The following is a 115,343-nucleotide window of genomic DNA, read 5'->3' as shown; positions in this document are numbered from 1 at the left end:
TATATAGAATCGAGCAAATCGTAAATATGTCATTCTCGCTTATCAAGAATTTCGTGTTGTACTGCGGGATGATATACGTTTCACCGCTATGTTGATGTTCTAGAAGTGTGTCATTCTTGCGCTTTTCGCCCATAATTCCGTTGCATTACAATGCCAAAGCTGCTCAAAGAGGCAATGTGTATAAATCTCCATAGCACATGTTTTTTTTGCGTTTTTAAAGGAAATTCATCCTGAATCTAACGTTTGTTGACTGAAGTATCATGTTTCTTAACTGGAAGCCTCTCATCGTACTTCTATAAAATTAATTTAGGGAAAGCGGTTACAAAGGCAGCATGTATGAAACACATGAAGGAGCGGATGATATGAGCACTAAACTTGAGCGGAGCAAATCTAGAAAGCGCATACACTGGCGAAAGCAAGATTCCGAGTTAACCCTGCTCGCCTTGCCGACATTGATCTGGTATATCTTATTTTCTTTCTTACCGATGTTCGGTATGGTTATCGCTTTTAAAAATTTCAAAATAAGCGGCAACTTTATTAGCAACGTACTAAATAGTTCTTGGGTCGGCTTCAAAAACTTTGAATTCTTATTCAAATCCAATGATGCCTGGATCATTCTTCGCAACACGATAGGGTATAACATCATCTTCATTATTCTTGGCATCGTGTTACCAGTAATGTTCGCCATTATGATCAGCCTGCTGCATAGCCGCAAAGCAAGCAAGGTTTATCAGACCATGATGTTTCTGCCCTACTTTCTGTCATGGGTAGTCGTCTCTGCTGTAGGTTGGGCCTTCTTCAGCTTTGATAAAGGCATCCTCAATCAATTTCTTGCCAGCCTTGGGCATGATGCTGTGAATTGGTATATGGAACCGCAATATTGGCCCTACATTCTTATCTTTTTAAACATCTGGAAGAGCATAGGTTATGGCATGATTATTTATCTGGCAACCATTACAGGAATCGACAGCACCTATTATGAGGCGGCAGTTATTGATGGAGCTTCCATCTGGCAGCAGACACGCTTCATTACCTTACCCATGCTAAAGCTGGTCATTGTCATGATGTTCATCCTGTCAGTAGGTCGTATTTTCTACACGGATTTCGGACTGTTCTATCAGGTCACACGCGACTCCAACTCCCTCTACAATGTGGCCACAACAGTTGATGTCCTAGTTTATAAACAGCTAAAAACCGCCACTGTAGGAATGGCATCCGCTGCCGCTTTCGTCCAATCGATGCTGGGCTGTATTACAATCCTGAGTGCTAACTGGATCGTTAAAAAAATCGATTCTGACAGTGCAATGATCTAGGAGGAGAGACAATGGCAAAGACACCCACCTATCAATCTGGCTTGGAGAAATTCAACCGCACAAGTAACGGCATCAATGCTTTGTTCACCCTAATTTTTATTCTGATGGCAATTGCCTGCGTTGTGCCTGTGATCGTCGTGTTATCCATCTCGCTTACCGATGAGTCCTATATTCGTGAAACGGGATACAGCATTCTTCCAACCGCACTTTCCGCAGACGCATACGCTTATATCGCCAAACAGGGAACGATGATTCTGCGTGCGCTAGGTGTATCCCTGCTTGTAACAGTCGTAGGTACTGTACTTGGCGTGCTGCTCACCACAACGATGGGATACGTCATTTCACGTCCTGGTTACAAGCTAAAGAACTTCCTCACCTGGGTTGTATTTATCCCGATGGTATTTAACGGTGGTCTTGTATCCAGTTACTTTATCAACACAAATTTCTTGGGACTCAAAAACAGTGTTTGGGCACTCATTCTGCCGCTCGCAGTATCATCGTTTAACGTTATTATTTGTAAAACCTTTTTTAGGAGCACAATCCCTGATGGCTTAACCGAATCTGCTGAAATTGACGGGGCTAGTCAGTTTCGCACCTTCTTCTCAATCATCCTCCCCATCTCATTGCCTGTACTAGCTACGATTGGACTGTTCCTTTGCTTCGGTTACTGGAACGACTGGTTTCAATCGATGCTGTATATCGATAATCAGAATCTGTATTCGCTCCAAGCGCTGCTTAACAGCTTGATGTCCAATGCTGATGCGCTCGCCAGAAACTCCATAAGTATGGGGATCAGCTTCGCTGAGCTTGTCGCAACAATGCCCAAGGAATCTGCCCGCATGGCAGTTGCTATTCTCATCGTGTTGCCTGTTGCCTGCGCATATCCCTTCTTCCAGAGATACTTTATTACCGGCCTTACCATTGGCGCAGTGAAAGGCTAGTTCCGAAATAAGCCAAGCCCAGCTTGGTTTATGATAGATAACCGTAATTTACTACGGTACATTTCATCATTCAACACTAGGAGGAGTTAAAGTGAAGAACACCCTCAAGTTCGCCTCAACATTATGTATTCTCGCATTAATGCTGTCCCTGCTTGCTGCATGTGGCAACTCGAACTCGAATTCGAAGCCAGCATCCACAGCAACCAATGAAAGCGAGAGTGGTACGACGGCTACTGATGCACCAACCACCAAAGAAATTCCTACATTGGTATGGTGGCTGATCGGCGGACAGGTTCCTGAGAACTTTAGTAAAGCAGTTGAGCAGATGAACGAATACACCGCTGAGAAAATCGGTGTCAAAGTGGATATTAAGGTGGCTAGCTGGGGCGAATGGGATACAAAAATCAACACCATTGTGAATACGGGTGAACCCTTTGATATGATGTTTACCAACAATACAAAGTACAGTAAACAGGTCGCTATGGGAGCGTTCGCTGACATTACAGATCTGGTACAAAGTGAAGCTCCTGAACTTTACAAGTCTATCCCTACCAAAGTATGGGATGGTGTGAAAATTGGTGGAAAATATTTCGCTGTACCGACGTATAAGGATTCTTCATTAACTCAATATTGGGTGTTCGATGACAAGCTTGTACAAAAATATAATATCGATTACCAAAACATTAAAACGATGCAAGATTTAGACAAACCGTTCCATGATATGAAAGCTGGTGAAGGCAAGAGCTTCTACCCGTTGCAGTTGATCCAAGGCGAAGGCTTTCCAGGCATTTTAAATAATTATGATGATATGACTTTAGGTTTCAATCCTATTGGAGTTAACGTGGAGGATGCTTCCCGGAAAGTAGTGTCCGTGTTTGAACAACCGGAAGTGATGACTAACTTAAAGCTGCTGCATCAGTGGTATAAAGATGGTATTGTTAACCCGGATGCACCAACTAAAACTGAAGGCGACAAATACAGAGCGTTCTTCTCCGCACAAGCCTTCCCTGGTGCAGAAGCTGGCTGGCAAATCACCGCAGGGATTGACAAATACGTCATGACGCAAATTTTTGGTCCTTTGTATACAACTAGTACAATTCAAGGCTCGATGAATGTAATCTCGGCAAATTCCAAATACAAAGTGGAAGCTATGAAATATTTGCAATTAGTGAATACAGATCCAAAATTACGAAATATGCTTGCGTTTGGTGAATTAGGCGTCGATTATAAGAGCATTGACGGAGAGAAATCAATCGAGCGTATCAGCGATACCTGGCCTTTAGCAGCATACTCCCAAGGCACCTTCTTCAATCTTGCGGTTACGAAAGGAGCTCCTCTAGACCAGTGGGAGCAAGTAAAAAAATTGAACGAGCAAGCAGCATCTTCCAGCATATTGGGATTCGCACTGGATATTGGAGAGCTGCAGACTGAGGTTGCGAACTGCCAAGCTGTATATGATAAATATAGATATGAATTGCTCACAGGAGCTTCTGATCCTGAGAAGGTAATCCCTAAATTGCTGTCTGAGCTGAAAAATGCCGGAATGGACAAAATTATGCAAGTGGCTCAAGAACAAATCAACAATTACTTTAAGTAACCCTTATCGAACGCACATGGTATATCAGCGCTGATATACCATGTGTTTTCCTTTACTCCTCTAAAAAATTTATTTGAACTAAAGGTACGCTTCATATATATTTACAGTGAATTATATGCTCTCTCAACCACAGCAACGAGAGACTTATTCCTCTATATTATGTGTCTGACCTTAGGGGGCATTACAAATGAGGTTTTGGAGGAGTTCTTTTTTTCATATTAAGATATATCGCAATAAATTCTGGGCTTACCTGATTTTTATTGTAACCATCGGGGTAACACTGGGTACTATGACCAGCGCTATACTTGTTAATCAATGGATCGGTAACGCGCGGATTGAAGCTGCGAATGCCTTTTCCCGTATTGAGAACAACTTTCAGAATGATGCCGATCGGATTGAAGCTTACATGCAAAGATTGTATTCCAATCATGATCTGATGAATGACGTCCGTTATTTTATGAGCCCTTCCGTTGAAGGGTATCTGACTAAAAGATTGGAGAATAGCCCTTATTCATCACAAGCACTACTCTCTTTTCCTGAGGATACTAAAACTTATCTTTACAGCTGGGCACAGGGAGATATAACTCAAATCAGCGTTCATACTAAGGATTACGGAAATGTTATTTATTTTAATAGTTTTGGAATTCCTAGCTTCCAGTTTGGCGTTCCAAATACAAACGAAATTTTCGATGAAAGTATACAGAAGGGCTTCGTCTCTCACAAAAAACTAAATCAAAGTGCTACGGAAGCAGGGGAAATCCGCTTTCAGATCAGCAGCAAGCGAATATTCAGTATCGTAAATAATTATCAACTCGGTAATGCGGCTGTAATTAACTCTACCGGGGAGATATTCATTATTGGTAACAATGAATCCATGACTGATGAAATCACCCAACAAGCGGTTGCGAATAATAAAAATCACGGCTTTATCGTAAATAAAGGATATATTCCCATTTTCTTTGTTACCTTTTCATCCACCAAATATAATTATCAATTGGTTAGTACAGTAGACTTGGCTGCACTTATACGTCAGCATAGCACGGTTTTGCTCAATATTTTTATGATCGTCTTTACCGCTATGATCTGTGTACTGCTGCTCGTAGTCTACAATCTTCGTGATGACTCACGATTTCTTCACCGTATTATACAATCAATCAAACGTGCGAAAACTGCCGACTTCACCCCAAATAAGCCTGCACGTTATCGTATGAATGAATATGGTATGATTGCTCGCGAAGTCGACGATATGATACACCAATTAGACAAATATATTCGGAACGAATACTTGCTTAAGCTAAAACAGCAGGAAGCAGAAATGAAAGCGCTTCAACATCAAATCAATCCTCATTTTCTTTATAACACCTTAGAAGTCATTCGATCTACTGCATTGGTTCATCAGAATGAGCCTACCGCAGACGCGATTGCAACGCTGGGAGCGTTATATAGAGAAATTGTTAAGAAAGAAAATATCATTTCAATTGGTAGCGAACTGGAACTGTTGCGGAAGTACCTGCAAATAATGGAGTTTAAATATCCTGAGCACTTTTTTTATCAAATGGATGTTGAAGATTCTATTCTAGCTCTCCCTACTGTGAAGTTCTGGATGCAGCCCTTGGCAGAAAATTTCTTTGTCCATGGGTTTAATATCAATAAAGAATTTAATTTATTCATCGTGTCAGGCTGGGAAGATGAGAACTACTATAGGCTGGATTTCATTGACAACGGAGTACGAATTGATGAAGAACGGCTAACTGCTATCAGGCGAACCCTTTCGAGTAATAATGACCAAACCACCAAAAGCATTGGATTATATAATGTCTATGCCCGACTACAATTTTTCTATCAAGAGGATTTCTCGATTAGCATTGAAAACAATGATGAAGCTGGTGTCAAAATCTCTGTACAGATTTCTAAAAGAGGTGATTAGATATGTACAAACTTTTGATTGTGGATGATGAACCTCAGATTTTGGAAGGTATGAAACGTATTCTGGATTGGGAGCACTACGGATTCAAACAAATCGAAACAAGTGACTCCACTGAAGATGCTGTATTTAAAGCCGTAGATCTAATTCCTGACATTGCTATTATTGATGTGTGTATCGGCAAAAATCTAGGGTATGATGCGATCCAAAAGCTAAATGAAGTGAACCTTCCAACCAAATATATTATTATAAGCGGCTATAGTGACTTTCAATATGCCCAGCAAGCCATTCGTTGCGGAGTGAAGGATTACCTGTTAAAGCCTGTGGACCGAATCAAGCTGCAGGAGGTCATTGAAAAAATAATTATCGAAGATTTACATGGCACGATTAGAGATGTGAATGCGGACTCTATGAGTATTGATCCAGTATTGGGGATTCATTACGATGCCTTATCCAAGCTGGTCAATCGTATATTAATTATGATTAAAACAGAATTCGCTCATAATATTTCGTTAAAATCCGTCGCAGACCGCTTTCAAATGAACAGTACCTATCTTGGACAAATCTTCATTAAAGAAACAAGTATGAAGTTCTCAGAGTATCTAATGAGCTATCGCATGCATCGTGCACAAGAGCTCATCCAAACGACTAATGAGAAAATACACTGGATTGCCCTTTCAGTTGGTTATAACAACCTGAATTATTTTTATACACAATTTCAAAATCATTTTGGTACATCTCCCTCAAGTTTACGGATGAAAAGTTAAGCTGGATATACATTGCATAGCGATTTAGGGGGCCGGGGTCATGAATAGATATAGCTGCTTCATCTGTGGCATTATAGTGCTGTTCATTTCACTGTTAACTGGCTGCAATAAGCAGAATATGAACGCTGCGAGCTTTAATGCAGAACCCGTTGTGAATCTGATCTATTATACCATCGGTGATCCTGATAAGGATCTTGCTCTAGTTAATGACAAAATTAACGAGATATTGATGAAAAAAATTGGAATTACGATAACCTATAATAAAATTGGTTGGCAGGAATATGCTGATCGCATGAATACAATGATCTCCTCTGACAGCCCTTTTGATATTGCGTTTGCTCCGGATTATGCTAAATATGCCAAACGTGGGGTATGGCTGAAGTTAGATGACTATTTCATGAATCTAGCCAAAGAAATGTACCTTGCTATTGATCCCATATTTTGGAAAGGCGCTAAGATGGATGACGGGTTCATCTACGGCGTCCCCACCAACAAAGAATTGGCTGTACGCGAGAATTGGATGTATCCTGATTCTCTGGTAGAAAAATATAATATTAAAGTTAACCAATATAACACACTGGAATCGCTCGAACCGCTGCTTCGCATGATACAAAAAAATGAACCCGATTATTTGCCCATGGAGCTTGATCGAGACTCACACAATTTTTTTGCGATGTACGGCTACGAATATATAGGGGACAACAGACTCCCATTAATGATCCAATCTCTGGATCCTGCTGCTCCTGTAGTCAATATCTTCGAAACCCGTGAAGCCAAACATATATTGGATACGTTAAGACGTTACTATCAATTAGGGTTCATTAATCAAGACGCCGCTTTGCGAGAACCAGGAAGCTTGAAACATGGTGTAAAGGTATTTTGGGAATCTGGTAGTGGCGGTCCACTCTCTGAGAGCGTCTGGAGTAACGATCTGGGGTATAAAATTGTAACCAATCCAGTAACACCCGAGGTGGCAACTACAGAAGCTGTACGCGGAGGGATGATGGTTGTGAAGGCAAATACGAAGCATCCTGTGGAGAGCATCAAATTTCTAAACCTATTGAATACCGATCCTGACCTGCGTAACTTATTTCAATATGGCATTGAAGGCGTTCATTATACACTGGATCAGAATGGCCAGGTTGTCCTAAGTTCGATAAAAGACAGTCAAGGAAATCCGCTTCCCAAGGCGAACGGTGGCTACACTGGCATACAGTACACTCAGGGAAACTGGTTTATCTTAAGTACATTAGGTGGAAGCTACCCTGACCCACTAAACAAGTGGGAACAATTCCGCATCTACAACTCCAAGGTTGTGGAGTCCAAAGTACTGGGCTTTACGCCCGATCTGTCAGAGATAAGCGAGCAAATTGATAACATTGAGATTGTCTGGCGCAAGTATTATCCAAGCCTCATGACAGGCAGTGTCGATGTCGATACCATTCTCCCGAAATTCAACCATGAGCTGTATGAAGCAGGGATTAATAAAGTACGCATGGTGATCCAGAAACAGCTCGATCGTTGGCGGGAATAGGAAGACACCGTAAAGAAATGCCCCTCAAGTGAGACACTTTAGATAAAGTGACCTTCTTGGGGGGCATTTATTAACTAGTGACCCATCATCATAGCTGGATCTACCTCTTCGCCACTCTTTGTGACTTGTTGTATCTTCGGCTTGCGAAGGATAAGGGACATAGCAATACCAACACATACGATACAAGCGGTCAGGAAAAATGTATCTCCAAAGCCAGCTACTAAGGCAGTTTGTGGATTACCTGTCTTTCCGATTGTCGCCATGTGAGTATTGATATGAGATGTCAGGTAAGCTGTAAGACCTGTTACTGCGAACGATACGACAACCTGTTGCGCTGCTGAAGTCAATGGTGTCACACGGCTAACCAAATGACGTGGAGCTGAGTTTAATACATGTGTATTAAGTGGCATCATCGTTGATCCCATCCCTAACCCCATCACACACACCGACACGATAACCATCCAAATCGGTGTATCCACGTTTACCGTCGATAGTATAAACATCGCGATGGCGATAACACTCAACCCACAGAACGCTAGTGGACGAGCTCCAATTTTATCAAACAACCTGCCACTAATCGGCATCATAAGACCGGCGCACAACGCTTGCGGCATCACGATCCAACCGGTATGAAGTGCGGTATATCCTTTAATATTCTGTAAATACAACGGAATCATCAGCGTAGCGCCAAACAATGCCATCTGTACGATCCAAGTAAGAATAATACCACGTGTGAAATCAGATGATTTAAACACCTTCAGTTCAAGCAAAGGATACTTCTGTCTAAGCTCTACCACTATGAACAATATTAATGCGATACCACCGATTGTTAAGCCTGTAATAGCACCTGTTGAAGACCAATCTGCTCCCCCTTCACTCACACCATAAGCAAGCATAGCGAATGCGATCGGAGCAAGACACATCCCGAGAATATCAAGATGTGTTGACTTCTGAGGTTCTGTCTTCGGTAAGTATTTTTTACCCAAAATGAAGGCCACAATACCAATTGGCAAATTGATAATGAAGATCCAGTGCCAACTCACGTAATCGACAAGATAACCGGATATTACAGGACCAAAAGCTGGCGCCATCAGCATTGGAATTCCAAGAACACCCATAATAGAGCCGCGACGTTCAGGCGGGGCTAATTTGAATACCATTGCCATCCCGATCGGTGCAACCATACCTCCGCCTAGACCTTGAATAATACGGAAAATAATCAGTTGTTCAGGTGATTGGGCTAAGCCGCACAGAACAGACCCTAATGTAAACAGCACAATCGTTACAAGGAAAATACGCTTTGATCCAAATTTATCGGTCATCCAACCGGCAAGTGGGATTACTGCGGATAGTGCCAATGTGTAACCCGTTATCGCCCATTGAATTGTCTTTAGATCAGTATTGAAATATTCCACTAATTTAGGAACTGCATTGTTAACAACTGTACTGTCCAGAATAACCATAATCATACCGACGATTATCGCAAGCAGTGGAGGCAGAATAGCTTTCAGAGAGAACGTGTCGCCTTCCTGCGTAAGGGGTTTTGTTGAAGCATTTGATGTCATTGTGATACCTCTTCTTTCTAAGTTTTGACTGAATATTTGTGAAAATAATGCTCGAAAAACAAGTCAATACTTTCCTCAATCGATAAAGGGATATCGAGTAACGACGATTGAATGTGATTGTTCGGCTGACATTTAGAAGCAGACACTTTGGTGAACGGTGACATAATGGCAGCAAACATATGCTGTGTCATCAACAATACGGTCTTTGGATCTGTAACACCTGTCACTTCTGTCATGACTGCGCTTAATTTTTCGAACCCTTGTTGTTTCATAAAATGTACATATTCGGCTACCGATTCAAACAGTGGATCATGGCCAAGAATTCGCTTGAGCAAATCAGGATAATCATTAAGAAATGAGGCGTACTTCAAAATAAATTGTTTCAGCCGTTCGATAGGCGGATATTCCACAACATCAAATATGTCAAACGCCGAGCGGAATGTTTCCAGGACTGTCTTCATCGCTTCATGCATAAGCTTGTCTTTCGACCCGAAATAATAATTAATTAGCGCCACATTGGTGCCAGCTTCACTAGCAATCATCCGAATAGTGACACTATCAATCCCTTCGGACTTAATCAAATGCAGCGTTGCGTCTAAAATCTTCTCCTTCGTCATAGAACTCTCCTCATCTCGACATACAATTAAACAGCGTTTAAAACAATGATTAATATACCTTGAAAACTAAATCTGCGTCAATGGAAATTTCAGAAAGTAATATACACAGTTTTCAACAAAGACTGACTCATGCGATGAAGTGCTTAAGTTTGGAGAACAAAAATAACCGGTCGAGAATGTATCTCGCCGGTTTATTGTGTGTATATCTTTAAAGATGTTGGATTGAATCCATTCCTAGTAGAAGTGTCCTCCTAGCCCTTTACCGAACCGATCATTACACCTTTTTCAAAATATTTCTGAATAAACGGATACACGATAAGGATCGGTAAAGTAGATACAATAATAACTCCATACTTAACCTGGTCAGCAAATTGCTGCGCATATCCGCCTGCACTGCCGCCCGAGCCTCCGCCTTGGGAGAAAACCTGGTTGGATAATAGAATATCACGCAGAATGATTTGTAACGGCTGCAGGTCATTCGAATGAATATAGATAAGCCCAGTAAAAAAATCATTCCAATGTGCTACCAGATAATACAGTGCAATGACCGATATGACGGACTTAGATAAAGGGATCGCAATATAGAAGAAAAATTTAAAATGAGTACATCCATCCAATGCAGCGGATTCATATATTTCTTTGGGCAGTGAAGCCTCAAAGAACGTGCGTGCAATAATGAGATTAAACACATTCACTGCAAAGGGAAGAATAAAGACCCACATCGAATTGGTCAGGGATAGATCCTTCATCAGGATATACGTTGGAATTAGTCCACCATTAAAAAATAATGTAAAAACGAAGAAAAACATCAGGAACCGGCGTGCACGGAACTCTTGTCTGGATAGTGTATACGCTGCTGGGATCGTAAGAAGCAGATTAAACATTGTTCCCAAGACTGTATAAATAACGGTATTCTTGTAACCTATCCAAATACGCATATCCTGAAAAATTTGCTCATAGCCAAAGAAACTGACTCCTCTGGGAAATAGAGTAACCTTTCCTGTGGAGACCAATGTCTGATCACTGACAGAAGCAATAATAACAAAGTACAAGGGATACGCAACGATTAGGAAAATTAGAACACATAAGATAATGATCGAAATATCAAATAGAATCTCACCCGTGCTGCGCTTGTGAATAGTTGTCGCCTGCATAAGCATCACCTTTCGATGTTCTCTCCATTTACCAGAGGCTAATATCTGAGTTGCGTTTGGAAATCCAGTTCATGGTAACCAGAAAGAAAAAATTGATGACGGTATTAAATAATCCGATGGCTGACGAATAACTGAATTGATTGGAAAGAATACCGATTTTATAAACATAGGTGGAAATGACCTCTGATACGGGAAGGTTCAATGAATTCTGCATCAAGAATACCTTCTCGAATCCGGTTCCCAGTACATTCCCCATACTCAGAATAAATAATATGATGATTGTCGGAACCAAAGCAGGGATATCGATATGCAGAATCATCTTCCATTTGTTCGCTCCGTCAATCTTGGCAGCATCATACAGACTTGGACTCACTGTTGATAATGCGGCCAGATAAATAATACTGTTCCATCCAGCATGCTGCCATATATCCGAAATCACAAACACCGGGACGAAAGAATTCGTGGAGGCGAGCAAATTAATGTCCGTATCGCCAAGCTTGGAGATCAGTTGACCAAGGATTCCTGTATTCGGTGACAGGAGAACATTCAACAATCCAACCATAACTACAATTGAAATAAAATGAGGCATATATACGATAGTCTGCAGCAGCTTCTTAGTGCGGAACCATTTCACCTGATTCAGTATGAGTGCTAGTATGATCGGTGCCGGAAATCCCAGAACGATTGTTGTGATGCTGATAATCACAGTATTTCTCATCAAATCCCAAAACTGATAGTTATTTATGAATTGCGAGAAATAATGCAGACCACGCCAAGCCCCGCCTGCCAATCCACGCGAGAAATCATAATCCCTGAAGGCAAGCTGAATTCCATACATTGGAATATAGTTGAAGATGATAACCACAACGATCGCCGGAATAATCATAATCCATAATTGATAATCGCGTTTAAGCTCCATTAGATTTCTTCGATGTTTGTTGGGAGTTATTGAGGACATCATAAGCCTCCTTAATAAGGAGACAGCTTCTCTTCATCCTGTAAAGAAAAGCTGTCTCCGGATGTTCTATAAATATTTACATGTCATGTTATTTCTTACTTTTGTAATCATCATAGTATTTCTGCATGGTGGACAAGTTGTTATCCAGCCCCATCTGCTTAATGTTGCTCACATAGGAGTCCCATTCCTTGGTAACTCCCCCTTTGGTAACCCACTGTGAGAACTTAGACATCGCCAAATTAATCATATTCGTATTCACTAACACCATGGCATTGTTGTCTTCCGGGTTATATTTAATGAACATGCTTGGTAAAATATCGTTATCCTTGTCAATCGCACTGAGGACCGCCTGCAGCGGCTCTGTCTGTTTGCCAACAGATTGCATATCAGTTCCAAGTGTCAATTTCAATGAATCGGAGATAAAGGTAGGTCCATTATCCGCCCAGGTTGATGTCCACTTCCATGTGCCTGGGTCCATTTGGCTGTCAGCAGGCGGCAGGACTGCGTAGCTTCCATCTCCATTATCTTTAATGTTCGTACCAAGTGATCCGAATAGTACCTGCATACTAACTGTAGGATTATACAGCTCATTAATAAATTTCATTGCCGCTTCTTTATTCTTGGACTTAGCAGACATGACGACCATATTTCCACCGAAATTCAGTGAGTTGCCGTCATAGTCATAGGACAGCTTGATATTCGAATCAGCCGACACTTTTAGCGGAGCGATCGACTCGTATTGCGGAGCTAAGGTGTTGCCGAAGCGATCCGTTACTTCCCAACCCCATGAGAAGCCGACCTTCGCTTTGTCCCCGCTGCCGCGCGCAACCGATTGGAATTTGGAATAATCCTGCGTGAAGGCTTCCGGGTTAATTAAGCCAGCCTGCCAGCACTTATTCATGAATTCCACGAACTGTTTGTATCGATCATCCACAAAGTAATTTTTAATCTGGCCACCCTCGGTGAAATACCCTTGACCACTACTATCCGTTAATGTAATACCTAAGCTGCCAAGCAATATTTGTGGCTGAAAATAACCAAATCCCGTTGTCCCTACCGGAGCGAAATCCATAGGAATTTCATCATTTACATCACCGTCTCCATTGGCATCCTTCTCTTTGAACGCCAGGAGCACATTATATAATTCATCCCAATTGGTCGGCTCCTTAAGACCCAGATTGTCTAGCCATTGTTTATTGATATATTGCCGACTTACCGTATCTGGCCAGAATCGTTGATATTTCGGTAAACCGTATATTTTTCCATCTAGCTGTGTAGCGATTAATTGGGTCTCCGGCTTCTCTGTAAACATCTGTTGAATGTTAGGGCCACCTGTTGAAATGAGTTCGGTTAAATCCTGAAAGAGACCGGTGAACTGGGCAAAATCAGCATCCGTGATCACATTCGGTCCTATAAGGATATCCGGAATATCTCCTCCGGCTAACAAAGCGCCTTTTTTCTGATCCCAGTCTGCTGAAATTTCTTGCCACTCAATATCAACACCCACTTGCTCCTCAACCTTGGTCAACCATTCCATTTTGGAGAACTCTTGCGTAAGTGGATGTTTTAGCATGATCCCTTTTAGTTTTACTGTACCGGTTGTAGAATTCGTTGACGAACCTGAATTAGAAGAAGAGGCACCATCATTATTACCCCCGCCACCACACCCCGCAAGAATTGTTCCAAATAGGCTAAGTGCTAATACGGGCGTTATTACCTTAGACAAAGATTTCCTCATACAACGAACCTCCCTTTTTTTTGGTTTAAAGCGTAGGGTCATGGTGCGAGGCAAGCAACGGAACTACACCTTATTGCTTCTTGCTGCCCACATTTCACATGACTGCTACAACGCAACTTTAAACCGGGATCGAGGCGGCTGTATACGAACAAGAATTTAAGCATTCGCAATTTTTGAAAGCGTTAACAAAACGGCGGTTTCGGGTGTTTATTTGAATGCGTTTTCAATTATTGTTGACGTTCAAATTTGGTTGAGCATAATAATCCTCATACCCGTGTTGGTATATTCTGTACAGTACTGGCAGTCCCATTTGTTTCAGCTGATTAATATACTGATCCCATTCTTTATCTACAGTTGAATTCATAATCCATTCCGCAAATTTCTCATCGACCAGTTTAAAAATATCTGATTTCGCCAAGGCCATTTCATTAAGCTCCTCTGACGAAAATTTAATCATCGGATAAATGTCCTCTGGTTTAGGCTCATAAGCTTTATAGATGCTGTCCAATTCTCTTCGTATCGTTACCGCGGGAGGAACAATCGTTTTGTTCTCCAATGATTGCGAAAAGTATAGCGGACCATTATCCACGAGCGCATTCGTCCATTGCTGTGTATCTTGATCACCTTCTGGAGCGGGAACTATGGTATACATGCCGTCAGGCTCCTTAGTCACATAATCAGGCATGGAGCCGTAATAGCCTTGGATCGAATTTTCCTCAGTGTAGAATTGATCAATCCATTGAATGGTCTCGACAGGATGCCGATTAGCTGTTGTCATGCTAAACAGATTGGTTGTTATTCTAACGCGAGAAGGACTCGTTGGCCATAATGGCTCCACCTTACTACTGCTACGCAGCGGTGGCAAAGCCACATATTCATCGGCCCATTTACCAACGCGATCTGTTAATGACCAGCCGAAGGTCACACCAACCGTTGCCACATCGTCTTGTTGTGCACTCGCTTTCATCCCGGAATAATCTTGCGTGAACACGTCAGGGTTGATCAGCTTTTCCTTCCAGAGCTCTGCCAGGTAAGAGACTAAGCTCTTATACTCCTCACTCTCGAATAAAAAGCGAATCTGCCCTTTCGTCACTCCGATCATTTCTTCGGTGAAATTATCTGTCACTCCATAAGCCCCAAGTAAACTAGTCACACTAAATAAACCTCTGCTCCCCAGACTTCCTCCAGCACCTGCCCACCAGTCCATTCCAATCTCATCCTGCTTCCCGTTGCCATTGGGATCTCCATTGCGAAAGGCAGTTAATACCTCGCGCAGTTCATCCAACGTAGTCGGTTCTTTCAGCCCAAGCTTATCCAGCCATTTCTTATTAATCATTAAGACATTATAACTATCTGTATTAATCGGTCTTACACCGGGAAGAGAATACATCTTCCCATTTGGAAATGTACTCACCCGCTTGGTTTCGGGAACTTCCTCAAACATTCTCTTAATATTCGGGGCATATTTATCGATATATTCGCTAAGGTCTACGAATTTATCCTTATTCGTGATGATATCCTGATCGTTCAATCCAGCCAAAAAAGCATCAGGCAATTCTCCGCTTGTCAGAGCAGCGCTTTTCGCTTCTTCCCATCCGTTACGTTTCTGCAGCCAGTTGACATGAATTTTTGCATCAGAAGCAATGTGATTCAAATAAGGAATATCCCGAAGATTCTTGGATAGCTGATGTGTAGGTGTCATCACGCTAATCTGTACCCTGTCTTGCGGCTCTACATTGCTCTCTGAAGCACGGTCAGACTCATTATTCGCACTGCATCCATGAAGCAGTGTAATCACCGGTAGCATACATACAACTACAACCCATGGTCTCAATCCTCGCATATTGAATCCCCCCATAGCTTAATCAGCAATAGACAAGAAAATATTCACTTGTTAAACAATCTGAATTGCCCAGGTGTGACTCCTACATGTTTTTTGAAGGCGCGAATAAAGCTGGAAGGGTTAGTGTAGCCTACCTTGCCTGCAATCCAATCAATGGTTTCATCGGAATGGATAAGCAGCTGCTTCGAATGATTGATTCGGCGCCCATCCATAAAGTCTTTAAAGTTCTGCCCGGCGTTCTTCTTGAAATAGTGGCTAAAATTCGACACCGACATTCCAAAGTGATCGGCAACAGCTTGTAGTGAGAAGTTGATATCAAACTGATTCTCTTGAATATATTGAAGTACTTCATCCAATGCAGCAGCTTTAGAGGAAGTATGCGTACTAGCCATCAATTCACATAATATGTCCGCGCTTTTCTCTAAAATCTCAGTGATCTGGGCTACCGTAATGCGATTATGAAACGATGTGATCCCAAGCTGCTCCATATTCCCCTGATGCTTCAAACGGATCAGATTGTTTAATATAATGGTCGAGATATTTACAAATACAGCCCGAATCATATAAGGAGGCGTTCGATCATGTTGAAGAAATTCAATGAGTCGATGAACGGTGTTCTGCACTTCAGTAGCATCACCCGTCATGATGAACAATTCCAACGATTGAATCGTTTCTGCCGGATAAGGTACAGGCTCATTCCGCTGCTGCATCAGATCGTGAAAGGACAGGATGGAATCTTCATTCTTAATGCGCAAATGTTCGACTGTTCTAAGTGCATTAATATAGGAAGCATGAAATTCCCCTGGATTGTCAACGGTATTTCCTATTCCGATCACAAGCTTAACGCCGGTAGCCAATTCAATCTCAGCCTGCAGCTTCATGAACATCTCCCGTAATGCTTGCTCTGCTGTATGTGTGGAAATAAATAAAATATCATCATTATGAATGCTCCGAATAAAATATCCTTCCAGTGCATCTTCGGGCTGTAATTTAATGCTCTTCACGATTTCAAATACTTGATCGATATCCCCAATCACATTGATGACCACAGTCGTACATTTTGCATTCGTAAAAGTGATGCCATAAGACTTTGCCTCTAGCAGTATGTCTTGAAGTGATGAGTACTGGCCACTTATGATTTCATATAGAATGTTATCACGTAACTTCGGAACGATGCTTTGGACATTCAGATCTAATTGTTCTTTTGACTGGAATAGATTCTGGATTGTGGAGCGTATAATATCAAACTCATTGCCGCCACTCTCCGCGTTGCCTTTAAATGCATGCCTGGAGAATTGAACAAGAGACTTAATCGGGGCATAATTATTACGGATGGATAAATAGATGATAATGATCTCTGTGAGCAGGATTGATATAACCAGAATAATTGTGTTGCGCTGCGTTTCCTTCGTCTCCAAAAGTACCGATTCCAGCGGATTCATGCTTATGTATTTCCAGCCATTCTGCTTGGAAACGGTCTGGGAGGCCATATAAGCTTCTCCGTCATAATCAATTTCACCGCCTGATGGCGATGTTTGCAGCTGTTGAATAAACTGCTTGAAATTCGCATCACGCAAATCATCACGTTGGTTGAGTGAGAAGATAGGGTTGTTATGTTGATCAAGAATGATGAAATCTCCAGAATAGCTATTAGACACTGATTTCATCATTCGCTCGATCGTATCATGCCTGATCATATAAATGACGCAGCCTTCAGATTGATCGACGCCTAGAGGAAGAGGAATCATCAAAGTAATCATCTTAACGCGGCCTTCCCCAAGTATGGTAACATCCTCTGACGGACGAACTTGAATCGAGTTGATTACATTGATCGCTTGGCTGAACTGCTCTTGACTCCAAGAACTATATACATATCCATTCTTGGAATTCATAAAGCGCTCCAGTTCATAGATATACCCTGTACTTGAGAACAGATACCCACTTTGTTTGATATATAAGAAAGTATCATTCAAAAGGGTATCCGTTGTTTTATATTTCTTCATCTCATTAGCCACGACGTATCGCTGGTATGCATCATTTTTTAATAAAGATAATTTGATCTCAGCATTAGCTACAATCGATGTAGGGAGAGAATAGATCGGACGCATAAACAGATCCATACTGCTGGCTACTTGCTCGGTAATATGTGTATTCCAGTCCAATATTTTATTCTTCACAATCGAATTGGAATATGGATAGTAATAAAAAATAATAACAGAAAGAGGCAGCAACAAGACAATGATATATGAAAGTAGAAATTTCCATAAAATATTTATTCTAAATTTACGCATTCTTACCTCCATAATCATAATCACTGAGTAGAAGATACTACAATGTACAGCTATACTCAGTGCATCTGCTCATTCCTGTAGCTCAACAACTTCAACCGAGTAGGTCAAATCCAATGTGTCTCTTGCAGGCCACGCTGTATAAGCTCAATAGTAAGCGTGTTCAATCTATTATCGAGTTCGAGTTCTAACACTCTTTAGCTTTACTATATGGAACGAAGCAACTCCCCTGCCAAATGAGTTCACTTCCAGCTCTCTTAAAGATTTCCTCCCCCCCTTATCCCTCCCACTTGTTAAATTTAGGATAAATAATGATTGGTCCAAACAAGATTTACATTTCTATTAATCATTTAACAAATCTATATATGAATACGGTTACATGGCTAAAGTAGCACATGCATTGGCGATTGTAAATACCGAGACGTAGTTCATTTAAACTTATTCATATTTAATTAAACTAAATTTGCAATACAGTAGCTTCCAACTTAAAGATGGAATTTCCACGTACAGTGACAGCGAGGAAGAGTTCGTCATAATGCCCTTCTCCTATCCATATACATAATATGAACTACATTGATCGACCCATCTATTTGAAGCCAAACCCCATTTCGTGAGGGTTTATTCAGGTTGGATCTACAGAATTATAGGAGGGAGCACAGAATCATGCCAAGCGAAGAAATTAATGCGCTGGAGCGGGCGATTGCTGAAATTACGGAAATAGCTACTGGCTTTGGCTTGGATTTTTATCCTATGCGCTATGAGATATGCCCTGCCGATATTATTTATACATTCGGTGCTTATGGAATGCCGACTCGATTTGGTCACTGGAGCTTCGGAAAGACGTTTCACAAAATGAAATCCCAATACGATTTCGGGCTGAGTAAAATATATGAGCTCGTCATTAACTCCAACCCTTGTTATGCCTTCCTGCTTGACGGGAACTCGCTGATTCAGAATAAGTTGATCGTCGCACACGTGCTGGCACACTGTGATTTTTTCAAAAATAATATGCGTTTCTCCATGTCCAACCGGGATATGGTCGAGAGCATGTCAGCTACAGCAGATCGGATCGCCGGTTATTCAGTAACGTATGGTACCGATGCTGTGGAGAGTTTCATTGATTCAGTGCTAGCCATCCAAGAGCATATAGACCCCAGCCTCATCCAGCCGCGCAAGCTAGGTAAGACCCATCTGCTGGAAGCCAAAATGAGAGAACTCAAAGACGCCCCTCCTGGTGGCTCTAAATCATCTAATCCGTACGACGAGTTATGGAATCTAGACAAGAGTAATTCTGGACCACAAGAAGCAACCTCTGGAAATCGTGCGTTCCCACCAGAGCCGGAAAAAGATATCGTCTGGTTCATCCAGCAATATTCCACGGTCTTGGAGGATTGGCAAAGAGACATTATGACAATGCTCCATGATGAAATGCTCTACTTCTGGCCGCAAATGGAGACGAAGATCATGAACGAAGGCTGGGCTTCGGTCAGCTAAGGTGCTTACGTAAAAAGGCTCTCCATGAACGAAAGAGCATCGTTCTAGAGAGCTTTTTTATAGCCAATAATCTGATACTATAAAAGGACAAACCCTATTGGAGGTGCCAGCCGTGCAATGGGAAGAAGTTCGTAAGATTTATCCTGACCAATACGTCAAGCTGCAAATCCTTGCATCACATACTGAAGGCAACACCAGTCTATGATATGGTACTAATACGTAACTTCTAATTGTGGATTTTTTCGATTGAATGAAGACTGCTTTCTTCAATATAATCATTTGTTCCTAGTTCACCTCTAAAAGCTTTAGACAATATGGATTGCTTTAAAATCTCCATATCCTCAGAAGTTTGAAGTTTTTTATTCACTTCATCCTGTTTACCCAAAAGTATCTCTATAATTTCTAATATTTCTTTAATTTCACTTAGTGGTGGCAAAGGGATAAGATGTTTTTTGAATTTATCATTTTCAATACTGTTAACCGTTGTACCTGACTTAGTGTATTCTTTTAGCAGCAACTTTTCATAAGCAACAATGTACCACATAAAATAACGATTTACATCCTCTATGCCAGAATCAAACACCTTCATATCCTGGTTTACAGTCGACCCTTGCATTAACAATGCTACAGGCAACGTTCGCTGGAGAATCCCACTTCTAACAACGAGTGCTACAGATCCTTTTTTAACTAAATTCACACTTGATTTATTTATTGCTTCTCTAGAAATTTTGTCTAAAGAACTGTTAACCAATAAGGTTTTCATATCCTTAGGAGTTACCCAAGGTATATCCCCCGTCCAATATTCAATTACAGATTTACTCGGAGTTCCCCCACCAACAATATTAAATAAATCTTCTATTTTAACCATTCTCCAAGTGTCAGGAAAATCCGCGTTAAGTACATTGTTTTTGAGATGCTCACTTGTTTTTTTATTTTTCCTCAATCTCATATTTGTTATTAAGGATAAAAGATTTTCGACAGTATCTCCTTGCTCTAACTTCGCTCTTCTCCATTTTAAGGTCAATTCACCACGAAAAGCCTTATCCAAAATTGCCGCTCGACGAAGTTCAAATGTTTCTTCGGCTTCTTCTATTAATTGTTTGGCTTGATTGATTTTATTCAACAATATCTCGACTTTGTCAGCAATTCGTCTTTGTTCATCAATAGGAGCAAGAGGAATTTGAATTTCTTTACATTTAGAGCCAGATATCTCTCGAAAAGTAGTTCCACTTGCTAATGAATCGATATAACTTGTTGATAATTTCAGATACCAATAGAGGTATTTTGAATCAACATATTTACTGGGTAAAAAGCTTTTAAATCCTTGGTTCGTACTAATTTCATTACTTGCGATAGCTACATAACCTATAGGTGCTCGGGAAGATAATAAAACTGTACCTTCAGGCATTAGCCTAGCTGAACTGTTCTTTAAGCCTAATTCAGTTATATTTCTTTTCCCTCTTCCAATAAACATCTCTGTATAGCCAGACAAGTCTGCTGGTGTGACCCAAGGTATGTCGCCATCTTCGAAATACTCTGAAAGACTTGACTTCGGTGTACCACCACCAACTACTTCACAGACACTACCTAATCTCACCCATCTCCAATTGGAGGGTACCTTGTACCGTTGCTCCTCTTCAGGCACCAATGCCTCTTGAAGCAACTCCTCTGCTGTCTTCCCTTTGTTCTTACTCATACGTTATACTCTCCACGCGCCTCAGCAACCTGAAGTAACTCTTGACTATCTTCAGCAGTATACTCTGATTTACTTTCTACTGCTTTAAGCTCTGCCACAACTTCCAGCAGCAATGTCATTGCTTCATCAAGCTTAGCAATCGCCAGTTCCGCCGAATCAATCGGATCAGGCAAATTATCATAAGCAGACAATGACTCATCCGCGATCAACCCAATATCCAAACTGTCATCCTTCTTACGGATATCCTCGCGAGTGAACACGTTAAATCTAACATCCTGAACACTACTGCGATCCTCAGCCTTATAAGCCTCAACAAATGCGTCAAAATGCGCAGTAGTCAGCGGAGTCCGCTTCCCGAAGCTCGGCATATTTGTTCGCAGGTCGTATACCCAAACGTTCTTTGTGCTGTCCTTATCCGTCTTCTCACGGGTGAAAAACAGAACATTCGTCTTAACCCCTTGAGCATAAAAAATACCTGTAGGAAGCCGCAGGATAGTGTGAAGATTGCACTTGTCCATTAAGTCCTCGCGGATTTTAGCTCCCACTCCACCTTCAAACAAAACGTTATCGGGAATAACTACCGCTGCACGAGCTTTCCCATTCGCTTTTAACGCCCGATAAATATGCTGCATGAAGTTCAACTGCTTATTGGAAGTCGTAAACGTTAAGTCGTCACGGGTAAGTCCTTCTCCGCCTTGTTTCGTTCCAAACGGTGGATTAGTCATGATCACATCGTAATTTTTCAAGCCTTTTCCGAGATCAGAAAGGGTATCTCCCAGCATAATATCTCCATGGAGATCATGCAGCATTGCATTCATCATAGCCAAACGATGCGTATCCTTAACTAACTCTACGCCTGTGAAGGCTTCATTTTTCTGAAACTCTGCTTCTTTTTCACTCAGGTCGAAGTACTCATCCGTCTTGCTCCGAATATGACTATCCGCTGCAATCATAAAACCAAACGTCCCTGCGGCTGGGTCATTACAACGCTCGCCTGGCTGTGGGTCAACCAACTTCACAATTACATCGATCAATGGACGCGGCGTAAAATATTGGCCTGCCCCTGATTTGGTTTCACTCGCATTTTTCTCAAGCAATCCTTCATAAAGATCCCCTAGACCTTCTTCCTTGGCGGAATACCAATCGAGCTGATTAATGGAACGCACGATTTTTTCCAGATTCTTGGGTTCATCAATGTTAGAGCTTGCGTTCATATAAATCTGCTTAATGATCTCGTGACCGTCTTTCCCAAGATCGAGCAGCAGTTGGCGGTAATGCTGGGTTAATTCCAAACCATGCCGCTCCTGTAATGAATCCCAGCGATATTGTTCAGGCAGAATACCCTCGTTATTCGTTTCCTTCATCATTTTAAGAAACAGCAGATAAGTAAGTTCCGTTACATATTGGTGATAAGTGATGCCATCATCACGCAGTACATTACACAGGTTCCATAGCTTTTGTACAATTTCCTGATTCCTCATGATTTAAGCTTGCTCCTTCTGTCTTGTTGGATATAGCGCAACGTTTATTGTAGCAACAATCTCGTCCAATTGACCATCAAAAATTTTATTCAACTGCTTATAGCCGCCCTTGCTGCGGAAAGGTTCCACATCAAACGCTTTTTCAGGGTTAGGGTCTAAAACCGATTCTTGAAGCAGTTGCTTCTCAATCCGTTTCAGCCAGTCTTTTTGCACTTTTGGCCAAACTCTCATCTTATAAATTTTCTTCATCGCTTTCTCGATCCGTTCTTCATGACTGATAAGAGGATCACCAAGCGCCTGCTGGCGGATAAAACTGATGATGTCTGCGGCAATGTCCTGCTGCTTCACATCGCGCCAAGCGGTTTGTAGATTTTTTTCAGTAAATCCCTTCTGATCCAGAGCCACACGAAGCTTCCGCAGTTCTTCACGAGTCAGATCATTCGGGCGTGTGCAGATGATATTTAGTGCTGGAATTAGGTTTATGTTCTCACGGATGAAACCGTTGAATCCTTCCAAATAGTCCTCTGGCTTGTTTGCATCCCCATAACCGCGTGTAACTCCAATCAATTTATCGTGGTGATCCGAGATGAACTGACGATTATGCCGCCCACGATTTTCTTCAATAAAATGTAGTAATTGCGGCTTGCGCAGTAGCGTTTCACTTACCTGCTCAGCGCTTGCCTTTTTCACCTCATCAATATACTCGTCAATATTCTTCCCATCAGAAAGAGCTTTGAAATCTTCATGATCCTGCGGTGTCCAGCCCTGCTTCTTTCGCTGCATCTTAGCAACAATCTCTTCCTGATGCGACTTTATATGGTGCTCACTCTTCATCTGATTCAGTTCATCTACTAAAAGATCCAGAGTGACCTTTGGTCTCGTCACTACAGGTTTCATGTCCGTATAAGGCTTGAGCGACTCATAGATGCCTACAGCATCATAGATCATAAAATGATCCTTATCGATTTCATCACAGCGGCGGGTAGCTCGTCCCAACATTTGTTCATACAGGATACGAGAACGGACCCTCCGTAGGAAGACTACATGTGAGATACTTGGAATATCAATTCCAGTCGTAAGCAGATCCACGGTGACCACGATGTTCGGAAGCCGTTCATTTTTGAAGAGCTTGATGGCATGTAGTGGATCTTTGATCGAACCTGTAATCTTTAGGATCGCACCATCGTCTATAGGACCATATTTCTTCTCCAATTCTTCTTTAAACATCCGAACCACCATGTCCGCATGATCATCTGTTGCCGCGAAGATTAAGGTCTTTCCATCCGCTTCAGGATCTATATATTCAGTCAGTGCTTTCAGCACCACACGATTGAAATTCTCTGTGATCACCGTCTTATTGAACTGTGTCACTTCGATGCTTACCTCATCTTCCAGCATTTCTTTCTCTACGGTCCCTAAATCCACATTATAGACTGCCACTTCCTCACCGATTTGCCACTTGATGCCGTTCTTCTTTAATTCGGTTTCAAACTGAATAGGCGGTTCATGGTCGATCAGATACCCATCAATTACAGCCTCGCGGTAGGAGTAGTTAAAGATCGCCTTATCAAAAATCTCAACCGTATGAAGTGCTGGGGTAGCGGTTAATCCGATACGTACAGCATCAAAGTAATCCAGTACCTTCCGATACTTGCTCACATAATCGGCATGATCGCGAAACTCCAGTTCAATCTCTGTCATTTCCTTATCCAGTGTGTAGCCACGGTGGGCTTCATCCACGATGATACAATCGTACTGATCTACAGGAAGAATGCCTTTGTCATCATCACTATAAAAAAGTCTTTTTACCATACCCTGAACAGTTGCAATCTGTACCTTAGTTTCCGCATTTGGCTTCTTATCATCCAACGTCTGTAACTCAAAAATCTCAGTAAATGAATGATAGCTTTCCAGCTTAGAATCCTTAAACGCAGCTTCTGCCTGACGGCCTAGTGCGGAACGATCAACCAGAAACAAAATTCTTTTAAAACGATTATGTTTGATCAGTCGATAGATTAAGCCTATAGCCATTCTCGTCTTTCCTGTACCTGTTGCCATGGCTACAAGAATTTTGCGCTGTCCAGCTTCAATCGCATGTTCTACCGACAAAATCGCATTCTCTTGATATTCACGCAAATGCAAATAATCCAGCGATTCGTCGCGGAGATCTTTTGTTGCCTGATCTATGTCCTGCTGCAAAAGAGCTTTTAGACCTTCAGGTGAATACCACGTTTGCAGCACTCTGGCATGGTTTGTAGACTTGCGCGCATCAAGGAACCATATTCCCGACTTGTGCTCAAGTTGCTTCAAGTACGGACGTCCATTGGTTGCAAAAAGAAACGGTACCTGATAGTTCCCCCACGGTCCATGAATAATTTCCTCGCCATGTTTAATCACATAGGAAGCGTATTTCTTGGCCTGCTCGATGTCGGCTTGTACATCTTTGCTCTGTCGTTTAGCTTCAACGATACCGATAAATTCCATACCATAAAACAAGGCATAATCGGCAAAACCGTTCTTCAGCGGCCATTCTGCTATAGCAAGATATCTTCCTTTTTCAGGGCGCGTGCCTGCGCTAAAACGTAGTTGTAATGTATCTGCTTCCCAGCCTGCTTGACGGAGCTTATCATCAATAATGACTCTGGTTTCTGCCTCTGTAAACTTTAACGCACTGCCTAGCTGTCTAGCCTTGGAATGACGTTTCTGTTTCTCGTCTGGGCTTTTGGAATCCTGCTGCTGAGTAAGCTTCAACAATTCCTGTTCCAACTGCTGTACCTTGGCATCATAGGAAGCGGCCAGCACCTCAAGATGCTCCTGATTCTGTGAATCCTCCACTTTAGAAGGTTCGACATACTCGGGAGCTACGAAGTCCCACTCCCCATACACCTGCATAAACCAGACGGATAAGCGAAAGGCCATGTTCAGCAAAGCTTTGGCTTCTTCCGTAGTTCCGTAAATTCCTTCTTCATGGTTGGCTTTATTCCCTATTTTTCGAATGGCATGAAGAATATCTAGTAGTTCTTCAGTCAGAAGATCTTCTTGCTTCAAGAGCCTTAGCCTATCATCTTGAGTTGCTCTGTCTAATAATTGCAGTTCTTCAATTGCACATATGTATTTCGTTATCGTTTCCCCAAACATACGAAGTTTTATCAAAGAGGTATTCGGGTCAATATAAACGTTCCGCTCCGCCATTTCTGCAAGATTGGATAGAATGTTCCAATGGTTCGACAAGAAAGTGAAATTACTGTTGTTCATTTCTTCACCTCTGGAGAATTATTCGTATAGATGTTAGATGATGCATAGGAAAATATTCCTATCTCTATATTAACATGTATAAACTTAAGGGGAATATAAAAAAAATAAGGACTCAAGTTGAGTCCCTTTAATTTGCTTTATCAATACGTCTAAGCCATGCTTCGAAATAGCTTCTACTGAGCTCCTCTACCCAATGATTGCACAACAAATACTCCGTTTCATTAATCTGATATGGATCTGCATAAAATCTAGGACGCCCGTTTACTTTTCGCTGTTCAGTCATGGAAATAGTTGATTAAACGTTCTTACCATTTTGTATACCTTTATATAAAAGATTCAAATTAAACCGTTTGAATTTTTGATTCATATGAAAGATAAGTTTTGTCGTGTTCAATTAATATGATTTCAGCAGAATTATATCTTGCGAAGATGTTTTCACCATCCCAATCGAGTGGCATCATACTTTTACTTAATAGTTTATTTTCTTTCTTATGTATAGTAGCTGTCCAAAAATATTTCATCAACAATTGGAATATAAATTCAGCTGATATTTCGCCTGATTTAGCTTTTTTTTCACATACTTCCTTAACATATCTTGTTTTCGGAACCATATGTTCATATATTAATTCCCCACTACTCCAACTACTCCTCTTGAGAAGTTCTAATGCCATATGACTTATATAATCTGTGGTGTAACGCCGATCTTTACGCTTTTTAGGCAAGTATTTTTTTGTGATGGTAATATGAAGATTTGCCAAAAATTTAATTCGTGCTTCACCCATTCCTTCCATATAAATATCATTTTCAAATGGGAGACTTCTTAGGAAAATATAATAGTTATCGGCTAAGATTCTCATTATTTCTTCTCTAGATAATATCAACACTCTCACCTCTAAATTTATTTTTATGATTTCTCGGGTGATTATAAACTTTTAATTTTTCTGTTGCAGTGTCAAAGTACTCTCGGTGCCATGTGTAGACGAACGTCAGCGCAAAAGGATGATACCGAGCTGCAGGCTCTGTCCTAGGCGAATATTTTTTTGACAAACAGAAACAACAATCATTTGTAAAGTACGAAGGTTCAACAATTTAAGAACTCAATTATTTGGTAACCATCCTTTAGTTAGATCTTTCCTACACTAGAAGATAATTTCCCAGTGTATTTTCAGTTCATTTCACTTCCTCTGAAATTGACTCAAGCACCTTTTGTATTTTCTCGATTTCCTTGTTTCTTGCTAACCACCAATTCCGACTCCAAATCCGATGTATTTTCCATCCTTTACTTTCCAAAAACCGCTGCCTGTAAAGATCTCTCTCCCTGGCCACCTTTGAAGAATGATAAGTTGCCCCGTCACATTCGATACCTAAGATATATCTTTCTTTTCCTACAGGGTCTACGATCGCCAAATCGATGCGATAACCAGAAAAACCAACTTGAGTATGTACATCATATCCACAAGCTCGTAGTGCATTACATACTTCTTCTTCAAATCCACTGTCAAAAATCAGTTGATTGTTTTGATCCTTAACATTAGTGGCATCAATTAAACCGTTTAGAATTGACTGAGCGAGCGAATAATCTCCGTCTGAGATCGCTTTACCATACTCCAAATATCGTTTTAAATACTTAACTCCCTGCGCGTAAGTCTCTGCTCTTGTCCATTCACTCGGTTCAAACGAGCAAACTATAATTACTTTTCTCCGCGCACGAGATATAGCAACATTTAAGCGATTTCCGCCACCGTCCCTAGAAAGTGCGCTGAATTGGCTAACCATTTTACCTTCAGAGTTCTTCGCGTAAGCTACCGAGAAAAGAATAACATCTCTCTCATCACCCTGCACATTCTCAATATTTTTAACAAAAAGTCCTATATGTTCATCGCCATTCTTACGAGATCTAGCTTCGTCAATTAACAATCTGAGTTCAGGACTTTTTACCATTCTTTCTTCGAATACATCATTAATAAGATCTGCTTGATCTTTGTTAAACGTGATAATTCCAAGCGTTGGTTGGGAATCATCATTTTGAAGAATATTAATGACACTGTCCACGATTTTTTCAGCTTCAACTCGGTTTGAGCTATACTCCCAGTGGCCGTCAACTTTAATAAATTCTATTGGCCTAGAACCTGTGCCTTTCTTTACAGATGGAGCAATTTGTATTCTTTTATCATAAAAAGCGTAATTCGAAAAGTTGATTAGCTCTTCATACTCTGAACGGTAATGCCAAGTTAACCATTTATCAGGGAACTTTGGTTTAGCCCACTCTAATAAACTTTTTGCATGTTTATCTGTTTTGTCTACATAGATTGTATTATCATCTTCATCCTCGTCCTCGATAGATGTTTGAAAGAATGAACTAGGTGGAAGTTGTTTTTCGTCTCCTGCTACTATGAGATGTTTAGCTCGATAAATGGACGGGATCGCATTTTCCACTGGACACTGGGAGGCTTCATCAAATATAACAAGATCAAACATATCTTGATGTAATGGGAAAATAGCGCTCACCGCCTCAGGTGTACATAGCCAACAAGGTACCAGTTTTAATAAGTCATCGTAAAAATGCCCTACTACTTGCCGTAATGGCATTAACTTTCTTTTTTTATTTGACTCATGCTTTAATTTTTGCCGTGTGCTACCCACTACTTGGATAGCTGCATCAGCAAGTAATGAATCTATCAGTTTAGGGACTGCTTTTCGTTTGTCATTCAATAACTTTTGGAAACGGTCTAAGTTAGATTTATAAATTTCAGTCGACACGTCTTTTACATGCGGCTCGGCAGATTCAATTTGTAGAATCCAAGCATGTAAAAAGCTATTTCGAATAAGATTAAGCCAACAATTCACTAAATCTGGAGTGCTTTCAAGTGGGGCCTTCTGGGCACAACGCTCAAGTAATACTTTTTTCAGGCTACCCATTTCTTCCTTCATTTGATCCAATCTGCACAAGCTATCAAATTGGTCCAGTGTTCTAAACATTCCTTCGTATTCTGGAATACTGTAGATCCCTTCGTTTAACTGTTTAATAAATTCATTAACGGTTTCTCGATTCAAGTATGACTCTAAGCTACGTATTTTTACATTTAACTCTCTGGTTTGCTCTGCTAATTTTATTAATCCCTTCATTTCATTACTGAAAGGCTCATTAAAGAATTCTCCTAAGTGATCATGCGTACTTGGATTGTTGATCCAGTTGGGGAATGAAATTTGCGTTTCAACAAAAGCTTGAATAAAATCTTTGACATTCTCCTTTAACTTAATCCAAGCACTCCACTTATCCAGCTGATTTTCTATTGGTGCATCTGAATAGAAGTAGACAAGATTTGCTTCATTTCGGATTTCTTCAAAGAGTATATATGTCTCGACCTTTGCGTGATACTCATAAAGTGATTGCTTATCAAACGATATTCCATTAGCCTTAAAATGATCTTGAATTTCTCTTTTTAACGAATACCAACTATGATTAAAAAAACGAGTGAATTTCTTGTTTAGCTCGCCAAAGAGTTTTAGTTTCTCATTCCATTTCACTGCCTCTTCATACTGTAGACCAGTAACAGCCTCTGGACGCTCATTTAGAATATTTATTTGTTTTTGAAATGACCCAAACTTTGATCTGATGATTTCAAGATGTTTATCGTTCTCAGTTACCTGGTGAGCATTTTCATCACTAAAAAACCTTAAGATGTGTTTGTGTAAATTTCTATTTTTAAGAACATTCGTCACTTTCTGCATCTCGTAAAGAACATGAATGTTCTCCAGATAATAAACAGGTTCGAATAATAATTGGAGTTCATTCTTAAGGTTAGCTACTTGCTTAACATCCTCGACTATTGAACTCAGTATATTGCTCAAATCTAAATGTTGCTTAACTGAAAAGCCCGCGAAACTTTTACGATTTTTCCATGGGTGATTTGAAGTATCATATTTCTGCTTCAATTCAATTATGGTCTTTAACTCAATTAAAGTCATTTCCAACTCATCAAAAGTAAGATTCCCCAATAAATCTTCAGCCTCGATAATCAACGTCTGATCCCATTTAGCTTTGCTATATAAATAGAACAAACTTTTACCAAAGGGACGATCTTGGTGTAAAGAGAATGCTGTTTTATTCAACTTCTGAGCCAATGCAAACTTTTCATTTGAAATACGATCAATGTCCTGTCCCTTTATAGGAAGACTCCGTTCAATTACAGAAGCAATTTTTCTATATACATCAATTTTGTTTTTATTATAGTCATGAACAAGAGCAACATGGTTTTGCAAATTGATTTGTCCCAGTCGGTTATACACAACATCCAGCGCCGCTGGTTTTTGACAGACCAACAGAACCTTTTGTCCTTTAGACATACGATCCACAATTAAATTCACGATAACTTGAGATTTACCTGTCCCAGGTGGCCCATGTACTATCAATCCTTTTCTATTACGAGCAGCTACAACAACTGCTTCTTGGCTAGCATCGGTTTCTAGGACAAAGAAGTTTTCTGAAGGATGTACTTGATTTAATTCTTCCTCCGAAATCTCCTCAAAATCACCTTCATTTTCTTCAGACCCATTAATTAATGCATCCAAAAACCCATTTTCGGGCAAATCATCTAACAGTAAATTGTAATCATTCAATAATGTACTTGTTGATTGCTGGAATTTACCCATTACCGCGTACGGATATAAAGTAAAGCCCTTTTTTCCTTCTGGTATGTTCTCTTTTTTTATATTTTTAAAAGGAGCGATCTTTTGATCAGTTTCCAATGTCAAAGATATATCATGCTTCCGCAGAAGTTCGTAAATAAACGGCAAAATATCTTTTAAGTTCGATGGTAAAGCTGAGGTAATCTCATCCTGAATAGATAAACTTATGTCCCCACCTATGTATTTTTGAATTGCCATAATAAAGGTTTGATTAATGAAAGGGGTAGCCTCTTCTCCCACCCCAAGTACCCAATAAGGTTTGTTATTTACGGTTGCCTTGTTAAGCCTAGCTGGGATGAATAGTATCGGACATCTAATAAAAAAATTAGGCACTAAAAACCCTTCCAGAAATCCATAGGCGACGTAAAAAGGATTGTTGCCCGTTTCTTGTTCAATTAGATCAACTTCTCTTTTAAGTTGAATCAGCCTATGGTTAACTAATACAGATTCTTCAACGAGGCTATTCTGTGGAATCAAACTGATTTCGTCTTCTAGAGTACAGACTTTTTCCAATATTGCAACATCAAGTCCTATTTCTATTTTTGAGAAAGAGTGAATATCAAAATGATTTTTATTATAAATTTTCATTAATTTCAAACTTTTATTTTTTGCAGTTAAATCCGTTAAACGATCTCTGTACATTGAAATCAATTCTTGCATATTTTGCACCTCATTATTATTAATGACTAGGAAATATTACCTTATAATACCATTATAATTAGTAGCATTGTATCCATGCAATGAAGAAGGTATCCTTATTATCAATATGTAAACTTATATCAACTTTAGCTGAGAACATTCCTTATGATATAATGACAAAAAAGGTAGGTGATTCGAATGTCCATTTCCAAAGAACAATTGGAGCAAAGCTTTAGAAACAAATCTTATGTTGAACTAAAAGATCTAGTTCAATTAATTGAAGAGAACTTTGGATTCAACGTTTCGCTACAAAGGAAAGATGAACAGCCTACTTTCACGGATGAACAAAAGAAGAGAATGACCTCAGTTATTTTCAAAGATGAAGACGTTCTGTACCAACTTCGTCAAGCCCAGAAGGATCATAAAGATGGAATTTCCACCTATAGTGACAGCGAAGAAGAGTTCGCCAAGTTACTGAATGAGGTCAGAAATGAAAAATAATGCCTATAAGGTACTCTGGACCACATATGCAAGAGTGACATTGGCACGTATGGAAAAATTGAAAATTGATCCAATGAATGTTTTCAAGCGCTCCAGAGCTGTTCTAGCTGATGAGCCGAAATATAAAGCCGATGGTATATCTGATTTTCCTGGTTTTGAGTTTAACGGATATTATTGGACATTGATTGGTAATGTAATTATTATTTACAGGATTGACGAGGTTCTTCGTACGGTGTATGTGGATGCTTGTTACTTTGCGAATACGGGGTTGTCGCACTATATTTTCTGGGGAATTGATCCTGATGAAGAATAAACCTTAGTGAAGAATAGCCTAACCCACAAGTAATTATGTATGGGTTAGGCTATCTTTTGTCATTTGAGACGGCATATTGTCATAATAAACACTAATTATTATGTTCTGGCAACGCTACATAAGGTCTGCTGGCTGAATTTTTATCTAACTCATGATTACCTTTTTCAAAAAATTCTATCACTTCATCATTCCAATATCGTATAACATTAACATCCTTTAAATATTGCAGAGACCTCATTATTTTGGAGGGTCCATACATTAAAGTCTCTGGCACATACTGCGATATTTCTATGCTTTTAGCATTCAGATCCTCCCTCAACTGCAAAGTCGTTTCTGCGCCAGCTTTTAGAAGTTTTTCGTAATTGTTATGTAAATCAGGCCGTTTTGCTTTCAATAAAGCTTTAATATTTTTGTATTCATACTTGTCAATTATGGATTCAGCATAATATGGCTTCACTGTTCCGTCTTTAGGGTCTAAATATACATGATTAAAGAAATCAATATCAACAATACAGCCATGGATATCGCCAGACCCACCAAATGCTTTTATGCTATTCGATATTGAATTTAGTGCTTTGTAATAATCCGCGAATATTAACTTAACAGCATCAGAATAATAGATCATCCTTTCAAAATAATACTCTATGCCACTATATTCTAATGATTTTATTGCACCTCCGTTCAATAAACTCAATTTTCTATTCTTGTCATTTTCAAATATGAAACAATAAATACCAGATCTTTTGAGCATGCAGATATTACCGTTTGTTCTATTAAAGGTCATATTGATCCCTAAAACCCTGTTGAAATCGATATATTGCTCCCGTGTAATAGTATGAATCCCATCTGGATAATACAGAAAAACATCACATTTTCCAGATAGTGCAAAATACTTCAATCCAGCCTTTAGACCCTTATATCCAATTTGATTATCTGCATATACTGTACGATCTTCAGAACAACAATACTCATTTCGATGCGTATGACCGCTTACATATATCCAATGAGAATTGTAGTCTTCTCTATTCCAGTCTTCTTTTGGGTTATGGGTTAGAACAATAATCTGCTTGATACTTATAGCGTTATTTAATATTGTATAGATTTTTTCAAAACGTTTGGTTTGCTCAATATCCTCTGCCAAAGAGGTAATCGTATTTCTGTAGATTCCATTCGTTGCATTAAAAGTTGAACTATATCCTGAAAAACCCAATCCTCCGAAGATGTTAAGTGAACTTTTCAAGCAAATTTCCTTTAGTGTTTCTGCGGGTAATGTTAATAGTTCTTCTTCTTTAATCACTACCTGCTGCCCATCATTCAGTATTAATAACTCGTTATGTAAAAAACAGATATGAAGCGTAGAGAATAGCTCCCGATATTTATAAACAATATCTTCTAAACTCTTGCTATAATCATCTGGTTTACCATTTCGGTTAAAGTCCCATAATTCATGATTTCCGAGCACCACTACAATATGACTCGGATTCCATAGCTTCACCAATTCCTCATAAAAAATAGCTGAGACTTCATAATTAAAAGAGACATCCCCTGCTAGCAACAAGTAATCAGCCGAAGATTTCTGTGTAGCCGTATTTACCATTTGACGTACTAATTTCCTAATAAACCATACTACTTCTTGCTTTGTTGCACGCTTTGGAAATTTTCTAATAAGTTTATGATTAATGTGTATGTCGCTTACATAGTAAATCTTTCTTCTGTCATCATTCAGAGTAATATCAATATCGGAATCATGCAAAATTGCACTAGCTTTAACAACCTCATTTTTAGCAGATAGTATGACACCAAAATCTTCATCATACTCTCTGAATGCGGCATGATAAAATGAGTCATCATAAATCTGTTGCGCCAGCAAGACATCATTGCGAACCAAAGCTCCTTCTATGTTAAAGTCGGACAGATTGACATCCAAAAAATCACAATCATATAAATTCGCGTTTTCTAAATCTCCGCCTACATATTCATAGAAATGTGCAAAAGATTCAAACTCTACTGTTTCACTTTTTTCTCTGTAGTGGATTTGTTCTTTTACTATAAATTTCTTGCTTTTCTTTTTGTAAAATTTCAGGTTTATTGTTCGTACCTCTAATTGTCGTTCCAATTCAATGATTTGTGGATCTTTGTTAATTTTTTCTGGAAAGCGTCTAACAATTGCCCTGATATATGTACGATCACTAGATGACATTTCTGCGGGATCGAAATATTTATGATTAAGGCTTTCTAAAAAGAGTACACACGCTTGTAACGAGTACATACTTTCCTCTACGTACAAATAGGATCGCCAATTTCTATGTACCGCCAATTCACAAAGCTCTTCTGATTTAAAATGATCTGGCACATATTCTAATGCTAATGCATTGTTATCAACTGCTTGCGCACATAATGTTTCACTTTTACGACTATCTGGCACAAACTCTAAAGCCAAACCATTCTGCTCAACAGCTTTCTCGATAATTTCTTTTGAAATAAGTGTGTCTGGAACATATTGTAGTGCTCTACCATTTTGTGAAATAGCTACTGCACTAAAGTCCTCTGATCGTTCTTCCTTAGGAATACGGCGAAGAATTAGTCCGTTTTGTCTTACCGCTTCTAGATATAATTCACTATTACGAAATTCCTTTGGTACATACAATAAGGCTGTTCCGTCATTTTTAACAGCTTCTATACAGATTTCCATATTCATTAGGTCTTCCGAAATATAGAAAATCGCCCTACCCGTCTGTTTCACAGCCTCTAAGCATAATTCAGGAGTATGCATAGATTTAGGAATTGCCTGTAAGGCAAAGCCTGTCTGCTGAACCGCAAGGATACATCTTTCTGGTGTTTTTTCTACTCTCTCAATATAAAAACCATCTTTTCGAATTTCCGAGAGAATATCCTCTTCATTGTTTCTGACAACCAAATTTGACATTTTATATTACACCTCCTGTTGTATATAATTTCACTCATTTTAGACATAACTTATACGATAATTAAATGAAGTCCCTCACAATTAGGTTATGAATTAACTTTCTGCATATTGAGTTCTAAATCCTCTATGCTCAGAGAAACACTCGTTCACCCCAGACAGAGGCTCTTGAACTCAATGTTCAAGAACCTATTTATATAATCTAATATATAGTTATTTCCCCTTCCAATTCCCCCTAGTATAGCTAATATCAGAATACTTAGAGAGTACCACTCTTATTGTATCATCCACCAATTCCCCAATAATTTCATCAATTTTCTTTTCCTTTTCAATGTGCTTGAAGAAGACTTTTAACTGCACACATACCACACCCCCTTAGTAATAACAATTATTATATTCACTTCCTATTCGCATCTTAACTGTTGAATGTGATAATGCGCTCTACTGCTCCATATAATCGAATAAGGACGGTTTACCAGGTGCTTTAAAATTAACTTTGTTAACCTAAATTACAAGGTAAACCAACGTTAACCATTATTAGAGGAGGTTAAGATGGCATCTGAAACATTTGGAGTTAAGGTAAACCCAGATATTAAAGAAAAAGTCTTCTCCATGATCTCTGCATCAGGATTATCCAGCAAAGAATGGTTTGAAAGCGTAGTGTCTCTATACGAATTCCAGAAGTACAAACATCATGAAAGCGCAAAAAAATATTCAAGTGATTTAGAATCACTACAAGATCATTCCTCACGTATCAATGAAATATTCTCATCCTTGATCAAAAAAATCATTGATGAAAACACCTACAATTCTTCGGAGATTGCAAGAGTCGCTTTGGAAAAACAAAACCTTTTAGATGATTTAGAACAACAAGTAAACACGCTAAAAGGAGAATTATCAGAAGTCAACCGTGAATTATTGGAGATCCAAAAATCGTGGAACCAACTGGATGAACTATCCAAATCTCAGAAAGAAAGGATACTACACTTACAGTCTGAACTCGAAAGACAGAATATTTTAGGCGCGAAGTTTAATCAAGCGGAATTTGAGCAGTTATCCATAGAGCTTATAGGAGTGAAACATACGTTAGAGCTCACAACGTTGCGCCATGAAAAAGAAGTTCAAAAATTAATTGCTCAACACAACCAAGAAATTATCGAGAAATATATGAACAATCGCAAATCTTCTGTGGAAAGAAAAAAGGATATCCCCACTAAGAAGGTTGTTCAGGAAGAGTTCTCCTTCATACCAACTCAGCAAAACTTAAGTGTTGATAGCTCAAAGGCTTTATCAAATACCATAGATTGATGAAAACACAAAAACCAACCTACCAAGGTTGGTTTTTGTGTTTTCATACTATATTAACGATACGCCCTCAAAGTCTCGTTCACGTATATAAATTGTTATTCACATATGTGAATAAGGACTGTGATAAAAGACCATATTATGACTTGTGAAATTCTGTAATCACTTCCCACATTTAAAAGGAGATTTTTTTATGAAGAGACCTATCACTGACAGTAAACTAAAAATCCGTTCGATAAGTTATGTTCATGATCCTGAAGCAGCTCAAAAGTGGTTTGAACTGTACGTTGAAATTCTGACAGATGGGCTAATCCAAAAATCAGCAAAAATGTGTTCAGAAGATCATATAAATGAATATGAAGAAAATCTCTTATATGAGGATGAAACTATATGACCCAAACCGTTGCTTATTATCGCAGTTCAACTGAGTTACAAGAAGACTCTGTTTCCACACAAGAATTCTATGCAATGCAGTATTGTTCTGAAAAGATGCTGTTAATTGATAAAGAAATCAGCGACGAATTTGTCTCAGCTAAACTTACGCCCCTTAAAAATCGTAAATTCAACCAGATACTCGATGGCATTAAAAAAGGCGGATTTAATACTTTAATTATCTATAAACGCGATAGGCTTGCTCGCAATCTAATAGAGTATATGGAAATTTATTCAATATTGAAAAAATATAACGTTGAGGTTCACTTCACGACCTCGCATGAGGCTCCCATGAGGTACGATGAAACGGGAGAGTTTTATGAAGTGATTATGGCTGGTCTTTGTCAGCATGAAGGTGAACAAATAAAACTTCGAATAAGTGAAGGTAGATCTGCCTCCTTTGAACAAGGAAAACATAAAGGGATTCTTCCGTATGGATATTTAGTGGATAAAGATTCGGGCAAAATCTATGTACCACCTGAAGCTAAGAAGGATATTTTATTTATTTATTCTGAATTGTTAAGTGAAAATCACGCTACACTAAACGATTTAAAACTGTACTTAAAAAAACATCATATTCAGCGACTACGCTTAAAAGAAAGCAAAAAATTCAACCCAGAGTGGGGGGTGAAGGCGATAGAAGATATGATATCAAACACTATGTATATGGGTATCCGTCAAATGAATTTCAAGGGAAAGCTTCACACCTATACTAGTAAAGACTATGCACTGCTATCCGTGGAAAAGTGGTACAGAGCACAAGAAATTTTAAAAGATATAAAATCTAAAAAATCACGCTCTAAGAGACCAATCGGTTCTTTTTTACTTGAAAACTTTATTAGATGCCATGAATGCAAACAACCACTCACACCAATTATGCGTATGCGAAAAAAGGTTTGGGTTGGAGTTTACGAATGTAAATCACATAAAGTCAAACTGCTAAGTGATGAGGTTGAATCGGAAATTCTCGATAAATGTTGCTGTCATTTTTTCTCTCTTTTATCTGAATACGGTGAGGATTTTTATAATAAATTTTTTAGTGAAAATGTAAATAAAATAAAAATGTTAACTAATAGAATCGACCAGATCATTAATTTATTCAATACTCAGATTATTCATAATGTATCTAGATTAATGGGAACAAATAATGTTTTTGAAAAGACACGTTTAGAAAATAAACTGGTGACCTTAGAACTTAAACTTAAACATGTTAAGGGTAAAAAGGAACAGTTACACCTTACAATAGAACAACTTAAGCAGTTGCCTGAACAGATCAGCTCATTTAAAGATAAAACTAAATTTACCGATGCATTAAAGAATTTATCACATAATGAACGTCTAATATTACTAAACAATATCATTATGTCTGCCTATGCGTCCCATGAAGGAATAAAACTATTTTTGAAACATCCCATTAAAGGATCGGAGGAAATTTTTATTGAATATTCATAATGTCCTACTGCCAGGAAAAAAAGGAGCATTTTATGGTCGCCATTCAACCGAAGAACAAACGATTGATACCCAACTTCACTGGGCCAATGAATTAGCGAAAGAATTCGGCTGTGAAATTATCAAAGAATTTGTTGATATTGGCGTTTCCGCTGTAAAAAAAAATATGTCAAAACGTAAAGGCCTTTCAGAGTTATTGACCTACCTTGAAACTGCTGATATTGACTTTGTAATAATTTATGATCACACTCGGCTAGCAAGAAACGCTATGGAACATCAAAGAATCAGAGGAATCTTCAACAGCAAGAAAATCCCAGTAGTGATGTGTTCTACTAGAGATTTGTATAACTCAGGTGATCTTCTTGGAGAACTATTGAAAGACGGTTATAGTAAATATGAAGCCGACGCCATTAGGCAGCGTACCGAAGATAACCACTATAAAAAGATTAAAGAAGGTATTTATCGTGGTGGTAAGCTTCCTTTCGGATATAAATTTTCACCTGATGAGTATACCTTTAAGGTCTTACCAAATGAAAAAAACATTGTAGATGACATATTTCGGAAGTATCAAGAAGGAGAAGGCTTTCAGTCAATAGCTTTGTCTTTAGAGAAAAAAAGTTTTCATGGTCGAGATTGGACTAAAGATGATGTGAAACTCATTATAACAAACCCATTTTATGCTGGATATCTAACAGCAAAGCGTTTTCATCCTAACAATCACAGACAACTTACAGACAAAGAAGAGTGGATTATGGGATACTGTGAAAGAATAACTCCATTTATTCGCTATGAAGTGTGGGAATATTGTTATGAAACATATCGCTCAAAAAGAAAAGGTAATGTATCTCCGAAAAATTTCAAGACCCCATTCTTCCTGCGTGACATACTGTTTTGCAAAAATTGCAAAACACCTCTGAAATGCAAAAATCAGAAGAACAAGTACCACGGTAAACCAAATGGAAACTCAATTTACTATTGCGAGAATAAAGCATGCAGCCTTAGACTCGAAAAGAATAAGGTTCATGAAAAATTTATTGAAGAAGAAATGTCCGCAGTATTAATAAAATACCTCTCTACTCAACATAAGGATATACATGAGGAGATACTTATCAACCTAAAGCAAATGGTTGATAAATTAAGTCAACAAATAAAAGAACTTGAAATAATGATAGATGAATTTACGTTGCAGATACGACGAACAGAAGCAGAATTACATTCTTTAGATCCCAACAAACCACAAGAATTAAAAAATAGCTTTTTAAGATATCGAATCTTACTTAAGGAGAAAATTAATAATACACAAAAATTGATCAATGAGAAGAAACTTAAGATTTCTTATATTGAGAACGTTGAATCTGATTTTCTACTTATGAAAGGTCTGCTGGTGGATACAATCTTACTGGAGTACAATGGAGAAATTGACCCTCGCCTTCGAAGACTTGTATTGTATTTGTTTGAACGAATTGAAATTGGCTCTGACCTTGTCTATGATGTAACAGCACGTATTAATTTAGAAAACGATAATCCTGTACTACTAAGCGGCTTTATAACCTAAAGCCGCTTTTTTTGCGCGTATTTACTGGGTTCTCGGTTATTGGGACAAGTTTTCTTTTTTTCTAGGTTTCAAGGGGAGGAAAGGGATCCCTTTCCTCCCCTACTGGCCTAGAAAAAGTCTTAAATAGGCTTGTCTATTGGGGGAACTGAGGGTTGTCCAACTAAAGAAAACCATCATGAAAAGTCTTCTCGGTAATTAGGTTGTTACTTTTTACAATTAATCGCTAGTTCTCGGTAATTAGGGGAGTGAGCTCAAAGACTCTTTCCTTTAGTTTTCACATGTTCATCTTTATAACTGTTCAATTGTTTCAGTTCACAACTAAATGATATTACATCTGTCTCAGTCTATATGTGAAGACCTTAATCGTTAAATGCCGATATTCATGTCAAAAAAAGAGTCCGCTAAACGTTAGCGAACTCACAAGTTTTACATATTTATTTAACAAAGGCAACCTTACTTTGATCTATGTCCCTTTACGTACAAATCTCATTCCATTTTCAGCTTATTCTTATTAATACAGAGGAAGTTTTCTATATGATACGGTTCTAATTTGTTTAAAGGTTCTGGAAAGATATCTCTAGATACATATGGATAGTCTAAGTTTCCACAGAAATATTTAGATATTGTCTCAACTAAATCTTTACCAAGTAATTGATGGGCTCCCTCAAGTGCCCCTTGGTGTAAATAAACGACCGTTGGATAGTATCCGAATATAGCGCCAAGTCTTACTGATGTATCATAGACTGCTAATGAACCGAAATTTTTTATTCTACTTTCGTATACAATTGTGAAGAAATCATCAAAACTTTTGCATCTTTTGATTTCATTAACAATTGCTGGGTCCTGAAGTATTCCGACCATTTCCTCTAAAGTTTTTTTAGGGATTCTGAACTGATGTTTGTCCCTATTTGTTCGTGATTCCCGTCCCCAAACAGCATCCTTAATTTGTTCTTCAAGAGATTTAGGACTATTTTTAAAATCACTTAACTTCCAGTCTTCATTTCTAGCATGATTGCGATTATATATTTCAACCAATTCAAATAGTGTTTTCAAATATTTTTCTCCTCCATTACAAGAAAATTTCTTCCGTAACTAATAATACTCTTGAATCTAACAGCAGAATAATCCACTACCTCGTCGGCGGTAGTGGATTATTTGGATTAGCTAATCCATCAGATCCAATTGCTACAAATGAAAACTCACTGTCTTAGTTAATGAATGTAGGAACTCCACCACTCGTTCTAATAAGTATTCTAAAAATCACTTGTTGCTCAAGTAAAAGATCATCAAAACTTGTCATAACAATAGTCGCAAAAAGGGGAACATTTCCTTGAGGAGTTACTGTTTTTACTGGAGGGTTTTTAAAACCGAGACGACTCTTAGTAAACCGTTTGCATTTCCTTGACATGCATAAATAGTGCTTGTTTCAGTATTTAGATTAGCCGCGTAAACCCCAATTCCTGTGAACCTCAATGAAACAAAAATTATAGCGAATATAAACTTTTTTTATCGATTTTTCGCACCAATTCATCCTCCTGTTTTGTGTTGCTGTAATTTAATTATAACTGCTATACATCTGACAATTTGTCACTTCATCTTGTCGTAAATTGAATATAAAGAAGAATTAGAACTCCTCACTTTTCTTGTTTATTTCTTCATCAATAATCCGCTGAACTACCTCTAGAAACAAATCGTGATATTGTTTAGCCGCTGCGGGAGCATTCACGTATTTTACGGACTGAATTTGGGCATCCTTAATCTCTTGGTACTTTTTTTTCATGAACTCAATTCCTTTCTAGTAATTGATTTATAGGAGGCTATGTGATGCAGGAAATCGGTAAACAAATCCGTCAAATTCGCACTCAAAGAGGGATTAGTCTTAATGCCTATGCTAACGAGCTCGGTGTATCTTCAGGATATCTTTCTAACCTAGAAACGGGAAAAACCCAAAACATAACACTTAGTATTTTGGAGCATCTACAAAACGACCTTACTCTTGTTCCATATCCTACCGACAACAACGATGAACTGCGACTACGGCTTGAACGGGTATATGAACTTCTCTTTGCATTGCAAGAGTATAAACCTGATGCTGTTGAATACTTACTTCGATGTGTGGAAGAAGGAGCAGAAGTTTTTCTTACACATTACTCCACTAACTGTCTGTAGTTGGTAATATGTGCATCTTCATAAAAATCTATTCATCGAAATGAACAAATATTTATTCATGTGAATATAGATCAAACAAAAGGGGAGTCTAACCTTCATCAGGTCGACTCCCCTTTTGCTGTGATAAAGATAAAATTCTTGTTCAGAAGGAGAGTCTATCCCACTTCGGGTAGACTCTTTTCTTTATGAAGAAAGCTAATTCGATACCCACTCGCTTGTTCTGGGCCAACGGTTTCAGAAAGAATATGTTCGGCGGCTCGCTCTTTTAGCGTCTTCTCCCAAGAAGCAAAGTGTTCTGCTAACTTTTCTAATGTTTCGGAATGATCGATTTCCTTAAGATTGCCAAAGCATATTTGCTCGTTAGGAGTATTGACAATAAAACGGATCTTCAGGTCCATCGTGCCGCCCCCTTTAATACAACCTATGTAGAGAAAAGGCACGGACAACCCTATAATCGTAAAACTAATTTTTGCCGCATAGAATAAAGGACCAGCCTATCAGGAGGAACCGCCAATGAATGTCGAAAGCACCTCAAGCCGTTTTGTAGCAATTTATTGCCGCGTATCCACCGATGAGCAAGCCCGCGAGGGTGTTTCCCTGGATGAGCAACAGGAGCGCCTTAAGGCCTATTGCAAGGCCATGGGATGGTCAGATGAAGTCCTGTTGTTCATTGACGATGGCTATTCCGCAAAAAGCACAGACCGCCCTCAGCTTAAACGGCTGATGACATACATAGAGAACGGTGAAGTTTCAAAAGTCATGGTCACTAAATTGGATCGAATGAGCCGTCGATTGCTCGATTTGCTAACACTCATCGATATGTTCCAGCAGTATCAAGTTGCGTTTATATCTATCAGTGAGTCATTCGATACAAATACACCATCGGGCCGCCTAACTCTACAAGTACTCGGCGCCGTTGCAGAATTTGAACGTGAGCGTATTCGCGAACGTGTTCTGGACAACATGTTTCATGCTGCCAATCAGGGCAAATGGCTGACCCAGAGTCCTTACGGATATCGCTTGGAAGAAAAAGTACTTGTCATCCAAGAACCTGAGGCTAAGAATGTGCGTCAAATGTATGATCTATACCTCAATCAGGGTCTAGGATTCTTTGCTATTGCTAGGCAACTGAACGAAGAAGGTATCCCTTCTAGGCACAATAAAGAATGGTCGATTCGTTCCGTTAAGTTGCTGCTAACCAATCCTGTTTATAAAGGTACCTTTGTATGGAATCGTGTTGACTCAAGCAAGAAAAAACGAACCGTCAAAGACGATAAAGATTGGATAGTAATTGACGATAGCCTACCCGCGATTGTCGATAAGAACACATGGGAGAGAGTTCAGACCAAAATGAATAGACCAACCATAGCTCCTCGTGCTCAGACCAGCCCTCATCTTCTCGGAGGCATTTTGAAATGTGGAAACTGCGGCTCAGGAATGAGCATTGGCTGGTCAGGATCGCGAGACAGACGTTACCGTGTTTACCGCTGTTCCGCTAATAAGAACAAAGGCACATGTACAAGTAAGCAGTATAAAGCTGACGAGGTGGAGTCCTGGTTTCTGGATGGGTTAGCAGGTTTATCTGATTCGCTTAGCCTTGAATTGGTTCCTCATCTCGTAGAGAAAGCCCGTAGCAGCCAAAGCAGCCGTGGAGATCAGCAAATTACAGCAGCTAAAAATCGTTACAAAAGAAAGGTGGAAGCCTATACTGCTGGCTTAATTGAACTGCAGGATCTTAACGAGGAGAAGCAACGGATGGAACGGATTATTCAAGAAAATCAAAGTTCAGATGAACAGAGAGAAAAGATTCAAGCGGAAGAACTGAAGGAAATGATTGAGAGCAAGATTAAGACGGTGCTTGATGCGATTTATGCGATGCCTGTTGAGGATGCTAAAGCGTTGCTTCGGACTTTGGTTTCTAAGGTTACGGTTTTGGGAGAGGGGGAGTTGGATATAGAGTTGCTATTTATTTAAGAAATCAGTTTAAACGAAGGATAGTCCGACAATGAGGGTAATAGAATATTATAGTTGTATACCACATATATCGTCTAAAGATTCAAGCACATGATAATAATGGAAGTTACAACCAAACTAAGGAGGTAAACCTTATGGCTTATTGTGATTATTGCCACGAAGGAATTGGTCCAAAGAATAATTTTGAACTTCTAATACATGATTTAGGCATGTTTGGAACTCATGATTATTGCAAGGAACAAATGATAGATCGATTAATGCAAATAAACAAAGAAAAAACCCTTGATAGCGATCAAGGGGATAATAAGTATTAAAAGGCATATTTTCTTTCTCTTTTTTCAAAAGCTTCCTGACCACCCTCTAATATTTCACAAACATGTTCCTTAATACCCTTCTTTAAAAGAATACTTTGAGCCTCTTCATTGGTAAAGGAACATTCTAATGAACCTGAGACATATTCGAATCTATATTTTTCATTCTCTCTTTCTGCTTGTTGTCCAGCTTGATTAGCAACTATCACTTGCTCCGCATCAGTAAGAACAACAAGGTTTGCATTATGAGTCACTATAATTATCTGTCGATTCACTTTCTTACTCTTCACGAATTCGTTTAATTCAGTGTAAATTGTTCTGTTATCAAGATTATCCTCTGGCTGATCAATTAAGATAGGGTGTGTTGAATTACTCAGATGTAAGAATAATTGTAATAAAACTAATCCTCTTTTCCCTGGTGACATGTGCATAAATTCATCATTCTTTTGTATTAAGTTGAAATCGAAGTAATAGTAATCTGAAAATAAAGCTAAAACCACAGTTTTTAATTCATAAGCATTTTTAAGTTTGAACTCTTCGTTTAGCATAATATTCTTAAAGAGAAGCCTTACTCTATTAATATGATTTTCCAATGAATCAAATATAAATTCATCATTCTCATTGAAACATTCTGAAAGTAACCTATGCAGCTTTTTCTGTCTATTAAACAGATCTGTAAATTGTTTAAAAAACTTCTTATTGTCAAAACAAATTTTCGAGTTTAATTTCATATCATCTGATATTTTATTATATTGTGGCTTATTTAGTTCTTCATTTACATTCGCATATACCTCCAACATCAAAGTGAATTCTTGAACTATATTTCTAATTTGTTGGTTATACTTTTCTGTTGCAATCGATAATAACTTTTCATGTTCGTATATATCATTTAAAAGTTTATTCTGTTCTTCCAGACTTTTCTGAAGAGTTTCTAAACGATGCCTATTTGCAAATTTTTCGCTATACGGTAATAGTGCTAAATTTATTTTCTCTTTGTCTTCATTAGAACTTAAGATTAAAGAATTTATTTCCTCAAATGTGACAGATGCCTTCACTTCTTTAACCATAGGAGTTGCTTTAGCCGCTAATCCATTAGCTACTGTATTTGCATAAATACTACTTTTCTCATCATTGATAAATTGATTTCTGAATAACTCAATTTGATGTAATAATCCTTTTATGTAACTGTCCGTAACATTTAAAACCTCTTTTTCGAAATCTTGCATTGCTTTTTTCAAAGAATTTAATCGATTTAATTCCTTTTCATTTTCATTTCTTTTAGTTATTAGTGCATTATATTCTAATGCCTCTTGTTCAGAAAAGCCTGAACTTATTCTTAGTTGTGTAATTTCAGCTTCAATCTTCTGTATTTCAGAAGTGATGTTGAATTTGTCCCCCAACTTTTTTATTTGCTCGGATATATTGTACTTGTCTGATTGTGTATTAAATAATGAAATAATCTCTTTATCAATATCTGAAAAATGGGTAGAAATTTTCTCCATGCGATCTTGGTAGAACTCACCAAAAGCACTGTTTTGTAGCAGGATGTTTAAAATTAATTCTCTCAGATTTTCATGACCTTTTTCATCTGCCAATTGATGAATGTATAACTGCGGTATGTAAGTAATTTGATGCATTGCTTTTTTCTCAAGATCTTCTTTCAAATAATTCGTAGAACTATCAAGCCATTGAACATCAAAATTAAAATTCGTATCATTTTCAAAATCGTATACCTTACTACCTGTTTTATCAATGACTTGTTTGGGATCAATAGCCTTTGCAATACAATGTAGTAAAAGAGACTTTCCTGAGGATTTACCACCTATTATTACATTAAGTCCATCATTAAGTTCAATCCAAGCATCACTGAATTCTTTTAGCTGTCGGTTATCTGAAAATTTAACTTTATCAATTACTAAATATGATGTTTTCTGATTAGGTTTATTTTGTGAAATACACACCCGAGTTTCTGGTTCATGAATAATCTGCCTCAAACCATTGAAATTAGGATCGGCTTTTATCCAGGTCATCTTATCACTTGGGTAAATTCCATATTCCGAGTAAGCATGAGCATCGCTTCCCGCAATACCTGGTTTGTGAATGTTATCCAATGCAGCTTGAAATTCATCAATAAAGTCTAGATTCTCAGGGGTCTGTTTACCAATAAACAGGTCTATTGTTGCTTGTTTTCTAGTCTCAAATATATGAGCTAGCCCCAAAAAAATAGTATCAGATACAGGGAACTTTTCCCAATCTAATTTACTTAACCCATCACTTGTATCGTAAGGGAGCAGAACATAACCTTGATTCTGTGGGAGGCTCTTCATAGCTGCTACAAAAGACTCTTTTGTTACCTCTGCTACCATCGAACCAAATTTCAATTTATCAATAGCATTCATGTTATCTGGCTCTTTAAAACCAAGCGTTTTTTTCTTATCCGCACCTAAACGATCTGATAGAGATATCATCGCCTCGTCTGAGATCTGCCTATCTACAAGCCCCAATTTTAAATGAGACTTAAAATCAATTAATTGTTGTTCAGTCAGTTGATCTGACAGAATAACATGAATATTTAATCTATAATTTGTGGGAGATTCAATCCTAAGTTCCATCCCAGGAAGTACCGTCTTTTTAAGTTCCCAACCTTCATTTTCAACCACCTTCATAAATTCTAAATAACCATCAAACGTCCAATAATCCATAATCCCAAAGACTGAAACATCCGAATTATTGATAGTGTTAAGCATAGTTTTAAATGACTCTTTTTTTTCTTCGGGAGTCATCGATGCAAATCTCTGGCCTCTCCAATGAAATGAGGCAGGTGTATGCACATGTAAATCCCATTTTCTCCACTCAGATCCCTTAGGAAACAAATATTCCTTCATATTATCCCCACTATCTTCCAAATATTTTTGATACACTTAAATTCGACTTAGAATGTCATATTCCTCCTATTTTCCTCAATAAATCACATTGAAATCACAATTATTATCAAGCACCTTAGCAATACGAAGGCTGGGCTTCCTACTGGCATCAGCGTATCGTCCGCGAACTGGATCTAACCGTTGAGGAAACCGTAGAATATGCTAAACTGAATTCCTCCGTCGTGCAGCCCTCACGGCAAAGCCTGAATCCATACTATCTGGGGCTGAAGATCTTCGAAGACATCGAACGCCGCTGGGACCGCGAGAAAATATTTGAGGTACGCGAGCTGGAATCCGATACCTCTTTTATCCGCAGTTATCTGTCCAAGGAACTGGTGAACGACCTCGATCTTTATGTTTTTGAGAAAAAAGGGCCGGAATGGAAAATCACCGACAAAGCATGGGAAAATGTACGGGATCAACTGGTTCTTGCCCGCGTCAACGGCGGGTCTCCTTACTTGGTCATAGAGGATGCTGACTTTGAGAAGAATGGGGAATTATTTATAACCCACCGCTACGAAAGTATCGAGCTGGATCTGAAGTATTTGGAGCGCACGCTCCCGCATATCTATTCGTTATGGGGTCGGACCGTTCATTTACAGACCGTCGTGGAGGACAAAAAGGCTAGGTTTTCGTATGATGGCAAGAAAGTACAGCGGAAGTTTATTTAGGGGTTAGCTTAACGAAGGCCCACAGAGCGTCAGTACTCTGTGGGCCTTCTTCATTATTGTTGTTATGTTATTACCACTCTGGCAAGGGTACTACTATAACGACTGGACCCGGGTTAGACTTCCCATCAATAACCGTGAAATTAGTTCCGATAAAGGTGGATATTTTGTCCGTTAAATTTAAATGGGACATTACTCTATAGTTACCATCAGGTAAATAAAAATCAAATTTGCCATCAATAATTGAAACTGTTAACTGAAAAGTAGATCCCGACTCCGTACTATTCACAAAAAACAATCCGTCCGCTAAGTTCGATCCATCTGAATAGGTTAAAGTACCTGTAATATTTTTTTGAGGTAATGCTATATGGATTGAAATCGGACTAGTCTGCTCCTTCCCTATTGTAATAGGAAAGCTTAGCGGTGTTTGATTTTGATTCAAATCAGTAAATGTACTAACTTCATAAGAACCCTCCGGTAAGTAAAGGTTAAATTCTCCATTCTTTACTTGGAAGAAATATTTAGTAGCAGGCTTCTCGGAACTAGTAGAAACAAGGCCGAGCCATCCATTTACCTGTGATCCCCCCTCAGAACTAATGGTCCCCGTATACTTCTTTGGCACTATAATATTCAGTGGATTCGGTTCAGGTTGTTCATTGGCTATTATAAAAGAATAATTTATCCGTATTTCTTCTATGCCGCTAGACAAATAGCTTAATTGATAGGCACCTTCAGGCAAAAATAGTGTAAATTTCCCTTGGTAAATAGATGCAGTGAAAAAGGACTGGGAACCATCAACATTAGTCTTATATACGGTTATAAGTCCATTTGTTATAACACTTCCATCCGCATTTTGAACACTACCAACATATGCTTTAGGTATCGTAATTGCCAACGGACTTGGGATTGTCTTACCATTAATCACCTTGAACTTATAATCTATTGAAATTCTATTAGCGATATTATTGACGAAAAAACTATCTGCCTGGTAGTTACCGTCAGGCAAATACAGGCTGTATTCTCCCTCGCGAACCTGTGCGAAATAACCTTGAACCTCAGGAGTGTCTGTTCTATGCACCATCAGTGTTCCCGAAGATACAACTGCTCCATCTGCCCTAGCGATAGTCCCAGTAGTCTTAGGAGGAATCACTATGGCAAGTTGACTTGGCTCGATCTGACCATTAACAATCTTGAGGTTATAATTTAGTGAAATTTGCTCTTGGGTTTCATTATTAATCTGATTATTCACTAGGTAATTCCCATCCGGTAAGTACAAAGTAAATTTCCCTTCGACTATTCGTGCATTGAAATTAACAGATAAGTAAGGATCTATCCTTGAAACAGATAACGAACCATTACTTATTGATGTACCATCTTGAAATTTAACACTACCTTCATGTCCCTTTGGAATTACAATATCAAGGGAACTTGAATTAGGCTGCTCATTAGAAACCTTAAAGGTATAATACAACGAAATCCATTCAGATGAGTTCGAATCAGAAATTCCTGTAACTTGGTAATCTCCATCATGCAGTTTAACATCAAATTTCCCGTCAATTACACTTGTTTCGTAACCAATGTTGATACCATTTTGAACTTTAACTAAATAAAGAGTGCCCTTTTTAAATAATTCTTTACCATCTGCACGTGTAACAGTCCCAAATACATTATTCTCTGGTCCCGGCGTGCTTGTTGGTGCTGGTGGTGTCACTTCAGGTGTAAATGTCGGCATTGGCGTTGGTGATGGAGATACAATAGGTGTTGGCGTTGGTGTAGTTACCGGTGTTTCGGTTGATGCCGGCTCAGCTGTTGGTAACGATCCACCCGGTGCCGATCCGCCTGACGATCCAGAAGAACCAGATGTTACTCCTGCAGGAGTCTGTGTAGGCGTTGATGCTGCTCGAAGTATACCATTTATAGTTAAGTTCACATTTGAGGGTACATCTTTTCCTACCTCTAAATTACGTGGGGCCTGTTCCATAATAATTCCGAGTGCATTTATTATTGCATGAACAATCGTCCCAGTCCCTATAACATTCGTGCTCGCGTTAAGAATCAAAGTTTGAATACTCACTCCATTAGCAGCTTCAATGGTTGCCGCTGATTGAACCTGGAGCTTCTCAATAACTGTTGAACCAATAGCAACAATTCTAATCGTCCCTGTCTTCTTATCAACAATCACCGAGGTTAGTCTAGCATTCTCAAAATGAATACTGTGTGCTCCCCCACCTTTAACCGTAGTAATACCGTTAACCGTGACATCTTTTAACAATACATCTCCCTCGGCAATTCCTTCTGCGAGTAATAAGTTACCCGTGATCGTCATGTTTCTTAGAGTTACATTAGGAGAGTTAATGACTACGTCTCCGCTTACTTTCTCATTCCCTGTTAAAGGACCATAAGTACCCGCTGTATCGTACGAGAGGCTTCCTATAGAAGCTTCATTCTTGATCGTTAAGGATCTGTCCAAGATTACGATAGCCTCTGCACGAGTAGCAAAGGATTCTGGATGAAAGGTATTATCCGAATATCCCGACATGATTCCTTTATCGTATACAGACCCTATAGCCCCTTTACTCCATACAGGACTAGCTGATGTGTCGCTAAACTTATTAGCTGAATCTGAAGAGGACAGTGCAAGTAATTTACTAATAATCACCGCAAATTCTTGTCGTGTGACCTTCTTATTAGGCCCGAATGAACCATCTGAATAACCTTGTATGTATCCTGCCGCATTCGCCACTAAAAGACCTGAATAATACCAATCTGAAGCTTTTACATCTTTAAAAGAATGCTCCTCTGTCTTAACAAATCCAAAAGACTTATTGATTAGCACAACCAATTCAGCTCTTGTAATCGAATGATCCGGTTTAAAATCCCCGTCTGGATAACCTGATACGAGTCCTTTCTCCATCCATTTCGTAATTTGCGCTTCAGCCCAAGTCCCTTGAATATCAGAAGCCTTACTTGCGAAAATTGTACCTAAAGGTAATGAGGTAAGACAAACAATAAGCATGAATACGATAGTTTTCTTTAATAAAACCTGTTTAGTAATCACTTTACTCCTCCTATTTATGTATAAAATGAACTACAGATACTTCTAATCCTTTAACTATTAGTTTAATAGTGCTAGAGAATTCATAGCGATCATATCATACTGTTTTTTACATAGGTGTCTTATTTTGTCGATCATGATATGTTTGTTTTCTTGTCTATTAGATCCGCTCCAGATGCTTGTATTATTAGCACGTTAAAAAGCCCGCAGCGTATAACCCGCTGCGGACCTTCTTATGTCGACACCCCGTATCGACTGAATAATTAGAACATAGCAAATGCTGCTGAGGTGAAAGTAACGTAGGGGAAGTTTGGAACTGTAGGAGCGTAGCGCTCGCCTTTGTCTTCGGATGTTATCCGCATAAGCGGTAAAAATCAAGAACATCTGGAGACAACAGCGACCGAAAGTCCAAACATTCCCGTAGTTGCTGTCGTCACCGAGGAGCCATTCCCTTTGCTTTTTTATTTCGTTCAAATTATTCTGTAGATTTTTTCACAGGAACATAAATCTCCATCACCGTATCCGGCCGCGAATGGCAGCGTTCGTCATAGAATTCGAAATCCAGCTTACTGTCATCATAGACGTAGCCGCTGTCCTTAAACCATTCTTCGAAGATATACTTCCAAGTGCTTTTTATAACCTGTGCAAACTGTATTTGCTCTGTATCCGTTGAAGTATCCACTGGCGGGGTTGTGAACACGGCATACTCAGCTTCCGGTACATCCATCGTCAGCATATCCTCTTCCACCTTGGAGTAGTCCTCTACAATAACACCTAGAAGATAGGTGGCATTGCCATTATCCGAAGAAGGAATACACAAACCGACCTCTCCGTGTTTAGGCGGGTTTAGTATTTTATACATTTTGGACTCCAGATTCTCACCTTCATAATGGCTCCAAAAAGAAGCAATATCCTTGGTGTACATACTTCCCGCAACATTGGTTTGAATCCCATAACCAGCGACCTTAAAAGCAGGCTTGCGAACAATAACAGGGTTCATTATAAAACCTCCGATTTCAAATAGTGTTGTTCCTTTAGTAAATCCGTCCATCCGTGCGGCATATTGTGTCGGGCTATAGCCAAAAGCCTTACGAAAGGCCTTAGTAAATCCGCTTTGCGTCTCAAAACCATAGTCCAGCGCGATATCAATGATCCTTTTACCGGCAAATAATTCAAGCGACGCTAAAGATAACTTCCGGCTCCGCACATATTCCATCACGGACATTTCCTTGCATAGGCTAAACACTCGGCAAAAATGATACACCGAATATCCGACCTCAGCGGCTATTTCTTCTACTGAAATATTTTCTTTGATATGAGCTTCAATATATTCAACACATTTCTCTATATCTTTACTGTAATTCAAGTGCAGCACCAACCTTCCCCCGTACGGTGATTTCATTATATCAACTGGATGTGAGGATCGTTGTTCCTGTTTTGCTGAGCTATGTTCAACCCCTTTTCTTTCTCTTTAATAAGCGCAAAAAAAGGATGAAGCAGCCTGATTAAGCCACTACATCCCTTTTTCACTTTTACCAATTCGATTGAATATTCCTAACCTAAATACGTTAATAATCTGCTGATCATGACTGCAGCTTCCGCACGAGTCAAATTACTCTTCGGATTGAGTTTATGATCAGGGGTCCCTTGGATTAGACCCAATTCGATGCAAGTAGCCAATGCCTGCTTTGACCATATACCTGCCTGATCCGCATCTATATACGTAGCTAGTACAGCTTGCGTAGCATCTGATACTTTAGGTGATTTCCCCTTCAATTCAAGCACTCTTGCCATAATAACTGCCATTTCCTGACGGCTTAGAGGCTTCATCGGATCAAACAAATTACCTACATACCCTTTAAGCAACCCAGCATCTGCTGTAGCAATAACACTATCGCTGTACCATTTATCTTGCGGCACATCCTTAAATGATGTTGACCCTTTTACTTCAAGACCTAGAGCTCGTGCCAGGATCGCTGCGATTTCAGAACGATTAATCGTCTTGTCCGGAGCAAAATTCTGATCTGTTATCCCCTTCAGGATACCTTTACTCACCAAAGCCTCAATATCCTTAATTGCCCAGTGGCCCACGGTATCGATAAAGGATTTAGGTTTGATTCCAGATCCTTGATCTGAACCAGTCCCTGGATTTGGAGTTGCCTCCGGTTTCGCACCTGAACTTGGATTAGAACTTGGGTTAGAAACATTGCCAGGATCTGTCTCTGATTGATTACTATCCTTTGCTTTGACCGTTACAATCGCTATTGCTTTCATATCAGTCCCAGCAACCGTGCCTTTTACTTGGAAGCTCCCCGCTTGTGCATAACTCGAAGAATGAATCTCATCCCATACAACCAACGTTTTCTGTATCGTATGATTGCTCAGGGTCACAGTTACTTCCGCAGGCAGTTTCGGCGCGGAGCCAACTTCGGTTTCAATCTTTACATCCTCTATAGCTACAATGCTAAGAGCGAATTCAAGACTTTTTATCGCATTTTCAAGCTCTACTCGCATTTCATCTAGTGAAGTAATCGTAGCGCTAGGATCCTTCAGAATCTTCTCCGCTTTATCCAGAGCAGCCGCAACGATTGCCCAGGTTTCAGATGAATAATCTGAACTCTTTAATGCTGCTGCATCGGTAATCGTTTGTTGAAGAAGATCTTTAGAGATGTCTAGATTACTTCCCTTAATATAAAAATCATCTAGAATAAAAGCAAAATCAGATGTAGCTTTTCCCGAACCTTTGGTAATCATTTTGAAAATTACTTGATAATCATCCTGATTACCGGTTGTAAAGCTTTGCTTGAATGTGATATAACCGCCATTTTCTCCAGCTTTATTGCCTGGATTGGTTAAATTACCTAGCGTTTCCTTTAATACAATCTCTTTTGAAGAACGTGATTGTACCGACACTTCATAACCAACATTCGTTTCTGAAGTATAGATAAATCCTAACTCATATTCTTTATTTGGCTTCAATTTCACGCTAGATTCGTTTGTTTTAATGAGTTTACCCACATCTGTTTCATTCATTTTTAGCGAGTTTTCACCATTCAGAACCCAAGTCATCACAGGACCAACTTTGTTCTCAGCTGCCTGAACGATAGGATTGTTATCGTGTGGATTACTTTGGTCAGTTGCAATATGAATTTGTCTAGACCCACCACCATACTCAAATGGACCCCAACCTTCATACACATTCTCGAAATCCTCATACACAACATAATTTTTATTCGTAGGATCCTTCTCCACTGACGTATGCTTCCAAATACGAACATCATCAAATTGTACAGTACCAACTCCTGAATCAGCTAGCAACTTCACTGTTGCAGTAGTAACACCTTCAGGAACCTTAAATTCAACATTCATTCTCTGCCATGTTGTATCGACATACTTGAAGGATGAGTTATGGATACCGTCCTGCCCTGTCACATGATTAGAATAGGTTTTACCGTTAATTGTAACCTGCAGAGAAGATTTTCTTCCTTTCTCCGTCTGAGTCCACACCCCGACAGTATAATCCTCACCAGGCTGTAGTCCATTAATTTCCTGAGACAAGATACCCGCTTTGTTTCCAACCTCAGCGTATTTATTCCAATTCGATTTGTTCATTTCTTTGCTGGTATCGTATTCGCGATCACCTTGCACTGTCTTGATTGTAATATTACTTAGATCATCAGCTGTCCAGGAACCTGGAACATTCAATTGCTCAGAATTAAAGGCGAAATCCTTAATAAGACTGCCTTCACCCCAATTTGTTGCAGCAGGGACCAATACTAGAGCATCCGCTGATGTAGGATAAAGCACATAAGGTGTATTTTTCTTAGCCTTATTTATCGTGAGAGATCCATCATGAGCAACAACTGTATCGACTAACACTTTGCCTTGTTGTGTCAGCTCATACATATTGAATTGGCTCACATCTTTAAATTCATCCGTCAACTGCCAAGTTGTCGCGTTGCCTGTTGTATTCCAGTGATATAGTCTTGCACCTTCGTTTACACCCAAGATCTTATTGGTCTTCATATCCCAAACCCAAGGAATTAACGAATTCGCTTCACCAGTATGACGCTCTGATTCGTCTGTTGTCGTCCCCGTATCTTTCCAAGAAGATATAAGTTTGCCATTTTTAGATAACTCAATCATATTCGTTAATTTATTTCTCTTAGAGATCACTTCGTTATCAAACGTAATTTTATCCTCTTCATATTTCATAACACCAAAATGTTGCATGAACTTCGTAGGTAATACTTCGTTAAAGAATACAGTTACACCTTGCTGTACATCCGGTTTGGAATCTCCCCACGTTGTCACACCTGGTATTTTTTGTCCTTTGAATAAGGCATTTCCAACGAAAATATCTAGATTATTCTTCACTATTCTTGATAGAATGCTAGAATTCCCCTTATTCGGATATCCTAAATCTGGACCCCAGTGAACAAAATCCACACCGGGCTCTAATGGGCCGGCAAATTCCGTTCCTACTTTTAGTCCAAGATTATTAGCGTATTGCAGCAATTTATAGGCATTGTAATCATTGCCTGTATACACATCAATATAGAAGAAGTCTAATGTAGGATCATTCGGGCTCAAAGAATCCTTCGTCAGATTAAATAAGTTTTTGAACCGTGACTCTAGATTCCCACTCAAGACATCCTTCGTCTGATCAACATAATAAGACGTATCAATCCAATCCCAACCTCCGGAAAGCCTATCTACTGTCGGCCCTTTTGATGATGCTCCATTTAAGTTGGAATAATTCAGTTCGTTAGCATCAAGTTGATACTCTGTTGCATTGAGATGAACACCCACGTTAAGATTATACTTATCGCCCTCATTGATGAGATAGTTTAATTCATCCAATCCACCCTGCCTCACACCAATGTTGGAATAGGATGGAATATCATCATCATGGCCCTCTGCCTGATATCCCTTATGAAGAATCATCTGTCCAAAGCCATCAGTATAATTGTACAGAATTTTACCCATATCCAACGAATTCAAGAAAGGATCATTTGCCTGGCTAGCAAAGTTGAATGCGATGTACATCATATTGTTCTGCATATCCCGAGCACCAAATGGCTCCTTAAAAATATTCGTCCGATAAGCAACAGCTGCATCCTGCCAATCTGTTTTACCGTCATTATTCCGATCATTTGTCACAACTACCTCATACCAAGGCAGTTCTTCCGTTTCATTACTTTGAAGATGGCGATACGTCCAAGTACCCGGCTTCACTGTCACTTTATTGACAAGTGGTTTCTTTTCCGTGGTCACAATCATTTTATTGCCACCGCTGATTACATTGTCTTCAATCGATGCTCCCAAGCCATTTCCGCTCACCATAGCCATCGTAACGCCTGAAGCGCTACTCTGTTTCATAAGATTCATGTTATCGACCAGTTCTTCTGTTAATCCGTGCCATGCTCCATCCGATTTACTCCATGCATACGTTGCATTTTCCATAGCGCTATTCACATGGATTAGAGAATTGTTAATTTGAATCGAACGGACAACAAACCCATCCGGTTTTTCAGTTATTTTATCAATTTCAAAACGTACGATATGATTCGCTTTCGCCTCAATATGTGCTTCGATGACAACACCAATCTCGTCAATCATCATTGTATACTGATACTTACTATCGCTCTCTTTATTAGATATGGTGCGAGGCACATAATCCATATTGTTGATCTTCAGACTATTCGTTTGCTCCTCGCTAGCCTGTAGTTTACGTTCATCAACTTGATATTCAACAATACCCGGGAAATCTTTATATACTGTAACGTTTAAACCATCTTTAGTGATCGTATCTGTCTCTGAGGCAACCTGAAGCTTAGGTAGTGACTCTAGCTCTACCATCTTTACATTGCTCACTGTCATCTTTTTACTTCCATACCAAGATCGAAGTCCAAGCCAACCTGGCTGCATAGTCATTTCTTCTTCAGATACCGATCCCATATCCGTTGTCACGCCATCGGGGTCCGTAATCTTGAAGCTTATGGTTGTTCCTACTAAACGAAGTTCGATATGATAAAGTGTATCGGCTAGCATCTCATATGAGTTTGAGAAAGTAGCCTCGTTTCCATTTGCAAACAATTTCCAAACGCCGTTAATGTCATGATTAACCGATACATATGCATTATCCGTGGATCCTCTTAATATAAATCCATATCGCCCACCAGTTGCTCCAGCGTCTACATTTGTTTTGTAATCAAAAGTAACCTTCTGATCCATCAATTTAGGGCTATCCTTATCCACGGCTAGTGCTACACCTGGCATGTTCAATTGAATTTGACCATCTCCGTTACTCTCTACCACCGGATTACTACTATCCAGAGAGCCCCAATTCTGTGCCGAATAATTTGGTTGGTATACTCTGATTTCTTCTGCGGTTATTGCATCTACATTCACCTTAATTGCAGCATCAGTTGTGTTATATAAGCCAAATGCTCCTGGGGAATATGCAGATACTGGTACATTACCGACCAATACTCCATTTATATATAGGCTTAATTCCTTCTCAATGACCTGCACACGTAAAATATAATCTTTGCTTATTGCAATGGCATCAGTATTGCCAATGGCAGCTTCGCTACCTTCCAACTGATATTTCCATTTTCCCGCGCTCTCTTGATATATGGTGATATTGCCCAGTTTAACACCAACTTCACCATCACTCTTCATTTTCACTTGATAGATCCCATTTGATACTGCTGTTATATCTCTATTAAAAGCAGTTGCTCCAGCATCAATAGTCCCTGTCAAATATCCATCTATAACTTGCGGTGTCGCATGATACCCATCCCAATTAGGCTGAGAATTACCTTCATAATATTCCTCGTAAATCATTTTGTCCGTTTGTGTAGAAGTATTCATATCCATAAACTCTTCGGTAAAAAGAATATTATCGATATATATGGTATCCTGAGCAACAACCCCAAAACGTCCTTCTCCGAATTGCTGTCCTGCCGGTAAGCTTGCATACAATTCAGCCCCGTTAATGCTTAGGGTTACAGAGGAGTCGGAATATTGTAAACCCACTTTATTCCAGACGAAAGGTTTAGGATTTGAACTACTAGTACTAGTACCAGATGCAACAAAATCAATGATGGTGTTACCCTTTTTCAAAATCCATTTCGCACCATCAAATGTAATTAGAGCATTGTTACCAATAGCAAATCCGATATTGGTATTCGTAGGTTTCACACTAGCCATATAAGTCGCACTCTGTAGGAGCGGAGCATCAGTATTCCATGTTTCACCGTTCAGACCAGATAACTTTAGAATTCGGTTGCTGCCTTCTGTAATAATGGTAGACGTTGCACCGTTACTCCAGTCGCCTGTTATACTGTCTTGAAAATCATTACTATACTGAATAATTTGTTTGGGTTTTATGATCTGATTTGTATAGTGTATATTATCTATCTGCAATTCTACCGTACTTCGAATTCGAAGACCGAAGTACCCAGCTACTTCTGAGAATTGCGCAAAAGTAATATCACCGATCTCCTTTTTATTCAAAAATACCGTGATTGTTTTCCCTTTAAAATTGAACATGAGATTATTCCATCTGCCTTGGATCGGGTAAGGAATATTTAATTTACTTCCCCAACCCGAGTTAGACTCTGGTATCCAGATGCTAGGGTCAACCCCAATCTCATTGAATATGCTCGCCGTTTCATTCATTCTAAAACCAAACGCAAAGCCTTGACCGCTACCTAGTTTCGCTGGATTAATCAGCTTGAAATCTAACGAGAGTGTACCCTCTTGAATTTGTGGGGAATCTAGATCTACACCTCGTTCTTTTGATCCTTTTTTCAGAGAAAGAACTTTATTTCCCGTAAGATCGGTCACTACTTGAGCATTTAAACCTGACCAATGAGGTATATAATTAGGATCTTCATAGTCTTGTACATAATCAATGACATTTGAAGGTTTATCTTTTGTACCTACACCTGCAATACGTAACTCTTTAATAGAGACATTTCCTGTTGCAAAACGTTTATATAGACCTACCTGACCAATCCCTGTCGACTGATTCAATAAATCCGTATCCTTATTGTAGTATGTCACTCCGTCTACTATAACCACGAGCTTCGTACCATGAAAGCCGATTTGTATTCGATAATCTATATCTGTTTTCAGTTCAGGACCCTCGAATACTTCCCAATTACCTGAACCATCCGGACTTTGAATTACCCAATCTGTATTGGCATCGTAACGGATAGACACCCCTTGATTCGTATCATTTGATCCTATAACAAAACCAACATTACTTGAAACTGAACTTGTATAGCGCATCGTTGTATCAATAATTCCGGCAGATAGCCATGGAGCTTTATCCCATGTTGCAATGGCTCCACCGCCATCCACTTTAGTTATCGCAATGGTTAGTCCATTATTTACAGAAGTTGTTCCTGCTCCTTTAACGAACGTCATTAGTTCCGGTTCCATTGACTGATAATTATTCGTATACGATACTGCCCCTTGACCCTCAGGAACATTTAATTTGATGTCATTTAAGAAGTCCTCTATGTTCGCCTCTTCAATTGTACCCTCTTGTGAATCCGTTACTGTAATAGTCGCTTCTGCTTTGACATCCGAGGCTTTAACATTTCCCTCTACGTTAAAAGTGCCCACCTTCGCATAACTTAAAGGATCGATTTCATCCCAGCTAACCATTACTTCGCCGATGGAATCATCGTTGTAAACTGCTTGTACTACCGAAGGGAGTTCTGGTGGTTCACCAACGGAAGTTTGAACATTTGTTGGAGAAATACGTTTAATTACTTGTTCGTGAACTGCACTTAACGAATCACCAATTTCTCCTTCAGCAGCATAAGACGTACTTCTTGGATATATGATTGATTGACTTGTAGCCATTAAAAAAATCATCATCCAAATCATGAATCGATAAATCTTTTTCGCAACCTTTTTTCGCATCGTACCTTTCCCCCTTATAATAGTCTATTGGATATAAATTAAAACGCTTTCAAACACATTTTTGATTTTAACAATTTTATTCGATTTATACTTTCAAAATATAACCAATATTGAAAAATCCGTTTGAAATACAGAACTAAAATCAATTATTATTCTACCCATACGCCCCACATTAGTTCTGGAATGTTAATAGTTTCAATGATACACTGAGTGATAATAAGTGGTGAATTTTGACACAAATGTCTGAATACTATCAGGGGCGATTATTATGAACCGAGTTGTTGATCTCTTATATCATGAGTCTGATCAGGAATTAATCTATAATGCATTAGAGCGCACCTTGAAACCAGGTTATTTTTTTGGACCTCATTGCCATGAGAATCTGGAAATCTGTTTAATGAAAGAAGGAGAATGTGACATCATTATTAATGGTGAGAGGATTACCGTTCATAAAGGTGAAATAATGGTCATCTTCCCTCATATGATTCACTCTTTTCATGTAAAATCAGATCAAGAAGCCGTCTTCCTACAAGTTCACTTTTCTCCAGAAAACTTTATTGCAGCAGACCCCAAAGTAAATGAATATATCAGATTTTTACATTATATGTCAGATAGACATATAGCCTATACCTTCCATCCATATACGAAACAGATTCTTTCATGTGTGGATCGTATTTGCGAAGAAGTAAATACTGAAGTAAATATGTACCACAAGTCGCTAGCAAATATTTATATCTACGAATTACTGTTTCTATTATCTCGCGAGATTGAAAAAAGTGTTCGTAAAGTATTCAGAATAAATAATCCCATAGCAATTCGAGCTATCCATTTCATTAGACAAAATGTAGAAAACAATATCACACTAGACGATATCGCTAGCAACTGTAATATAACTACCCGATACCTATCGAAAATTTTCAAACAATACGTGAATATATCAGTGAACGATTATCTTTGTATCACAAAAATTGATAAAGCCATGAATTACATATGTAATACAGAACTCTCCATCACAGAAATATCCTCAAAACTCCAATTTTCTAGTGCACAATACTTCTCAACCGTATTTAAAAAATACAGCGGCGTTACTCCAAAGGAATATAAAAATCTTCGTACGAAAGATATATAGGTTAATAATTATATCTATATAACAAAAAAAATGAGCTTGCTCCGTCATAATCGACTTCGAGCACAGCTCATTTTCATTGTATATCTGTTATTCTTACTACCCAATGTTCATCCTGATGCTTACCGATTCAGCAAGCTTCCCACATACTTCAGCAGCTCATTGGCGCAAATTGGGCAATAATGGTGCCCGTCAATAAGTCTGGCGCATACCTCGTTGATCCGTTTGAGCTGGCTTTCATCCGGCGTTTTGGACGAGGTGGTAATTTTGACGATATCTTTGAGATCAGTGAATAGCTTCTTCTCAATCGCTTCCCGCAGGCGGTCGTGGTTGTTGTACTCAAATTTCTTCCCTTTGCGTGAATAAGCGGAAATCCGGATCAGGATCTCTTCACGGAACGCTTTTTTCGCATTCTCAGAGATACCGATTTGTTCTTCAATCGAACGCATTAACCGCTCATCCGGCTCCATTTCCTCATCCGTAAGCGGATCACGGATTTTGGACCAATTGCAGAAGGCTTCGATATTATCGAGATAATTCTCAAATAATGTCTTAGCAGATTCCTCAAAGGAGTAGACAAAGGCCTTTTGCACTTCGCTTTTTGCCAAAATATCATATTCCTTACGAGCAATGGAGATGAAGTTCAAATAACGCTCCCGTTCCTCTTTAGTAATCGATGGATGCTGATCCAGGCCGTCTTTAATTGCCCGCAGCACATCCAGTGCGTTCATGCACTGCAGATCACCTTTGATCAAAGCGCTGGAAATCCGGTTGATAACATACCGCGGATCAATTCCGGACATACCTTCATCTAAATACTCCGTTTGCATTTCCTTGAGATCTGCTTCTTTGTAGCCCTCTACCTCTTCACCATCATACATGCGGAGCTTTTTGATCAGATCCATGCCTTGTTTTTTGCTTTCTTTCAAACGGGTCAGGATCGAGAAAATCGCAGCGGCACGCAGCGCATGCGGTGCAATATGCACATGATTCATATCACTCTGAGCGATCAGCTTCGCGTAGATTTTTTCCTCTTCCGATACCCTGAGGTTATACGGAACAGGCATAACAATCATACGGGACTGGAGTGCTTCATTCTTTTTATTAGAAATAAACGACTTATACTCGGTTTCATTGGTGTGCGCAATGATCATTTCGTCCGCACTGATCAGTGCGAATCGACCAGCCTTGAAATTGCCTTCTTGCGTCAGTGACAACAGGTTCCATAGAAACTTTTCGTCGCATTTGAGCATTTCTTGAAATTCCATCAGCCCACGGTTAGCTTTGTTCAACTCTCCGTCAAAACGGTAAGCGCGTGGATCGGATTCCGAACCAAATTCAGTAATGGTCGAAAAGTCGATACTTCCTGTCAAATCGGCGATATCTTGCGACTTCGGATCGGATGGACTAAAGGTACCAATCCCTACCCGCTCTTCTTCTGACAAAATGACACGAGCCACTTTAACCTGCTCAATATCTCCTGCATATTCATTTCTCAGCCGCATCTGGCAGGAAGGGCACAAGTTGCCCTCAATACGCACACCGAGTTCCTTTTCAATCTCTGGACGAAGCTCCAGGGGGATCAAATGTAGCGGGTCCTCATGCATCGGGCAGCCCTCTATTGCATATACCGCACCCGCATCTGTCCGCGAGTACTGTTCCAAACCACGTTTAAGCAGCGTGACTAGGGTCGATTTCCCCCCACTGACAGGTCCCATCAATAATAAAATCCGTTTACGAACATCGAGTCTACGTGCTGCAGAATGAAAATATTCCTCGACTAACTTTTCGACGGCACGATCCAGTCCAAAAATCTCCTGTTCAAAAAACTTATAACGTTTGCGTCCGTTTATGTCCTCTACGCCATGCGACTTAATCATGTCATAAACGCGGGAGTGAGCGGTTTTAGCGGGAGAGGGGTCTTTTTTCAAGATTTCTATATACTGCTTGAAGGTCCCGCTCCACGCCAAACGGTCGTTCTCAGCCCGATACGAAGCTATTCGCTCAAAAATATCCATTGCTCGCTGCCTCCTCTTGCGCTCCTACTTGCTCTCCTACTTGCTCTCCTATAGCGTTAAAAAGTGTATTACATACCTATGCGGCAAGCGCGGAATAGTTGACCTCTTTTTTGCTGTGCTATAATAGAGAATCATAAAATCGCAGTAAAACCTTAATGGAAACCCGAAAATAATGGGCTACGGGAGTGACACTATGGCGGTACGACATGAAACGGAGCTGTATGCTCCTTTAAAGGTTTTTTTTGAAAAGCAAGGATACAGCATCAAGGGTGAGGTTCGGACTTGTGATTTGGTGGGGATCCGTGAGGATTTAGAGCACCCTCTAATCGTAGAGATGAAAAAATCGTTTAACCTGGCCTTGCTGCTGCAAGGGGTGGAACGGCTGAAGCTCAGCCCTACGGTCTATCTCGCAGTGGAACGTGTCCGTGATAAAAAAGGGGCGGTGAACCAGCGCTGGGGCGAGCTTAGCGGACTTTGTCGCCGTCTTGGTCTCGGGCTGATCACCGTTGTTTTTTATAAGACCAAGGCACCGCTGGTCGAGGTGCTCGTCGAGCCGGACGAGACGCCGCCTGCCCAGCGCAGCAACAAGCGGCGGCGCGAGCGTCTGCTCTATGAGTTCCGCGAGCGCAGCGGAGACTACAACACCGGCGGCAGCACGCGCGTTAAGCTCGTGACGGCCTACCGCGAGAAAGCGCTGCGTGTCGCGCTTTCTCTGCAAGCAGCGGAGGCGGAAGCCGCCGTCGCTGCCGAGAAGGCCGCTGCGAAGGCTTCGCTCGCAGCGGGCAAACGTGCAGCGGCGAGCACCGCTGCACAGGCTCCGGCGCTGAGCTCAGCGCCGGAGGGGCGTGCTGCCGGGGACACGGCAGCACGGGAGGCAGCGGCGGCTGGCACGCGAAGCGGTGCCCCTAGCGCTGCCTCAAGCGCACGCTCGGCCGGGATCACGCCGGCCGAGCTGCGGAAGCGTAGCGGCGTACCGAACGCCGCCGCTATGCTGCAGCACAACTACTACGGCTGGTTCCACCGTGTCAGCCGTGGGCGCTATACCCTGACCCCAGCCGGTCAGGCCGCGCTAGTGGAATACGCCGCTATAACTGGCGGCGCCTCCAATGACAGCAATCACTAACATTAATTTTCTTGCCTATCCTTAGCAAAACTTCTTTCAATTCAAATCTTTTACACGAATTTCAATCTTTTACTCAGCTCTAAGCTTTACTCTGATTTAATCTTTTACTTGGTCATTATACGTATTATTCTAATTCACACGTAACAATGTCTAAATAACGCAAAAAGCATCCCATCTACGGGATGCTTTTTAGGTATTCCAATCTTGCCACATTAGTATTTAATTTCATACCACGTTCGTATTCCACTCATATCACTTTTGTTGTCATACATGTCATGTTCGTATTGCATTTTTATCATAATTCGTATTCGTATCTCAATACGTAACTGTGACACATAACATCCATATCACACTTATAATTATTTCGTACCAACTTCATCTCTTATTAGTATCACAAGCAAGTACCTCGTCCAGCTCTTCTAAGCTATACTTTAATTAGCTTATTACACTTTCGAGCACAACCCTTATTTACTATTTCCTCTATTATTACTTTAACATGCTGCTAATGCTGAAACCTTCACCTTTGAAACCTGATGTTACATTCAACACCACTAATATTAAATCTTCAATAATTAAGGAAATCCTCCCTAAAAATCTTCACTTTACGCGCTATAATGCGAAAATCAGGGAAATCCTCCCTGATTTTCGCCAGATTTGCCTACAAAAAGGGTTTACCTTAATTTTTTTAGGGAGAAATTCCCTAAAAGCTCCATTTCAGAGTTCGTATTGGCCAGTTTTAAGGAGGATTTCCCTAAAAATAGTCTCATACGATACTTCACTTCTGCCAGATGTAAAATTCATGGTCATTTCGAGCAGTCCTACGTTCCGTCACCGTCAATCCTAATGTCTGTCCTTATATCCGCCCGTAAGTCCCATCCCGTCAGTCTCACCGGTCTCTCCGTCTGTCAGTCCATCCCGTTCATTCACAACCACATCAATCTAACTCCGAGCCGTGAACTCCTTAACCGCCTCGCTCATTAAATTCATGCCGAGCAGCAGCTCATCCCGGCCGGGATGGCTGAAGTTAAGACGTATATGATTTCCGCTCCCATCCACACTACATAGCGGTCCCGGTAAAAATGCCACTCCCTTACCCAGCGCACATTTCAGCAGTGCCATAACATCCATCCCCTCCGGCGGAGATACCCAAAGAAACATGCCTCCTGACGGCAGATCGTAGGAGCTTCCCTTCCAAGCTGGACGTTTAAGCAGCTCCACCATCAACTTCAGCCGTGTGTTATATTCTCGATTCAGCTGCGCAATATGCTCGCGAAGATCAAAAGCGGTCACATCCAACAAATGATGCAAGAGCCGCTGATTTAATGCGCTCGATTGCCAGTCTGCCATCTGCTTGGCCGCAGCCATCATCCCGATCACTTCCCGGCTACCTGCTGCCCAGCCCGTCCGCAGCGCGGGCGCGACGGTCTTGCTGAACGAACCGATATATAATACGTGTCCGCCGTCACTTATATTTTCCAGTGCGTACAAAGATGGAAATCTTGTGGCCCAAGGTTCACCATACTTTTGAAAATGTAAATCACCATATGAGTCATCTTCTACAATCAGGATGTTATAGGCGATACAAAGATCCAGCACCTCACGCCGTCTCTCTAAACTCCATAGGATGCCGCTTGGATTCGTAAAGCTTGGTGTTGCGAACAGCATCTTTGGCTTATGCAGTTCAATTTGCCTCCGCAAATGATCTGGATCAAGCCCGTCCAAGTCACCCTCTACGGGAATAATAATGGCGCCTTGCATCCGAAGAGTTTGCAAGAATCCTGGAGATGTCGGATTTTCTACCAATACGCGATCTCCCGGATCAATATACACCCGCGATAACAAATCAATCGCTTGCTGGCTCCCCGTTGTTAGCAGAACTCCACCTTCAGTAACAGTTACCCCCTTTTCTCTGAGCCAATCCCCGGCAAGCCACTCCCGAAGTGGACCATACCCTGCAGGATCACCATATTGAAGTGCCCCTGCATCTGCAGATATCACCGTAGAGGCTGCTTCGGCAAGCAGCGATAACGGGAACAGTTCTTCCGCTGGTAATTCTTCAGCAAGCGATATCATGGAGCTTCTCCGTGTTTGGGTGCGAATACTTAGAAGCGGTGACGATAGCAGTGTGTGTGCGCGAGCAGAAAATTGGTAAAGCATGCGAAATCCCCCTTCCCTAGTACCAAGTAGAAATGGCTTGGTGATCCTCTTCCAAGGACAATTATCCATTCAACATGATATGCTTTCTTCTATTTCAAGAATATTCCACCTTTACCGTCATTATGTCGTATAGCTTGGGTTATGCGTAGATTTGCCTGTTTTGTCTTGAGAAGAGAGCAAATTTCTCAATGGCTTGCGCTCGCGTCGAAACATCAAGCTTCACATAAATTTTGCGCAAGTAATTGTCAATCGAACGACGACTTACTGCAATTTCGAGCGCTATTTTATCATAGGTAATCCCCTGTACGATTCGCTCCATAATAAACATCTCTGTCTGCGTCAATTGAAGAACATCATCCAGTCCTTTAGATGTCGAAATCGGCCAGGATCCTTTCTCTATCCATTCTAGCGGCATTGAAAGAAAACCCACTCGCAAACCCAGGATCAGCTGTAAAAGCTGATTAGGAGAAGCTCCTTTGGAGAATATCCCGCTCGCTCCCAGCTCTATGAGGGGTTGAAGCAGATCCCTGCCGTCTTCATCTGTCATCACGACAAAATGTGAGTTTGGTGAGCTTTTTTTCATATTTAACAGCACGCTCTCAATATTACCTTCAGGCATATGATAATCTGCCAGCACTAGCTCGGGATTCTTTTCCCTTACGATGGAAGCGCCTTCGTTCCAAGTTGAATACATTCCTAGAACCTTAAGCTCTCCTCCCTCTTCCAAAATCAATTTCGTCCCCAGCATACTTGTAGGATGACACCCCACAATAACCACCTGCCAAACCTTCATCATTAATGCCCAGACCCCCTGCTTTATATAATCATCCAGAAAGGAAAGCGCCGCAGCGTTTCCGGTTTAAACGCAAGCAAGGAAGTATGATGACTTGTCCGTTTATTCTCTAGCTGGTTACCTTGAGTACGTCTATCAGAATTCCAATCTATAGAAATTGTATCGCAGTAGTTTAATAGGATGCAATTACTTTTTCTAGTTTTCACACTCTCTTTCATTTTTGCGAAACTAGTCAAAGTCTGATAGAATGGGGACTTGAAAAAAAGACCAACCCGAGGTGATCAAATGCAACCGCTAGCGGAAACGTCCCCGGTACACTCGCGCCGTGCTGCTGTGAGAAGCGGCCCTTCCGTAAAATGGTTTTTACTGTTCTGGATCGTGATGATTGGAATTGGTGTATATGCTGTTTACAGCTACACGAACCATTTGAAGCAGCAGGTGCTGAGCGAACTTAGCACTCAGAGCCAGCAGCAGCTTACCGTCCTGAAGACCGACTATGAGTCAAAAATTGCCGTTCTGACCGAAGAGGTGAAGGAATTGCAGAATACTGTGCAAAGTTTTAACGAACTATTAACCTTCACTAAAGATAATGCTAGTGCCAAGACAGATAATAGTAATAAGCTATATACGCAATTGAACGAGGTTAACAAACAGTTAGAAGCTTTGAAGAAACAAATGGATCTGATCAAATGATGACGCCTGTCAAAAGAGTAAACCGTTTCTTTTTGCTTCTAACCGCACCTTTTCTAGGTTTACTGATATGTATGTGGTGGTATCGACCACCGATCGAGCTGGATCTTGATGTAGGACAATTCACACCTATGTCAGGGCCGTTGAATGAAACAGCCATACTAAAAAAAGATTTAGCCCTAGCTGAAGGCACTGTATCCTACACCATAGATGCAATCAGCGCCAGCGCCAAGCTATATAAAGGAACCACTGCTGTGATGAATAAGCTGGTTGAAACAGCGCAGACGCAAGCTAGCCGTCCTGAGCTTATCTATAACCGCCGGATTTCTGCCAAGCTTGGAATCCCTTCTGAGATCCTTAGCAGCGACCGTATTAGAGTTGAGTTATATCGATTGAATCCAGGAAACTACAAAGCTTATGCTTTGAAAATCAAACTGAAGGATCCGACCGCTATGAAGATGAGCCTGGCGGAGACAGCCTCCGGTGCGGAAACAACTATGCATGCCGTACAGCGTAATGGAGCCATTGCTGGTATTAATGCAGGCGGTTTTGCAGATCAATCCGGAAAACGCTACCCGTTAAGCACGACTGTGGTTGATGGAAAGTATCTCAATGGTTTCGAGCCGACCTTCAAGGACCTCAGCTTCGTAGGACTGAACAAGTCCGGACAGTTAATCGGCGGAAAATTCTACAGTCGCGCACAGTTAGATCAACTTGAACCCGTATTCGGTGCAACCTTTGTGCCTGTTCTACTGAAGAACAACATCAAAGTGCCCATCCCTGAAAAGTGGAAAACCTCCCCCAATCGGGCGCCACGTACAGTTATCGGTAATTATAAGGATGATCAGCTTCTCATTTTTGTAGCAGATGGCTATAATGAGCTAGGTAGCTCTGGAGCACAATTAGAGGAAATTCAGAACAAGCTATATAACATGGGCGTGATGGATGCTTATAATCTGGACGGTGGAGGATCATCATCACTTATCTTCAACGGAAGAGTAGTCAACAAACCTTCGGACGGAAATCTTAGAGCTGTACCGACTAATTTCCTGTTTTTTTGAATGATTATATTAAAATGTCTATGCAACATATCACATTTGCGTTTATTTTTATTGATTTGCAGGTTATAATCTTGATAACGAATACATTTGCTAATGGAGGTGCCAGTTTGTCGTTCTCATTAACCTTTTGGATCGTAACGTTCGTATTTGTGTTATTTATGGTCGGCATCCTTACCTCATCTTACAACGACGACAAAACAAAAGGCTTATAAGCAAGAAGAAACGGTATTGCCGTCCTTTTTGGGGCGGTACCCGTTTCTGCGAAAACCAGCACGATTAATTTACGGTGTGAAATCTATATAAATTCTTATATTTATACTAATGCTTCAGAGGCTCTTGGCTTCTGAGGCATTTTTTGTATAAAAAAACTGCCGCATAAAGTAGACGATATCTACGAATGGGGCAGTTTCTTTATTTAGAAAACTATAGGCCGTCGAATTCTAAATGAGTAAATATGTACTTCCTAGGCGTGTCTCGGCAATTGGGTCATTTCTGAGAGGCATGCAGCGCAAATATAACGATCTTTATATTCACTTACACCTTCCATTGATCCGCAGAAAACACATTTTGGACGATAGCGCTCCAGGATAATATGGTCACCCTGTACCAAAATTTCAACCGGGTCGCCTTCATTCATCTGATACCTTTTACGCAGGGACTTAGGCAGAACAATTCTACCCAGCTGATCCACTTTGCGAACTACACCAGCAGGTTTCATATCTAACGTACACCTCTCCTGTTCAACTAATAATTTGTAGCTACTATTTATTTCGGCTCATTCATTATATTTCGTTATTAAAATGTCGAATCCTGCTGAAAAAAACAAAAAAATTGTCTTTTTTCTAAACAAGATTCGGAAAATCCAGCTGTCGAAGGGCTTCATATACAATAATAGCCGCAGAATTCGATAAATTTAGCGATCTCACGGCATCACTCATTGGCATGCGCATTTTTGTTTCTTTTCCGGCTTCCAGAATTTCAGCAGAAAGCCCCTTCGTTTCTTTACCAAAGACAAAGAAATCTCCATCTTGAAAATCAAAATCACTATATCTCTTCTCAGCTTTCGTTGTTGCGTAAAAGAAACGTCCCTCGCTATACTTCTCGAGCACTTCAGCAAAAGAATCGTGATATTCAATGTTAACGGCATGCCAGTAATCTAATCCTGCTCTTTTCAATGTAGCATCATCTGTACGGAATCCGAGTGGGCGAACCAGGTGAAGATGAGTGCCTGTTGCTGCGCAGGTACGCGCGATGTTTCCAGTATTGGCCGGGATTTCCGGTTCAACTAATACGATATGGAGTGCCATTATATGGTTCCTTCCTCTCTAAAGGCTTGATAGCCAGATGTTTTATTCTAGTGCATAACCATAGCTTCTCCAAACAAACTGAAAACCTTCCACCCATAGGCGGAAGGTTTACGATAGAGTTCATTAACCTTGAGTTTGCCGGAAATGGTTCATGAAATCAGAAAGTGCCTTAACACTTTCGTAAGGAACTGCATTGTAAATGGAAGCGCGCAAGCCACCCACACTGCGATGTCCTTTTAAGCCGACAAAACCTTCCAGCTCAGCAGCTTTAACAAACCGTTTTTCGAGTTCTTCCGATTGCATCCGGAAGGTAACATTCATAATGGAGCGGCTGCTCTTCTCAGCAACACCACTGTAGAAGCCGTCACTTCCATCGATATGATCGTATAAGAGACCCGCTTTTTCAAGATTCTTGGATTGGATGCCGGCTAGACCGCCTTGCTCCTCAATCCATTTTAACACTTCGTTAACCATGTATACAGAGAAAGATGGAGGTGTGTTGTAAAGAGAGTTATTTTTATAATGAGTACTGTAACGCATAATTGTTGGAATGTTAGAAGGTGATTCTGCAAGCAATTCTTCTTTAGCGATAACCACAGTCACACCGGAAGGACCTAGATTCTTCTGAGCTCCAGCATAGATCATTCCAAATTGATTTACATCGATTGGACGACATAGAATATCACTAGACATATCTGCAATTAGCGGGATCGAACCAGCATCTGGGAATTCCGCATACTGCGTTCCTTCGATGGTCTCATTGGAAGTTACATGAAGGTACGCCGCATTATCTGCAGCCTTGATCGAGCTTAACTCTGGAATCGCTACGAATTTCTTATCTTCTGAAGAACCGGCTACATGAGCGCCCCCGACCAATTTAGCTTCTTTAAAAGCCTTATCAGCCCAACTTCCTGTCATTACATAACTACCTACTTGGCCCTCAGAGATCAAGTTCATAGGAATCATAGCAAACTGTGTACTTGCTCCACCTTGTACGAACAATACCTTATAGCCCTTCGGATTGCCGAGGAGCGAAAGCAGACGTTCCTGCGCTTCATTATGCACGGATTCGTAGATTGCTCCACGGTGCGACATCTCCATGATAGACATTCCACTTTCTCGGAAATCAACAAACTCCGCTTGTGCGCGTTCCAGTACCGTAAGCGGCAATGCTGCCGGTCCGGCATTAAAATTGTATGCTCTCTTATTCAAAACTACTCCCCACCCTTTCTCTCCTATCAATATGGATATCGCTTATGATAGCAATAATCTTACACACCAGCAAGTATAATTATTCACATAAAGGCTTGGATTACTGCTTATTAAGATGTGAAAAAATGATAAGTTCGGCTCCAGGACTTGCTTTCATGCGGTAAAAGACTAATGTTCACAAAAATTTCAGGAGAGACCACATGACGTTCTCCCCATAGCGCCATTCGTGCTACTGGGAAATCTCCGCTTTCACGTAGTCCTGTTCCACTAGGCTTATGAACCAACTCCCAATTGAACTCGGCTTCCGGTCCTCCCCAGCCACTCAACTTGCAATAAAAGGACCGGTCTGGCTCTTCTGACCAAGTAAGGGTATTACCAGATACCTCTAGCAAATTGTTCGTGTATTGAGATTCCGGTTCCTCAACTTTGAGCCCATTCGGGAGGCGCAACTCAAAATCCGGACCTATATTTAAACCATCAATTCCAATAAAATTGTGGATGTACTCCTCGGTTTGGATTGGCTTATTCCCTTTGTTATGCAATTCATATGCAATTTTTAATTGGTCGTCCTTTATAGAGATCGTTTTGGTCAAAAGCATCGCGTATCCATTACTTTCCATTGGTTGGATAGTATATGAAACCGAATCACCCTTAACCTCCCTATCAACAGTAAAGGGGGTTAGTGGATACTCGTTATGAAAGCTATAGCTCTGCGAGTCCTGCTTTTGTAACAGTCCGATTCCGGGCTTTGGAAACCAGCCTCCAATCGGCGCTTCATCATACCCAATTGCCCGGGAAATGCCAAACTCGTTGCACAGTCCACTTCCGCCAGTACCTTCGCCTTCCTTCAAGCTTTCTGGCACACAAAAAGTATGCTTACCTTTTTCTAACGTAACTTGTGTGATAAACCCCGTCCAGTCAAAACGAGTCCCTTTATATGCTTCTCCAATATCAGCGATATCTACAGATAATACGCCATTTGACAGCTTGCAGCCCATCCTTCACACGCCCCTTTAATCATTCAACAAATAAATTAGCCCCATTATATCATCTATGAAGAAGCTTAGTTTTTATATTTTTTCAAAAAAAGTCTGCAGCCGCTATACTTAACGGTGCAGACGCTTTTAATAAAATCTAGTTATGATTACGCCAAAGTCACTTCAATCACGTGACGCTTCTCTGTCTGCAGAGCGAGTAGATCTTCACGTGGAATAATCGCACTCCCTGAGCCGCACTGCAGCGTCACCTCGCTGCCATTTAAGGTAACGGAGTGTATTTGGTACTCTCCGTAATTAAAGCTTCCTGTGGCTTTATAGACCACTTCAAACTCACGATCTGCAAAGATCGTCTTAATGGATGCTTTCCCCTCGGAATCAAATTGTTCTTTTACTAGCTTAGGTTCTAGCAATAAATCGCCCAGTTTACCCTTCACACCAAATACTTCAGTGACCATGGTTAGCAAGAGCCAGCTTGCCGAGCCTGTTAGATATGTGTACATTCCTCTGCCTTGCTCGTTAATATATTCAGGAATCCCTGGATAGATACGAGCTTTTGCGAAATCTGTACTCAAGTTGTAAAGAGATTCGAGAACCTTATGACCTTCTTTTACATAACCTCGTTTGTACAACGCATTTCCATACATGATCGTCATGTGACTGAACATGGCCCCATTTTCTTTATGACCAAATGCAAAGCCGAAAGCACGACCCAGATTCTGCTGAATCCCTCCGAAACGGGAATTAAGCCTGTATCCGATCTTGTCATCTAGTAGATTACGATCAACAGCAGCAATAATGTGTGGAATTTGCTCCGGAGCTGCTGCATGACCCATAAGCGGGAATACTTGACCCGTAAGTGTCATCCTAACGCCTTCAGAAAATTCTCCCTCTACCCGTTCACCATCGTTATTATAATAACCGTTAAACCAGCCATCGCCATTCTCACTCTGTACCCACTCGTTGTTGCGCAAATGATTAAATATCCATTCCGCTTTTTGTTCCAGATCATCAGCTACTTTTTCAATATCTAGAGATACACGAACTCCACTCACCTTATTTGGTGCCGCGGCATAATATCGATCCAATCTCTCATGCTTGCCTGATATAGAACCGTAATCCACACGTTCGTTAAGCGTATCCAGCAACAGTTGCATCTCTTCTGCCAACTCAACCTTTTCCTGACCTTTAGAAGTCTTAAGGGTACGCAGCATCCGAGAAATATCTAATAGATTGCTAGCATAGAAAGATGTAAAAGCCACACTCTCTCCGCGATCCGCACCCATATCGAGACCATCATTCCAGTCCGCACCTTCGAGCAGGATATTATTATGTTCCCCTACATTAAAGAACGGAACCAGGTTTTGCAGCAAAATATGTTCCAGAATTGTACCTTTGTAGATTTCCCCAGAAGCTGTTCTAAGATCACTGCCTGCAGAGGTATCCAAAGAAGTATCACGTTCCTTACAACGACTCATAAAAGTATCCCGGAAATAAGTCTGTTCTAGCAACAAGAAATCAAGATCACCGCTCTGATCCAAATAGAGCATCGTTGTTAAGAACGGCCAGGCCCCATGATCCATCCATACTCGAGGGATATTGTTACGGTCAGCAATAAATTCGCCTGGTTGTTGACCGATAATAGTTGCGTTACTGCCGTCAATTCTCACACCAGCGTAATTATTGAAGAGTAGGCTGCGAACTTCGGCAGGTTCCATAATAAGCAGTGCCAGACAGTCTTGCCAAAGATCTCGCCAGCCACGTCCGCCTCTTCCATAATCATGATACGGTAAGAAGGAGTTACCATAGAGTCTTCTAAGGACCGGTTGAATGGTTACCCATTTCATCCATTGATCCGCATCCGAATCACCGGTATGGAATTCAACCATATTCACTTTATCTGCCCAGAACGCTTTAGTCTCCTCTAGGAGTTGATCAAAAGCTTCAGATGCTCCATATTTATTCATCAACGCTTCAACGTTAATTCTATCACTATCAATTGCCATAACTACGACATATGAATGTTTTTCACCAGGAGACAAGGTAATTGAGGCAAACCGGAGGCCACCGACTGCTTCATAACCCTCTCTATCCACGCCTCCACCTTTACCGATCTCTGGCGTAGTATTCAGAATAACCGCTTCTGGCCAGTCAAGACTTCCACCTTCGCCGATGAATTCCTCTTGAATCGGGAAGAAACCAACAGGCTGACTTCCGTCACCTTCCGCTCCAAATACACCGTAAGAGGTATGGTTAACGCGATGACCACGTTCATCAAAAGAAAGTGCAGGCTGAACCTCAACACCATATGCTGAAGTGTAAATCCGGTTCAGCAAGGAAGTTACATGTCTGTGATCCCGCAGATCATCTGCGGAACGGGCATACAATGGAACTACAGCCGTTGGTGTAAGAGTAATCTTCTCTGTTCCAATGTTCGTCAATGTAACTTTCATTAGTTCTACCTTGTCGTTACCGCTAGGTACGAAGCTAGTAATCTCAGCTGTGACACCCATCTCAGAGTTACTGCGAGTGACCCGATGCCATAGAAAACCAGCCTCAAGCACTGCATCATCAGCAGATGAAGTGTAGAACGCTGCATTTTGCTTAGCCGAATTTCCTGCTGCAGACCAAGCACCCTTGCCTTCGACGTATACCCAGAAATTACGTGAAGCACGGGAATTATGCAAATCTTCAACAGATAATGGCGGTGTTAAAAATGTATTATGACCTGTCGTCGCCTGTCCATGAAGTTTAGGAGTAACAGTCGACATCATCCCCCCCTCATTTACTAGAGGGAAGTATAAGAAACTACTGTGATCCGGTTGCTGAAGCTTGAACTCCCCATCCTTTCCAGTGAATTCAAAGCCATGAATTTTTTTACGGTCCATTGTCCCCATCCTCTCATTTACACAACTACTTAAGCTTTAACCGCACCTGCCAATGCACCGTCAACAATATACTTTTGAATGAAGGTGTACAGGACGATAAGTGGTGCCGATACGATCATGATCCCGCACGCCAACATAGGCCAGTTATTCCCGTATTGACCGCGGAATTCTTTAAGCCCGAAGGTAATTGGATAATGTTCCGGACTTGGCAAATACATGATTGGACCTACAAAGTCATTCCAAATCGTAATCGCCGTCAGGATAACACCTGTTGCGATAACAGGTTTCATCAGTGGCATAATGATCTGGAACAGATAACGCATATATCCAGCACCATCCATGCCCGCAGCTTCATCCATCTCACGGCTGATTCCTTTAATATAACCCACGAACATCATGAAGACGATACCAGTTCCTCCTGTTTTTAGGAGGATATAACCCAGCTTCGTATCATAACCCACAAATCCAAGCTCTTGTTTCAGGGTAAGCATTAATTTAAACTGTGCAACCATAGGGTTAGGCAAGAACTGTGACATCAAGAAGAACAAATAAATAAATCCGCTCCACTTTACATAATTTCTCGCTACCGGGAAAGCTCCGAATAACGAAACGATTAGTGTTAGCACTGTCGCTACGCCTGTGTACAACAAACTGTTAATGAAATAATTAGAGAAATTACCTTTTAACCAAGCTTCCTTGTAGTTATCCCATTGAATACTTTTCACAAGTCCGATCGGGTCTAGCAGGTAATCTGAAAAAGACTTGAATGAAATGTTTATTACAAACAATAGCGGCATGATATACAAAACAAGCAATACTGCAACCAGAATATAGGAGAGAGTTTTGGCGGTTTTGGAATCTTTCATTAATATTCCACCTCTCTCTTACGCATTTGTTTAACTGCAAATACAACGAAGACCAGAATCATTAGGAACTGCACCACCGAAAGCGCGGATGGAAGTCCCATCTGAAGAGAACCACGGAACGTCTCTTTATACACGTCATAAGCCATCGTTCTTGTGTTAAAGCGACCGTCCGTAGTTGCGAGAATAATATCAAAGGTGGACATCGCACCGATAATGGACAAAATAATATTAATGGTGAACGATGGAGCAATAAGTGGGAACGTAATGTTCTTAAAAGATTGCCACTTCGTAGTTCCATCAATATATCCAGCTTCATACAGATCCTTCGGTACGGATTGAAGGCCTGCAAGGAAAATTAACATGGAGTAACCCATGTACATCCAAATTTGCGTAAATATAATATAACCAAACGCATGGGTGAAGCTTCCAAAGAACATATCTTTATAACCGAACAATGAATCATACAGTTGATTGACAGGACCACTAAGCGGATCGAACATCAAGCCCCATACCAGTGCAACTACCGATACACCGAGGACAACCGGTAAAAAGAAAACTGCGCGATAAAAATAATCGCCTTTCAGCTTCTGATTAATAACTACGGCCATAAGGAGACCGACACCGTTCTGTACGATTGTAACAATGATCATGAAATAAACAGTTCGTATAATGGAATCCCAACGTTCGCCTGAATTTCCGGAGTTAAAAACGCTGTAGTAATTGTCAAGGCCTACGAAATTCAACTTGCTTCCAGGAACGTTAGTAATATCTGTAAATGAATAGATGACCGTCATCATAGAGGGCCCAAAATAAAAAACAACATACAACGATAATGGAATCATAAGCAGCAGAAGTGGTAAATATCGTTTTATACCTTTTCCGAACGGATACATTTCTCTCACCTACCCAATCCTAATTCAATAAAATCATCGGGGTCTGTACGAACAGACCCCGAAGTTGTAGTACATGATGTTGCACAGTATGTTGTAGATGTCTGTTTATTGGGATAACAGCTTATTTAGGAGCTGCTGCTTCCCATTCTTTTTGTTGTACATCTGCAAGTTCTTTAGCGGTTTTGAATTCGCCACCTGGTGCTAGGTATTCAGTGTGTACACCTTCAGCAGCAATGTGCTCGCCTACATTGTCGCGGTTAATCATTATGATTTCATAGGCAAGTTCAAAGTCTTCTGCCATGTATTGTGCTAGTTCGTTATCAATGAAGTCACTGCCAGTTGAAATGTTATCTTGTGTTGGTACAAACCCAGCAGCCTTAACATATTCAGTGTAGTTTTCTGGCTCAGAGAAGAATTCCAGCCATTTCAAAGCCCCTTCTTTGTTCGGACCTTTTTCTGCTGCATACCAAGTTACATCGTATTTACCGACAAGAGAAGCATTCTTAGCTGCATCTTCAGTAGCTGGGATTGGGAAGTAACCAAATTTCACATCAGGATTTGCCGCAGCGATCGTAGGTGCATCCCAAGTTCCGTCAGCAATCATAGCTGCTTTACCTGTTGCGAAGTACGAAGGTGCTGTTGCATAGTCAATACCCAAGAAACCATCGATGATGTAGTTATCTTGAAGGGTCTTCATTTTATCCAATACTTCTACAGCCTCAGCATCGTTGAACGCCGAAGTACCTTTCCAAACGCCTTCAATCCATTTTTGTTGGTCGCCGCCGCCTAGAATCTTAGCTTGCAAGCCGAACACTGGCAGTTTCAAAGGCCATACATCTTTACCAGCCACTACGATAGGTACGATGTTTTTGGATTTCAAAGTATCTAGAACACTGATGAATTCTGTCCATGTGGTTGGAACAGTCAATCCGTTTTGTTCAAAAATTTCTTTATTATAGAAGAAACCTGACATCGCTACTTTACCGGTTGGGATCGCATACACTTTATCATTGTAAGTACCCGCTTTAGCAATATCATTCGCATTGTAGTTTTTAACGAAAGCTTCGTTGCTCAGATCAGCAATCAAACCGGAATCAATCCATTGTTGCCAGTCTGGCACTTTCGCACCCGGTGTCCAATCTTTCGGAGACAATCTCATACCGGACAAATCAGCAAGGACGTCTACGTCACCAGCTGTAATTCTCGCTCTTTGCGCTTGTTTAAATTCATCATCCGGACCCGTGGTCGTGTACTCCACTTTGTATTCCGGATACTTTTCTTCAAACTTTTTATTAATTTCGGTAATGGCTTTATTAATGTTTTCTTGTTTCCAATGCAAGATCTTAATCACTTTCTTATCGCCAGATGCAGGCTTATTTGTTCCGTTGCCCGGAGTAGCCTCACCATTTGTGTTGTTGCCGCTTCCACATGCTGCTAATGAGAGCACCAGCGCCGAGCTCAACAATACCGCAGAAAGCTTCTTTACCATTTTTGTTACCCCCCAGATGATTTGTTATGACCTTTTACGAAACCTTGTGTTAGCACCTAAACTTTCGTAATATAATCAAAAATATAACAGAAAGCGGTTTCGTTGTTTTTATTATTACATCGTTATATATCTTTGTAAAGTCTTTTTTTATTCTTTATTTTCGAACCCATTTTTAACAAAAACACTCAAAAACCCTTTAATATCAAGGATCTTCCCATTTACGCACCAAATATCCCATTGACTATATACCTATATAATTATAAAATCATTTACGAAAACGTTTCGTAACTCATATTTGAAATCCATAGAAAATTCTGACTCAACTACACTTTTATCATAGATTACGGAGTATTTCTCATTATAAGGAGGACTTAATTTGGCCTATAACATCAAAGAAATCGCGAAAATCGCTGGGGTTTCTGTTTCGACAGTATCCAAAATCATTAATAATTACAGCGATATTTCGGAAGATACGAAGACTAGGGTACAACAAATCATAAAAGAAACCGGATATACTCCCTCCAATTCAGCAAAAACATTAGCAACAAAATCATCGAATCTAATTGGTGTTATATTTGCAGGAATGCTGAATGTTGACTTTACCCATCCTTTTTTCATCGAAGTCCTAAACTCCTTCAAAAAACAAATGGGACTGCTAGGTTACGACCTTATCTTTTTCTCTAACGAAAAATTTCAAAGTGGTGACACTAATGATTATCTTGCCCGTTGTCTGCATTTTAATGTAGATGGCTGCCTTCTTATTTCCGGACAAGAGCTAGAAACCTCTATCAGCGAATTAGATAATAGCTCTATCCCTTGCATCGGCGTAGATTTAAAACTATCAGGCGACAATTCGGGTTATATCATGTCTGATAATTTCAAGATGTCCACTAAGGTAGTCGAACACTTTTACTTATTAGGCTATCGAGAACTCGGTTATATCGGCAGCTCCTCAGAATCAGAAATCTCCAACATTCGTGAAAGTGGTTTCCGCAAAGCGCTTGAAGATTTAGGACTACCGATCAACGAAAACTGGTTCTTAAACGGAAGCAATTTCTTTGAAGCCAGCGGTTATGAAACCATGCGTAGAATGATCGCGAACGGAAATTTACCCAGAGCGATCTTCGCAGCGTCTGATCAGCTAGCTATCGGGGCAATGCGTGCCCTTAAGGAATCTTCTATCGCTGTTCCTGGTACCGTCGCAATTATTGGCTGTGACGATATCGAAGCTTGTAATTACACAACACCACTGTTGACTACGATTAAACAAAATAAAGATAAAATCGGTCGGCTAGCCGCGTTAATGCTGTATGATCTGATAAACAATCAATCCGGCACGAGCTCCTTCAGCGTGGAGCCAGAGCTCATCATAAGAGAATCCTGCGGCGCTTCTGAGCGGGGTTTAGCGTAACCTCATTAGAGTTTGCCTTTACTGAACTAAAGTAGAGATATGGGGCAAAATATTGGACTATACAGGCAAAAAAAACGAGGACATCTAAAGCCATGTCAATGGCCAATAATGTCCTCGTTTACTTGGAATCCTATATATCTGAAACAACAAAAAAAGATGTTCCAACAGCCAAGTAAATGGCTCAGGAACATCTTTTTGTTGATGCTTTATTACTTAAGAAATCTTATAGATCGAAGTACAGAGAATATTCATGTGGATGAACACGAATTGCAACCTCTTGAGCTTCGGAACGTTTCAGAGCAATATAGTTATCAATGAAGTCCTTAGTAAATACGTCACCTTCAGTTAGGAACTCATAATCAGCTTCCAAAGAATCAAGCGCTTCGCCCAGGCTACCTGGAACGCTGCGGATCTTTTCTTTGTCTGCATCAGACAATTCGTAGATGTTCTTATCCAAAGGACCGTAACCCAGTTCTTGTGGGTTGATCTTGTTCTTGATTCCGTCCAGACCTGCCATCAGCATTGCCGAGAATGCCAAGTAAGGGTTAGCCGTGGAATCCGGTGTACGGAACTCGATACGACAGCCTTTTGGTGTCACAGCTGCTACTGGGATACGAACTGCAGCAGAACGATTTCCCTTGGAGTATACCAAGTTAACCGGTGCTTCATAGCCAGGAACCAAACGTTTAAACGAGTTGGTGCTTGGGTTAGTCAAAGCGATTAAGGCTGGGGCATGGTACAAAATACCACCGATATAGTGAAGAGCCATTTCGCTCAAGTTAGCATAAGCGCCTTTTTCGTAGAACAAAGGAGTATCTCCATCAAAGATCGATTGATGCACGTGCATTCCGCTACCATTATCACCAAACAGTGGTTTTGGCATGAAAGTCGCTACCTTACCGTACTGACGTGCAGTATTTTGCACAATATATTTATAAGTCATGAGATTATCAGCAGTTTTCTTCAAGGTATCAAAACGGAAGTTGATTTCCGCTTGGCCTGCAGTTGCCACTTCATGGTGATGACGCTCAATGCGCAATCCAGTTTCAGCAAGCAAACGGCACATTTCACTGCGAATATCTTGTTGGGAATCCACAGGTGCTACAGGTACATATCCACCTTTAACGCCAACTTTAAATGCCATGTTGCCGCCCTCTTCTTTACGACCCGTATTCCAAGCCGCTTCTTCAGAGTCTACGAAGAATGAAGAGCTGTTCATACCACTCTCGTAACGAACATCGTCAAAGATAAAGAATTCAGACTCAGGTGCGAAGAATGCTGATGTACCAACTCCGCTCTTTTGAAGGAATTCTTCTGCTTTCACAGCAATACCGCGAGGATCGCGCTCATAGCGTTCGCCATCAGGAGTGAAAATGTCGCACATTACGTTCAGCGTTGGATGAGCTGTAAACGGATCAATGAAAACACTGTTCGGATCAGGCATCATAACCATGTCTGATTCTTCAATACCACGGAATCCTTTGATGGAAGAACCGTCGAATGCTACCCCATTTACAAAAGTTTCATCTTCCACTTCAGAAGCAGGCAGAGAAATGTGGTGAGCACGGCCACCTAAATCTACGAATCGAAAATCTACCCACTCGATATTGTTTTCTTTAATTGTTTGCAACACTTTTTCAACCGACATGAATTTTTCCTCCCCCAAGTTCCGAACATTAAGCCCCTCACAGTATGCAAATGTTCTTGTTTTATTTTTATTTGCTGTCGTCATTATAAATCTCATACCTAACATCGTCAATGCTTATGTCAGGTATTTCTTGCAACTATGTAAGATATTCTGACGCTTTCGTGAAATCCGTTATTTTTGCTTAAATTCATACCATCTTTAACTTATCCAACAGCAAAGAAGCCCTACTATCCCGCTATACCGCGGTTTGTAGGACTTCAAAGTTAGTAATATAATTAAAAATTATAGTGCCGAAACGGTTTCTGGCGAAGTTGAAAACTTACGTCCAACAATCGGAGCAAGCTTTTCCAGATCCTTAAGTAGATTATCGAACTGTTCAGGGAATAACGATTGAACACCATCACCTGTCATGGAATTGTCCGGATCTGTGTGCATTTCGATAATTAGACCATTTGCACCCGCAGCAACAGAAGCTTTAGCCATAGGCTCAACTAATTCACGTCGTCCAGTGCCGTGACTCGGGTCAGAAATTACCGGAAGATGACTCAAGCTTTGTAGAACCGGTATAGCCGATAGATCCAGTGTATTGCGAGTGTAAGTCTCAAACGTACGAATACCGCGCTCACAGAGCATTACATCCTTATTTCCACCTGCCAAAATGTACTCTGCAGCATTGAGCAATTCATCATAGGTTGCACTGAAGCCGCGTTTCAGAAGGACAGGTCTTCCACAAGTACCAAGCTTACGCAGCAAATCAAAGTTCTGCATGTTTCGTGTACCCACCTGGAGAATATCCGCATGTTCTGCACAAATATCCACATACTCTGGTGTCATTACCTCTGTAATGGTCAACAGGCCATGACGCTTTCCTGCTTCAGCCATCATAGTCAAACCTTCTACACCAACACCCTGGAAGCTGTATGGACCTGTACGGGGCTTAAACGCGCCTCCACGCAGTACCTGCGCACCTGAAGCTTTAACTAGACGGGCAATCTCATCAATCTGCTCTGGAGACTCCACGGCACAAGGACCGCCCATAATCACCAGATTCTCTCCGCCAATCTTCACACCCTTGATTTCGATGATGGTATCCTCTGGATGGAAATCACGGCTAGCCAGCTTATAGGACTTGGAGATCTTCACGACGTTCTCCACACCCTTCATTTGCCGCAAATGCTCTGCAAGCTTAGGCGTAACACTTCCTACTAATCCGATAACCGTATGATCTGCACCTTTGGAGAGATGTACCTGCAAGCCCTCTCTTTCGATCACTGCGATAATATCTTTAACCTGCTCTTCTGGCGTTTGATTGGATGTAATGACGATCATTTTATAACTTCCTCTCTGCACTTAAAATTTATTATAATTCCGCTGAACACACTCGCACTACGACGCGTGTTCGCTTTTAAGCTTTTAAGCTTTTACGCTTTTAACCGATAAAGCGATTTTACCCCAAAAATCCATTATCGTCAATCCTATTTCCTGATTTAGAAGATGAAACCGTTTTTTCTATAAAGAAAAACGCTCAACCCCGATAGACGAGATTAAGCGCTTCTTCAAGCACAAATATATAAGTTCGCTAACGCATTAAGTAGTACTTGCGCTCTTATTCTTAACTGGAGGAAGTAGCTTCGCCATATTCACTGTACGTTTGATCTCCCATGTCTCGGGATTCTCGGAATCGTACTGCTCCAAATAATTAATAACTTCTTTGGTAATTGGTGTCGGTGTAGATGCGCCCGAAGTAACCCCAACAATATTTACACCCTTTAGCCACTCTGTGTTTAGTTCAGAGATATCAGAAATCCGATGGGCCGGAACACCTGCGATCTCTTCCGACACCTGTGCCAGACGATTAGAGTTGTTGCTTCGTGGATCGCCAACGACAATCACTAGATCACATTGGCCCGCCTGCTCGGCTACAGCCTCTTGACGCACCTGAGTAGCCATACATATCTCATTATGCACTTCGGCACCTGGGAAGGTCTCTAGAAGCTTTTTCATAATATTTTTAATGTCCCACTGGCTCATAGTGGTCTGATTCGTAATTACAATCCGTGAAGAAGGGATGGACAGAGTTGCAATCTCATCTTCTTTTTCAATTAAATGCACATGTTCTGGCGCAATGCCAACAGCACCTTCCGGTTCCGGATGGCCTTTCTTGCCGATATAAATAACCTCATAGCCATCATCGACCTTTTCCTGAATGAGATCATGTGTCTTGGTCACATCAGGACAAGTAGCATCAACAGTAGTCAATCCTTTATCCCTAGCCATCTTGCGTACCTCAGGAGAAACTCCGTGAGCAGTGAATATAACGGTTCCACTATCTACTTTATCGAGAATATCCAGACGGTTATGACCGTCCAAGGTAATAATGCCGTCGTCCTCAAACGAATTCGTGACATGACTATTATGAACAATCATGCCCAGTATATAAATCGGCCGGGGAAGATCGAGATTTTGCGCAGCCTGCCGTGCCATTACCATAGCATCGACTACTCCGTAACAGTATCCCCGGGGAGAAATTTTAATGACTTCCATGACTTCACCAACTTTCTGCTTTCGTTGACTTCTGTAATAGGGCACACTTTAAATTATACCCTATTCCAGCGGCGGAGCAAAGAGAAGCGGCAACCAGATCACAAAAGTAGTTCCTTCGCCTTGGCGCGTAACAACTTCCACAGACCCACCATGTTCGTCAATAATCCATTTAGCAATAGATAAGCCAAGCCCAATTCCTTCAGTAATTCCACGTGATTCATCTGCACGATAGAAACGGTCGAAAATATATGGAACCTCATCTTTATCCATACCTATCCCCGTATCGGTGATTCGAATACCAACCTGATTCTGATAGAAAATCGTATCTAAACTCACCTCACCGGAAGGTGTGTATTTAAAAGCATTATCAATAAAAATAAACAACATTTGTTGCAAATAATCTTTATTACCCACAACATACTTACCATTTAAGACGGACATATCCCCTGTAACCCACTCCGCTTGACGAGGTAGAAATGACGCCCGACGCGCTATCTCCGTCATCATTGGTTCCAGTGCCACCGGTTCTATCTCGAAGGTTCGCCCTGTATCAGCGCGCGCAAGTGAGAGCATATCAGATACCAGTCGGCTCATACGTTTAGACTCGTCCGCGATATCCTTCACCGATTCCATCGAGAGCTGGCGAATTTCAGCCTCGCTCATCTTCCCTTCACCCGGCTCCATCTCCCATACTTTTTGCAGCAGATCAATATTCCCGCGAATGGTTGTCAGCGGCGTCCGCAGCTCATGTGATGCATCGGAAACAAATCGTCGCTGTGCCGCATACGAATCCTCTAACTCAGTGTAGAATCCTTCCATACGCCCAAGCATGTTATTGACAGTCTCAATTAGGCGACCTATTTCATCTGGAGGTCCATCATATTCAATACGGGAGCTTAGGTCATTCCCCGTCTGAATCCCGTTTGTAGCCTCAATAACTTTTCCAATCGGACTCATCGCTTTACGGGCCAGGAATAATCCAAAGGTAAATGCCGCAATCAAGGTAGCAAAAGACCCGACAAGCAATATATTTTTCAAACGCTCCAATAGCTTATTCTGCTCGCTCACATAGGCAGCGACTTGTAATACTGCCACTGGATTATTATTATAATGCTCTAGTTCGATAGGCATCTCGTAAATCAAAAACTGATTACCGTCTACAACTACGTTACGAAAACCCTTTACAGCTTTATCTTGAGGAGGATAATCAAACTGTAAGCCAAAGTTAATCATGTTCGTTGATTGCGACAGGCTTTTGCTTCCATAAGTATAAATCTGTGTATACATGTTGGAGTTTTCAGGACGTCTCACTCCACCGAGCTTCAACTCTCCGTTGAAGACATCGTAACTAAATAAAGGTTTCGTTTGCTCAGCTTGCAATCTTAGACGATCCTTCAAGTCACCATACGTATTAAAATAGACAAAGCCGTAAATTGCGGCTGATAAGGCCAGCAGCATAACGGCCAAAATCCCTGAATACCAAGCAGTCAGCCGCAATCTTATAGACATGTTAGTTGTCACCTCTTAGAATGTAACCGGCACCCCGGATCGTTTGAATGAGGCGTTTACCGCCATGCTCCTCCGTTTTTTGGCGTAGCATAGCTATGTATACCTCAAGTACATTAGATTCACCGCTGTAATCATAACCCCATATTTTATCCATGATCAGATCCCGCGAAAGCACACGTTTCGGATTCTGCATAAACAAATGCAACAGTTCGAATTCCTTCGCCGTAAGCTCCAGTCTCTTACCTGCACGTGTGACCTCGCGTGAATCTACATCAAGTGTAATATCCTCATAAGTAACCGCTTGCTCACTGCCTCCGCTTTGCTCACTCTTACGCCGAAGTAGCGCACGTACCCGGGCAAGTAATTCTTCCAGTGCAAATGGTTTTACTAAATAATCGTCCGCACCCAGATCAAGCCCCTTCACACGGTGCTCAATTTCATCCTTCGCCGTAAGCATTAGAACAGGCACATTACTGCCCCCTTCTCGCAAACGACGGCAAACTTCAAATCCGTCTACCTGAGGCATCATAACATCCAGAATCACCACATCCGGATCACTGCTCAGAATCGCTCGTAATCCATCCGCTCCATTCACCGCAGTCTTTACATCGTAACCTTCAAAGGCTAGCCCTCGGCGCAGCATGGAAATAATTTTTTCATCATCATCAATAATTAGAATATTCGGTCGCATCAAGCAGCCCCCATTGTTCATTTCTTTTTATTTATATTGTAGCAGTCGCACCATGTTTAGACAAAAAACGGAAGGGTTGCCCCTTCCGCGTTATTCACCGTCCGGTGTGTTATTTCTGCTGACTTTGCCCAGTAGTCGTATCAAAATCATTTTTGTTGCCGATTGTGACGGAAAGATCCAAGTTTTTACCATCGCGCACAACATTCAGCGTTACTTTGTCACCGACTTTTAACGTTTGAATGAAAGCAATCAAATCTTGGTTTGTAGTATATTTCGTTCCATTTGCACCAGTAATGATATCGTAAGGGCGCAAGTCTGCAGCATACGCTGGCGATTTAAAGATAATATCTGCAACTACAGAGCCTTCTTTAATATCCGTGCCCATTTGTTTAGCTACTTCATCTGTAATCGTCATAAGCGTTGCACCAATGAATGGTACTGGTTCTTTAGGAATCGCTTGGTTCGCTTCCAGTTTATCTACGACTTCTTTAATCGTATTCACTGCGATAGCAAAACCTATACCTTGGGAATCTGTGCTAACAGCAACGTTCATACCAATTACCTGTCCATTCATATTGAGCAGCGGACCACCGGAGTTACCAGGGTTGATAGATGCGTCAGTTTGCAGCAAGTTTTTGTAGTTGCGAGTTCCACTACCATCTTCTTCGTTAATGTCGATGCTGCGTCCTTTTGCACTAAGAACACCAGAGGTTACTGTATGATCGAAGCCTTGTGGGTTACCGATAGCAACTACTTCTGAACCGACTTTCAAGCTATCTGAATCTCCCAGAGCAACTGTAGGGAAATCACTATCTCCCTCAATCTTCAATACTGCCAAATCCAGATCTTTGCTAGAGCCTAGCAATTTTGCTTCGTATGGTTTAGTTACGCCATCTACTGTAACTTGGATGACATCGGCATTCTCAATGACGTGCTGATTCGTCAAAATATATCCGGATTTCTCATAAATGAAGCCTGTTCCAATTCCATATGGGATGAGCTGCGATGAAGAGCTTGAATCCGACTTCGAGTCCTGCTCATTTTGTGAAGAACCACTTCCACCGTATTGATCTCCGAAAAAGAATTGAGAAAACGGATCACTCAAATTCGGGCTGGATGAACTTCCATTACGTGAACTGGATTTTACTAGTGTCTCAATCTTGACGACTGCTGGTCCAACCGCATCAACTACGCCAGTCACATCACGGGAGCCTTTCACCAAAGATGTAGTGGTAGTATTAGGTGTAGTACTAGCACTCTCATTCGTCGTCTTCGCCGTTCCATTCGATTCCGAGCTAGCAACGGTTGAAGCTGCATCCCCTGTGAACCAGTTGCCTCGATCTGCCATAAACATTGAACCTGAGAGAACGACCATACCTGCTAAGAAGGAAATCAAAACTGTTTTCACTGAGCTTTTTGGCTTTTTATTATATTGCCAGCCACCTCCACCTTCAGAGCCGCCTCCGCCGTTTCCACCTCGTCCGCCGCCATTACCATCAAAGCCTGTACTGCGAAATGAACTGTTGTATGGGAGTGGTTTTACGGGCTGTGGAGGTGTAACCTCAACCCGCTCCGGCTCCATCCGGTTGTAATGCTGAGCACTTCCGTCTGCATCACTTTCATCTTTGTTCAAAGATTTAAAAGGTCCGTAAGAATAGTAGTATGATGATCCGGATTCGGATGACTGATTATTATTACTATTATGATTATTATTGTCCCAATCCCGATCTGGTGCTGGTCCATTGTCACGATTAAAGTTGTTTTTGTTATCGTCCATGTTCATATACCTCCTGCATCCTGTCGCCTGACAAGGATTAATTTGTTTTCTTGTTTCTTATTTTGTACTTTAAACCTTAAGGTCACATTAAAAACAATTTAAGCGGAGATAAAAGATATAGGCAAATAACGGGATTTGGCATCAGAAGGGAGCTATTAGGGGACTAGGTTCCAAAAGGCGCACGCTGTTGGTCGGGACTGGGTTTCAGGCTACACCGCTGTTGAAATCATGTTCCTATGAATTGACCCTGCAGGTGGAACAGGATTTCAAAGGCGGACGTAAACTTTTCGCTCTGAACCCAATCCCTAGGCAGGGAAGTAAAAAAGAAGCTCGGGCGCGGAAAACAACGCGGCCCGAACTTCCAACATACAACCTAGAACAAAACCCTAGAACGACGTCCATGAACGAAGTCCAAGAACAAGGAACAAACAACAATTATAGGGAAAAACTCCCTATAATTAACCAAAAATCACAAGAAATCAAGATTTAAAGGGAATACCTCCCTATAATTCTCAGCAATATAGCTGTTTATGAGAAAAACAAGGAATTTATACGGAGGATTTCCCTATAATCCTGTATACAAGCGTAAAACTCAAGTTTAAAGGGAGGTTTTCCCTATAACTTACTTTTAAGCCCCCATAAACTACCCCACATCATCTTGAAAAACAATCCCTAACCCTGAGCCCAACCCTTCCGATGAGCATAAATAGCCAACTGGGTACGGTCATCCAGCTCGCATTTCATCAGCAGGTTGCTGACATGCGTCTTCACCGTCTTGATGCTGATATGCAGCTCCTCGCCGATATCCTTGTTGGTCTTGCCCTCAGCAATAAGCAACAGGACCTCCTTCTCACGCTCCGTCAAGCCGGAGGAATCACCTTGCACAGTACGCTGGCGAATGCCACGCGTCAGCGCTTGCGATACATCACCAGTCATGACAGGCATACCACGGAATGCGCCTTGCAGAGCGTAGATCAGCTCCTCTGCTGACACGGTTTTTAGCACATAGCTGACTGCTCCAGCTTCTATAGCGTCCACGACGAGATCATCTTCAAGGAAGCTGGTCAAGATCACGATTTTGAGACCAGGAAATTCTGACAGCACTGCACGAGTAGTCTCCACACCATTCATCACAGGCATCATCAGATCCATTAGCACGAGATCGGGCAACCCTTCATGTCCACCAGCACGCAGCATCTCCAGTGCTTCCTGTCCATTGGCTGCCTCTCCTATAACCTCAAACGTCGGCTCCAGCATCAGATATGTTTTAAGGCCCATCCGCACCATATCATGATCATCTACGAGCAACACTCTTATGACACTCATGCTCTATTCCTCCTCGTCCTCTATATCAGATCCTAACACTCTTTTTTCCTCTGACTCAGAATTCCCTTGCACAAACTTAGGGATATGTACACGTATGGTCGTTCCTGCACCTTTACGGCTAATAATCTCCACTTGTCCACCTAGTTTCTCCGCACGTTCGCGCATGGTGGTAAGACCGTATGATCCCTGTTTTTGCTGTATATGTTCGAAGCCTTGACCGTCATCGCTAATACTTAGCACAACTTGTCTTGACCCTTCACGCAGCGATAAACTAACTAGCCTAGCTTCAGCATGCTTCACAATATTCGCCATCGCCTCCTGAATAATCAGGAACAGCTGATGCTCAATTGCTTCAGACAGTTCTCCTTGCAGCTCAAGCTCCTTCATTCCTTTTAAGCCGTTCTGGCGGCAATAATCAGGGAACCATTTTTCCAATGCTTCGAAAAGATTCCTGCCTTCCAGCTCCACCGGCCGTAACTGCGCAATGAGCGCTCTCATCTGCTTTTGTGCCATTTGTGACATTGCAATTAACTGATCCATTACCAATTGACCTTGAGCTTCATTAACTTTCAGCACTTTAGGCAGCGAAGAAGCCGACATATGGATGGCAAAAAGCTGTTGGCTCACCGTATCATGCAAATCCCGGGCCATACGCCTTCTTTCCTCCAACACCGCACTCTCCGCTGCCTGTTCCTTCTCAATAACCTCTTGTTCACCCAATCGCTGCAGAAGCTGCATCTTGTTCTCAACCGTATCCATCATGACATTAAATTCGTGGTACACTCTCGCAAAAGACTGGTCATCACTCTCTGGCATACGTACGGACAGATTTCCTTTTGCTACCTGCAGCATATTTAGATCCAGATGATCAATCCGGCGCTGAATCCGCTGACCTGCCATATAACCGATTACAACAGTGAACAACACGATCCCAAGACATAAGTACAGCCACATTCGATAATCCATAACCTCGATATAACCAAGGCAAGTGCCTGCATACATCAACCCGGCACTTACGGCTCCAGTGAGTAGAAAGTAAAACAACAACAACCATTTGGTATTACTGAATATTGTCCCCATCTAACCCACCGTTTTAACTTTAATGTCACCTATAAAAGCACTTACGTTAATACGAACTTTTTTGCCCGCTTCTTTATAATAAGGCGTTTTGCATTGAACACTGCTCATGAATCCACTGCGGGACTGATCCAGAACTTCCATATCGCCGATAAAAGAACTGCTGTTCACTGAGATCCCAAGGTCCATATCATTTGGAATATATACCTTGATATCACCAATAAAAGCGGAAATATTAATTTTTGTCTCACCATAAGCAATTTGTGCGTTCGTCAGATCCAGTACAGTATCACCAATAAACTGTGAGACATTCGTGTTCTTCAGTTGAAAATGCTCGCGACCCATATGAACATCCCCGATAAAAGCAGAGCGATTGGTTGACTCCTTGTTGTTACTCTCTGTCTCATGGAACTCCTCATGCCATTCCCCATGTCTTCTAGCATGCCGCTCATGACGCTCCTGACGTCTGCGCTCATGACGCTCCTGCTTCTCTTGCCAACGTGATTCAGCGGTGGATTTAAATGCTCCTCCATCCTCATCCTCTTCTTCATCTTTTTGAAGATTAATATTCCAGTCTCGCCCACCAGAAGGTTTACCAAATTTCTGCTCGAATTGCTCATCTAGCGTGGAATCCAGCGGCTTTGGCGGCTCCACATCCAGCGAGCTTTTTCCTGGAGGAAAGTAATCTGGCGGTGACGGCGGAGCTGGCGGCACTGGAGGTACTGAACCTCTAGGTTTAAAAATCACATAAAGACCGCCGCCAATCAGCATGATTGGAATGAACATTTTGAAAAAATCCCCGGCTGAAATATCGAACCAGTCCAAATTCCGTCCAAGGAAGAACACTCCGATCGCCAGAAAGAAAAAACCGCCGATTGGTGAAGATCCACCTTTTGAATGTTCGTCTCCCGTTCCCAGAAGCCGTTTCATCCCCATTAGGATCAAGATAACAGGCCAATAATTTGAGATCACATAGCCTAAGCTGAAATCGGTGTAACCCAATTGTCTGAGTAAAAACATGGCTCCAATTCCTATCAGGATCAAGCCGCCAAAAATCTGACTTGTGAACCTTCTTTTCATATTCCATTTCCCCTTTAAATTAGTGGAACGCTCTCTTCTTCAATCTTATAGCCTTAGTCTACAGGAAGAAAGCGCTCATAAACAGCGGCGAGAGAAGGAACTTCCACTCAGTCTCTAGACGGAGACGTTTGGGATATTATTCTATATACTACTATATATATAAAAAAAAGACCGCCCCTCAGTTATAAACTGATCTGGGACGGTCTCTTTATTCAGCAGTCTTCTGCATCAGCAGCGCATTATTGTTGCGGTTTCTGAGCTGGTTTAGAAGTATTTCCACTTTGCTTAGTAGTGCCGTCATTCTCAACAGCAAACTCAGCATTGTATTTTTCATTCGGTGTTTTGTAATTTTCTTGAACTTTAGATTTTTTATTATTAGCCACGGAATTCACCTCCCTTATCCCTTATGCAGCATAGATAATGCTTACTAAGAGAACATCTCGGATGAGGCTAACGCTCTGCCCCAGTCCGTATTATGGCAAGGTGATGTCACTATTATGCATGGCCAAGTGAAAATAAGTTCAATCCGCCAAATTCATTGAAATACAATTCTAAATTTAGATGGATTCTTCCAGCAGAGATTGCGGTACAGCATTATAAGTCTCAATCGCTTGGGTAAGCTTCTTCAGCATGACTTCCGTACATGTTCCGTTACCACGCTTAATGAGCTGAACCACAACTGATTTTTTACCCCATTCCTTATACACCTGTTTCGTAGTAGCAAAATACAAATCAATCTTCCGCCCTTTAATGGCAGATCCTGTATCAGCAACAATGCCGTATCCATAACCTGGTATATAAAGTATACTCCCTAACGGGATTACCTTAGGGTCAGCAGCAATAGTCGAGACTGTATTCTTATCTCTACGTACTTTCACACCTGAATAGGTGATTCCGTATTCGGGATGTTTAGATGTTTTACCTGTAGATTCATAACCCGCAGTATAACCCGTCGCCATCACTTTCATTGAAGTAATAATCTGGTCAGGAGCTGGTGCAGCTACAGGAATAGAATTCGGTGATTTCGAAGCGCCAGTGCCTCCATTCCCTTTGGCAGTCGGAGCTTTGGTGGCTGGAGCCTTGGTAGTTGGAGCAACAGTGCTTTGTGGTGGCTTTGTAGATACTGGTTTATTTATTGTTGTCGCAGGTAATACAGGTGAGCTTGCATGTGACTCATTAAACAATATCGTGGCACGGCCTGTCGTTAGAACGACTTGTTGTTCTTTGGTTCTCAGTGAACCAGAGTTAGTTTGGGTATGTTGCACCTCGTTCGAAAGCGTTTTGCTCATGCTTGTGTGTTGTAACGTGTCTCCTGTCCCACTAGCCACAACTGCTTGATGCTTTGATTCAGGAATGATACCTGCAGCAGTTAACAGTAGAACTATTGTGACGAAAAGACACCAAAACCTCTGAAATATGCCCATTTTGTTCATGTGATAAACCTCCCCCTTATTAGCGAAGGTTTCCCGATTCACAAAATTTTATACATGAAGATCCTTTTTAGATCCTCATGGGCATATGACAGAGGTCGTAATTAAACATACTTTTGGTGTAGATTATTTCATGTAATTAGGAGATTACACGGTCTGCAATTTCCTGAGCCAGTAGCTCAATCACTTCTTGAAGTGGCTTAGCTCCAATATCGCCTTCCCCGCGCTTACGGATGGAAACTGTCTCGGCATTCATTTCATTCTCGCCGACTACGAACATGTATGGCAGCTTCTCCAGCTGAGCTTCACGGATCTTATAACCAAGCTTCTCATTACGTAAATCTGCCTCAGCAGAGATACCACGGCGACGCAGCTTGTCCGTAACTTCCTTAGCATAATCGTCGAAGGCAGTGGAGACAGGAATAACTTTAACCTGCTGTGGAGACAGCCAAAGCGGCAGTGATCCGGCAAAGTTCTCTAACAAGAAAGCAACAAAGCGCTCCATAGTACCTAAAATACCGCGGTGTAGAACGACTGGGCGGTGTTTCTGACCATCGTCACCGATGTATTCCAATTCAAAGCGTTCAGGCAGCAAGAAGTCGATCTGTACAGTGGAGAGAGTTTCTTCTTTGCCTAGTACAGTCTTGATCTGTACATCCAGCTTCGGACCGTAGAAGGCAGCTTCGCCTTCTGCTTCGTAGAACGGCAGACCAGCTTCTTCTACAACCTCACGCAGCATGCGCTGTGCAGTTTCCCACATTTCGTCATTTGCGTAATATTTCTCAGTATCCTTAGGATCACGATAAGACAACCGGAAACGGTAGTCATTAATACCAAAGTCACTGTAAACCTGTTTAATCAACTCGATTACACGAATGAACTCGCCTTTAATTTGATCCAGACGGCAGAAAATATGGGAATCATTAAGAGTCATTGAACGCACACGGTGCAAGCCAGTCAATGCTCCAGACATTTCATAACGGTGCTGGATACCCAGCTCAGCAATACGGATCGGCAGATCACGGTAGCTGTGCATGGAGCTCTTATAAATCATCATGTGATGCGGGCAGTTCATTGGACGAAGCACAAACTCTTCATTATCAATAGTCATTTTAGGGAACATGTCCTCTTGATAGTGCTCCCAGTGTCCGGAAGTTTTATATAGTTCAACATTACCGAGCACCGGAGTGTACACATGCTGGTATCCTAAACTTGCTTCCAGATCCACAATGTAACGTTCTAGAATACTGCGCAGTTTAGCACCCTTAGGCAGCCAGATCGGCAAGCCTTGGCCTACCAATTGATTAAATGTGAAGATTTCAAGCTCTTTACCCAATTTACGGTGATCGCGTTTCTTCGCTTCTTCAAGCAGACGAAGATGCTCATCGAGCTGTGCTTTTTTAATCCAAGCTGTACCGTATACGCGTTGAAGCATTTTATTCTTGCTATCGCCGCGCCAGTAAGCACCAGCTACATTCATCAATTTAAAGACTTTGATTTTGGAAGTAGACGGAACGTGTGGTCCACGACACAAGTCGAAGAATTCACCTTGTTCATAGATCGAAATCACACTATCTTCAGGCAACGCTTCGATCAGTTCAAGCTTATAAGGATCACCTAGCTCCCCGAATATTTGGAGCGCTTCCTTGCGACTAACTTCCTTACGTACGATTGGCAGGTTTTCAGAGATAATACGATCCATTTCCTTTTCAATCTTTAGTAGATCCTCAGGATTAAGTGGATGTTCCAAATCCATATCGTAGTAGAAGCCATCTTCGATAACCGGGCCTACACCTAGCTTAACTTCCTTTGTTCCGTACAAACGTCTTACAGCTTGCGCCATCAAGTGGGCAGTACTGTGACGCATAACTTCCAAACCTTCAGGAGAATCCAAAGTTACGATTTCAATCAATGCGCCTTCCTCAAGCGGAGTGGACAAATCCACGACAATACCATTCAATTTCCCTGCCACCGCGTTCTTGCGAAGTCCACTACTAATAGAAGCCGCTACATCATCAATATTACTACCTTCTGCGTATTCCCGAACGGAGCCGTCCGGAAGTTTAATACTTACCATTTAAATTCCTCCTTCATTTCCTTAAGCCAACCAACAATTTTAATTTTGCGAAACGGAAATATCCACGCACAAAAAAACGCCCGTCCCGCAAAGGGACGAGCGATTGCACCCGTGGTTCCACCCAAATTCGATTCTCTCAATCCGCTCTTAAATCAGAGTTGAGACAGAATCCTTCGTAAGCATGGAGTAACGACCATGAACCGGCGGTTCTTACTATCCCATCTCTGGGAATTCATAACCGCAGCTACAAAGGGGTAAATCAATAGTAGATACCGGAGGAAATTACAGCCTATGTTCCCTCTCTCTGAACGGTCCAGAACAATCGATTCATATCTTTGTCAATGCTGTTAACGTGAATTATGGAGTAATTATAAATCTGTCCTCTCTGACAGTCAAGTCTGTAGAGGGGGCAAAATTTTGTAAACCCCGGGCACCAGTTACCGACACGTACAGTTCTACATCCTGGAGATCCTCCTAGAACTGTCCTTAAGAGGTTACTCTTCTCGTCGTTTCCTTTCAGGTAAGCGGCCTGCACGTTTCAAAGACTCACGCAGCAAGTATTCGATATGTCCGTTTACACTGCGAAATTCCTCTCCCGCCCAACGTTCCAACGCCTCATGCAGATCCGGATCGATCCGCAATGGAAAGCTTTTCTTGGCCGCCATGATGCACCGCCTTAATACAACGAGCCGGTGTTAATGACCGGACTCGCTCCGCGCTCCGACACGATCGCCACCATCAGATTATTAATCATCGCTGCTTTACGTTCTTCGTCAAGCTCGACTACACCGCTCTCTTTAAGCTGTTTAATCGCCATATCAACCATGCCAACTGCACCTTCTACGATAATTTGACGAGCTGACAGAATGGCAGAAGCTTGTTGCCGCTGCAACATTGTGCTCGCAATTTCTGTTGAATAAGCCAAGTGTGTAAGCCGGGCTTCAATGACTTCTACACCAGATAAAGACAAGCGCTCTTGCAGCTCAGACGCTAATTCTTTAGCAATTTCGTCTGCATTGGCACGCAAGGACATGCCGGATTCATTGAAGTTATCATAAGGGTATTTGCTGGCTACATGACGCAGTGCTGTCTCGCTCTGAATCTCTACGAAAGCCATGTATTTATCTACATCAAAAAGAGCTTTAGCAGAGTTAATCACCTTGAAGACAATAACTGCAGCAATTTCAATCGGATTACCTTCAACATCATTGACCTTAAGCTTCACACTGTTAAAGTTACGAACGCGCAGGGAAACCGTCTTACGTACGCTGAACGGAATGACTGCGAACAATCCACTCGTTGCAATAGTCCCTACATATTGCCCGAAAAAGGTAACAACGACCGACTTATTGGGCTGTACAACCGTAATACTGGTACATAGAACCCCAGCTACAACGAACAGAATAACTGGCACTGCAACATACTCCTGAACAGCACCATAAATTCCACCAGCTAAACAAACTGCAATCAATGCGATAACCCAAAATCCGCTGACAGGACGAAGCATTTTCTCCTTCATAAAAGCACCCCCAAAAGATATTCATTTGATATGAATATGATATCACTTTTGGATAATAATGTGTATACAGAAATGTAATAAAATAATGAATTTATGTTCACAGGTAAATGCGGTTAGAATCAGCTCCACAACAAAAAACGCTTGTTTATCATTCATCCAATTAAGAAGATGAACGACAAACAAGCGATAAATGTAACCGTATGAAATTGGTATTAGTTCTGCATGATGAAATCATTATCAATCTTCGCATTAGCATCATCGAACACGCGCAGAATATCGTAGCGAGTATTCCGCTGTGCCGGGATTTTGCCCGCTTCGCGGATCAATTGAGTAATCGACTCGATGTTAACCTTGTAAGTTGCACCTGCAGAAGATACTACGTTCTCTTCAATCATCGTACTGCCGAAATCATTGCAGCCGTATTGAAGGGAAAGCTTGCCGACCTCTGGTCCCATAGTTACCCAAGAGGACTGGAAGTTCTTGATGTTGTCTAGAACAAGGCGACTAATCGCTACCGTCTTCAGATATTCCTCAGGCGTTTGTCTATCCAGCTTCAGGTTGGTATTGTCCGGTTGGAATGTCCAAGAGATAAAGGCCAAGAAACCCTCTGAATCATATTTATTAGCAATACACTCGTCCTGAGCCTCACGCACACGAAGTAAGTGCAGTGCCCGTTCTTCCATACTCTCTCCAAGTCCAATGACCATTGTAGCCGTTGTATTCATACCGATCTTATGCGCTGTCTGCATTACGTCCATCCACTCGCGCCATGAGCCTTTAAGACGACTGATCTTGCGGCGTGTACGGTCATCGAGAATCTCTGCTCCCCCGCCTGGTAAAGAATCCAGACCAGCAGCATGAATTTCACGTACTACTTCCTCGAGCGATAATCCAGATACTTCCTTCATCTTCATAATCTCTGCTGGTGAGAAGGAATGCATTGTAATCTCAGGGAAACGTTGCTTAATACCGCGAAGGATATCTGTATAATAGCTGAAAGGAAGATTAGGGTTCGTTCCACCTTGCATTAGTATTTCTGTACCATTTACAGCGATGGTCTCAGCGATTTTTTGGTAAATCGTCTCATCCGGCAGTACATAGCCCTCATCAGAGCCCGGTCTACGATAAAATGCGCAAAAGCGACAGTAAACATCACATACATTCGTATAGTTAATATTACGACCAATTACAAACGTGGCCATCGGGTCCGGATGCCAGCGTTCCATTATGGTGTTTGCAGCAGCACCCATTTTCTCAATTTCGTTGCTCTCGAACAGTCGGATGGTATCTTCCAATTGGAGACGTTCACCCCGTAGGGCTTTGTCCAAAATAAGATCTATCGCACTCATCGTTCGCATCCTCCTTTTAAACCCTTAGGGGTATTGGTAGAATCACAAAATAACAGGAAGAAAAGACGTTGTCTCCTTTCAAGATGACAACCCTTTCTCATACAAATGAACAGTTCATTTCCTCATCGTATCACAATCTGAACAGCTTGAAAAATGCTTTTACATTCTTCGTAAAATCCCATCCAGAAGAAAAGCAGCATCGCACTAAGCGATACTGCTAGTTTATACTCTATTTCTCCACTAACTCCTGATTAAAAGTATATCCCAGTTATTTCGACTCAATTTCAGCCCGTGCCGCCTCTAGTGCGTGGCCAAGATCAGCAATCAAATCCTCTGCATGCTCAATACCGACAGAGAAGCGCAACAAACGATCATCTACACCCACAGCATTTCGAATCTCCACAGGAATATCAGCATGCGTTTGTACAGCCGGATATGTCATTAGTGACTCTACGCCGCCCAGACTCTCTGCAAATGCTATAAGACGAATATGACGAAGAAGAGGCTCTACGTATCTGGCATCTTTTAATTTGAAAGAAAAAATACCGGTATTTCCTGAAGATTGACGATTCTGGATTTCATGCCCCGGATGATCTGGCAGTCCTGGATGGAACACTTCCGCAATTGCTGGATGCTCTAACAAGTAGTGGGCAATCGCTAGTGCATTGCTCTCGTGGCGCTCCATACGCAGAGCCAACGTCTTCAAGCCTCTCATCAACTGATAACTGTCTGTTGGTCCGAGAACAGCACCGATAGAGTTATGTAGAATTGCTATTTCAGCTGATAATTCTACACCCTTGGATACAATTAAGCCTGCCAGCACATCATTATGACCACCCAAATACTTAGTAGCGCTATGAACTACAATATCCGCACCTAATTCTATAGGACGTTGGAAAAACGGAGTCAGTAGCGTATTATCTACAATGCTAAGCAGCCCATGGTGACGTGCCCAAGTACACACGGCTTCAATATCCGTGATCATCATCAGTGGGTTCGTTGGCGTTTCAATAAATACAGCTTTCGTGTTGGGACGACGCGAAGCTTCCAGTGCATCCAAATCATTCGTGTCTACATAAGAAGCAGTGATTCCGAACTTGGACATAATCCGTTCCAACAAACGATAGGTACCACCGTAAAGATCCAGCGAAACGATCAGATGGTCGCCTTGAGCGAACAAGGTAAGAATCGTTTGAATAGCTGCCATCCCTGAGCTACAAGCAAATCCTGCATCTCCAGATTCCAGTTCCGCAGCTGCATTCTCAAGCACCGAACGGGTCGGACTCTTGGTGCGGCTATAATCAAACCCTGTGCTCTGACCGAGTTTTGGATGACGAAATGCCGTTGCATTATAAATCGGAAAATTAATTGCTCCTGTGGCTGGATCTTCTTGAGAACCTATTTGAGCCAGTCTACTTTCAATCCTAAGTTTGTCATCCATGATTAATGCCTCCTAATTTATATTGTAGCGCTGTTATTAATAAACAATCGGGTCGATATCATAAGGCGTTTCTTGATATACATAGTAATTGAGCCAGTTAGAGAATAATAAATTGGCATGCGCACGCCATACTGCTGGAGGTGTACGTTCAGGATCATCTTTAGGGAAGTAATGTTTCGGCAAAGCCATCTCCATCCCTCTAGTCACATCACGGTCATATTCCCATTTCAAGGATAGAGGATCATATTCGGAATGTCCGGTCACAAATATTTGTTTACCGTCATTTGTAGCCACTAGATACATACCAGCTTCTTCGGATTCAGCCAGAATCTGCAGATCTGGATTATTCTCAATATCTTCACGGGAGACGTCGGTATGACGGGAATGTGGTACATGGAATACTTCGTCAAAGCCGCGCAACAATTTGATGTTATTTTGATTTATCGTATGAGCGAAGACGCCAAAGCATTTCTCAGGCAATGCCACTTTACGAACACCAAAATGATGATATAAGCCTGCCTGTGCCGCCCAACAAATATGCATGGTTGAGGTCACATTATCCTTGCTCCATTCAAAAATCTCTTTCAGCTCTTCCCAATACGATACTTCCTCGAACTCCATTTGCTCTACAGGAGCACCTGTAACGATTAGGCCATCCAAACGGCGGTGACTGATCTCGTCAAAGGTTTTGTAAAAGCTCTTCAAATGTTCAGCAGAAGTATTCTTGGAAATATGGGATCGTGGATGCAATAGCGTAACATCAACTTGTAGTGGCGAATTTCCAATTAAACGCAGCAATTGAGTCTCTGTCGTCTCTTTAGTCGGCATGAGGTTCAGAATAGCAATCCGTAGTGGACGGATATCCTGATGGAAAGCCTGACTTTCGTCCATCACAAAAATATTTTCTCCGGATAGTACTTCTTTCGCCGGTAAACTGTCGGGAATTTTAATTGGCATTGTCTTTCCACTCCTTAGCTGAATTTAGTTGTTTTGCCGCAATGCGGCTTGCTGAACAATAAAAAGACCTTCCTCGGAAATCGAGAAAGGTCATATCTACAGTCATATGCGCCTCTCTCATCTGCCAGAATGTTCCTGAAGACGATTAGACGTCTGCAGAAGTTCCGCAAGAATTAGCACCGTGCGTTTACACGCCGGTTGCCGGGTTTCATAGGGCTAGTCCCTCCACCTGCTCTTGATAAGATTTAGCTGTATTCAATTAAATTACTTTAAAATTCACTTTAAATCATGAACCTCCTTTTCGTCAAGTCCATACAATGCTGAAGAAGCCTCAAAATCACAATAAATTTGCTTGAAAGAGGCATACTCCGTTGTTATACTAGACAAGTATTTCATACCTGAACGAAAAGAAGAGGTGAGAAGAAGAATGGAAGGCGACCCGAGCTCGCAAATTAGTGTACAGAATGAGCAACCACACAGGATAATCATCAGCTTGCCGGCGGCGGGAGCAGTTCTTCTTCATGCCCTCGAAACGTCATTTGGCCCTATGTATTGATGTAACGCCGGCCAAGCTGATTTTTTTCTCTGTGCTTAATTTAGCAGTCCCTGGTGAAGACCTGGGGATAGGAGGAGTGAAATCAGATGAAAATCCGGCTGGTGAATGCAGGGGTTTTTACACCTATTGATGAAATTGATGAAACACTGACACCCCCAACGGAAGGGTTCTATTGGATTGACGCCGATGTAGAGGATTTAGAGCTGCTTCAGCCTTTGTTCAACCTACATGATCTTGCTGTTGAGGATTGCCTTAGCGAAGAGGATCAGCGTCCGAAGATCGAAATATACGAAAGCCATTACTTTATAGTTGTAAATAGCATCCGCTTTGATGATGAAGAAATTTTCCTACGGGCGCTCAATGTATTCCTTGGAAGACATTACATCATCACTGTAACGAAACAAAAGATCAATGAACTTCGAATCCTAAAGCCTATGCTCTGGGAGCAAGAGGTAAGCGAACCGGATATGTTCCTTTACTTACTTATTGACCTTGTCGTGGATAACTATTTTTCCGTCGGCGACCGGATTGAAGCTCGAATTGAGAAGCTTGAAGAAGATATCCTAATGCATACCAAGAAATCTCATCTAAGTGAGATTATCGGTCTGCGAAGTGAAATTCTATGGTTGAAGAAAATGCTGGGACCACAAAAAGAAGTAATCAATACCCTAAATAAAAAAGACCTCCGTCTGATTGATGATCAGTTGCAGAAATATTTTAGCGACATTTATGAAAATGCGGTTAAAATATCTGAAACCTTTGAGACGTATCGCGATCTCATGGGCAACTTACGAGAGGCCTACCAATCCAGTATCGCCAATCGCGCGAATGAAATTATGAGAGTGTTTACTGCGATCACAACAATATTCATGCCTCTGACCGTAATTACCGGAATCTACGGTATGAACTTTGATCATATGCCCGAGCTTCATACGAAATACGGCTATTATGGCGTTATAGGCGTTATGTTAACGTTAGGCTGTGGGATGCTGTATGTTTTCCGCAAGAAGGAATGGCTATGAAAAGAATCGGACGAATAAGCAAGACGAAGGCCCTGTAACCGTAAGGTATAAGGTAGCCTTCGTCTTTTTGGTATGTGGACAATTAAAAACTAGTTGCCATCCCCACTTTATGCGTTTGCTCTCGACGGAAACGAATGCGGATCAATCGCAGGCGCTCATAATAAATATCCAATCCTTCAGCAGCGGAAAACCCCTCTCCATAAACCTTATTTAACACCGGTTTTAGAAAGAGATCACCGAGCTCCACATATGCATTCCATACCGCTTCTTGCTCATTCTGTGGCATATTACCAAGCTCTACATGGATCAGCTTCTCAACGGAATAACCTTCTCTTTCTAGTTCCTCTACCACTTCAATCAGTTCACGCCGGTTCACTCCACTATTCACCTTAAGCTGTTCCAAACCCAATCCATTCTCGATCCCCTGCAGTAAAATCCGCCGTAAGCGCAGTCGTTCAAGTTGCTTCTTATATTTGACCTCTTTCTGTTTATAAAGCCAATTTACAAAAGACTCCTCTTCAATTACTTCGTGAACCCAATTTAGAGGAAAGGAATGCTCCCTTGCCGCCACAGTAGTTATAGCCAGCCAATCGGTCCCAAACTGTGCTACCTTACCTTCTCCTACACCTGGAATTTGTAACAGCTCCTCTGGCGTATGCGGTAGAAATGTGCTTAACAAGCGCAACAGACGATTACTGGCGAGAATATAGGGCGCCTTGCGTTCACTCGAAGCTTTTCCACGGCGCCAAGCACATAATTCCTCATAAATAACCTCATTCCCATGATGTTCGCTGTAATATTGAAGCTTCAGTTGCTCCTGATTCCGTCCAGTAAGACTATCCTCCTCGTGGAATATCCCATCGATTAAGGGTCGATAGCCATCTCCCATCTTCACCGCTAGCTCATGCCTGTATACACAGAGCATTTCATTCCAAGAACCACCTTCATACCATAAATTCTCGATGTAATTCTCCCCCCTGAAAAATCGCGCCAGCCCAAACTCCAGATCCCCTCTTCCTCTCCAATCCACAGCTGGGCGTACATCTCTTGATCCACTCCAGATATTCTGGATAAACGGTTCATAAATACAATTTGCATATTCATCCCTACCTTTCTCAACTTACAGCAAGCACAATAACTTCCCGGGCAGAGCCTCCTTCGGACCGAACAAATCCTTTCTCAAGTAGACCCCGAAACGCAAAAAAGCACCTCTCTCACGATAAACGTGAAAGAGGTGCTTCCTCATTAAATGCTATACTGTTAGATCCTAGAATACCATATATTACCGAACAGTCAATGTCTTTTTATACTAGCTTCTAGCTAGAGCTAATGTAGCCAGTCCAATCGCTCCAGCAAGCCCAGCATTATCTCCAAGACCTGGTGACACAACATAATTATCAATGTCGACATTAAGCGATGGATGCTGAACATAACCGTTCAATAGCTCTTGCAGCTTAGTACGAATTAACGGGAATAAGTGGCTTTGCTTCATAACACCACCGCCCATGACGATTTTTTGCGGAGACAGAATCAGTACATAATTCATGAGTGCATGCGCAAGATAGTGCGCTTCCATCTCCCATGCCGGATGATCCACCGGAAGGTCGCCTGCCGGTTGTCCCCAGCGTTTACCGATCCCCGGACCTGCGGCTAATCCTTCAAGACAATCGCCATGATATGGACAGTAACCTTCAAACGTATCTTCTGGATGTCTACGAACTAGAATATGTCCCATCTCAGGGTGAGACAATCCATGGACCATCTGGCCGCCAACAACCGCTCCTGCTCCAATGCCTGTCCCAACCGTAATATACAGACAACTGTCCAGACCTTTAGCTGCTCCCCACTTACTCTCTGCAAGCGCCGCACCATTCACATCCGTGTCAAAGCCGATCGGAACGTTAAATTGCTCAGCCATGGTGCCTACCAGATTATATTGTCCCCAATGAGGTTTTGGTGTCGTTGTTATGTAACCATAAGTAGGGCTGTCCAGCACAGGATCAATGGGTCCAAAAGATCCGATTCCGAAAGCTTCTACATTCTTCTCTTTAAAATAATCTATTACTAGTCCCATCGTTTCTTCCGGTGTAGTTGTCGGAAAGCTAACTCGGTCAACAATGGTACCGTCCTCATAACCAATCCCACATACAAACTTTGTTCCTCCTGCTTCAATCGCTCCCAATAGCTTCACAGCAATGATCTCCCTTTCTCTAGTTAGAAGTAAATACAATACCCATACAAAAATGAATAATATCATTTAAAAAAGCAATCACCAGTCCTAATTATACGTCGAATGAAGCGCTATCACAACAAGTATAAACGCCTTCGGCATCCTTATAAGGACGATAAGCGTTTAAGCGAGAAATATAAGGATAATGTATAGCGTGAAACTTATTTGTCTTACAATTTAATAAAAACACCCTCCATGCAACTTTGCATGAGGGGTGTCTGTCCTTTAGTTATTCAAGTCATCGAACATGGAGCCTTTTACCGTAACCTCAATCTGATCCAGCGGCTTAATGCCGTTTAATTTGCCTAATGATTTGTAGGCATTGGTACTCTTGGACAGCTCCACATCTGCCAGCCAAGCCTTGACATAGTACTTGCCGTCTGGCATTTCAGCTGTAGTATAGATAGGAAGTTTGTCTTTGTTGATTGTAATTGTGACCGTAGACTTCTCCGTGATCTTGTACATATGCTGATTCAAGCCCACATATTCACGATATTTGAAATTGTTGAAGCTACCCAGTGTGCTAGACTGCGAGTAACCTTCCAGGATATTTTTCCAGAATTCATGGGTGCCTTTATCACTTTCTCTATCCTGTGAATATGGAATTTCTTCTACCTCTTTAGTAAAGCCTTTCTCAACCGTCAGCAATTTCTCATTATTCACACCCGTGTCATTCTCTACTGATAATGCTGCTGGCTTTCTCGCAAAGTTATTACCGTTTTTGCTGAGCGGCTCATTCCGCAGATTAACCGCAACCTTCTCCTTATTAATATACATAAGATCAGTTTCATAGCGGAATGAATTCGTAAGGTCTTCAACAAGCTCCTTATGATCCACGGTGTCTTTATCCGTGTCCTTAAACATCACTGTCTCCAGCGTAAAGGTATAGGTTCCAACTGGATTAAAATAATACCCCGATTTAATTGGATAATCATAGCCTTGCAGTTGTTTATCAGTTGCAAACACGGCAGTGTCGTAAGCAGATTTGTTGTTAAGCATTTTTTTTGCGGTATCTCTGGCCTTCTTATAAGCTTGAGCCATGCTATTCTCTACCTTCCAGCCGACATCTCCGCTTGCCTGTTGTGTAAAGATACGTTCGAATTTACCCTTAACCTTCGTCCAGTCCTGCAAGATCTTATTCTCATCTTCATGAGCCATCCAGCGAATTACATTATAGTTGTAAGGTTCACTTGTCCAGAGTAGCTTTCTGATTAACGAATCTGCTTCATTTTTGTCTATTGAATTCTTGTATAACTTCGGCGCGATTTGTTCGAGCCCATTATAAATATAGGTCCGAATGGTTTTGACGTCTTGCCCGGGTGTAAACGGAGCCGAGGTGCTGCCGCTCGTCGTATATGTTTTACAAGATTCAACGTCTTGGCCTGCCGCGTTCTTACTGGTGCTGCAAACCTCATAATCACGGGTATAATTTCTGCTTACAGTACCTTGGAAACTTATATTTCCTGACTTCTGATTAGGTGTGTACGGAGCTGGATTACTATACCATTTGCCATTAACCGGATCATCACCAAAATCAGGGCGCTGCAAGCTAGCAATGATGTCAGGTTTTCTCACTATTGTACTGGCAGCATCATTCACAGCGGGATTGTTCTCCACTCGAAAATAGCGATAGATCGCATCCGTATTATTAGTAACTTCCAAAGCACCTGTAGCATTCCCACTCCAAGTGAAATTAGCATAGGGCGGCTGTAAAACAGCTTTTATAGCAGCGCCATCAGCTAAACCGAAGTTCACTTTTTTTGATAACACATTGTAATCCAGATCAAAAGAGCCTTTGGTCGTTGGCATCGCGGTGACCTTCTGAATCCATCCATAAAGCTCATTATTTTCGTACAAAACTTCCTTAGGTGACTTTTGACTGTTCAGATTAAATCGTATGTTCACATCCCCATCTGGCATAGTAAATGTCGCGTAAAGAATATTGTCCTCCGCATTAGCTGCAAGCTTAATTTCACCAGCCAACGTTGACGCATGGCCGTGGTATTTTACGGGAATTTCCTTCCCGTTACTCGTAATCTTCCAAGCAAAATCTGTTGTTTTCTGGGTAGCGAAGCTGGATCTGAGTCTAATCCCAACAGTTACCTCTTGTCCCTCTAATGCGCCGGTTGGCATCGTTTCGAAATGAGGGGATAAGTCATTTACCTGCAAAATAAAAGGAGCGATAGGAATGCCTAAGTAAGTGATATTTCCGTTAGAACCCTCAATGTAGATACGACCCGATCCCCATGACAGATATGTAGGCGGTTGCAGGACATGTACATAATCTATCCACTGACCACCCTTAGACGGAGTCGCATCCCTTGTATACACAGGACTGCCTTTAAGTGTACTGTTTTGATTGTTATAGATGAATTCAGCGTATGTTTTTTCAGCGTAATCTCTATTTAATCCATCGATAATGGATTTTTCAAAAGTTCCATTAGAATCTTTTAGATATTCACTTTTCTTATTGCTATAATCATCGAAATTATTCTCTGTAATATTGTACAACTCTTTAACTTTTTCATTTTTCCATGGACGATGAACCATATTGAAATCTTGTATCTGCTTTCCACTCCAACCTGCATACCAGGGCGCGCCTTCCGCTGAGACATCCTCGCCATCTTTTGAATAACCAGAGAAGGCATGCATTTTACTATGTTCCAACCAGTAATGAGGCTCTCCGTAAACTATTTCATAATTATTACGGTTAGAATCAATACTTTTTTGAAGTACATCTTTTCTTAGGTCCCTGCTACCTACTTTAACTGGGTAATAATCAGGCCAGCCATATATATTTTCCATATCATTATTAATATATTTTATAACTTCCTCTGGTGTTTTAGGTAAGCTCTCCAAAGGATCGTCTATCGCTTCCTCTGAGAAAACAAAAGTATTAATAGATTGAAATAATAATACGATTATCGCAAAAATACGTATAGATTTTTTCATATATTCACCTATCTCATAATATTTTCATATCTATTCATAAATCCTATTTCCTCCATATGGAAAGATGTACACTCCCCCACTCCTTAGATTGCACTATAACTTTAAAGTTTTTATCTGAGAATTCCTTTATTGGTAATACATCCACTCTTTCTCTTTTAGATCTTACATACTCCATAATAGAATCCACCACATTACTTTCAATCTTTTGTTTTAGAATTTCTTCTGCCTCATTAGCTGCTTGCACAGGATCAGCATCTTTAACTTCATATTGAACTGTGATTTGGAAAAGGTATTTACCCTCTGCTGGCTCAGAACTACCAAACACTGTGAGTTTAGAATTTGAAATATAGACAGGTTCCCTATTTGGTCCTAACTCAGTGTATGGAATTTTAAAACCTTCAACCGTTGCTACTTTTGGTTCACTTGAATTCCCTGTTTCTGGAGTACTCGTAGGAGGCTCATTCCCCGGAGTAGTAATATAAACCGTCTTCACGGCATCATCCCATTTCACGTTTACACCGAGCCCTTCATATACAAAACGAAGCGGGACAAACGTTCTTGATTGCTTAAACAGTGCAGCCGTATCCATTTGCTTCGTCGTTCCATTAAGCTCATAGCTCTTTTTCCCGATATAGACACCCATGGTTTTGCCTTCAAGCGAAATTGTCGCTTTTTTAGCCTTACTGTCCCATAACACCTCAGCTCCAAGAGCTTCACTTATAAAACGAACTGGAAGCTGAACTCTTTGCTGCGCATCAATAAAAGGCTGGGCATCTGGAAAAATCACCTTTTCTCCATTAACTACTACCCTCAATGGAAGACTTGCGGCTAACCCCGTAAAACTCGAAGAGAACAGGACAATCATTAATAATACAACCAGCGAACTCATTATTTTTTTCATATAACTGCTCCTCTCAATTTAGTTGGCTATTGCTTAGTTCAGACGCATTGTATTAGTACTTGCACGGGCAGCCGCAACAATCTTGGATTCGATGTCCCGATATTTTGTTATCGTGTATCTTAGGCCTGCGGTTTTGCTATGAATTGCTGTTGTTACAAGATTTTTTTGTGTCCTAACTTCATTGCTTATACGCTGCAACTCTCTTAATTGGGCTTGCACATAAGATTCACTATAAGCTCTGCCCACATTAGAACTTACTCCAGAAGCTATAGACAATATCCTTTCGACGATTTCAGCAATGCTCTCCTCCTTACGCACCAGGCTTTTCTGCAGACTCTCCAGTTTATCCATATTCGCCAAAATCTTGGCTCCTTGTATGAAACTGGCGGATGCAACTGCAATTTTCGTTATAGTTTTTGTAATGGTCGATTTAACTTTGCTGATTGCTGAATCTTTAATCGTACGAGCGCCAGCGATAAATTCATCCTTGGTTTTCTTGATTTTAGCTTTTACACTTTGGAATATATCTCCCATTTTCTTCATCGCTTTGTCTTTTACACCGATCCAATATTCCTTCTGGGCTTTTACATATTGAATAGTGTTATCCACAAACCGGTTGAAGCCATCTTTCATTTTCGTCATAACATCAGAGACTGCTTGTTTTACCTTTTGTGAAAACTCCGCAATTCTTTCACCGATTAGATTAGTGACTCGGACAGCTTCTGTAACCATATTCGTTACAAATTCAACACTTTGATTATAAAAGGAAACCACTCTCTCCTTGATGTCTTCCACCTTTTGCTTAATCCAGGGAATGACACTGTCAATGACAAAACCGATTATATAAAGCGCAATCAATGCTTTTATAGTACCAACGAGTACAGCTAACGCTGTAGTAATCGCCGCAGTAACAACTGCAACAGGCCCAACAGTCGCCAGTAATACTCCAACTACCGTTATTCCTGCAATCGCTAATGGCCGTAAATCCACTTCCCCATCCAGTACTTTGAACACCCCTTCAACCAAACTCTCCTTCAGAAAATCAGGGATGACCTCCAAACCAACCGTAATATTATGCACGAGGTTAGGAACTAAACCCCGTGTCTGGGAATCCGAAAGTAGAAAGGTGTTGTTTCCATTGGTCTTCAGTGAGAATAAGGAGTGATGAGCCAGTACGTCATCCCGTTCAGATTCAGTATCTATATAAATACCTGCCGAGGGATTTAGGAATAAGGCCGGTACGATGTCATATTTATTCCTGAACTCTTTGATTTGCCCTTTTTCATTCATTTCATCAATATTCGATTTGAACTTGTCTAGTACATCTCCATTAAATCCCGGAGCATTAAAGGTTGAAGCCGAAATGAGGTGTTTACGCAGATCCTCCGACAGAATAAAGGAAGAATATAAAGCCAGGTTGCCTCCTAGCGAATGCCCGGTCAAATATAAATCATAACTGCCGTCGGTCTTAAAACTTTTCATATACTCTCTCGCTTCCGTTTGCTGCATAGCTTCAATGGAATACGCCGTTGTCCCGTTATTTTTCCAGTCATTGCGGTAGAGTGGGTTTTCCATAGGTTCACTACCCCGGAACGCAGCTACCTTTTCTCCGTTAAGGGTATCCACTGTAAATGCAACAAAGCCTGATTCCTCTTTTTTATTATGAGAGACGATATTGGAAATCTCCCAATTCTTATATGGAGGTTTATTCATCTGCTCTATGAGAACAATCCACTGGTCGTATTCTTTAACTCCGTTAAGATCGTTGGGAAAGCGCTCTTTTAATTGCCGCTGACCTTCGGGTGTAGAGTAGAAACTGAGAACTTCGCCGAGAGTGATTTTGTCGTTCTTACGTGTATATATTTTCCCAAGGTCTTTATTATCTAATATATCTAAATAAACAATCTGGGAGATTTGCTTTAACTCAATCTCTGAAAGAATATCAGGATCAGCCATTACAATCCCCCTCTTTGTTCAAAGCTTTCTATTCTTTTCTCTTTCCATATTTCATAATACTCTTCTATTTCTTCTCGGGATTCTTCAATCTCCCCATCTGCCCCTAAACTGTAACCAACCATCGTTACAATGTTAACTATTCCTGTTTCCTTCGTTTCATCACTATAATAAAGATCCACATCTGATTCTGTCTTTTTGATGTCATCCAAGCGACTATGAGCATCAGGAGTGAGGTAAGCTATAGTAATTAGACTACTGACATATTTGTTTTCCTCTAGCCTTTTCACAAATGCTAACTGGGCTTCAATTTCTTTATCCCGATCCGCGTTTCCTTTATTATCCATATAGTTATCACAATTTAAATATACTGTTACAACCTGCGTATTCGTTGGATATAACTTCAGAAATTGCTCATAGGATATCTTGGTATCGCTATGTTCGGGATAAACTAGACCTGTTTCGTTGGCGACGATAACCTTACTGTCAGGCCAAATACTAGCAGCCATTTCTTGAATGTGTGGTTCCTCATTTCTGGCAACTACTTGGTTTAAGTACTTGTCATAGACCTTTTTCAGATCCTTCGTAATTTCAACAGGAAATCTTAGCGTTTCATCTTTTTTCGGATAAACCATCGCCTTCAACGTATTGTTGTTCATCGTTCCCCAGCCGCCGCCTATACCGTCAAGGACAAATTCCTCTCCATACTTTTCATGTAAGGAGCTCAAAATTTTCTTTGCCGCTTTCTCATCTTTGGACTCAGATCCACAACCCATAAAGCTAAACATTGATACTAACAACATCAGAGTCAACACCTTCCTTGTACAAATCTTGTTCATGCAGCTTCACTCCTTTGTGATGACGATCCAGTTCACGCTAGAATTCAAAATCCAGCTTCAATTCCGGGAATTTGAACATTTGATTCATGTAAGTTTCAACCACCTTATCGAGGTGTCCTGTCATTTGGTTAGATAGCTTCTCCATACATCCCATGATGGCGTCCGTCAATTTATCGAGCCACTCTTCAATATGATCCATCAGTTGATCCCCTATCGGACTGCAAATCAGAAGAATGGATAAGACAGCCTGTGTAATTTCATTAAACTCCTCCGCCACTTCCGCTGCCTCAAGCATGGCTGCCTCAGATAATTGCTCGAACTTCGCATGAATATCGTCAAAGAGAAAGGATTCCGGAATATTATTCATTTCGGTTCTCCACACACTGAACTTTTCATCCACCATTCGCTCATATTTGTGAGCAATTTCAGTCAGTGCACCTCGTACTTTTCCAACATCCAGTTGATCTATTAAGGTAAAGATCACATACCCCAAATGATCTGATGCACGTTCGGTTAGTCCGACGGTATCCCCAAATCCACTCATAACAGCATCAAAAACAGGCGTATGGTCTTCCGTTAAGGTATTAATCCTGGACAACATAGCATAGGCATTCCCTTTTTCACCTGTAATCACATTCCCCTGGGAATCAAAGGTATACCGCTGCCAAAGAGAATCAGGAATTAAGAAATCCGTTCCCTCTATACCCGATCTAGCAAATACAATCTCTTCGTTATGTTTACCTAATGCAGATACAAGACTGTTATAGGCCACAATATTCTTAACTTGAACCTTCCCACTTTGCTCCGTGGTCAAAAGGTTTGCGATTCCCGGAGCATCGAATACTACACCACCGACCCCCTCATTAACCGATGCTGCATAAAGAGCTAAAGCTCCGCCCATGGAATAACCTGTAACCTGGCAATTCCCCTCTCCTTTGTTCTTCAGTACAAATCTTGAAGCTTCCTCCGGCATGCTGCTTTGGCCGCTTAACAGAGACTGAAGATCAGCGAGCCAATCCGAGCCTTTATATGTAAAGATAATTAATCTATCGTTATACTCATCTTTATAGGCATAGGCTGTTGCACCTGCAAAAGCCAATTTATCTGTTAGTTCGAGACCATCTGCTGCTTCTAGAACGGTTGCCAGCGTTATGTATTGTTGTTCGGTCAGCTTCATTTTCAGATCCCCCCAAATAAAAATCACTTCATCATTCCTTAAAATCATACTAACAAGGCAGATGATTCAAAGATCTGCCTTGTTATGTACAACCCGCATTATTTTCCGCGCAGTTTACTTGCCATTTCTTGCTCAGCTTGTTGCTTGATGTTAGCAATTTGTGTTAGGTTCTTGCTGATATTCTCTACACAGAGAACCAGCTCTTTAAAACTAGGCATAAGTCCGTCGAATTGTTGTACAAAAGCAGTCTGTGATTCTCCTTGCCACCAACCGCTAACGGCATGGATTTCAGTTTGCAATTGTTTGATAAGTGTATCTGCATTGCTTGCTTTAGTCTTGATTGACTTAGCTACACCAAGTGCCTGATCTGGATTAAATGTAAGATTGTTTCCCGCCACATTATTCACCTCCTTTCAAAGCAGTTCTACCTCAACACCCTGTCACTACTTTTGGCTTTGCCTTTGTTTTTCCAATTGCTTTTGCTTCAGCGCCTCTTGCGCCGCTTTCTCTGCCAACCTTCGCTTTTCTTCTCTCTCTTGTTCGGCACGGGTCACTTCTGAAGCCACTCTTTGGACTCCACTTTCGAGCCTATCCAGCGTTCTGAGCAAGGTCTTAATCTCATGATCCAACTCGTTGTATTCACTTTGAAATGCCTTAGAAGCTGTACCGGTCCAATAGCTGGCTGATTGTGTATAATCACTTTGCAGCTTTTTTGAAGCACTGTTCACTTCATTAGTTAAACTATGGATCTGTGAAGCGTTTCCCCTGATTTCTGATGGACTAACTGACACTGGCTGCACCTCCATCCTAGACTCCTATGCCTGCAGCAACTTGATTCTCCTTACTCCATACAGCGCATCTTAATCCGGTGTATTTATTCTTCACAATGAGATAGCCATCGCCTTGCTCCCCATCCTTCTCCTGGGTTCCATAAGGTAAGGACACATTGAACAGATTTTGTTCTTTAATTCTACCTAGCAAGATCCCGGCCTGTTCTTCCCTTATCGTCTTGCCCAAAGAATCCCAATTAGAGGTAAGATCACTTGTGTTATCTGCCGCTAGAACAGCCACCTTCATACCGCGTTCTTGCTTCACAACTCGCTCAATCAGCTCTTGCAGCATGTACATGTCTCCGCTTGTAAATTCACTTAGACGATCAATGACGAAGATCATCTGCTTCCACTGCTTCATCAATGCGCCAACGTCACCACCGGACATTCTGCAAGAGAGAAGCTCACTGCGTCTGGTTTCCAGTTGTTCCTTTATCCCTTCAATGAAATCATCCAGATCATCCACATTCGATAGATCCGTTACGTATGGCTGCTGCATCAGCTCGTAAATCCCCATAGCGGAGGAATCCAACGCATACACCTCAAGATCCTGTTTATCACTCAGCAGCTTCATCCACGAGACTAGCAAAGTGCTTTTGCCTGACATCGCTTCTCCAGCTACCATCAGTACCGGCGTAGCAAGAAGATCTATAAAGACGGGTAGTAAATCATTGTTAGCCAAGCCTATAGCCAGTTGCTCTGTATCATTATTGAGCTGCCATAGGTCAATTGTAGAAGGCATCACTGGAATTGGAGTGGCACCACTTAGATGCAAGGCCTCCATTCTCTCCAAGATAAGCTCAGTAGCGGTATGTTGATAATCAGGAAGCGATGTCTGAAATTCCAAAGGCGGTTTGCCTCGTACTAGCCCTCTGCCTGGAACCTTTGCTGGCTCCAACCCTTCCGTTCGTCCCACAATACCGTCATATTCACTCTTCTCGGTCATCTGGAAGCTAATCGCCATCTTGAAGTTGACCGAAAATTTATATCTGACCAATGCACTGTTGGTTGCTGTGGCGACCATATAAATACCGTATTTAAAGCCTTCACGAGCCAGCAGCACCATTTGTGCATCAAAATCTTCGTAGGTCTCCGATAAAGCGAAGTAGTTGTCGACCATGACTACAAATGATGGCAATTTCCGACCACTTCTACGGTAATCGCTGAATCCTTCACTGCCCGTATTTTCAAACAACGTTCTTCGTTCCTCCATAACCCTGAACACAAAACGTATAAATTGATCAATCTTATCTTCTTGCTCCAGTGTCATTACACCGCCGACATGAGGGAGTTTCTCCGTAGCTTTAAGCGAGCTCCCCCCAAAATCCATAATATAGATATTGACCTCATCCGGCGGATACATCAGGGCCATGGAAATACATAACGTTTTGAGGAACACAGTTTTACCCGTACCCGGCGTTCCATAGACAAACAGATTGCCTTCAGATGCAAAATCTATCTCCAGCGCTTCCTGTCTCTGTCCTCTTGGATCATCCATGATCCCCACGGGCACACTGAGCAGCTTCTGCTGCTGCGGCCATCTACCCTCCGCAAAGCTATTCGTAAGCAAGGAATCAAGGTAAACTACTTCAGGCAGTGGCGGTAGCCAAGGCCCTTTTATTGGAGAAATCCCATATTGCTTGGCAGTCTCCGTAATGTATTCAACCATGGCATGCAACTGGGAGGCCGACTCATTTTTGGCTATTTTCTCTTCCTCCAGCGGAAAGATCTGCTCGCTTCTACCATTCAGGGCTATCTTATAGATTCGTTTCGGCTTGTTCTCCTGTTTCTGCAGTTCGCCTTTCGGATCATAATCAGCACCGGAATAAGCAGACTGGAACAACTCAAAGATCTCATCATTCCCTACTTGTATATAGGCCCGTCCCGGTTCCTTAATCATGGCCGCATCAGGACGCTTAATAACATCCCTACTATCAGCTTCATCCTGCACTTTAAGACATATTTTAAATTTCGAGTTACTCCAAATCTGATCATCCACTACGCCGGCAGGCTTCTGTGTAGCAAGGATCAAATGAACGCCAAGGCTTCGACCTACCCGGGCCGTACTTACAAGCTCTTTCATGAAATCCGGTTGATCCTGCTTCAGCTCCGCGAACTCATCCGCAATCATAATTAGATGAGGGATGGCTGGCATGTCACCTTTTACATTTTTGCTATAAAATAATTTTTGGTATTTATCAATATTGTTCACGCCATATTCCGAGAAGACACGTTGCCTCCGCATGAGCTCACTTTTGATAGATAGCAGAGCTCTCGTCGTTTGATTCCCATCCAGATTCGTAATGGTACCGACTAGATGAGGCATTCCCTTGAATACATCTGCCATGCCTCCCCCTTTGTAATCGATAAGTACAAAAGCAATATCATGGGGGTGGTAATGAATCGCTTGG

Annotated in this window: 82 protein-coding genes, 2 pseudogenes and 1 riboswitch (1 of these 85 only partly in view); of the genes and pseudogenes, 24 read left to right on the top strand and 60 right to left on the bottom strand. The window is 41.3% G+C overall.

What is annotated here, in order from left to right:
• Positions 1–362: 362 nt before the first annotated feature.
• From ACDZ28_RS17730 to ACDZ28_RS17705, 6 genes are all read left to right on the top strand, one after another.
• Entirely contained in the window at positions 363–1,313 is a 951-nt protein-coding gene (locus tag ACDZ28_RS17730; RefSeq protein WP_042125771.1) for a sugar ABC transporter permease, read from the top strand.
• A gap of 11 nt (positions 1,314–1,324) precedes the next feature.
• The gene (locus tag ACDZ28_RS17725) at positions 1,325–2,254 is read left to right on the top strand and encodes a carbohydrate ABC transporter permease (RefSeq protein ID WP_042125769.1); all 930 of its coding nucleotides are present in this window, start codon (positions 1,325–1,327) and stop codon (positions 2,252–2,254) included.
• A 91-nt stretch (positions 2,255–2,345) separates the two neighbouring features.
• Positions 2,346–3,851, top strand: a complete 1,506-nt coding sequence (locus tag ACDZ28_RS17720; protein WP_042125767.1) for an ABC transporter substrate-binding protein — start codon at positions 2,346–2,348, stop codon at positions 3,849–3,851.
• 187 nt (positions 3,852–4,038) lie between these two features.
• Positions 4,039–5,778 carry a sensor histidine kinase gene (locus tag ACDZ28_RS17715; protein WP_375102385.1) on the top strand — a complete coding sequence of 580 codons (1,740 nt, stop codon included), beginning with the start codon at positions 4,039–4,041 and terminating at the stop codon, positions 5,776–5,778.
• Between the two features lie 2 nt (positions 5,779–5,780).
• A complete protein-coding gene (locus ACDZ28_RS17710) occupies positions 5,781–6,542 on the top strand; it encodes a response regulator (RefSeq protein WP_076121812.1) in 762 nt (253 codons plus the stop codon).
• Positions 6,543–6,582: 40 nt separating this feature from the next.
• Entirely contained in the window at positions 6,583–8,076 is a 1,494-nt protein-coding gene (locus ACDZ28_RS17705; RefSeq protein WP_375102384.1) for an ABC transporter substrate-binding protein, read from the top strand.
• 74 nt (positions 8,077–8,150) lie between these two features.
• Here ACDZ28_RS17705 and ACDZ28_RS17700 read toward each other — a convergent pair whose 3' ends face one another.
• The 7 genes from ACDZ28_RS17700 to ACDZ28_RS17670 form a co-directional block, all read right to left on the bottom strand.
• A complete protein-coding gene (locus tag ACDZ28_RS17700; protein WP_042125761.1) occupies positions 8,151–9,641 on the bottom strand; it encodes a DHA2 family efflux MFS transporter permease subunit in 1,491 nt (496 codons plus the stop codon).
• A 17-nt stretch (positions 9,642–9,658) separates the two neighbouring features.
• Positions 9,659–10,258, bottom strand: a complete 600-nt coding sequence (locus ACDZ28_RS17695) for a TetR/AcrR family transcriptional regulator (RefSeq protein ID WP_042125759.1) — start codon at positions 10,256–10,258, stop codon at positions 9,659–9,661.
• Positions 10,259–10,509: 251 nt separating this feature from the next.
• Positions 10,510–11,412 carry a carbohydrate ABC transporter permease gene (locus tag ACDZ28_RS17690; RefSeq protein ID WP_081954242.1) on the bottom strand — a complete coding sequence of 301 codons (903 nt, stop codon included), beginning with the start codon at positions 11,410–11,412 and terminating at the stop codon, positions 10,510–10,512.
• Between the two features lie 28 nt (positions 11,413–11,440).
• Positions 11,441–12,331, bottom strand: a complete 891-nt coding sequence (locus ACDZ28_RS17685) for a sugar ABC transporter permease (protein ID WP_231573407.1) — start codon at positions 12,329–12,331, stop codon at positions 11,441–11,443.
• A 127-nt stretch (positions 12,332–12,458) separates the two neighbouring features.
• Positions 12,459–14,108: an extracellular solute-binding protein gene (locus tag ACDZ28_RS17680; protein ID WP_076121817.1), complete on the bottom strand. Its 1,650-nt coding sequence runs from the start codon at positions 14,106–14,108 to the stop codon at positions 12,459–12,461.
• 223 nt (positions 14,109–14,331) lie between these two features.
• Entirely contained in the window at positions 14,332–15,951 is a 1,620-nt protein-coding gene (locus tag ACDZ28_RS17675) for an extracellular solute-binding protein (protein WP_042125753.1), read from the bottom strand.
• A gap of 44 nt (positions 15,952–15,995) precedes the next feature.
• The gene (locus ACDZ28_RS17670) at positions 15,996–18,242 is read right to left on the bottom strand and encodes a helix-turn-helix domain-containing protein (protein WP_375102383.1); all 2,247 of its coding nucleotides are present in this window, start codon (positions 18,240–18,242) and stop codon (positions 15,996–15,998) included.
• 660 nt (positions 18,243–18,902) lie between these two features.
• Here ACDZ28_RS17670 and ACDZ28_RS17665 point away from each other — a divergent pair.
• Positions 18,903–19,724: pseudogene (locus ACDZ28_RS17665) on the top strand (SpoVR family protein); the annotation flags it as partial.
• A gap of 235 nt (positions 19,725–19,959) precedes the next feature.
• Here ACDZ28_RS17665 and ACDZ28_RS17660 read toward each other — a convergent pair.
• The 6 genes from ACDZ28_RS17660 to ACDZ28_RS17635 all read right to left on the bottom strand — a co-directional run bounded on the left by ACDZ28_RS17660 (position 19,960) and on the right by ACDZ28_RS17635 (position 31,514).
• Positions 19,960–21,429, bottom strand: a complete 1,470-nt coding sequence (locus tag ACDZ28_RS17660; protein ID WP_375102382.1) for a restriction endonuclease subunit S — start codon at positions 21,427–21,429, stop codon at positions 19,960–19,962.
• The gene (locus ACDZ28_RS17655) at positions 21,426–22,910 is read right to left on the bottom strand and encodes an N-6 DNA methylase (protein ID WP_375102381.1); all 1,485 of its coding nucleotides are present in this window, start codon (positions 22,908–22,910) and stop codon (positions 21,426–21,428) included. Before ACDZ28_RS17655 ends, ACDZ28_RS17660 begins: the two co-directional genes overlap by 4 nt.
• Positions 22,911–22,913: 3 nt before the next feature.
• Positions 22,914–26,165 carry a type I restriction-modification system endonuclease gene (gene hsdR / locus ACDZ28_RS17650; RefSeq protein WP_375102380.1) on the bottom strand — a complete coding sequence of 1,084 codons (3,252 nt, stop codon included), beginning with the start codon at positions 26,163–26,165 and terminating at the stop codon, positions 22,914–22,916.
• A 127-nt stretch (positions 26,166–26,292) separates the two neighbouring features.
• Entirely contained in the window at positions 26,293–26,448 is a 156-nt protein-coding gene (locus ACDZ28_RS17645) for a hypothetical protein (protein ID WP_375102379.1), read from the bottom strand.
• A 58-nt stretch (positions 26,449–26,506) separates the two neighbouring features.
• On the bottom strand, positions 26,507–27,022 hold the full coding sequence (locus tag ACDZ28_RS17640) for a hypothetical protein (RefSeq protein WP_375102378.1): 516 nt from the start codon (positions 27,020–27,022) through the stop codon (positions 26,507–26,509).
• Between the two features lie 313 nt (positions 27,023–27,335).
• Positions 27,336–31,514 carry an AAA domain-containing protein gene (locus ACDZ28_RS17635; RefSeq protein WP_375102377.1) on the bottom strand — a complete coding sequence of 1,393 codons (4,179 nt, stop codon included), beginning with the start codon at positions 31,512–31,514 and terminating at the stop codon, positions 27,336–27,338.
• A 177-nt stretch (positions 31,515–31,691) separates the two neighbouring features.
• On the opposite strand from ACDZ28_RS17635, the gene ACDZ28_RS17630 reads away from it, so the two are divergent.
• Together ACDZ28_RS17630 and ACDZ28_RS17625 are read left to right on the top strand one after the other, a co-directional pair.
• The gene (locus ACDZ28_RS17630; protein WP_375102376.1) at positions 31,692–31,994 is read left to right on the top strand and encodes a hypothetical protein; all 303 of its coding nucleotides are present in this window, start codon (positions 31,692–31,694) and stop codon (positions 31,992–31,994) included.
• Positions 31,984–32,307: a hypothetical protein gene (locus tag ACDZ28_RS17625; protein WP_375102375.1), complete on the top strand. Its 324-nt coding sequence runs from the start codon at positions 31,984–31,986 to the stop codon at positions 32,305–32,307. The genes ACDZ28_RS17630 and ACDZ28_RS17625 overlap by 11 nt, the downstream gene beginning before the upstream one ends.
• 91 nt (positions 32,308–32,398) lie before the next feature.
• Here the strand turns inward: ACDZ28_RS17625 and ACDZ28_RS17620 are convergent, their stop codons facing one another.
• Positions 32,399–35,233: a DUF4116 domain-containing protein gene (locus ACDZ28_RS17620; protein ID WP_375102374.1), complete on the bottom strand. Its 2,835-nt coding sequence runs from the start codon at positions 35,231–35,233 to the stop codon at positions 32,399–32,401.
• 549 nt (positions 35,234–35,782) lie between these two features.
• On the opposite strand from ACDZ28_RS17620, the gene ACDZ28_RS17615 reads away from it, so the two are divergent.
• The 4 genes from ACDZ28_RS17615 (at position 35,783) to ACDZ28_RS17600 (ending at position 39,971) form a co-directional block, all read left to right on the top strand.
• Positions 35,783–36,538 carry a hypothetical protein gene (locus tag ACDZ28_RS17615; protein ID WP_076303856.1) on the top strand — a complete coding sequence of 252 codons (756 nt, stop codon included), beginning with the start codon at positions 35,783–35,785 and terminating at the stop codon, positions 36,536–36,538.
• 190 nt (positions 36,539–36,728) lie between these two features.
• Positions 36,729–36,929: a hypothetical protein gene (locus tag ACDZ28_RS17610; protein ID WP_076303855.1), complete on the top strand. Its 201-nt coding sequence runs from the start codon at positions 36,729–36,731 to the stop codon at positions 36,927–36,929.
• Positions 36,926–38,419 (top strand): recombinase family protein, encoded by a 1,494-nt coding sequence (locus tag ACDZ28_RS17605; RefSeq protein WP_375102373.1) that lies wholly within the window; start codon positions 36,926–36,928, stop codon positions 38,417–38,419. Before ACDZ28_RS17610 ends, ACDZ28_RS17605 begins: the two co-directional genes overlap by 4 nt.
• Positions 38,406–39,971, top strand: coding sequence for a recombinase family protein (locus tag ACDZ28_RS17600; RefSeq protein WP_076303853.1), 1,566 nt, complete (start codon positions 38,406–38,408; stop codon positions 39,969–39,971). The genes ACDZ28_RS17605 and ACDZ28_RS17600 overlap by 14 nt, the downstream gene beginning before the upstream one ends.
• Positions 39,972–40,457: 486 nt before the next feature.
• Here the strand turns inward: ACDZ28_RS17600 and ACDZ28_RS17595 are convergent, their stop codons facing one another.
• Together ACDZ28_RS17595 and ACDZ28_RS17590 are read right to left on the bottom strand one after the other, a co-directional pair.
• The gene (locus tag ACDZ28_RS17595; protein WP_375102372.1) at positions 40,458–41,024 is read right to left on the bottom strand and encodes a hypothetical protein; all 567 of its coding nucleotides are present in this window, start codon (positions 41,022–41,024) and stop codon (positions 40,458–40,460) included.
• 571 nt (positions 41,025–41,595) lie between these two features.
• The gene (locus ACDZ28_RS17590) at positions 41,596–41,751 is read right to left on the bottom strand and encodes a hypothetical protein (RefSeq protein WP_179088141.1); all 156 of its coding nucleotides are present in this window, start codon (positions 41,749–41,751) and stop codon (positions 41,596–41,598) included.
• Positions 41,752–41,795: 44 nt separating this feature from the next.
• On the opposite strand from ACDZ28_RS17590, the gene ACDZ28_RS17585 reads away from it, so the two are divergent.
• A complete protein-coding gene (locus tag ACDZ28_RS17585) occupies positions 41,796–42,140 on the top strand; it encodes a helix-turn-helix domain-containing protein (RefSeq protein ID WP_081391803.1) in 345 nt (114 codons plus the stop codon).
• Between the two features lie 155 nt (positions 42,141–42,295).
• Here ACDZ28_RS17585 and ACDZ28_RS17580 read toward each other — a convergent pair whose 3' ends face one another.
• Positions 42,296–42,538: a hypothetical protein gene (locus ACDZ28_RS17580; protein WP_076303850.1), complete on the bottom strand. Its 243-nt coding sequence runs from the start codon at positions 42,536–42,538 to the stop codon at positions 42,296–42,298.
• A gap of 115 nt (positions 42,539–42,653) precedes the next feature.
• On the opposite strand from ACDZ28_RS17580, the gene ACDZ28_RS17575 reads away from it, so the two are divergent.
• Together ACDZ28_RS17575 and ACDZ28_RS17570 are read left to right on the top strand one after the other, a co-directional pair.
• Positions 42,654–44,114: a recombinase family protein gene (locus ACDZ28_RS17575; protein WP_076303849.1), complete on the top strand. Its 1,461-nt coding sequence runs from the start codon at positions 42,654–42,656 to the stop codon at positions 44,112–44,114.
• Between the two features lie 134 nt (positions 44,115–44,248).
• On the top strand, positions 44,249–44,428 hold the full coding sequence (locus ACDZ28_RS17570; protein WP_076303848.1) for a hypothetical protein: 180 nt from the start codon (positions 44,249–44,251) through the stop codon (positions 44,426–44,428).
• Here ACDZ28_RS17570 and ACDZ28_RS17565 read toward each other — a convergent pair.
• Positions 44,425–47,346, bottom strand: coding sequence for a TrlF family AAA-like ATPase (locus tag ACDZ28_RS17565; protein WP_076303847.1), 2,922 nt, complete (start codon positions 47,344–47,346; stop codon positions 44,425–44,427). The genes ACDZ28_RS17570 and ACDZ28_RS17565 overlap by 4 nt on opposite strands.
• An 89-nt stretch (positions 47,347–47,435) precedes the next feature.
• On the opposite strand from ACDZ28_RS17565, the pseudogene ACDZ28_RS17560 reads away from it, so the two are divergent.
• Positions 47,436–48,020, top strand: a pseudogene (locus ACDZ28_RS17560) (SpoVR family protein); the annotation flags it as partial.
• 70 nt (positions 48,021–48,090) lie between these two features.
• Here the strand turns inward: ACDZ28_RS17560 and ACDZ28_RS17555 are convergent.
• From ACDZ28_RS17555 to ACDZ28_RS17545, 3 genes are all read right to left on the bottom strand, one after another.
• Positions 48,091–51,075 carry an S-layer homology domain-containing protein gene (locus ACDZ28_RS17555; RefSeq protein ID WP_375102371.1) on the bottom strand — a complete coding sequence of 995 codons (2,985 nt, stop codon included), beginning with the start codon at positions 51,073–51,075 and terminating at the stop codon, positions 48,091–48,093.
• A 472-nt stretch (positions 51,076–51,547) separates the two neighbouring features.
• Entirely contained in the window at positions 51,548–52,438 is an 891-nt protein-coding gene (locus tag ACDZ28_RS17550) for an AraC family transcriptional regulator (RefSeq protein WP_076119408.1), read from the bottom strand.
• Positions 52,439–52,626: 188 nt separating this feature from the next.
• Positions 52,627–60,018, bottom strand: coding sequence for an endo-alpha-N-acetylgalactosaminidase family protein (locus ACDZ28_RS17545; protein ID WP_375102370.1), 7,392 nt, complete (start codon positions 60,016–60,018; stop codon positions 52,627–52,629).
• Between the two features lie 268 nt (positions 60,019–60,286).
• Between ACDZ28_RS17545 and ACDZ28_RS17540 the strand changes: the two genes are divergently transcribed.
• Entirely contained in the window at positions 60,287–61,147 is an 861-nt protein-coding gene (locus ACDZ28_RS17540; RefSeq protein WP_042125692.1) for an AraC family transcriptional regulator, read from the top strand.
• A gap of 119 nt (positions 61,148–61,266) precedes the next feature.
• On the opposite strand, the gene ACDZ28_RS17535 is transcribed toward ACDZ28_RS17540, so the two are convergent.
• Entirely contained in the window at positions 61,267–63,162 is a 1,896-nt protein-coding gene (locus tag ACDZ28_RS17535) for a PrkA family serine protein kinase (RefSeq protein ID WP_042125690.1), read from the bottom strand.
• Between the two features lie 193 nt (positions 63,163–63,355).
• Here ACDZ28_RS17535 and ACDZ28_RS17530 point away from each other — a divergent pair, with 193 nt between their 5' ends.
• Positions 63,356–64,285: a DUF2161 family putative PD-(D/E)XK-type phosphodiesterase gene (locus ACDZ28_RS17530; protein WP_076119249.1), complete on the top strand. Its 930-nt coding sequence runs from the start codon at positions 63,356–63,358 to the stop codon at positions 64,283–64,285.
• Between the two features lie 939 nt (positions 64,286–65,224).
• Here ACDZ28_RS17530 and ACDZ28_RS17525 read toward each other — a convergent pair.
• A complete protein-coding gene (locus tag ACDZ28_RS17525) occupies positions 65,225–66,442 on the bottom strand; it encodes a PLP-dependent aminotransferase family protein (RefSeq protein ID WP_042125685.1) in 1,218 nt (405 codons plus the stop codon).
• Between the two features lie 139 nt (positions 66,443–66,581).
• Positions 66,582–67,238 (bottom strand): response regulator transcription factor, encoded by a 657-nt coding sequence (locus ACDZ28_RS17520; protein WP_042125683.1) that lies wholly within the window; start codon positions 67,236–67,238, stop codon positions 66,582–66,584.
• Positions 67,239–67,520: 282 nt separating this feature from the next.
• On the opposite strand from ACDZ28_RS17520, the gene ACDZ28_RS17515 reads away from it, so the two are divergent.
• From ACDZ28_RS17515 to ACDZ28_RS17505, 3 genes are read left to right on the top strand one after another with little or no spacing between them, the layout of a single operon-like run.
• A complete protein-coding gene (locus ACDZ28_RS17515; RefSeq protein ID WP_042125682.1) occupies positions 67,521–67,928 on the top strand; it encodes a hypothetical protein in 408 nt (135 codons plus the stop codon).
• A complete protein-coding gene (locus ACDZ28_RS17510) occupies positions 67,925–68,986 on the top strand; it encodes a phosphodiester glycosidase family protein (protein ID WP_375102369.1) in 1,062 nt (353 codons plus the stop codon). Before ACDZ28_RS17515 ends, ACDZ28_RS17510 begins: the two co-directional genes overlap by 4 nt.
• A gap of 14 nt (positions 68,987–69,000) precedes the next feature.
• The gene (locus tag ACDZ28_RS17505; protein ID WP_375105465.1) at positions 69,001–69,198 is read left to right on the top strand and encodes a hypothetical protein; all 198 of its coding nucleotides are present in this window, start codon (positions 69,001–69,003) and stop codon (positions 69,196–69,198) included.
• Between the two features lie 251 nt (positions 69,199–69,449).
• On the opposite strand, the gene ACDZ28_RS17500 is transcribed toward ACDZ28_RS17505, so the two are convergent.
• The 8 genes from ACDZ28_RS17500 to ACDZ28_RS17465 form a co-directional block, all read right to left on the bottom strand.
• Positions 69,450–69,704 carry an AbrB/MazE/SpoVT family DNA-binding domain-containing protein gene (locus ACDZ28_RS17500; RefSeq protein ID WP_039871533.1) on the bottom strand — a complete coding sequence of 85 codons (255 nt, stop codon included), beginning with the start codon at positions 69,702–69,704 and terminating at the stop codon, positions 69,450–69,452.
• A gap of 124 nt (positions 69,705–69,828) precedes the next feature.
• The gene (gene trmL, locus ACDZ28_RS17495; protein WP_042125678.1) at positions 69,829–70,293 is read right to left on the bottom strand and encodes a tRNA (uridine(34)/cytosine(34)/5-carboxymethylaminomethyluridine(34)-2'-O)-methyltransferase TrmL; all 465 of its coding nucleotides are present in this window, start codon (positions 70,291–70,293) and stop codon (positions 69,829–69,831) included.
• Positions 70,294–70,416: 123 nt separating this feature from the next.
• A complete protein-coding gene (serC, locus tag ACDZ28_RS17490; RefSeq protein ID WP_076119239.1) occupies positions 70,417–71,505 on the bottom strand; it encodes a 3-phosphoserine/phosphohydroxythreonine transaminase in 1,089 nt (362 codons plus the stop codon).
• 110 nt (positions 71,506–71,615) lie between these two features.
• Positions 71,616–72,503, bottom strand: a complete 888-nt coding sequence (locus ACDZ28_RS17485) for a hypothetical protein (protein WP_375102368.1) — start codon at positions 72,501–72,503, stop codon at positions 71,616–71,618.
• A 146-nt stretch (positions 72,504–72,649) separates the two neighbouring features.
• Positions 72,650–75,388, bottom strand: coding sequence for a GH36-type glycosyl hydrolase domain-containing protein (locus ACDZ28_RS17480; protein WP_375102367.1), 2,739 nt, complete (start codon positions 75,386–75,388; stop codon positions 72,650–72,652).
• Positions 75,389–75,417: 29 nt separating this feature from the next.
• The gene (locus ACDZ28_RS17475; RefSeq protein ID WP_341111510.1) at positions 75,418–76,254 is read right to left on the bottom strand and encodes a carbohydrate ABC transporter permease; all 837 of its coding nucleotides are present in this window, start codon (positions 76,252–76,254) and stop codon (positions 75,418–75,420) included.
• Positions 76,254–77,147 (bottom strand): carbohydrate ABC transporter permease, encoded by an 894-nt coding sequence (locus ACDZ28_RS17470; RefSeq protein WP_042125669.1) that lies wholly within the window; start codon positions 77,145–77,147, stop codon positions 76,254–76,256. Before ACDZ28_RS17470 ends, ACDZ28_RS17475 begins: the two co-directional genes overlap by 1 nt.
• A 121-nt stretch (positions 77,148–77,268) precedes the next feature.
• Positions 77,269–78,636 (bottom strand): ABC transporter substrate-binding protein, encoded by a 1,368-nt coding sequence (locus ACDZ28_RS17465; protein WP_076119235.1) that lies wholly within the window; start codon positions 78,634–78,636, stop codon positions 77,269–77,271.
• A gap of 376 nt (positions 78,637–79,012) precedes the next feature.
• Here ACDZ28_RS17465 and ACDZ28_RS17460 point away from each other — a divergent pair, with 376 nt between their 5' ends.
• Positions 79,013–80,047 (top strand): LacI family DNA-binding transcriptional regulator, encoded by a 1,035-nt coding sequence (locus tag ACDZ28_RS17460; RefSeq protein ID WP_042125666.1) that lies wholly within the window; start codon positions 79,013–79,015, stop codon positions 80,045–80,047.
• Between the two features lie 223 nt (positions 80,048–80,270).
• Here the strand turns inward: ACDZ28_RS17460 and glnA are convergent, their stop codons facing one another.
• The 17 genes from glnA to metA all read right to left on the bottom strand — a co-directional run bounded on the left by glnA (position 80,271) and on the right by metA (position 100,472).
• Positions 80,271–81,695: a type I glutamate--ammonia ligase gene (gene glnA, locus ACDZ28_RS17455; protein WP_042125664.1), complete on the bottom strand. Its 1,425-nt coding sequence runs from the start codon at positions 81,693–81,695 to the stop codon at positions 80,271–80,273.
• A 282-nt stretch (positions 81,696–81,977) separates the two neighbouring features.
• Positions 81,978–83,024, bottom strand: a complete 1,047-nt coding sequence (aroF, locus tag ACDZ28_RS17450) for a 3-deoxy-7-phosphoheptulonate synthase (protein WP_042125662.1) — start codon at positions 83,022–83,024, stop codon at positions 81,978–81,980.
• A 258-nt stretch (positions 83,025–83,282) separates the two neighbouring features.
• Positions 83,283–84,239 (bottom strand): 4-hydroxy-3-methylbut-2-enyl diphosphate reductase, encoded by a 957-nt coding sequence (locus tag ACDZ28_RS17445; RefSeq protein WP_042125660.1) that lies wholly within the window; start codon positions 84,237–84,239, stop codon positions 83,283–83,285.
• A 60-nt stretch (positions 84,240–84,299) separates the two neighbouring features.
• Positions 84,300–85,748 (bottom strand): cell wall metabolism sensor histidine kinase WalK, encoded by a 1,449-nt coding sequence (locus ACDZ28_RS17440; protein WP_042125658.1) that lies wholly within the window; start codon positions 85,746–85,748, stop codon positions 84,300–84,302.
• A 1-nt stretch (position 85,749) separates the two neighbouring features.
• A complete protein-coding gene (locus ACDZ28_RS17435) occupies positions 85,750–86,439 on the bottom strand; it encodes a response regulator transcription factor (RefSeq protein WP_042125657.1) in 690 nt (229 codons plus the stop codon).
• Positions 86,440–86,548: 109 nt separating this feature from the next.
• Entirely contained in the window at positions 86,549–88,216 is a 1,668-nt protein-coding gene (locus ACDZ28_RS17430; RefSeq protein WP_375102366.1) for a S1C family serine protease, read from the bottom strand.
• Positions 88,217–88,888: 672 nt separating this feature from the next.
• Positions 88,889–89,542 (bottom strand): response regulator transcription factor, encoded by a 654-nt coding sequence (locus ACDZ28_RS17425; RefSeq protein ID WP_042186223.1) that lies wholly within the window; start codon positions 89,540–89,542, stop codon positions 88,889–88,891.
• A 3-nt stretch (positions 89,543–89,545) separates the two neighbouring features.
• Positions 89,546–90,622 (bottom strand): sensor histidine kinase, encoded by a 1,077-nt coding sequence (locus tag ACDZ28_RS17420; protein WP_042125653.1) that lies wholly within the window; start codon positions 90,620–90,622, stop codon positions 89,546–89,548.
• The gene (gene liaF / locus ACDZ28_RS17415; protein WP_042125652.1) at positions 90,623–91,699 is read right to left on the bottom strand and encodes a cell wall-active antibiotics response protein LiaF; all 1,077 of its coding nucleotides are present in this window, start codon (positions 91,697–91,699) and stop codon (positions 90,623–90,625) included.
• A gap of 239 nt (positions 91,700–91,938) precedes the next feature.
• Positions 91,939–92,082 carry a hypothetical protein gene (locus ACDZ28_RS17410; RefSeq protein ID WP_156114753.1) on the bottom strand — a complete coding sequence of 48 codons (144 nt, stop codon included), beginning with the start codon at positions 92,080–92,082 and terminating at the stop codon, positions 91,939–91,941.
• 174 nt (positions 92,083–92,256) lie between these two features.
• Positions 92,257–92,964 carry a 3D domain-containing protein gene (locus ACDZ28_RS17405; protein ID WP_375105372.1) on the bottom strand — a complete coding sequence of 236 codons (708 nt, stop codon included), beginning with the start codon at positions 92,962–92,964 and terminating at the stop codon, positions 92,257–92,259.
• A 304-nt stretch (positions 92,965–93,268) separates the two neighbouring features.
• Complete coding sequence (thrS, locus tag ACDZ28_RS17400; RefSeq protein WP_375102365.1) at positions 93,269–95,206, bottom strand: threonine--tRNA ligase; 1,938 nt, start codon at positions 95,204–95,206, stop codon at positions 93,269–93,271.
• Between the two features lie 494 nt (positions 95,207–95,700).
• A complete protein-coding gene (locus tag ACDZ28_RS17395; protein ID WP_042125648.1) occupies positions 95,701–95,871 on the bottom strand; it encodes a toxin-antitoxin system HicB family antitoxin in 171 nt (56 codons plus the stop codon).
• Positions 95,872–95,882: 11 nt separating this feature from the next.
• A complete protein-coding gene (locus ACDZ28_RS17390) occupies positions 95,883–96,725 on the bottom strand; it encodes an SPFH domain-containing protein (protein WP_042125646.1) in 843 nt (280 codons plus the stop codon).
• 212 nt (positions 96,726–96,937) lie between these two features.
• A complete protein-coding gene (gene mqnC, locus ACDZ28_RS17385) occupies positions 96,938–98,074 on the bottom strand; it encodes a cyclic dehypoxanthinyl futalosine synthase (RefSeq protein ID WP_042125644.1) in 1,137 nt (378 codons plus the stop codon).
• Positions 98,075–98,342: 268 nt separating this feature from the next.
• Positions 98,343–99,515 carry an aminotransferase class I/II-fold pyridoxal phosphate-dependent enzyme gene (locus ACDZ28_RS17380; protein ID WP_076119225.1) on the bottom strand — a complete coding sequence of 391 codons (1,173 nt, stop codon included), beginning with the start codon at positions 99,513–99,515 and terminating at the stop codon, positions 98,343–98,345.
• Positions 99,516–99,551: 36 nt separating this feature from the next.
• Positions 99,552–100,472, bottom strand: coding sequence for a homoserine O-succinyltransferase (gene metA / locus ACDZ28_RS17375; RefSeq protein ID WP_042125640.1), 921 nt, complete (start codon positions 100,470–100,472; stop codon positions 99,552–99,554).
• Positions 100,473–100,586: 114 nt separating this feature from the next.
• Positions 100,587–100,717: riboswitch (SAM riboswitch) on the bottom strand.
• 397 nt (positions 100,718–101,114) lie between these two features.
• Between metA and corA the strand changes: the two genes are divergently transcribed.
• Entirely contained in the window at positions 101,115–102,050 is a 936-nt protein-coding gene (gene corA, locus ACDZ28_RS17370) for a magnesium/cobalt transporter CorA (RefSeq protein WP_042125638.1), read from the top strand.
• 82 nt (positions 102,051–102,132) lie between these two features.
• Here the strand turns inward: corA and ACDZ28_RS17365 are convergent, their stop codons facing one another.
• The 11 genes from ACDZ28_RS17365 to essC all read right to left on the bottom strand — a co-directional run.
• Positions 102,133–102,939 carry an HRDC domain-containing protein gene (locus tag ACDZ28_RS17365; protein ID WP_375105371.1) on the bottom strand — a complete coding sequence of 269 codons (807 nt, stop codon included), beginning with the start codon at positions 102,937–102,939 and terminating at the stop codon, positions 102,133–102,135.
• 8 nt (positions 102,940–102,947) lie between these two features.
• Entirely contained in the window at positions 102,948–103,154 is a 207-nt protein-coding gene (locus tag ACDZ28_RS17360) for a hypothetical protein (RefSeq protein ID WP_375102364.1), read from the bottom strand.
• A 205-nt stretch (positions 103,155–103,359) separates the two neighbouring features.
• Positions 103,360–104,241 carry an ROK family protein gene (locus tag ACDZ28_RS17355; protein WP_042125636.1) on the bottom strand — a complete coding sequence of 294 codons (882 nt, stop codon included), beginning with the start codon at positions 104,239–104,241 and terminating at the stop codon, positions 103,360–103,362.
• Positions 104,242–104,505: 264 nt separating this feature from the next.
• A complete protein-coding gene (locus ACDZ28_RS17350; RefSeq protein ID WP_375102363.1) occupies positions 104,506–107,232 on the bottom strand; it encodes a hypothetical protein in 2,727 nt (908 codons plus the stop codon).
• Positions 107,233–107,275: 43 nt separating this feature from the next.
• Positions 107,276–108,133, bottom strand: a complete 858-nt coding sequence (locus tag ACDZ28_RS17345) for a copper amine oxidase N-terminal domain-containing protein (RefSeq protein ID WP_375102362.1) — start codon at positions 108,131–108,133, stop codon at positions 107,276–107,278.
• A gap of 33 nt (positions 108,134–108,166) precedes the next feature.
• Positions 108,167–110,089 carry an Mbeg1-like protein gene (locus tag ACDZ28_RS17340; RefSeq protein ID WP_375102361.1) on the bottom strand — a complete coding sequence of 641 codons (1,923 nt, stop codon included), beginning with the start codon at positions 110,087–110,089 and terminating at the stop codon, positions 108,167–108,169.
• Entirely contained in the window at positions 110,089–110,925 is an 837-nt protein-coding gene (locus ACDZ28_RS17335; protein WP_375102360.1) for a hypothetical protein, read from the bottom strand. Before ACDZ28_RS17335 ends, ACDZ28_RS17340 begins: the two co-directional genes overlap by 1 nt.
• A gap of 37 nt (positions 110,926–110,962) precedes the next feature.
• Entirely contained in the window at positions 110,963–112,102 is a 1,140-nt protein-coding gene (locus ACDZ28_RS17330; RefSeq protein WP_375102359.1) for a hypothetical protein, read from the bottom strand.
• A 98-nt stretch (positions 112,103–112,200) separates the two neighbouring features.
• On the bottom strand, positions 112,201–112,500 hold the full coding sequence (locus tag ACDZ28_RS17325; RefSeq protein WP_042125627.1) for a WXG100 family type VII secretion target: 300 nt from the start codon (positions 112,498–112,500) through the stop codon (positions 112,201–112,203).
• A 45-nt stretch (positions 112,501–112,545) separates the two neighbouring features.
• Positions 112,546–112,893: a WXG100 family type VII secretion target gene (locus ACDZ28_RS17320; RefSeq protein WP_197069760.1), complete on the bottom strand. Its 348-nt coding sequence runs from the start codon at positions 112,891–112,893 to the stop codon at positions 112,546–112,548.
• Between the two features lie 16 nt (positions 112,894–112,909).
• Positions 112,910–115,343: the 3' portion of a type VII secretion protein EssC gene (gene essC / locus ACDZ28_RS17315; protein ID WP_052414523.1), read on the bottom strand. Its footprint extends 1,451 nt past the window's final position; the window shows 2,434 of its 3,885 coding nt (coding positions 1,452–3,885); its start codon lies beyond the right edge, outside the window; its stop codon occupies positions 112,910–112,912.

Source organism: Paenibacillus sp. RS8 (assembly GCF_041956825.1).
Classification (GTDB): Bacteria; Bacillota; Bacilli; order Paenibacillales; family Paenibacillaceae; genus Paenibacillus_AQ.
The sequence above is the reverse complement of the archived record's forward strand: the minus strand, read 5'-3'. Positions and strand labels throughout refer to the sequence as shown.

What these genes read in the sequence shown, in the direction of transcription:
- ACDZ28_RS17730 (WP_042125771.1), top strand. Translation starts at nt 363, where the DNA reads ATGAGCACTAAACTTGAGCGGAGCAAATCTAGAAAGCGCATACACTGG.
- ACDZ28_RS17725 (WP_042125769.1), top strand. Translation starts at nt 1,325, where the DNA reads ATGGCAAAGACACCCACCTATCAATCTGGCTTGGAGAAATTCAACCGC.
- ACDZ28_RS17715 (WP_375102385.1), top strand. Translation starts at nt 4,039, where the DNA reads ATGAGGTTTTGGAGGAGTTCTTTTTTTCATATTAAGATATATCGCAAT.
- ACDZ28_RS17710 (WP_076121812.1), top strand. Translation starts at nt 5,781, where the DNA reads ATGTACAAACTTTTGATTGTGGATGATGAACCTCAGATTTTGGAAGGT.
- ACDZ28_RS17705 (WP_375102384.1), top strand. Translation starts at nt 6,583, where the DNA reads ATGAATAGATATAGCTGCTTCATCTGTGGCATTATAGTGCTGTTCATT.
- ACDZ28_RS17700 (WP_042125761.1), bottom strand. Translation starts at nt 9,641, where the DNA reads ATGACATCAAATGCTTCAACAAAACCCCTTACGCAGGAAGGCGACACG.
- ACDZ28_RS17695 (WP_042125759.1), bottom strand. Translation starts at nt 10,258, where the DNA reads ATGACGAAGGAGAAGATTTTAGACGCAACGCTGCATTTGATTAAGTCC.
- ACDZ28_RS17690 (WP_081954242.1), bottom strand. Translation starts at nt 11,412, where the DNA reads ATGCAGGCGACAACTATTCACAAGCGCAGCACGGGTGAGATTCTATTT.
- ACDZ28_RS17685 (WP_231573407.1), bottom strand. Translation starts at nt 12,331, where the DNA reads ATGGAGCTTAAACGCGATTATCAATTATGGATTATGATTATTCCGGCG.
- ACDZ28_RS17680 (WP_076121817.1), bottom strand. Translation starts at nt 14,108, where the DNA reads ATGAGGAAATCTTTGTCTAAGGTAATAACGCCCGTATTAGCACTTAGC.
- ACDZ28_RS17675 (WP_042125753.1), bottom strand. Translation starts at nt 15,951, where the DNA reads ATGCGAGGATTGAGACCATGGGTTGTAGTTGTATGTATGCTACCGGTG.
- ACDZ28_RS17670 (WP_375102383.1), bottom strand. Translation starts at nt 18,242, where the DNA reads ATGCGTAAATTTAGAATAAATATTTTATGGAAATTTCTACTTTCATAT.
- ACDZ28_RS17660 (WP_375102382.1), bottom strand. Translation starts at nt 21,429, where the DNA reads ATGAGTAAGAACAAAGGGAAGACAGCAGAGGAGTTGCTTCAAGAGGCA.
- ACDZ28_RS17655 (WP_375102381.1), bottom strand. Translation starts at nt 22,910, where the DNA reads ATGAGGAATCAGGAAATTGTACAAAAGCTATGGAACCTGTGTAATGTA.
- hsdR (WP_375102380.1), bottom strand. Translation starts at nt 26,165, where the DNA reads ATGAACAACAGTAATTTCACTTTCTTGTCGAACCATTGGAACATTCTA.
- ACDZ28_RS17645 (WP_375102379.1), bottom strand. Translation starts at nt 26,448, where the DNA reads ATGACTGAACAGCGAAAAGTAAACGGGCGTCCTAGATTTTATGCAGAT.
- ACDZ28_RS17640 (WP_375102378.1), bottom strand. Translation starts at nt 27,022, where the DNA reads ATGAGAATCTTAGCCGATAACTATTATATTTTCCTAAGAAGTCTCCCA.
- ACDZ28_RS17635 (WP_375102377.1), bottom strand. Translation starts at nt 31,514, where the DNA reads ATGCAAGAATTGATTTCAATGTACAGAGATCGTTTAACGGATTTAACT.
- ACDZ28_RS17630 (WP_375102376.1), top strand. Translation starts at nt 31,692, where the DNA reads ATGTCCATTTCCAAAGAACAATTGGAGCAAAGCTTTAGAAACAAATCT.
- ACDZ28_RS17625 (WP_375102375.1), top strand. Translation starts at nt 31,984, where the DNA reads ATGAAAAATAATGCCTATAAGGTACTCTGGACCACATATGCAAGAGTG.
- ACDZ28_RS17620 (WP_375102374.1), bottom strand. Translation starts at nt 35,233, where the DNA reads ATGTCAAATTTGGTTGTCAGAAACAATGAAGAGGATATTCTCTCGGAA.
- ACDZ28_RS17615 (WP_076303856.1), top strand. Translation starts at nt 35,783, where the DNA reads ATGGCATCTGAAACATTTGGAGTTAAGGTAAACCCAGATATTAAAGAA.
- ACDZ28_RS17610 (WP_076303855.1), top strand. Translation starts at nt 36,729, where the DNA reads ATGAAGAGACCTATCACTGACAGTAAACTAAAAATCCGTTCGATAAGT.
- ACDZ28_RS17605 (WP_375102373.1), top strand. Translation starts at nt 36,926, where the DNA reads ATGACCCAAACCGTTGCTTATTATCGCAGTTCAACTGAGTTACAAGAA.
- ACDZ28_RS17590 (WP_179088141.1), bottom strand. Translation starts at nt 41,751, where the DNA reads ATGAAAAAAAAGTACCAAGAGATTAAGGATGCCCAAATTCAGTCCGTA.
- ACDZ28_RS17585 (WP_081391803.1), top strand. Translation starts at nt 41,796, where the DNA reads ATGCAGGAAATCGGTAAACAAATCCGTCAAATTCGCACTCAAAGAGGG.
- ACDZ28_RS17580 (WP_076303850.1), bottom strand. Translation starts at nt 42,538, where the DNA reads ATGGACCTGAAGATCCGTTTTATTGTCAATACTCCTAACGAGCAAATA.
- ACDZ28_RS17575 (WP_076303849.1), top strand. Translation starts at nt 42,654, where the DNA reads ATGAATGTCGAAAGCACCTCAAGCCGTTTTGTAGCAATTTATTGCCGC.
- ACDZ28_RS17570 (WP_076303848.1), top strand. Translation starts at nt 44,249, where the DNA reads ATGGCTTATTGTGATTATTGCCACGAAGGAATTGGTCCAAAGAATAAT.
- ACDZ28_RS17545 (WP_375102370.1), bottom strand. Translation starts at nt 60,018, where the DNA reads ATGCGAAAAAAGGTTGCGAAAAAGATTTATCGATTCATGATTTGGATG.
- ACDZ28_RS17540 (WP_042125692.1), top strand. Translation starts at nt 60,287, where the DNA reads ATGAACCGAGTTGTTGATCTCTTATATCATGAGTCTGATCAGGAATTA.
- ACDZ28_RS17535 (WP_042125690.1), bottom strand. Translation starts at nt 63,162, where the DNA reads ATGGATATTTTTGAGCGAATAGCTTCGTATCGGGCTGAGAACGACCGT.
- ACDZ28_RS17530 (WP_076119249.1), top strand. Translation starts at nt 63,356, where the DNA reads ATGGCGGTACGACATGAAACGGAGCTGTATGCTCCTTTAAAGGTTTTT.
- ACDZ28_RS17525 (WP_042125685.1), bottom strand. Translation starts at nt 66,442, where the DNA reads ATGCTTTACCAATTTTCTGCTCGCGCACACACACTGCTATCGTCACCG.
- ACDZ28_RS17520 (WP_042125683.1), bottom strand. Translation starts at nt 67,238, where the DNA reads ATGATGAAGGTTTGGCAGGTGGTTATTGTGGGGTGTCATCCTACAAGT.
- ACDZ28_RS17515 (WP_042125682.1), top strand. Translation starts at nt 67,521, where the DNA reads ATGCAACCGCTAGCGGAAACGTCCCCGGTACACTCGCGCCGTGCTGCT.
- ACDZ28_RS17510 (WP_375102369.1), top strand. Translation starts at nt 67,925, where the DNA reads ATGATGACGCCTGTCAAAAGAGTAAACCGTTTCTTTTTGCTTCTAACC.
- ACDZ28_RS17505 (WP_375105465.1), top strand. Translation starts at nt 69,001, where the DNA reads ATGTCTATGCAACATATCACATTTGCGTTTATTTTTATTGATTTGCAG.
- ACDZ28_RS17500 (WP_039871533.1), bottom strand. Translation starts at nt 69,704, where the DNA reads ATGAAACCTGCTGGTGTAGTTCGCAAAGTGGATCAGCTGGGTAGAATT.
- trmL (WP_042125678.1), bottom strand. Translation starts at nt 70,293, where the DNA reads ATGGCACTCCATATCGTATTAGTTGAACCGGAAATCCCGGCCAATACT.
- ACDZ28_RS17485 (WP_375102368.1), bottom strand. Translation starts at nt 72,503, where the DNA reads ATGGGCTGCAAGCTGTCAAATGGCGTATTATCTGTAGATATCGCTGAT.
- ACDZ28_RS17480 (WP_375102367.1), bottom strand. Translation starts at nt 75,388, where the DNA reads ATGGACCGTAAAAAAATTCATGGCTTTGAATTCACTGGAAAGGATGGG.
- ACDZ28_RS17475 (WP_341111510.1), bottom strand. Translation starts at nt 76,254, where the DNA reads ATGAAAGATTCCAAAACCGCCAAAACTCTCTCCTATATTCTGGTTGCA.
- ACDZ28_RS17470 (WP_042125669.1), bottom strand. Translation starts at nt 77,147, where the DNA reads ATGTATCCGTTCGGAAAAGGTATAAAACGATATTTACCACTTCTGCTG.
- ACDZ28_RS17465 (WP_076119235.1), bottom strand. Translation starts at nt 78,636, where the DNA reads ATGGTAAAGAAGCTTTCTGCGGTATTGTTGAGCTCGGCGCTGGTGCTC.
- glnA (WP_042125664.1), bottom strand. Translation starts at nt 81,695, where the DNA reads ATGTCGGTTGAAAAAGTGTTGCAAACAATTAAAGAAAACAATATCGAG.
- aroF (WP_042125662.1), bottom strand. Translation starts at nt 83,024, where the DNA reads ATGATCGTCATTACATCCAATCAAACGCCAGAAGAGCAGGTTAAAGAT.
- ACDZ28_RS17445 (WP_042125660.1), bottom strand. Translation starts at nt 84,239, where the DNA reads ATGGAAGTCATTAAAATTTCTCCCCGGGGATACTGTTACGGAGTAGTC.
- ACDZ28_RS17440 (WP_042125658.1), bottom strand. Translation starts at nt 85,748, where the DNA reads ATGTCTATAAGATTGCGGCTGACTGCTTGGTATTCAGGGATTTTGGCC.
- ACDZ28_RS17435 (WP_042125657.1), bottom strand. Translation starts at nt 86,439, where the DNA reads ATGCGACCGAATATTCTAATTATTGATGATGATGAAAAAATTATTTCC.
- ACDZ28_RS17430 (WP_375102366.1), bottom strand. Translation starts at nt 88,216, where the DNA reads ATGGACGATAACAAAAACAACTTTAATCGTGACAATGGACCAGCACCA.
- ACDZ28_RS17425 (WP_042186223.1), bottom strand. Translation starts at nt 89,542, where the DNA reads ATGAGTGTCATAAGAGTGTTGCTCGTAGATGATCATGATATGGTGCGG.
- ACDZ28_RS17420 (WP_042125653.1), bottom strand. Translation starts at nt 90,622, where the DNA reads ATGGGGACAATATTCAGTAATACCAAATGGTTGTTGTTGTTTTACTTT.
- liaF (WP_042125652.1), bottom strand. Translation starts at nt 91,699, where the DNA reads ATGAAAAGAAGGTTCACAAGTCAGATTTTTGGCGGCTTGATCCTGATA.
- thrS (WP_375102365.1), bottom strand. Translation starts at nt 95,206, where the DNA reads ATGGTAAGTATTAAACTTCCGGACGGCTCCGTTCGGGAATACGCAGAA.
- ACDZ28_RS17395 (WP_042125648.1), bottom strand. Translation starts at nt 95,871, where the DNA reads ATGGCGGCCAAGAAAAGCTTTCCATTGCGGATCGATCCGGATCTGCAT.
- ACDZ28_RS17390 (WP_042125646.1), bottom strand. Translation starts at nt 96,725, where the DNA reads ATGAAGGAGAAAATGCTTCGTCCTGTCAGCGGATTTTGGGTTATCGCA.
- mqnC (WP_042125644.1), bottom strand. Translation starts at nt 98,074, where the DNA reads ATGAGTGCGATAGATCTTATTTTGGACAAAGCCCTACGGGGTGAACGT.
- ACDZ28_RS17380 (WP_076119225.1), bottom strand. Translation starts at nt 99,515, where the DNA reads ATGGATGACAAACTTAGGATTGAAAGTAGACTGGCTCAAATAGGTTCT.
- metA (WP_042125640.1), bottom strand. Translation starts at nt 100,472, where the DNA reads ATGCCAATTAAAATTCCCGACAGTTTACCGGCGAAAGAAGTACTATCC.
- corA (WP_042125638.1), top strand. Translation starts at nt 101,115, where the DNA reads ATGAAAATCCGGCTGGTGAATGCAGGGGTTTTTACACCTATTGATGAA.
- ACDZ28_RS17365 (WP_375105371.1), bottom strand. Translation starts at nt 102,939, where the DNA reads ATGGGAGATGGCTATCGACCCTTAATCGATGGGATATTCCACGAGGAG.
- ACDZ28_RS17360 (WP_375102364.1), bottom strand. Translation starts at nt 103,154, where the DNA reads ATGAATATGCAAATTGTATTTATGAACCGTTTATCCAGAATATCTGGA.
- ACDZ28_RS17350 (WP_375102363.1), bottom strand. Translation starts at nt 107,232, where the DNA reads ATGAAAAAATCTATACGTATTTTTGCGATAATCGTATTATTATTTCAA.
- ACDZ28_RS17345 (WP_375102362.1), bottom strand. Translation starts at nt 108,133, where the DNA reads ATGAAAAAAATAATGAGTTCGCTGGTTGTATTATTAATGATTGTCCTG.
- ACDZ28_RS17340 (WP_375102361.1), bottom strand. Translation starts at nt 110,089, where the DNA reads ATGGCTGATCCTGATATTCTTTCAGAGATTGAGTTAAAGCAAATCTCC.
- ACDZ28_RS17335 (WP_375102360.1), bottom strand. Translation starts at nt 110,925, where the DNA reads ATGAACAAGATTTGTACAAGGAAGGTGTTGACTCTGATGTTGTTAGTA.
- ACDZ28_RS17330 (WP_375102359.1), bottom strand. Translation starts at nt 112,102, where the DNA reads ATGAAGCTGACCGAACAACAATACATAACGCTGGCAACCGTTCTAGAA.